At 37.0% G+C, this 115,343-nt stretch carries 117 protein-coding genes, 1 tRNA gene, 2 pseudogenes, 1 riboswitch and 1 other annotated feature (2 of these 122 cut by a window edge); of the genes and pseudogenes, 81 read left to right on the forward strand and 39 right to left on the reverse strand.

Translation table 11 applies throughout. From position 1 onward, the window contains the following. Both clpB and ACLHDF_RS14655 read left to right on the forward strand, forming a co-directional pair. Nucleotides 1–2,349: the 3' portion of an ATP-dependent chaperone ClpB gene (gene clpB / locus ACLHDF_RS14650; RefSeq protein WP_413919478.1), read on the forward strand. The gene continues 255 nt to the left of window position 1, outside the view; 2,349 of the gene's 2,604 nt are visible here — the last part of the coding sequence; its start codon lies off the left edge, out of view; the stop codon is at nt 2,347–2,349. Between the two features lie 199 nt (nt 2,350–2,548). Beyond that, the gene (locus ACLHDF_RS14655; protein WP_014461601.1) at nt 2,549–2,800 is read left to right on the forward strand and encodes a hypothetical protein; all 252 of its coding nucleotides are present in this window, start codon (nt 2,549–2,551) and stop codon (nt 2,798–2,800) included. Nucleotides 2,801–2,828: 28 nt separating this feature from the next. Here the strand turns inward: ACLHDF_RS14655 and ACLHDF_RS14660 are convergent, their stop codons facing one another. Beyond that, complete coding sequence (locus ACLHDF_RS14660) at nt 2,829–3,722, reverse strand: helix-turn-helix domain-containing protein (RefSeq protein ID WP_413919479.1); 894 nt, start codon at nt 3,720–3,722, stop codon at nt 2,829–2,831. A gap of 337 nt (nt 3,723–4,059) precedes the next feature. On the opposite strand from ACLHDF_RS14660, the gene ACLHDF_RS14665 reads away from it, so the two are divergent. Continuing rightward, complete coding sequence (locus ACLHDF_RS14665) at nt 4,060–5,238, forward strand: galactokinase (protein WP_413919480.1); 1,179 nt, start codon at nt 4,060–4,062, stop codon at nt 5,236–5,238. Between the two features lie 30 nt (nt 5,239–5,268). Then, entirely contained in the window at nt 5,269–6,792 is a 1,524-nt protein-coding gene (gene galT / locus ACLHDF_RS14670; RefSeq protein WP_413919481.1) for a UDP-glucose--hexose-1-phosphate uridylyltransferase, read from the forward strand. 42 nt (nt 6,793–6,834) lie between these two features. On the opposite strand, the gene ACLHDF_RS14675 is transcribed toward galT, so the two are convergent. Further along, nucleotides 6,835–7,719: an NAD(P)-dependent oxidoreductase gene (locus ACLHDF_RS14675; RefSeq protein ID WP_413919482.1), complete on the reverse strand. Its 885-nt coding sequence runs from the start codon at nt 7,717–7,719 to the stop codon at nt 6,835–6,837. Nucleotides 7,720–7,918: 199 nt separating this feature from the next. After that, entirely contained in the window at nt 7,919–8,107 is a 189-nt protein-coding gene (locus ACLHDF_RS14680) for a YjzD family protein (protein ID WP_413919483.1), read from the reverse strand. A gap of 209 nt (nt 8,108–8,316) precedes the next feature. On the opposite strand from ACLHDF_RS14680, the gene ACLHDF_RS14685 reads away from it, so the two are divergent. From ACLHDF_RS14685 to ACLHDF_RS14695, 3 genes are all read left to right on the forward strand, one after another. Continuing rightward, a complete protein-coding gene (locus ACLHDF_RS14685) occupies nt 8,317–9,057 on the forward strand; it encodes an alpha/beta hydrolase (RefSeq protein ID WP_413919484.1) in 741 nt (246 codons plus the stop codon). Nucleotides 9,058–9,239: 182 nt separating this feature from the next. Next, nucleotides 9,240–10,124, forward strand: a complete 885-nt coding sequence (locus tag ACLHDF_RS14690) for an NAD-dependent epimerase/dehydratase family protein (protein ID WP_413919485.1) — start codon at nt 9,240–9,242, stop codon at nt 10,122–10,124. A 76-nt stretch (nt 10,125–10,200) separates the two neighbouring features. Beyond that, a complete protein-coding gene (locus ACLHDF_RS14695) occupies nt 10,201–10,395 on the forward strand; it encodes a ComZ family protein (protein ID WP_413919486.1) in 195 nt (64 codons plus the stop codon). 28 nt (nt 10,396–10,423) lie between these two features. On the opposite strand, the gene ACLHDF_RS14700 is transcribed toward ACLHDF_RS14695, so the two are convergent. Continuing rightward, the gene (locus ACLHDF_RS14700; RefSeq protein WP_413919487.1) at nt 10,424–10,624 is read right to left on the reverse strand and encodes a hypothetical protein; all 201 of its coding nucleotides are present in this window, start codon (nt 10,622–10,624) and stop codon (nt 10,424–10,426) included. Nucleotides 10,625–10,880: 256 nt separating this feature from the next. Here ACLHDF_RS14700 and ACLHDF_RS14705 point away from each other — a divergent pair, with 256 nt between their 5' ends. From ACLHDF_RS14705 to ACLHDF_RS14745, 9 genes are all read left to right on the forward strand, one after another. After that, entirely contained in the window at nt 10,881–11,819 is a 939-nt protein-coding gene (locus ACLHDF_RS14705; protein WP_013081747.1) for a beta-ketoacyl-ACP synthase III, read from the forward strand. A gap of 39 nt (nt 11,820–11,858) precedes the next feature. Further along, entirely contained in the window at nt 11,859–13,100 is a 1,242-nt protein-coding gene (gene fabF / locus ACLHDF_RS14710; RefSeq protein WP_115653062.1) for a beta-ketoacyl-ACP synthase II, read from the forward strand. 105 nt (nt 13,101–13,205) lie between these two features. Continuing rightward, a complete protein-coding gene (locus ACLHDF_RS14715) occupies nt 13,206–13,979 on the forward strand; it encodes a DUF2268 domain-containing protein (RefSeq protein WP_413919488.1) in 774 nt (257 codons plus the stop codon). Nucleotides 13,980–14,204: 225 nt separating this feature from the next. Next, nucleotides 14,205–15,227 carry an ABC transporter ATP-binding protein gene (locus tag ACLHDF_RS14720; RefSeq protein ID WP_413919489.1) on the forward strand — a complete coding sequence of 341 codons (1,023 nt, stop codon included), beginning with the start codon at nt 14,205–14,207 and terminating at the stop codon, nt 15,225–15,227. Then, on the forward strand, nt 15,227–16,210 hold the full coding sequence (locus tag ACLHDF_RS14725; protein WP_413919490.1) for an ABC transporter ATP-binding protein: 984 nt from the start codon (nt 15,227–15,229) through the stop codon (nt 16,208–16,210). Before ACLHDF_RS14720 ends, ACLHDF_RS14725 begins: the two co-directional genes overlap by 1 nt. A 43-nt stretch (nt 16,211–16,253) precedes the next feature. Further along, on the forward strand, nt 16,254–17,990 hold the full coding sequence (gene opp4A / locus ACLHDF_RS14730; protein WP_413919491.1) for an oligopeptide ABC transporter substrate-binding protein: 1,737 nt from the start codon (nt 16,254–16,256) through the stop codon (nt 17,988–17,990). Nucleotides 17,991–18,018: 28 nt separating this feature from the next. Further along, on the forward strand, nt 18,019–18,984 hold the full coding sequence (opp4B, locus tag ACLHDF_RS14735) for an oligopeptide ABC transporter permease (protein WP_013055410.1): 966 nt from the start codon (nt 18,019–18,021) through the stop codon (nt 18,982–18,984). Nucleotides 18,985–18,995: 11 nt separating this feature from the next. Continuing rightward, nucleotides 18,996–19,910 (forward strand): oligopeptide ABC transporter permease, encoded by a 915-nt coding sequence (gene opp4C / locus ACLHDF_RS14740; protein WP_413919492.1) that lies wholly within the window; start codon nt 18,996–18,998, stop codon nt 19,908–19,910. Nucleotides 19,911–20,209: 299 nt separating this feature from the next. Further along, nucleotides 20,210–20,959 carry a YjbA family protein gene (locus ACLHDF_RS14745; RefSeq protein WP_013055412.1) on the forward strand — a complete coding sequence of 250 codons (750 nt, stop codon included), beginning with the start codon at nt 20,210–20,212 and terminating at the stop codon, nt 20,957–20,959. Nucleotides 20,960–20,986: 27 nt separating this feature from the next. On the opposite strand, the gene trpS is transcribed toward ACLHDF_RS14745, so the two are convergent. Then, nucleotides 20,987–21,976: a tryptophan--tRNA ligase gene (trpS, locus tag ACLHDF_RS14750; protein ID WP_413919493.1), complete on the reverse strand. Its 990-nt coding sequence runs from the start codon at nt 21,974–21,976 to the stop codon at nt 20,987–20,989. A 76-nt stretch (nt 21,977–22,052) separates the two neighbouring features. Continuing rightward, nucleotides 22,053–22,257 (reverse strand) — a binding site (T-box leader). A 668-nt stretch (nt 22,258–22,925) separates the two neighbouring features. Here trpS and ACLHDF_RS14755 point away from each other — a divergent pair. The 5 genes from ACLHDF_RS14755 (at nt 22,926) to ACLHDF_RS14775 (ending at nt 28,538) form a co-directional block, all read left to right on the forward strand. Further along, on the forward strand, nt 22,926–24,572 hold the full coding sequence (locus ACLHDF_RS14755; RefSeq protein ID WP_413919494.1) for an ABC transporter substrate-binding protein: 1,647 nt from the start codon (nt 22,926–22,928) through the stop codon (nt 24,570–24,572). 97 nt (nt 24,573–24,669) lie between these two features. Next, nucleotides 24,670–25,605: an ABC transporter permease gene (locus ACLHDF_RS14760; RefSeq protein ID WP_045291908.1), complete on the forward strand. Its 936-nt coding sequence runs from the start codon at nt 24,670–24,672 to the stop codon at nt 25,603–25,605. Between the two features lie 2 nt (nt 25,606–25,607). Beyond that, nucleotides 25,608–26,534 carry an ABC transporter permease gene (locus tag ACLHDF_RS14765; protein WP_413919495.1) on the forward strand — a complete coding sequence of 309 codons (927 nt, stop codon included), beginning with the start codon at nt 25,608–25,610 and terminating at the stop codon, nt 26,532–26,534. Nucleotides 26,535–26,548: 14 nt separating this feature from the next. Beyond that, complete coding sequence (locus tag ACLHDF_RS14770; protein ID WP_413919496.1) at nt 26,549–27,619, forward strand: ABC transporter ATP-binding protein; 1,071 nt, start codon at nt 26,549–26,551, stop codon at nt 27,617–27,619. 1 nt (nt 27,620) lies between these two features. Then, complete coding sequence (locus tag ACLHDF_RS14775) at nt 27,621–28,538, forward strand: ABC transporter ATP-binding protein (RefSeq protein WP_413919497.1); 918 nt, start codon at nt 27,621–27,623, stop codon at nt 28,536–28,538. A 281-nt stretch (nt 28,539–28,819) separates the two neighbouring features. On the opposite strand, the gene ACLHDF_RS14780 is transcribed toward ACLHDF_RS14775, so the two are convergent. Next, nucleotides 28,820–29,395, reverse strand: coding sequence for a GNAT family N-acetyltransferase (locus tag ACLHDF_RS14780; RefSeq protein ID WP_413919498.1), 576 nt, complete (start codon nt 29,393–29,395; stop codon nt 28,820–28,822). Nucleotides 29,396–29,839: 444 nt separating this feature from the next. Between ACLHDF_RS14780 and ACLHDF_RS14785 the strand changes: the two genes are divergently transcribed. The 6 genes from ACLHDF_RS14785 to madM all read left to right on the forward strand — a co-directional run bounded on the left by ACLHDF_RS14785 (nt 29,840) and on the right by madM (nt 36,088). After that, on the forward strand, nt 29,840–31,204 hold the full coding sequence (locus tag ACLHDF_RS14785) for an amino acid permease (RefSeq protein WP_413919499.1): 1,365 nt from the start codon (nt 29,840–29,842) through the stop codon (nt 31,202–31,204). A 205-nt stretch (nt 31,205–31,409) separates the two neighbouring features. Continuing rightward, nucleotides 31,410–32,813, forward strand: coding sequence for an amino acid permease (locus ACLHDF_RS14790; RefSeq protein WP_413919500.1), 1,404 nt, complete (start codon nt 31,410–31,412; stop codon nt 32,811–32,813). 413 nt (nt 32,814–33,226) lie between these two features. Then, the gene (spxA, locus tag ACLHDF_RS14795) at nt 33,227–33,625 is read left to right on the forward strand and encodes a transcriptional regulator SpxA (protein ID WP_013055422.1); all 399 of its coding nucleotides are present in this window, start codon (nt 33,227–33,229) and stop codon (nt 33,623–33,625) included. Nucleotides 33,626–33,824: 199 nt separating this feature from the next. Next, nucleotides 33,825–34,721, forward strand: coding sequence for a LysR substrate-binding domain-containing protein (locus ACLHDF_RS14800; protein ID WP_413919501.1), 897 nt, complete (start codon nt 33,825–33,827; stop codon nt 34,719–34,721). A gap of 195 nt (nt 34,722–34,916) precedes the next feature. Beyond that, nucleotides 34,917–35,330: a malonate transporter subunit MadL gene (madL, locus tag ACLHDF_RS14805; RefSeq protein ID WP_413919502.1), complete on the forward strand. Its 414-nt coding sequence runs from the start codon at nt 34,917–34,919 to the stop codon at nt 35,328–35,330. After that, on the forward strand, nt 35,327–36,088 hold the full coding sequence (madM, locus tag ACLHDF_RS14810) for a malonate transporter subunit MadM (RefSeq protein WP_413919503.1): 762 nt from the start codon (nt 35,327–35,329) through the stop codon (nt 36,086–36,088). The genes madL and madM overlap by 4 nt, the downstream gene beginning before the upstream one ends. A 96-nt stretch (nt 36,089–36,184) precedes the next feature. Here madM and ACLHDF_RS14815 read toward each other — a convergent pair whose 3' ends face one another. Then, nucleotides 36,185–36,850, reverse strand: coding sequence for a TerC family protein (locus tag ACLHDF_RS14815; protein ID WP_413919504.1), 666 nt, complete (start codon nt 36,848–36,850; stop codon nt 36,185–36,187). A 360-nt stretch (nt 36,851–37,210) separates the two neighbouring features. Here ACLHDF_RS14815 and mecA point away from each other — a divergent pair, with 360 nt between their 5' ends. The 4 genes from mecA (at nt 37,211) to pepF (ending at nt 42,903) form a co-directional block, all read left to right on the forward strand. Next, entirely contained in the window at nt 37,211–37,891 is a 681-nt protein-coding gene (gene mecA, locus ACLHDF_RS14820) for an adaptor protein MecA (RefSeq protein ID WP_413919505.1), read from the forward strand. A 214-nt stretch (nt 37,892–38,105) separates the two neighbouring features. Further along, entirely contained in the window at nt 38,106–39,623 is a 1,518-nt protein-coding gene (cls, locus tag ACLHDF_RS14825) for a cardiolipin synthase (protein WP_413919506.1), read from the forward strand. 118 nt (nt 39,624–39,741) lie between these two features. After that, entirely contained in the window at nt 39,742–40,923 is a 1,182-nt protein-coding gene (locus ACLHDF_RS14830) for a competence protein CoiA (protein WP_413919507.1), read from the forward strand. 162 nt (nt 40,924–41,085) lie between these two features. Beyond that, complete coding sequence (gene pepF / locus ACLHDF_RS14835) at nt 41,086–42,903, forward strand: oligoendopeptidase F (RefSeq protein ID WP_413919508.1); 1,818 nt, start codon at nt 41,086–41,088, stop codon at nt 42,901–42,903. Between the two features lie 31 nt (nt 42,904–42,934). Here the strand turns inward: pepF and ACLHDF_RS14840 are convergent, their stop codons facing one another. From ACLHDF_RS14840 to ACLHDF_RS14860, 5 genes are all read right to left on the reverse strand, one after another. Then, nucleotides 42,935–43,114: a hypothetical protein gene (locus tag ACLHDF_RS14840; RefSeq protein ID WP_413919509.1), complete on the reverse strand. Its 180-nt coding sequence runs from the start codon at nt 43,112–43,114 to the stop codon at nt 42,935–42,937. A 300-nt stretch (nt 43,115–43,414) separates the two neighbouring features. Then, nucleotides 43,415–44,266 carry a ClpXP adapter SpxH family protein gene (locus tag ACLHDF_RS14845; protein WP_413919801.1) on the reverse strand — a complete coding sequence of 284 codons (852 nt, stop codon included), beginning with the start codon at nt 44,264–44,266 and terminating at the stop codon, nt 43,415–43,417. Between the two features lie 26 nt (nt 44,267–44,292). Further along, nucleotides 44,293–44,703, reverse strand: a complete 411-nt coding sequence (locus ACLHDF_RS14850) for a globin (RefSeq protein WP_251398647.1) — start codon at nt 44,701–44,703, stop codon at nt 44,293–44,295. A gap of 285 nt (nt 44,704–44,988) precedes the next feature. After that, nucleotides 44,989–45,678 (reverse strand): lytic transglycosylase domain-containing protein, encoded by a 690-nt coding sequence (locus tag ACLHDF_RS14855; RefSeq protein WP_413919510.1) that lies wholly within the window; start codon nt 45,676–45,678, stop codon nt 44,989–44,991. A gap of 4 nt (nt 45,679–45,682) precedes the next feature. Beyond that, complete coding sequence (locus ACLHDF_RS14860) at nt 45,683–46,273, reverse strand: CYTH domain-containing protein (protein WP_413919511.1); 591 nt, start codon at nt 46,271–46,273, stop codon at nt 45,683–45,685. Between the two features lie 216 nt (nt 46,274–46,489). Here ACLHDF_RS14860 and ACLHDF_RS14865 point away from each other — a divergent pair, with 216 nt between their 5' ends. From ACLHDF_RS14865 to ACLHDF_RS14880, 4 genes are all read left to right on the forward strand, one after another. Next, entirely contained in the window at nt 46,490–46,876 is a 387-nt protein-coding gene (locus ACLHDF_RS14865; RefSeq protein ID WP_413919512.1) for a hypothetical protein, read from the forward strand. Between the two features lie 26 nt (nt 46,877–46,902). Beyond that, entirely contained in the window at nt 46,903–47,538 is a 636-nt protein-coding gene (locus tag ACLHDF_RS14870; protein ID WP_413919513.1) for a GTP pyrophosphokinase, read from the forward strand. A 61-nt stretch (nt 47,539–47,599) separates the two neighbouring features. Continuing rightward, the gene (locus ACLHDF_RS14875; protein WP_413919802.1) at nt 47,600–48,397 is read left to right on the forward strand and encodes an NAD kinase; all 798 of its coding nucleotides are present in this window, start codon (nt 47,600–47,602) and stop codon (nt 48,395–48,397) included. A gap of 14 nt (nt 48,398–48,411) precedes the next feature. Then, nucleotides 48,412–49,305, forward strand: a complete 894-nt coding sequence (locus ACLHDF_RS14880; RefSeq protein WP_413919514.1) for an RluA family pseudouridine synthase — start codon at nt 48,412–48,414, stop codon at nt 49,303–49,305. Nucleotides 49,306–49,340: 35 nt separating this feature from the next. On the opposite strand, the gene prpE is transcribed toward ACLHDF_RS14880, so the two are convergent. Then, entirely contained in the window at nt 49,341–50,081 is a 741-nt protein-coding gene (gene prpE / locus ACLHDF_RS14885; RefSeq protein ID WP_413919515.1) for a bis(5'-nucleosyl)-tetraphosphatase PrpE, read from the reverse strand. A 177-nt stretch (nt 50,082–50,258) separates the two neighbouring features. On the opposite strand from prpE, the gene mgtE reads away from it, so the two are divergent. From mgtE to ACLHDF_RS14905, 4 genes are all read left to right on the forward strand, one after another. Further along, nucleotides 50,259–51,635 carry a magnesium transporter gene (gene mgtE / locus ACLHDF_RS14890; protein ID WP_413919516.1) on the forward strand — a complete coding sequence of 459 codons (1,377 nt, stop codon included), beginning with the start codon at nt 50,259–50,261 and terminating at the stop codon, nt 51,633–51,635. 159 nt (nt 51,636–51,794) lie between these two features. Continuing rightward, the gene (locus ACLHDF_RS14895; protein ID WP_413919517.1) at nt 51,795–53,654 is read left to right on the forward strand and encodes a monovalent cation:proton antiporter family protein; all 1,860 of its coding nucleotides are present in this window, start codon (nt 51,795–51,797) and stop codon (nt 53,652–53,654) included. Nucleotides 53,655–53,863: 209 nt separating this feature from the next. Further along, on the forward strand, nt 53,864–54,532 hold the full coding sequence (locus tag ACLHDF_RS14900) for a CotO family spore coat protein (RefSeq protein ID WP_413919518.1): 669 nt from the start codon (nt 53,864–53,866) through the stop codon (nt 54,530–54,532). A gap of 78 nt (nt 54,533–54,610) precedes the next feature. After that, nucleotides 54,611–54,946, forward strand: a complete 336-nt coding sequence (locus ACLHDF_RS14905; protein WP_195781178.1) for a DUF1360 domain-containing protein — start codon at nt 54,611–54,613, stop codon at nt 54,944–54,946. A 47-nt stretch (nt 54,947–54,993) separates the two neighbouring features. On the opposite strand, the gene ACLHDF_RS14910 is transcribed toward ACLHDF_RS14905, so the two are convergent. Continuing rightward, entirely contained in the window at nt 54,994–55,827 is an 834-nt protein-coding gene (locus tag ACLHDF_RS14910) for a hypothetical protein (RefSeq protein WP_413919519.1), read from the reverse strand. 138 nt (nt 55,828–55,965) lie between these two features. Next, on the reverse strand, nt 55,966–56,697 hold the full coding sequence (locus ACLHDF_RS14915) for a hypothetical protein (protein WP_413919520.1): 732 nt from the start codon (nt 56,695–56,697) through the stop codon (nt 55,966–55,968). A gap of 261 nt (nt 56,698–56,958) precedes the next feature. Between ACLHDF_RS14915 and ACLHDF_RS14920 the strand changes: the two genes are divergently transcribed. The 5 genes from ACLHDF_RS14920 (at nt 56,959) to ACLHDF_RS14940 (ending at nt 58,418) form a co-directional block, all read left to right on the forward strand. After that, nucleotides 56,959–57,345, forward strand: a complete 387-nt coding sequence (locus tag ACLHDF_RS14920; protein ID WP_413919521.1) for a hypothetical protein — start codon at nt 56,959–56,961, stop codon at nt 57,343–57,345. 67 nt (nt 57,346–57,412) lie between these two features. Further along, nucleotides 57,413–57,583, forward strand: a complete 171-nt coding sequence (locus tag ACLHDF_RS14925) for a hypothetical protein (protein ID WP_413919522.1) — start codon at nt 57,413–57,415, stop codon at nt 57,581–57,583. A gap of 61 nt (nt 57,584–57,644) precedes the next feature. Next, nucleotides 57,645–57,824 carry a hypothetical protein gene (locus ACLHDF_RS14930; RefSeq protein WP_413919523.1) on the forward strand — a complete coding sequence of 60 codons (180 nt, stop codon included), beginning with the start codon at nt 57,645–57,647 and terminating at the stop codon, nt 57,822–57,824. An 87-nt stretch (nt 57,825–57,911) separates the two neighbouring features. Beyond that, nucleotides 57,912–58,028, forward strand: a complete 117-nt coding sequence (locus ACLHDF_RS14935) for a YjcZ family sporulation protein (RefSeq protein ID WP_310327506.1) — start codon at nt 57,912–57,914, stop codon at nt 58,026–58,028. A gap of 132 nt (nt 58,029–58,160) precedes the next feature. Continuing rightward, nucleotides 58,161–58,418, forward strand: coding sequence for a stage VI sporulation protein F (locus ACLHDF_RS14940; protein ID WP_097813390.1), 258 nt, complete (start codon nt 58,161–58,163; stop codon nt 58,416–58,418). A gap of 47 nt (nt 58,419–58,465) precedes the next feature. Here ACLHDF_RS14940 and ACLHDF_RS14945 read toward each other — a convergent pair whose 3' ends face one another. Then, nucleotides 58,466–58,597, reverse strand: a complete 132-nt coding sequence (locus ACLHDF_RS14945; RefSeq protein ID WP_413919524.1) for a hypothetical protein — start codon at nt 58,595–58,597, stop codon at nt 58,466–58,468. Between the two features lie 197 nt (nt 58,598–58,794). Further along, on the reverse strand, nt 58,795–61,113 hold the full coding sequence (locus ACLHDF_RS14950) for an ATP-dependent helicase (RefSeq protein ID WP_413919525.1): 2,319 nt from the start codon (nt 61,111–61,113) through the stop codon (nt 58,795–58,797). A gap of 374 nt (nt 61,114–61,487) precedes the next feature. Here ACLHDF_RS14950 and ACLHDF_RS14955 point away from each other — a divergent pair, with 374 nt between their 5' ends. Then, on the forward strand, nt 61,488–61,739 hold the full coding sequence (locus ACLHDF_RS14955) for a hypothetical protein (protein WP_413919526.1): 252 nt from the start codon (nt 61,488–61,490) through the stop codon (nt 61,737–61,739). A 78-nt stretch (nt 61,740–61,817) separates the two neighbouring features. On the opposite strand, the gene ACLHDF_RS14960 is transcribed toward ACLHDF_RS14955, so the two are convergent. The 5 genes from ACLHDF_RS14960 to ACLHDF_RS14980 all read right to left on the reverse strand — a co-directional run bounded on the left by ACLHDF_RS14960 (nt 61,818) and on the right by ACLHDF_RS14980 (nt 64,895). After that, nucleotides 61,818–62,495 carry a DUF421 domain-containing protein gene (locus ACLHDF_RS14960; RefSeq protein WP_413919527.1) on the reverse strand — a complete coding sequence of 226 codons (678 nt, stop codon included), beginning with the start codon at nt 62,493–62,495 and terminating at the stop codon, nt 61,818–61,820. A gap of 89 nt (nt 62,496–62,584) precedes the next feature. Next, the gene (locus ACLHDF_RS14965) at nt 62,585–63,019 is read right to left on the reverse strand and encodes a GNAT family N-acetyltransferase (RefSeq protein ID WP_413919528.1); all 435 of its coding nucleotides are present in this window, start codon (nt 63,017–63,019) and stop codon (nt 62,585–62,587) included. 5 nt (nt 63,020–63,024) lie between these two features. After that, entirely contained in the window at nt 63,025–63,537 is a 513-nt protein-coding gene (locus ACLHDF_RS14970; protein ID WP_413919529.1) for a YjcG family protein, read from the reverse strand. Between the two features lie 83 nt (nt 63,538–63,620). Beyond that, nucleotides 63,621–64,346, reverse strand: coding sequence for an alpha/beta hydrolase (locus tag ACLHDF_RS14975; RefSeq protein WP_413919530.1), 726 nt, complete (start codon nt 64,344–64,346; stop codon nt 63,621–63,623). Between the two features lie 162 nt (nt 64,347–64,508). Then, complete coding sequence (locus tag ACLHDF_RS14980) at nt 64,509–64,895, reverse strand: hypothetical protein (RefSeq protein WP_413919531.1); 387 nt, start codon at nt 64,893–64,895, stop codon at nt 64,509–64,511. Between the two features lie 173 nt (nt 64,896–65,068). Here ACLHDF_RS14980 and ACLHDF_RS14985 point away from each other — a divergent pair, with 173 nt between their 5' ends. Continuing rightward, the gene (locus ACLHDF_RS14985; RefSeq protein WP_013055458.1) at nt 65,069–65,605 is read left to right on the forward strand and encodes a phosphatidylglycerophosphatase A; all 537 of its coding nucleotides are present in this window, start codon (nt 65,069–65,071) and stop codon (nt 65,603–65,605) included. A 125-nt stretch (nt 65,606–65,730) separates the two neighbouring features. On the opposite strand, the gene ACLHDF_RS14990 is transcribed toward ACLHDF_RS14985, so the two are convergent. Together ACLHDF_RS14990 and ACLHDF_RS14995 are read right to left on the reverse strand one after the other, a co-directional pair. Then, a complete protein-coding gene (locus ACLHDF_RS14990) occupies nt 65,731–66,210 on the reverse strand; it encodes a GNAT family N-acetyltransferase (protein WP_413919532.1) in 480 nt (159 codons plus the stop codon). Between the two features lie 169 nt (nt 66,211–66,379). Next, a complete protein-coding gene (locus tag ACLHDF_RS14995) occupies nt 66,380–67,225 on the reverse strand; it encodes a MurR/RpiR family transcriptional regulator (protein ID WP_413919533.1) in 846 nt (281 codons plus the stop codon). Between the two features lie 150 nt (nt 67,226–67,375). On the opposite strand from ACLHDF_RS14995, the gene gnd reads away from it, so the two are divergent. The 5 genes from gnd to ACLHDF_RS15020 all read left to right on the forward strand — a co-directional run bounded on the left by gnd (nt 67,376) and on the right by ACLHDF_RS15020 (nt 74,012). Beyond that, a complete protein-coding gene (gene gnd, locus ACLHDF_RS15000) occupies nt 67,376–68,275 on the forward strand; it encodes a phosphogluconate dehydrogenase (NAD(+)-dependent, decarboxylating) (RefSeq protein WP_413919534.1) in 900 nt (299 codons plus the stop codon). 25 nt (nt 68,276–68,300) lie between these two features. Then, on the forward strand, nt 68,301–69,842 hold the full coding sequence (gene gntK, locus ACLHDF_RS15005; protein ID WP_413919535.1) for a gluconokinase: 1,542 nt from the start codon (nt 68,301–68,303) through the stop codon (nt 69,840–69,842). Between the two features lie 278 nt (nt 69,843–70,120). After that, nucleotides 70,121–71,647, forward strand: a complete 1,527-nt coding sequence (locus ACLHDF_RS15010; protein WP_413919536.1) for an NCS1 family nucleobase:cation symporter-1 — start codon at nt 70,121–70,123, stop codon at nt 71,645–71,647. Between the two features lie 271 nt (nt 71,648–71,918). Then, nucleotides 71,919–73,247, forward strand: a complete 1,329-nt coding sequence (locus tag ACLHDF_RS15015) for a gluconate:H+ symporter (RefSeq protein WP_413919537.1) — start codon at nt 71,919–71,921, stop codon at nt 73,245–73,247. Nucleotides 73,248–73,400: 153 nt separating this feature from the next. After that, nucleotides 73,401–74,012, forward strand: a complete 612-nt coding sequence (locus ACLHDF_RS15020) for a DUF1349 domain-containing protein (protein WP_413919538.1) — start codon at nt 73,401–73,403, stop codon at nt 74,010–74,012. 37 nt (nt 74,013–74,049) lie between these two features. Here ACLHDF_RS15020 and ACLHDF_RS15025 read toward each other — a convergent pair whose 3' ends face one another. Next, nucleotides 74,050–74,670, reverse strand: a complete 621-nt coding sequence (locus tag ACLHDF_RS15025; protein ID WP_413919539.1) for a YitT family protein — start codon at nt 74,668–74,670, stop codon at nt 74,050–74,052. Nucleotides 74,671–74,842: 172 nt separating this feature from the next. On the opposite strand from ACLHDF_RS15025, the gene ACLHDF_RS15030 reads away from it, so the two are divergent. After that, the gene (locus ACLHDF_RS15030; RefSeq protein WP_413919540.1) at nt 74,843–75,292 is read left to right on the forward strand and encodes an Lrp/AsnC family transcriptional regulator; all 450 of its coding nucleotides are present in this window, start codon (nt 74,843–74,845) and stop codon (nt 75,290–75,292) included. A gap of 28 nt (nt 75,293–75,320) precedes the next feature. Here the strand turns inward: ACLHDF_RS15030 and ACLHDF_RS15035 are convergent, their stop codons facing one another. The 3 genes from ACLHDF_RS15035 to ACLHDF_RS15045 are packed head-to-tail and all read right to left on the reverse strand — an operon-like array spanning nt 75,321 to nt 76,709. Continuing rightward, the gene (locus ACLHDF_RS15035) at nt 75,321–76,076 is read right to left on the reverse strand and encodes an arylamine N-acetyltransferase family protein (protein WP_413919541.1); all 756 of its coding nucleotides are present in this window, start codon (nt 76,074–76,076) and stop codon (nt 75,321–75,323) included. 20 nt (nt 76,077–76,096) lie between these two features. After that, nucleotides 76,097–76,441 (reverse strand): DsbA family oxidoreductase, encoded by a 345-nt coding sequence (locus ACLHDF_RS15040; RefSeq protein ID WP_413919542.1) that lies wholly within the window; start codon nt 76,439–76,441, stop codon nt 76,097–76,099. After that, entirely contained in the window at nt 76,419–76,709 is a 291-nt protein-coding gene (locus ACLHDF_RS15045; RefSeq protein WP_413919543.1) for a DsbA family protein, read from the reverse strand. Before ACLHDF_RS15045 ends, ACLHDF_RS15040 begins: the two co-directional genes overlap by 23 nt. A 130-nt stretch (nt 76,710–76,839) precedes the next feature. On the opposite strand from ACLHDF_RS15045, the gene ACLHDF_RS15050 reads away from it, so the two are divergent. Next, nucleotides 76,840–76,911 (forward strand) — tRNA-Val (locus tag ACLHDF_RS15050). Nucleotides 76,912–77,109: 198 nt separating this feature from the next. On the opposite strand, the gene ACLHDF_RS15055 is transcribed toward ACLHDF_RS15050, so the two are convergent. Continuing rightward, entirely contained in the window at nt 77,110–77,310 is a 201-nt protein-coding gene (locus ACLHDF_RS15055) for a hypothetical protein (protein ID WP_413919544.1), read from the reverse strand. 346 nt (nt 77,311–77,656) lie between these two features. Here ACLHDF_RS15055 and ACLHDF_RS15060 point away from each other — a divergent pair, with 346 nt between their 5' ends. After that, nucleotides 77,657–77,785 (forward strand): hypothetical protein, encoded by a 129-nt coding sequence (locus ACLHDF_RS15060; RefSeq protein WP_413919545.1) that lies wholly within the window; start codon nt 77,657–77,659, stop codon nt 77,783–77,785. A gap of 1,044 nt (nt 77,786–78,829) precedes the next feature. On the opposite strand, the gene ACLHDF_RS15065 is transcribed toward ACLHDF_RS15060, so the two are convergent. Then, on the reverse strand, nt 78,830–79,054 hold the full coding sequence (locus ACLHDF_RS15065) for a hypothetical protein (protein ID WP_413919546.1): 225 nt from the start codon (nt 79,052–79,054) through the stop codon (nt 78,830–78,832). A 332-nt stretch (nt 79,055–79,386) separates the two neighbouring features. Between ACLHDF_RS15065 and ACLHDF_RS15070 the strand changes: the two genes are divergently transcribed. The 4 genes and pseudogenes from ACLHDF_RS15070 to ACLHDF_RS15085 all read left to right on the forward strand — a co-directional run bounded on the left by ACLHDF_RS15070 (nt 79,387) and on the right by ACLHDF_RS15085 (nt 81,134). Beyond that, nucleotides 79,387–79,659, forward strand: coding sequence for a GlsB/YeaQ/YmgE family stress response membrane protein (locus ACLHDF_RS15070; RefSeq protein ID WP_413919547.1), 273 nt, complete (start codon nt 79,387–79,389; stop codon nt 79,657–79,659). A 33-nt stretch (nt 79,660–79,692) separates the two neighbouring features. Then, entirely contained in the window at nt 79,693–79,818 is a 126-nt protein-coding gene (locus ACLHDF_RS15075; protein WP_413919548.1) for a hypothetical protein, read from the forward strand. A gap of 525 nt (nt 79,819–80,343) precedes the next feature. After that, nucleotides 80,344–80,651, forward strand: a pseudogene (locus tag ACLHDF_RS15080) (DUF3243 domain-containing protein). 201 nt (nt 80,652–80,852) lie between these two features. Further along, nucleotides 80,853–81,134, forward strand: coding sequence for a hypothetical protein (locus ACLHDF_RS15085; protein WP_413919549.1), 282 nt, complete (start codon nt 80,853–80,855; stop codon nt 81,132–81,134). 131 nt (nt 81,135–81,265) lie between these two features. Here the strand turns inward: ACLHDF_RS15085 and ACLHDF_RS15090 are convergent, their stop codons facing one another. The 4 genes and pseudogenes from ACLHDF_RS15090 to ACLHDF_RS15105 all read right to left on the reverse strand — a co-directional run. After that, a complete protein-coding gene (locus ACLHDF_RS15090) occupies nt 81,266–81,475 on the reverse strand; it encodes a small, acid-soluble spore protein, alpha/beta type (protein WP_413919550.1) in 210 nt (69 codons plus the stop codon). A gap of 213 nt (nt 81,476–81,688) precedes the next feature. Beyond that, nucleotides 81,689–81,979, reverse strand: coding sequence for a spore coat protein (locus ACLHDF_RS15095; RefSeq protein WP_413919551.1), 291 nt, complete (start codon nt 81,977–81,979; stop codon nt 81,689–81,691). 17 nt (nt 81,980–81,996) lie between these two features. Further along, entirely contained in the window at nt 81,997–82,194 is a 198-nt protein-coding gene (locus ACLHDF_RS15100) for a spore coat protein (protein WP_413919552.1), read from the reverse strand. A 98-nt stretch (nt 82,195–82,292) separates the two neighbouring features. Then, nucleotides 82,293–82,487: pseudogene (locus ACLHDF_RS15105) on the reverse strand (KGG domain-containing protein); the annotation flags it as partial. A 177-nt stretch (nt 82,488–82,664) separates the two neighbouring features. Here ACLHDF_RS15105 and ACLHDF_RS15110 point away from each other — a divergent pair. Then, entirely contained in the window at nt 82,665–83,564 is a 900-nt protein-coding gene (locus ACLHDF_RS15110) for a YsnF/AvaK domain-containing protein (protein ID WP_413919553.1), read from the forward strand. A gap of 244 nt (nt 83,565–83,808) precedes the next feature. Here ACLHDF_RS15110 and ACLHDF_RS15115 read toward each other — a convergent pair whose 3' ends face one another. Continuing rightward, nucleotides 83,809–83,988, reverse strand: a complete 180-nt coding sequence (locus ACLHDF_RS15115; protein ID WP_013056420.1) for an H-type small acid-soluble spore protein — start codon at nt 83,986–83,988, stop codon at nt 83,809–83,811. A gap of 748 nt (nt 83,989–84,736) precedes the next feature. Here ACLHDF_RS15115 and ACLHDF_RS15120 point away from each other — a divergent pair. From ACLHDF_RS15120 to ACLHDF_RS15145, 6 genes are all read left to right on the forward strand, one after another. After that, nucleotides 84,737–86,137, forward strand: a complete 1,401-nt coding sequence (locus ACLHDF_RS15120; protein WP_413919554.1) for an alkaline phosphatase — start codon at nt 84,737–84,739, stop codon at nt 86,135–86,137. Nucleotides 86,138–86,231: 94 nt separating this feature from the next. Next, a complete protein-coding gene (locus tag ACLHDF_RS15125; RefSeq protein ID WP_413919555.1) occupies nt 86,232–86,969 on the forward strand; it encodes a hypothetical protein in 738 nt (245 codons plus the stop codon). Nucleotides 86,970–87,737: 768 nt separating this feature from the next. Continuing rightward, nucleotides 87,738–87,884: riboswitch (cyclic di-AMP (ydaO/yuaA leader) on the forward strand. A 130-nt stretch (nt 87,885–88,014) separates the two neighbouring features. Continuing rightward, nucleotides 88,015–89,844 (forward strand): APC family permease, encoded by a 1,830-nt coding sequence (locus tag ACLHDF_RS15130; protein ID WP_413919556.1) that lies wholly within the window; start codon nt 88,015–88,017, stop codon nt 89,842–89,844. A gap of 615 nt (nt 89,845–90,459) precedes the next feature. Beyond that, a complete protein-coding gene (locus ACLHDF_RS15135) occupies nt 90,460–90,804 on the forward strand; it encodes a hypothetical protein (RefSeq protein ID WP_413919557.1) in 345 nt (114 codons plus the stop codon). A gap of 218 nt (nt 90,805–91,022) precedes the next feature. Then, complete coding sequence (locus tag ACLHDF_RS15140) at nt 91,023–92,468, forward strand: DEAD/DEAH box helicase (RefSeq protein ID WP_413919558.1); 1,446 nt, start codon at nt 91,023–91,025, stop codon at nt 92,466–92,468. 63 nt (nt 92,469–92,531) lie between these two features. Further along, the gene (locus tag ACLHDF_RS15145; RefSeq protein WP_413919559.1) at nt 92,532–93,161 is read left to right on the forward strand and encodes a copper homeostasis protein CutC; all 630 of its coding nucleotides are present in this window, start codon (nt 92,532–92,534) and stop codon (nt 93,159–93,161) included. A 34-nt stretch (nt 93,162–93,195) separates the two neighbouring features. Here the strand turns inward: ACLHDF_RS15145 and ACLHDF_RS15150 are convergent, their stop codons facing one another. Beyond that, nucleotides 93,196–94,530, reverse strand: coding sequence for an amino acid permease (locus ACLHDF_RS15150; RefSeq protein WP_413919803.1), 1,335 nt, complete (start codon nt 94,528–94,530; stop codon nt 93,196–93,198). Between the two features lie 500 nt (nt 94,531–95,030). Between ACLHDF_RS15150 and ACLHDF_RS15155 the strand changes: the two genes are divergently transcribed. The 12 genes from ACLHDF_RS15155 to lrgB all read left to right on the forward strand — a co-directional run bounded on the left by ACLHDF_RS15155 (nt 95,031) and on the right by lrgB (nt 106,446). Beyond that, a complete protein-coding gene (locus ACLHDF_RS15155) occupies nt 95,031–95,369 on the forward strand; it encodes a general stress protein (protein WP_413919560.1) in 339 nt (112 codons plus the stop codon). Between the two features lie 134 nt (nt 95,370–95,503). Then, entirely contained in the window at nt 95,504–96,226 is a 723-nt protein-coding gene (locus ACLHDF_RS15160) for an MBL fold metallo-hydrolase (RefSeq protein WP_413919561.1), read from the forward strand. Between the two features lie 4 nt (nt 96,227–96,230). Then, a complete protein-coding gene (locus ACLHDF_RS15165; RefSeq protein ID WP_413919562.1) occupies nt 96,231–96,809 on the forward strand; it encodes a TetR/AcrR family transcriptional regulator in 579 nt (192 codons plus the stop codon). 254 nt (nt 96,810–97,063) lie between these two features. Next, the gene (locus ACLHDF_RS15170; protein ID WP_413919563.1) at nt 97,064–99,013 is read left to right on the forward strand and encodes a BglG family transcription antiterminator; all 1,950 of its coding nucleotides are present in this window, start codon (nt 97,064–97,066) and stop codon (nt 99,011–99,013) included. A gap of 159 nt (nt 99,014–99,172) precedes the next feature. Next, entirely contained in the window at nt 99,173–99,478 is a 306-nt protein-coding gene (locus ACLHDF_RS15175) for a PTS sugar transporter subunit IIB (RefSeq protein ID WP_413919564.1), read from the forward strand. Nucleotides 99,479–99,491: 13 nt separating this feature from the next. Continuing rightward, nucleotides 99,492–100,850 (forward strand): PTS cellobiose transporter subunit IIC, encoded by a 1,359-nt coding sequence (celB, locus tag ACLHDF_RS15180; RefSeq protein WP_413919565.1) that lies wholly within the window; start codon nt 99,492–99,494, stop codon nt 100,848–100,850. Nucleotides 100,851–100,863: 13 nt separating this feature from the next. Further along, on the forward strand, nt 100,864–101,193 hold the full coding sequence (locus ACLHDF_RS15185; protein ID WP_114894216.1) for a PTS lactose/cellobiose transporter subunit IIA: 330 nt from the start codon (nt 100,864–100,866) through the stop codon (nt 101,191–101,193). Beyond that, nucleotides 101,190–102,518: a 6-phospho-beta-glucosidase gene (locus ACLHDF_RS15190; RefSeq protein ID WP_413919566.1), complete on the forward strand. Its 1,329-nt coding sequence runs from the start codon at nt 101,190–101,192 to the stop codon at nt 102,516–102,518. The genes ACLHDF_RS15185 and ACLHDF_RS15190 overlap by 4 nt, the downstream gene beginning before the upstream one ends. A 123-nt stretch (nt 102,519–102,641) precedes the next feature. Continuing rightward, on the forward strand, nt 102,642–104,393 hold the full coding sequence (locus tag ACLHDF_RS15195) for a LytS/YhcK type 5TM receptor domain-containing protein (RefSeq protein ID WP_413919567.1): 1,752 nt from the start codon (nt 102,642–102,644) through the stop codon (nt 104,391–104,393). 1 nt (nt 104,394) lies between these two features. Continuing rightward, entirely contained in the window at nt 104,395–105,135 is a 741-nt protein-coding gene (locus ACLHDF_RS15200; protein ID WP_413919568.1) for a LytR/AlgR family response regulator transcription factor, read from the forward strand. 162 nt (nt 105,136–105,297) lie between these two features. Then, a complete protein-coding gene (gene lrgA / locus ACLHDF_RS15205) occupies nt 105,298–105,732 on the forward strand; it encodes an antiholin-like murein hydrolase modulator LrgA (RefSeq protein ID WP_413919569.1) in 435 nt (144 codons plus the stop codon). A 33-nt stretch (nt 105,733–105,765) separates the two neighbouring features. Continuing rightward, nucleotides 105,766–106,446, forward strand: a complete 681-nt coding sequence (gene lrgB, locus ACLHDF_RS15210) for an antiholin-like protein LrgB (protein WP_413919570.1) — start codon at nt 105,766–105,768, stop codon at nt 106,444–106,446. Between the two features lie 51 nt (nt 106,447–106,497). On the opposite strand, the gene ACLHDF_RS15215 is transcribed toward lrgB, so the two are convergent. Beyond that, a complete protein-coding gene (locus tag ACLHDF_RS15215; RefSeq protein ID WP_413919571.1) occupies nt 106,498–106,932 on the reverse strand; it encodes a hypothetical protein in 435 nt (144 codons plus the stop codon). 336 nt (nt 106,933–107,268) lie between these two features. On the opposite strand from ACLHDF_RS15215, the gene nirB reads away from it, so the two are divergent. After that, nucleotides 107,269–109,614: a nitrite reductase large subunit NirB gene (gene nirB, locus ACLHDF_RS15220; RefSeq protein ID WP_413919572.1), complete on the forward strand. Its 2,346-nt coding sequence runs from the start codon at nt 107,269–107,271 to the stop codon at nt 109,612–109,614. A gap of 19 nt (nt 109,615–109,633) precedes the next feature. Then, the gene (nasC, locus tag ACLHDF_RS15225; RefSeq protein WP_413919573.1) at nt 109,634–111,784 is read left to right on the forward strand and encodes an assimilatory nitrate reductase catalytic subunit NasC; all 2,151 of its coding nucleotides are present in this window, start codon (nt 109,634–109,636) and stop codon (nt 111,782–111,784) included. Between the two features lie 50 nt (nt 111,785–111,834). Here the strand turns inward: nasC and ACLHDF_RS15230 are convergent, their stop codons facing one another. After that, nucleotides 111,835–113,016, reverse strand: coding sequence for an MFS transporter (locus tag ACLHDF_RS15230; RefSeq protein ID WP_413919574.1), 1,182 nt, complete (start codon nt 113,014–113,016; stop codon nt 111,835–111,837). 366 nt (nt 113,017–113,382) lie between these two features. Here ACLHDF_RS15230 and speE point away from each other — a divergent pair, with 366 nt between their 5' ends. After that, a complete protein-coding gene (gene speE, locus ACLHDF_RS15235) occupies nt 113,383–114,270 on the forward strand; it encodes a polyamine aminopropyltransferase (protein ID WP_413919575.1) in 888 nt (295 codons plus the stop codon). A 3-nt stretch (nt 114,271–114,273) separates the two neighbouring features. Here speE and ACLHDF_RS15240 read toward each other — a convergent pair whose 3' ends face one another. Further along, nucleotides 114,274–114,948, reverse strand: a complete 675-nt coding sequence (locus ACLHDF_RS15240) for a hypothetical protein (protein WP_413919576.1) — start codon at nt 114,946–114,948, stop codon at nt 114,274–114,276. Nucleotides 114,949–115,193: 245 nt separating this feature from the next. On the opposite strand from ACLHDF_RS15240, the gene ACLHDF_RS15245 reads away from it, so the two are divergent. After that, nucleotides 115,194–115,343, forward strand: the 5' portion of a protein-coding gene (locus ACLHDF_RS15245; protein ID WP_413919577.1) for a putative amidoligase domain-containing protein. The gene runs 2,472 nt beyond the window's last position; only the first 150 of its 2,622 coding nucleotides appear in the window; it begins with the start codon at nt 115,194–115,196; its stop codon lies beyond the right edge, outside the window.

The following is a 115,343-nucleotide window of genomic DNA, read 5'->3' on the forward strand; positions in this document are numbered from 1 at the left end:
ATTACAAATAAACTTCAGCAGCTGTTTGTTAAAGCTCAAGAAGAAGCATCTCGTCTGCAAGATGATTATGTTTCAGTTGAGCATATCTTTTTAGCATTAGCACAGGAACCGTCATCTAGTGAATATGGCAAGTTATTTTCAAGTCACGGTATAACAAAAAAAGCCCTGCAAGATGTGCTTACTAGCCTTCGAGGGAATCAGCGCATTACAAGCCAAAATCCGGAAGTCACATATGAAGCGTTGAATAAATATGGAAGAGACTTAGTGGCAGAAGTACGAGCGGGGAACATTGATCCAGTCATTGGACGAGACGGAGAAATTCGCCGCGTTATCCGCATTTTATCGCGAAAAACAAAAAATAATCCTGTTTTGATCGGAGAACCTGGCGTTGGTAAAACAGCTATTGTTGAGGGACTAGCACAGCGTATTGTTCGCCGAGATGTGCCTGAAGGGTTAAAAGATAAAACCATCTTTTCATTAGATATGGGGGCTTTAGTAGCTGGAGCGAAGTTCAGAGGAGAATTTGAAGAACGTTTAAAAGCTGTTCTTCAAGAAGTTAAGAAAAGCAACGGTCAGATTCTTCTGTTTATTGACGAACTTCATACAATCGTTGGAGCAGGTCGTACGGACGGAGCGATGGATGCAGGGAATATTTTAAAGCCAATGCTTGCTAGAGGAGAGCTTCACTGCATAGGAGCTACAACCCTTGATGAGTACCGTCAGTATATTGAAAAAGATCCAGCGCTTGAAAGACGCTTCCAACAGGTGCTAGTTGAAGAACCTTCAGTAGAAGATACAATCTCTATTTTACGTGGTTTAAAAGAAAGATTTGAAATTCATCACGGTGTAAACATTCATGACCGAGCAATTGTTTCAGCAGCGGTTATGTCTGATCGTTATATCTCAGATCGTTTTTTACCTGACAAAGCAATCGATTTAATTGATGAAGCATGCGCAACCATTCGAACAGAAATTGATTCGATGCCATCAGAACTAGATGAAGTGACAAGACGTGTCATGCAGCTTGAAATTGAAGAAGCGGCATTAAGTAAAGAAACAGATCAAGCAAGCATAACAAGGTTAGAGGCAATTCGAAAAGAAGTATCTGATTTAAAAGAACGTGCAGATACAATGAAGCTGCAGTGGGAAAAAGAAAAGCAGTCGATTCAAACGGTACAAGATGTACGGGAGCAGCTGGAAAAAGCGAAGCGAGACCTAGAAGAAGCTGAAGGGAAATATGACTTAAATAAAGCAGCTGAACTTCGTCACGGACGCATTCCAGCACTTGTAAAAGAACTAAAACAGTTGGAAGAAACAGCTGCTGAAAAAGCACAAGAAAACCGTTTATTAAGAGAAGAAGTGACAGAAGAAGAAATTGCTGAAATTGTAGGAAGATGGACGGGAATTCCGGTATCGAAACTAGTTGAAGGAGAAAGAGAAAAGCTGCTGAAGCTTGAGTCCATTTTACAGCAGCGTGTGATTGGACAAGATGAAGCCGTATCCTTAGTTACGGATGCTGTGATTCGCGCACGGGCGGGCATTAAAGACCCGAACCGTCCGATTGGATCATTTATTTTCTTAGGACCTACCGGAGTAGGGAAAACAGAGCTGGCCAAAACGTTGGCACATTCTCTATTTGACAGTGAAGAACAAATGGTTCGTATTGATATGTCTGAGTACATGGAAAAGCATGCGGTCTCTAGACTTATAGGAGCTCCTCCTGGCTACGTAGGATATGAAGAAGGCGGACAATTAACGGAAGCAGTAAGACGCAAGCCTTATTCAGTCGTTCTGCTGGATGAAATTGAAAAAGCCCATCCCGAAGTATTTAATGTGCTCCTTCAAATATTAGATGATGGAAGAGCGACAGACTCCAAAGGAAAAGTTATTGATTTTAAAAATACAGTCATTATTATGACGTCAAATATAGGTTCTCAATTTTTATTAGACGGTTTAACAAGTGAAGGTGAGATTACTGAAAAAGCAAGAGAGCAAGTGATGACTCAATTAAGACAGCATTTTCGTCCAGAATTCTTAAATCGAGTAGATGACACGATTTTATTCAAACCGCTAACTGTTCATGAAGTAAAAGGAATTATTGATAAGCTCCTGCTTCAGCTTGAAAAGCGCTTATCCGACCGTCATATTTCGTTAACGTTAACAGAAGAAGCAAAAAATTATATTGCTGCTTCCGGATTTGATCCCGTATACGGAGCTCGCCCTTTAAAGAGATTTATTCAAAAATATATTGAAACGAAAATTGCCAGAGAATTAATTGCAGGGCAAATTGAAGATTATAGTCAAGTGACGGTTGATGTAAAAGATGATGAGTTTATTGTTAGTATATAAGTTTTCTAAAAAGACCATTCATGATGAGTTGAATGGTCTTTTTTTGCTATTAAGAGCACGTTTTCTTTTAGAATGGCTCAAAAGAAGTGAAAGAAAATACAGGAAGGTCAAGCGTAAAAACTTATTCAGTTTTAGGTTGTAGAATACATTTAATTCATTTATGATAATACAAAATGGGCAAAGGAGCATGAATGAGCACATGAAGGACCGTATAGAGCTGATATATGACGAAGCATACGATTTTATAGATCAGGCATTAACGAAAATAAGAGCGCTGGATAAAAATGATCTTCAAGCTGAAAATGAAGAGGTGCAGGAGAAGGCAGAACGCACAGAGTTTGCACTTCAAGCCGCACGAGACATTTTAGAAAATATGATTATCCCCGGTAAAAAATTGACTTTTATTTATGAAAAAGGTTCGGTTGTAGTAGAGATTCCAGATAAAAAATAAAGGCGACTTCCTTTTATGGAAGTCGTCTTTATTTTGGCAACGCAAAGTGCTCATCAATGGATGTATCACTTTTTCGATATTGCCCTGGTGTCATATTAGTCGTTTTGCGAAACACTTTTGTTAAATAATTAGCATTTGCATAGCCAACGTTTTCAGCAATTTCTTCGATTGAATACTTAGTTTGATGCAATAGCTCGGCCGCTTTTTGAATGCGAAGTTTCGTTAAATACTGAATAGGCGTAATCCCTGTTGTTTGTTTAAACAAACGGCTAAAATGATAGCGAGATAAATGGGCTGCATCTGCCATTTCATCGGGACCAATTTCTTCATGGTAATGATTACGTGCAAACAAAATAGAGCTAATAATACTTTCTGGCCAGTCTTCTGTAAAGCTATCCATGCTTTTAATATATTGATACAGCTCCATTACAAAGCGGTAAGATAAGCTTGAGGCATGAAATGGATCTGCTATATGTTTTTCACTTGCCCGCTTATATATTTGAGCAAGAAGCTGAACAGGTGCTGATTCAGGATGAAACCGAATTACAGGTGAGTGGGTTGACTGAATATAGTCCCAGCATTTTTGTACTTCATCTCCGTATAATGTAAGAAAAATAAACTCCCAGCTTTCACTTTCCTTTGGTAGGTAATAGCGATAATTTCCAGGTATATTGACGATAAATGCTTTCCCAGCATCCACTTTATATTCTTGTCCATCTATTTCAATCATCCCATACCCAGAAACCGTATATTGAAAAATATATTTTCCTACATCTTTTCGCTGATTTCCGCTCCAGTTATAAAGGGGAGAGAAAACTTCATCCCACCCAACCGACCAAAGCTGCGCAACTTCGTTTGTGCGGGATTCTAAAAACCTGTATGCGTACGTTGAATATTCTTGAGCTTGGAAATGTGAGAGCAAATTTTCACCTTCTTTTTGAATTAAAGTAGTACTTAATTCTTACTTTAACGTAATCGCTTTCATTTTTCTATAATTTTTTGAAAATATCGTGATTATTTTTAGTGAATATCTATAAATCTATTATTTTCTTATAATTTGCGAGTTACGACTTACATGAAGATGACGCCTTTTTGCACAAGAAGAGTTCGCCATCAATTCAAAAGAAGTATTTTTAAAGTGATAAGCAAAAAAGTACCGATTATCAATAGTAATTTTACCATTGAGGCAAGGAAAATTGGACTTTACAATGTAAATATGAATCCGTTTCCAAAAAACTACTTAAAATAGGTGATAATAAATGCTGGAAAAATTAATCGAAGAGTTCAAACAAATATTTCATTCATCAGAAGCTATTCGCTACTTTTTTGCGCCAGGACGTGTCAATTTAATTGGAGAACATACGGATTATAATGGAGGGCATGTTTTTCCTTGTTCATTGAATATAGGAACGTATGCGGTAGTGCAACAACGTCATGATCGAAAAATTCGTATGTACTCTAAAAATTTCCCTCAAGTAGGTGTTATTGAATCTTCTGTAGAGCAACTAACGTACAAAACCGAAGATGATTGGGCTAACTATCCAAAAGGAGTAATGGACACCTTCAAAAAGCACGGATATGATATTCCTTTTGGTTTTGATATCTTGTTTTTTGGCAACATTCCTAACGGAGCAGGGCTTTCATCATCGGCATCAATTGAGTTAGTCACATGCGTACTTTTAAATAAAATTCTTGAGCTGCATATTGATATGATGGACCTTGTAAAAATGGCGCAGCAAGCTGAAAATGAATTTATTGGCGTAAGCTGCGGCATAATGGATCAGTTTGCGATTGGAATGGGAAAGGAAAATCAAGCTGTATTGTTAAATTGTCAAACTCTTGAATACCAGTATAGTCCACTGCAATTAACAGATGCTGTGCTCGTTATTTCTAATACAAATAAGCGAAGAGGGCTGGCAGACTCAAAATACAATGAACGCCGCATGGAGTGTGAAAGAGCGCTGTCTGATTTGCAAACTTCACTTTCCATTGATTCGCTTGGTGATTTAACAAAAGAACAATTTGAAAAGCATAAGTCTTTAATACAAAATGAAGTAGATTGTAAGCGTGCTAAACATGCGGTATACGAAAATGAACGTACAAAAGAAGCGGTTGCTAAATTGCAAAACGGCGATTTAAAAGGATTTGGTCAATTGATGGATGAGTCGCACCGTTCGCTGCGAGATGACTATGAAGTAAGTGGAAAAGAACTAGATGCTCTTGTAGAAGCAGCTTGGTTGCAAGAAGGTGTGATTGGATCACGTATGACCGGTGCAGGCTTTGGCGGCTGTACAATCAGTATAGTAAAAAAAGCAGAGGTTGATAGGTTTATTGAGCGAGTAAGAGACTCCTATTATAAGAAAACGAATTTAGAAGCTGAATTTTATGTGGTTACGGTGGGAGAAGGAGCGCGCGAACTCACATTAGAAGCAGTATAAGAGAAAACAGATAGGGAAAGGAACGAGTGTATGTCAGTCAACATTCATGAAGAAATCACCAGACTTATTCAATATGGTTTACAAAAGAATCTATTAACAAAATGGGATATAGATGTGGTGAGAAATAAACTTCTGGAAGTGTTAAGGCTCGATGAATATATCATGGTAGAAGTCAAAGAAGAGCTTTTGGAACATCCAGCTACTATTTTAGACAACATGCTTGATTGGGCTGCAGAAAACAATCGAATCGCTGAGAATTCTATTACCTATAGAGATTTATTCGATACAAAAATAATGGGTTGCTTTGCAAGCATGCCTTCAGAGTTTAATCGAACATTTTATGATCACTATCAACAAAGCCCCCAAAAAGCCACAAGCTACTATTATAAGCTGTCAAAAGACATTCACTATATTCGCAGAGATCGAATTGCTAAAAACGAAAGATGGGTAACGGACACTGATTTTGGAGAACTTGAAATTACCATTAATTTGTCTAAGCCGGAAAAAGATCCAAAAGCAATTGCAGCAAGCAAATCATTAAAAGAAAGTAACTATCCGCTATGCCTTCTTTGTAAAGAAAATGCTGGTTATGCAGGTCGCATTAACCACCCAGCTCGTCAAAATCACCGGATTATTCCTGTGGAATTACAAGAAGAGCTGTGGTACATGCAGTTTTCGCCTTATGTTTATTACAATGAACATGCCATTGTTTTTGCGAGCGAGCATACGCCTATGCATATTTCAAAGAAAACGTTTAATCGGCTGCTTGCCTTCGTTGAGCAGTTTCCGCATTATTTTTTAGGATCAAATGCAGATCTACCAATTGTAGGAGGATCTATTTTAACACATGATCACTTTCAAGGCGGCTATCATGAGTTTCCTATGGCTAAAGCAAAAATAAATAAATTATTTTCTCTTAAATCGCATCCAGACGTGAAAGCTGGAATTGTTCATTGGCCGATGTCGGTTGTTCGTCTTCAAAGTTCGCACCTTTCACCATTAGTGGAAGCAGCGGATTTCCTTTTGAATAAATGGAAATCATACAGTGATCAAAGCGCTGGTATTTTAGCTTTTACAGATCAAACTCCTCACAACACGGTCACGCCTATTGCTAGGAAAAGAGGAGACTTATACGAATTAGATTTAGTACTGCGAAATAATCGAACAAACAGCAAACATCCAGATGGCATTTATCATCCGCATGCAGAAGTTCATCATATAAAAAAAGAGAATATAGGTTTAATCGAAGTAATGGGCCTTGCGGTATTACCTGGTCGTTTGAAAGATGAGATGAGTTTAGTTGCCAAAGGATTAGTTCAGAATAACTTGAGCGAGTTAGCCAGCAGGCATGATCAAGTGAAAAAACATGTGAAGTGGGCTGAACAAATAAAGAAAAAGTATCCACATATTGAAGCAAAAAATGTCCAAGGCATACTCCAACAAGAGCTTGGATTTGTCTTTGCAACTATTTTAGAACATGCAGGTGTGTTTAAACAAACTACTGAAGGGAAGCTCGCATTCAGCCGCTTTATGAACTCGTTAAACGAAGAGTAAATCATTCATAAAAACAGGCAGCTCGTAATGAGCCGCCTGTTTTTATACAGTTAGGGCATGCTGTTTTAAAAGGGTATATAGCGCCTGTGTTCCTTTATCTTCATCGCCTTGTTTTTCGAGCTGTTCATAAAGTGATTTTGCTAATTTTAACCCTGGTGTATATAGCTCCATTTCTTCTGCTGATTCAATAGCAATCTTCATATCTTTAATAAAGTGTTTAATATAAAAACCTGGTTCGAAGTCTCCTTTAATCATGCGAGGAGCTAAATTGCTTAACGACCAGCTTCCCGCTGCACCTGTTTCAATACTTTTTAGAACAGTATTTGGATCTAATCCAGCTTTTTCAGCATAAATTATCGCTTCGCATACACCCATCATATTAGAGGCAATAGCAATTTGATTGCACATTTTGGTATGTTGACCAGCACCAGCGCTTCCTTGAAGAACGATATTTGTCCCCATTTTTTCAAGGATAGGCGTAACGGCAGAAAATGCTTCAGGATCTCCTCCTACCATAATCGCTAATGTTGCTTTTTGAGCTCCAACATCGCCTCCTGAAACAGGAGCGTCAAGCGCATAAATGTGCTTTTCTTTGGCTGCTTGATAAATCTCACGAGCAAGTATAGGACTCGATGTCGTCATATCAATTGTATAGCAGCCTTTCTTCGCATTATGTATAATGCCATCTTTACCTAAATAAATCTCTTTTACGTCGTGAGGGTAGCCTACCATCGTGATAATAACGTCAGATTGTTGAGATACTTCTTGAACTGTTTCTTTCCATGTGGCTCCTTTTTCAAGTAATGCTTGAGCACGAGTTTTTGTTCGTGTATAAACAAGGACTTCATATCCCGCCTCAATTAAATGACCGGCCATGCTTTGACCCATAACGCCCGTTCCAATAAAACCGATTTTTTCTTTAGTCACAGCAGCATTCACTCCTAAAGTTAATAATTTGATTATTCTAAAATTATATAGTTAAAGTTTGGCATAATCAATGATTCTAACTAGATATCGATAAAAGTGGTATCAGTCGTTCGATTTAAATATGAGTCCATGACAGAAAGCGATGAGAAGAGCCTATGCCAAAAGATAAAAAAAGCGCTGGCTTCACAGCCAACACTTTTTAGTGGTGATTATTTGCTGGTTTATTCGGTACACCCAGTTCTCCAATCAAAATTACAACCAGCGTGAAAACTCCTCCAAGGATGGAAGCGGTTGCGAAATTGTAAGTACCTCCCGTCATTGCAGAGATTACGTACACTGCCATATTCATTAGTAAAAAGCCCCAAACAAAAGCCATTACGACACGCATTCTATTCACCTCGTTTACAGTACAGTTTGATTTTATTTTAGCATATAGCAATCAAATAAGAAATTGAATTTTTTATGAATAGATAGGGGGCGTGTTTCTATGTAGAAACAAAAGAGCAATAAGTTAGAAATAGGCATTATTCTAGTGCGCTTTTTGATGGTTCTATCATACACTGTATGGAACAACTAGTAAGTTACGGAGGAAGAGCTATGATACATCGACGCTTTTTTAGCTTAGATACGCAATGGAATGTCGTACATGTCCCTGAACGACCGAATGGTTTCGGTGTGTTAGTATTGGGTGATAAAGATCATTTTGTTGAAAGTTCAACTAGCTTATGGATTCAGCACGGCGGAAGGTCACAGCTGTTGCAATATTTACAAGATGAAGGGTATACAGTATTTTATTCCAATTTATATGGTCGGCACTGGGGGTCTCCTGAAGCATATCACCTGGCAAAACAGCTTTATCATTTAGTAATGAAACAAGAAATTTTAAATAAACGAATTCATATTTTAGCTGAAGGAATGGGATCTCTGTTAGCGCTACAGCTAATGGAAAATGACGGCAATACGTTCATTCGATCAGTTGGTTTATTAAATCCATGTATTGATCTTCATACGCATGCAGAACATGAAAAAAATAATAAATTTTTTTATAAACAATTCACGAAGGACTTGACACAGGCTTATAAAGTGGAGCGAAAGCAGGTATCAAAGCTAATTAAGGAATATCCTTCTGTTACAGAATTAAAATCAACGCTGCCCGTAAAGATATGGACTGCGCCTAGTGCTTCTACTCACTATCCGATTGCACACAGCAAAAAATATGAACTACATCGTGAAGAACTTCACTCTCCAATTATGCTTTCACTTTATTTACCAGAAAAAAACTATCTGTTTGAACGATCGCTTCTTCAATTTTATAAACAGCATGAAAAAGTGTTATAAGCGAAGCTTCTATGATTATACATATCATAGGGGCTTTTTGTATAAGAGACAAAAGGAAACAAAGAGCTCATGATGCTTTCACAGATGAACTTCTTTGAAATAAGGAATGAGTACTTTCTATAACGATAAGGCTTGACGCTTTTTGTTGAATAAATGATGAATAAAGAATTGGAGGCAAAGACATGGGAAATGTAGTGATAATCGGGGCAAACCGCTTTATTGGTTTTCATTTATGTATGGCTTTTTTAGACGAAGGTACGGAAGTAAAAGGGTATACACATTCTGCTCATACGGAAGAAGATGACCTGCAGGAAGAGATGAAATTTTTTCTAGGACGAAACGCTAATTATGCATCGACTGAAGTAGGGGAGTCATTAGATATGATTACGTCAGAAACAGATATTGTCTACTTTACGTATTTTGATGGAGGAGATTTTTATCATCCTGATTTTTTAAGAAAAAAAATGCAAAAAGCGCAGCAAGTGCTCATTCAAGCGCTTAATAAATGTCGTCAATTCAACATTCAATTTGTGTTTGTTTCTACCATGCGGGTATTTGGAGATCAGCAGCGAAAGATTCAAGAAACAACGGTTCCAGAACCAGACAGTAGTGAAGGAAGGCTATACGTTCATTTTGAGCGAATGATAGAAAAATATAAAGACGATGGATGGCCAATTATGATTGTCAGAACGCCCACTCTTTACGGACCTTGGCAACCTTTGTCAATGTGCTATTCTAAAAATATCGCAGGGTACGAAGAGGCTTTTAACGTTATGGAAGGCACAGATTTTATTGTTTATATTGAAGACGCTGTAAGTGCCCTTAGACGCTGTAAAACAGCTGTGTTTTCATACGAAGTAGTTCATTTGGTTGAAGAGAAGTTACAGCCATGGACCGCAGGGGCAAATATTACTCATATGGATGTGAAGAAAGAGGCGGCTCAGGAAAAATATGAAATCAGCAGGAAAGCGAAAGAATTGCTGCATTTTTCTTCAACAGTAACAGCTAAAGAAGGCATTTATCTGCAAAAAAAACATATGAGAACATTCTTTTTACCTTTTCATTAAAGGTGAAAGTTGTGCTTATAGAATAGATTCGCTAATATAAGGAGGAATAAATGTTTTTAATAAAGGAGATTTCATTATGGAAGAGCAAAATATGCAATTCATGCAAATTGCAATGAAGTATTTGCCAGAAGCAAAGCAGATTTTAGATGAAACAGGCGTTGAGTTATCAATGGAACATGTACAGCCCGTATTATCATTACTAACAAAAGTAATGAACGATGCCTATGAGCTTGGCAAGCAAGATGCATTAGCTGAAAATGAAACCAACTAAAAATAACAGCTCGGTAGAATCCGAGCTGTTATTTTTGTTTGGAAAATAAAACGAGTAAAGGAGCAAACTGTTTAAGGAGAGGAGCTAGTTCTTCGACAGCGAGTACAATTCCATCAATTTGTTTAAATAATCGTTCCCATTCCTCCTGTTCTCTTTCTTCTCTTGATTTTCTACGCCCAGCTCCAAACATAAAATCAGAAAAAGATTCATTTCTTTGTCTTCTTGCCATGATACTCATTCCTTTCACTATCTTAAAGATGGGTAAGTTTCTCCCTAATGTCCCATACTAGAGTAAGAGGGACCCGTATGATTACTATATGTAGCATGATAGATAACTGAGTAGGACAAACACCTATATAGACAAAAAATAAAAAATGAAGTAAAATTAGTACCAACTCATAATAATTGATTATATAATCGATAAATGAAATGACGGATATAGGTTTTATAGGAATATAAGCCTTTTATTTAAAGGAGAGGTTGATATGAACGCTGGTGTTCTAGGAATTGGACGTTATGTACCAGAGAAAGTTGTAACAAATTTAGATCTTGAAAAAGTTATGGATACGTCAGATGAGTGGATTCGTACGCGCACAGGTATTCAAGAGCGCCGAATTGCAGCCGATAACGAGGACACATCTGATTTAGCTTATAAAGCAGCAGTTGAAGCTTTACATAAAGCTAACGTCGAAGCAGAAGATATTGATATGATCATTGTTGCTACGGTAACGCCAGATCAACCGTTTCCTACAGTATCATGTATGCTACAAGAGAAACTGGGAGCAAAAAAAGCAGCTTCTTACGATGTGAGTGCAGCATGCGCAGGATTTATGTACGGCATGATTACAGCTAAACAATTTATTGAAACCAATGCTTACAAGCATATATTGGTGGTCGGTGTAGAAAAGCTTTCTAAGATTACAGATTGGGACGACCGTAATACGGCTGTTTTATTTGGAGACGGTGCAGGTGCAGTTGTAATGGGACCTGTATCAGAAGGACGAGGTATTTTATCCTTTGAATTAGGATCCGACGGTACGGGAGGCAAGCACTTGTATCAAAATGAGCTTGATCATATTGTAATGAACGGACGCGAAGTATTTAAGTTTGCTGTTCGACAAATGGGGGAATCTGCTGTTAATGTAATTGAAAAAGCAGGTTTAACAAAAGAGGATGTTGATTTCCTTGTACCTCATCAAGCAAATATTCGTATTATGGAAGCAGCAAGACAGCGATTAGACTTGCCTGAAGAAAAAATGTCTAAAACAATCCAATATTACGGCAATACATCAGCAGCATCCATTCCAATTTCAATTGTCCATGAGCTTGAAGCAGGGAAAATTCAAGATGATGATTTAATTGTAATGGTTGGCTTCGGAGGCGGCTTAACATGGGGAGCTATTGCTATTAGATGGGGAAAATAACACTACATTTTTAAAGCAACTGAAGGAGATGAATGTACGATGAATAAAAAACGTGTAGTTGTAACAGGGCTTGGTGGGCTTACACCAATTGGAAATGACGTAGAAACAGCTTGGAAAAACGCAGTAGCAGGCGTATCTGGCGTGGGTCCTTTAACAAGACTAGATGCAGATGAATTTCCGGCTAAAGTAGCGGCTGAAGTAAAAGATTTTAACGTGGAAGATTTTATTGACCGCAAAGAAGCTCGTAAGATGGATCGCTTTACTCAATATGCGATGGTAGCTGCATTGGCGGCTGTTAAAGATGCTGACTTGACTATTACAGAAGAAATTGCTCCAAACGTCGGCGTTTGGATTGGTTCTGGAATTGGCGGTATGGAAACGTTTGAAAACCAATATTCAACGTTATTAGAAAAAGGTGCTCGCCGTGTAAGTCCATTCTTCATTCCGATGATGATTCCTGATATGGCGACAGGACAAGTTTCTATCGCTTTAGGGGCGAAAGGCGTGAATTCTTGTACAGTAACGGCATGTGCAACAGGCACCAACTCTATTGGTGATGCGTTTAAAGTAATTCAGCGCGGAGATGCAGACGTGATGATTACAGGCGGTACGGAAGCGCCGATCACACGTTTATCTATTGCTGGTTTCTGTGCGAATAAAGCACTTTCTACAAATCCAGATCCTGCAACGGCATCTCGTCCGTTTGATAAAGACCGTGACGGCTTTGTTATGGGAGAAGGTGCGGGTGTTATTGTACTTGAAGAGCTTGAGCATGCATTAGCACGTGGCGCACGTATTTATGCTGAAATTGTGGGCTATGGTTCAACAGGGGATGCTCATCATATCACAGCGCCAGCTCCAGGAGGAGAAGGCGGCGTTCGTGCAATGCGCCATGCGATTGAAGATGCAGGCCTACAGCCAAGTGATATTGATTACATCAATGCTCACGGTACAAGTACAGGATACAATGATAAATTTGAAACAATGGCTATTAAAGAAGTATTTGGTGACCACGCTCAAAAAGTAGCAATTAGTTCAACAAAGTCAATGACTGGACATTTGCTAGGAGCTGCTGGTGGAGTAGAAGCTATTTTTAGTGTAAAAGCAATTCAAGACGGTATTCTTCCTCCAACAATTAATTACCAAACACCTGATGAAGAGTGCGACCTAGACTACATTCCAAACAAAGCGCGTAAACAAGAAGTAAAAGCGGTGCTAAGCAACTCACTTGGTTTTGGCGGTCACAATGCAACGATCATCTTTAAAAAATACGAAGCATAATAAAAAATTCTAGGCTGATGCCTAGAATTTTTTTATTTTTGATAACCAAAAGAGTAGCTGTGAACATATCATGAAACAAAAGGATGAAGAAAGCGAGGAAAAAGCATGCCGATTGTTTCAACTTCTACTTGGACGGAGCCGAAAGAAATAAGCCGTTATCTTGAGCGCTATTTTAAGAAATTAAAAGAAAAAGAATATATGGAATTACTTTTTAACTACGGAATGTGTCCTCCTTCTTTAATATTTATAAAAGAATTAGAAGAGATGAAGGAAAGACAGGTTTGGAAGAAGGTTAAAGCACATTACGAGAAACTCAAAAAAGCATGGAATGGGCCGGACGTAGCGGTGCTATTGCTTCCAAGCGACCCTAGAAATCGGAAAATGCAGCGTGAATTTAACGGAAGAGCAGGTGTCGCTTTTACTGATAAATTATTTGTTTTTATGACAGGCCAAACATCCGATGAAGAAATGTTAGCGGTACTTACCCATGAATACCATCACGTCTGCAGGTTAAAAGCCATTAATAAGTCTGATGAAACGATTACTTTGTTAGACGCTATGATGATGGAGGGCTTAGCTGAAAGAGCTGTAGAGGAGTATTGTGGTAAAAAGTATTTAGCCCCTTGGACAAATTATTACACGATCGAAGAAGCCAAAAAAATGTGGGAAAAGCATGTTAAACCTTACTATAACTTGCGCGCTGACGAAAAAAAATATAATCAACTATTATTCGGCCGAAATTGGTATCCAGAAATGATGGGCTACAATATTGGCTATCATCTCGTTACTTCCTGCATGAAGCCTCAAAATTTGACCACTATCCAGCTGCTTCCTCTTAGCACCAATACTATCTTAAAAAAATCTGCGTTTGAACTGTAAAAAAACAAGTGCTATATACCTAAAATGAAATTTAGTAAATTTTATCCTATTTTTAACAAAAATTAGAGGGTTTGTGCGTTAAAGTGCTGAAGAGATATTCAGAAATGGTTATTTTAAAAATAAAAAATATATTTAATTTTCGAAAAATATTGATTTTGTAATAAAATTGTAATAATATCTTATTCAAATATAACAATTTTTAGAAAAATGAGGTGTGCACTATAAATGGATAAAAAGCCCGTCGAATCGACACCTTTACTAGAAGTAAAAAATTTACAAACTGCTTTTTCCATTAATAATTCCTGGCATAATGCTGTGGACGACGTGTCATTTCAAGTCGGACGAAAGCGAATTGTAGGAGTTGTAGGGGAATCTGGATGTGGAAAAAGCGTATTGTCTTTATCCGTTATTGGACTATTACCTAAAGTAAATAGTCAAATTAGAAGCGGAAGCGTTTTATTTAATGGAAAGAATCTTACGCATTTATCAGAAGATGAGATGAATGATGTTCGTGGGAAAGACATCTCAATGATTTTCCAAGAACCGATGACATCTCTTAATCCCGTGTTAACCATCGGGTATCAGCTGCAGGAAGTACTGTTTAACCATATGAATATATCAAAAGCAGAAGCACGTGAGAAAAGCATTGCGCTTTTAAAAAGCGTTGGTATTTCGAGATCCGAAAAGCTCATCGATGAATATCCGCATCAGCTGTCAGGAGGAATGAGACAGCGTGTCATGATTGCCATGGCGGTAGCTTGTCAGCCTAAGCTTTTAATTGCCGATGAGCCGACAACGGCCCTAGATGTTACGGTTCAAGCTCAAATTTTAGAATTGTTAAAAGAAATTCAAGAAAGCAATGATATGTCTATTATTATGATCACACATGATTTAGGAGTCGTTGCTGAGATGTGTGATGAAGTGATTGTCATGTATGGAGGGAAAATTGTTGAGCATACAGAGGTCGATACATTATTCTATGCCCCAAAACATCCTTACACGAAAGCACTTCTTCACTCAATCCCACGTATGGAAGATGATGTAGAAGTATTAAATACGATCAAAGGAATTGTGCCTTCTCTTGTAAACATGCCACGGACAGGCTGTCGTTTCGTTAACCGCTGCCCTCATGCAATAGAAGATTGCAGTTCCGTTACGCCTGTTCTTCGCGCGGATTCACCAGGGCATGAAGTCGCATGTCTGCTGTATGAAAATAGCTATCCGTCAAAAGGAGTGAAGACAAGCTAATGACTAAAGCGGTAAAAGATGTATTGCTAGAAGTTCAGCACTTAAAAACCTACTATCCTATTCACGGCGGATTTTTCCGAAAGAAAATTGGTGATGTAAAAGCAGTTGACGGTATTTCTTTTGCTATTCGAAAAGGTGAAACGCTCGGACTGGTAGGAGAATCCGGATGTGGAAAATCCACGGCAGGTAGAACGATTCTAAGACTGCTGGAACCAACTAGCGGCAAAATCATTTTTGATGGTAAAGATATTACAGAAGTAAAAGGGACTTCTCTCCGTAAAATCAGACAAGATTTTCAAATGGTTTTTCAAGATCCTTATGCTTCCCTTAACCCCATGCAAATGGTAGGAGATGTTATTTCTGAACCAATTCGGAACTTTACAGGAAAATCAACCAATCAATTAAAATCAGAAGTTATGAATCTACTTACAAAAGTAGGGTTACCAGAAGATGCATATTATAAATATCCTCACGAATTTTCTGGTGGACAGCGTCAGCGTATTGGCATTGCACGTGCACTTGCCCTTCATCCAAAACTTATTGTTGCTGATGAACCGGTATCAGCACTCGACGTTTCTGTTCAATCACAAGTTTTAAACCTTCTTAAAGAACTCCAACAAGAATTCGACCTAACCTTTTTATTTATTGCCCATGATTTGAGTGTTGTTAAACATATGAGTGACCGTATCGGTGTTATGTATCTAGGCGGTTTAGTGGAAATTGCCGATAAGAAAAGTCTATATGCCGAGCCATTGCATCCTTATACGCAAGCGCTTGTATCGGCTATACCTGAACCGGATCCACGAAAGAAAAAACAGCGTATTATTTTACAGGGAGATGTGCCAAGTCCAATTGATCCACCAAAAGGCTGTGCGTTTCATCCTCGCTGTATGCATGCAATGGCAGAGTGCAGCCAAACGAAACCTACCTTAAAGGAGGTGAGATCTGGACACCAAGTAGCTTGCCATTTATATAACTCGTAAAAGCTACATACGAACAGATTACTAGTTAAATAGGGGGAACGTTATGATGAAAAAGAAATCGTTTTTATCACTTGTTTCCATTTTGCTTGTGCTATCGCTTTTTCTAGCGGCATGCAGCGGTGGAAGCAGTTCTTCATCTTCTAGTAAAGAAGGCGGAGAAGCAAAAACTGAAGGTGCAAAAACAGACAAGCCAAAAGATGGCGGAACGATTACGTATGGAATTGATGGAGCGCCGGAAGGGCTTTTTGAATATGCGTTGTATGGTAGTGCATATGATAGCCAAATATTAGAATTTATCAATGAAGGTCTCTTTACTTATGATAAGAAATTAAAGATTAAACCTGACTTAGCTACTTGGGAAGTGAGTGGTGATAAACTAACTTACACGTTTAAATTAAAAAAGGGCATTAAGTGGCATAACGGAGATCCGTTAACTGCAGATGATTTTAAATATACGTATGAAACGATTGCGGATAAAGATTATACAGGCCCGCGCTATGTAAACGTTGAGCATATTAAAGGTGCGCAAGAATATCACGACGGCAAAGCAGATTCTATTTCTGGTGTTGAAGTAGTAGATCCGCAAACATTTAAAGTAACGTTTAAAGAAGTTCGTGTAAATAACTTGGACAATCTATGGCCGTATCCAATGCCGAAAAAATACTATGAAGGAATTGCTGTAAAAGATCTTGCAGAATCCAAAAAAGTTCGTAAAGAGCCAATTGGTGTTGGACCATTTAAAGTGAAAAAAGTAGTAGCAAGTGAATATGTCCAAATGGAGCGCAATGATGATTATTGGAAAGGTAAGCCTCATCTTGATGGCGTTGTTGTAAAAGTACTGGATCCATCTGTTTCCGCTGGAGCATTGAAAAAAGGCGATGTTGACATTATGGATGTTCGTCCAGCTGATTTAGGGCAAGTTGAAAAAGCAGAAAACTTAGACTTTTTGGAAGGGAAATCAACTAGTTACTCGTACATTGGCCTACGATTTGGACATCGTGATCAAAAGACTGGCAAAAACGTAGATGATTACGACAAGTTCAAAGAGCTAAAGCTTCGTCAAGCACTGCTTTATGCACTAGATAGAAAAGCAATGGTAAAAGCGTTTATGAACGATAAAGCAGTCGTTTCTAATACAGTTATTCCGTCTGTATTCTGGATTGCTGCTGATCAAAAAGAGTTAACAAATTACAAATATAGTCCAGAAAAAGCTAAAAAACTCTTAGCTGAAGCTGGTTATAAAGATAAAAATAATGATGGTTTTGTAGAAGATCCAAATGGAAAACCATTTACAATCTCATTCGGTCACTATGCTGGTCCATCCAACTTCGAGGGCCGTGCGAAGGCTATTATGCAAGCATGGAATGATATTGGTATTAAAACAAAATTAGCAACGGGTTCACTTGTTGAGTTTAACTTATACAATGAAATGAAAGATAACGACGATAAAGTGTTAGAAGCGTTTTTTGGTTCTTGGGACACTGGATCAGATCCAGATCCTACAGGATTCTGGAGTTCTAATGCTGAGTGGAACTATGGGCGTTGGGTAAATGAAGAATCTGATCAAATGCTTAAAGACGGTTTAAGTGAAAAATCATTTGATGATAGATACCGTAAAGACGTATATGTAAAATGGCAAAAATTCTTTAATGAGCAGCTGCCAGCACTTCCTTTATGGGAAAATATCAATATTTATGCTGTTAATAAGCGTGTGAAAAACGTAACTCTAGATCCATCAACGGTAGTAGTAGATCCGGAGAAATGGTCTGTGACGGAATAAATATTTTACATGTAAAGGAGAGTCAACGATGCTGCAATACTCACTAAGACGTATTTTAGGGATGATTCCAATGTTGATTCTAATCTCCTTTGTTGTGTTTTCCCTGGCAAAAATGATGCCAGGGGACCCCTTTGGGGGAGAAATCAACCCTAGTAATACAGATCCAAAATACATTGAGGAAATGCGTGATAAGCTAGGATATAACGATCCTATCTACGTTCAATACTGGAACTGGGTAAAGGGAGTGGCACAAGGAGATTTAGGGAAGTCAACAACTCATAAGTTACCGACATTAGATATTATTTTAGAGCGTATGCCTAATACTATCTTTTTAGCTTTAACTTCGCTTTTAATTACGTATGTATTTGCATTTATTTTAGGTATGTATGCAGGAAGAAAACCGTATACTTTAGCGGATAACTTTATTGCAGGATACAATTACTTTGCATTAGCAGTTCCATCATTCATTGCAGGGATCGTAGGCATTTATTTATTTTCCTTTCAGCTAGGTTGGTTTCCATTTAGCGGTTCTGTTGAAGTAGGATTGAAAGAAGGGTCATGGGAATTTATTCAAAGTAGAATTCACCATGTCATATTACCCGCGCTGATTCTTGGATTAATGTCGACCGCGCAGTACACTCAATTTTTGCGTAATGATATTATTGAAAACAGTCGCAAAGATTTTGTACGTACAGCTAGAGCAAAAGGAACAAAAGAATCTAAAATTTATAATGTTCATATCTTACGCAACTCAATGATTCCGCTTATTACGTTTTTAGGGTTTGATCTTGTGACGATTATTAGCGGTTCTATTATCACAGAGACAATCTTCACTTATCCAGGAATTGGAAAGTTATTTGTTGACTCTGTAGCAACTCGTGACTATTCAGTTATGATGTCGCTTACAATGCTGTTTTCAATTTTAACACTAGTTGGGAATCTGGTTGCTGACTTGTTATACGGCGTAGCAGATCCGCGTATTCGTTTGGATTAGGAGGAGAAAGTATGGAAATTGTAACGAAAAAAGACGTACAGCCAGAAATGAATATGAAACCTCCTAAAAACCTTTCTCCATGGGCGATTGCGCGAAAGAAGTTTGTTAAAAATAAATTAGCCATGATCAGTTTAGCTTTTATGATTGTGATTACGCTTCTTGCCATTTTTGCACCGCTGCTTACCAAAGCAGATATTACGCGTATCGACTATATGGCGATGAATGCAGCGCCTTCTAGTGAGCATTGGTTTGGAACGGATACAAATGGACGAGACGTGTTTGCACGTACGCTGTATGGAGGAAGAACTTCGTTACTGATTGGAGTTGCTTGTACAACGCTCGTTATTTTAATTGGGACTCTTATTGGTTCAATTGCCGGTTATTACGGAGGAAAAGTAGATCAATTCTTAATGCGTTTTACAGACTTTGTATTAAACTTTCCGCTCATTGTTTTCGTTGTGGTGTTAAATGCAATTTTAATTGGAAAAATCTCAGGCGTTTGGACGTTAATTCTGGTTGTTAGTTTCTTAAGCTGGGGGAGTACGGCACGGCTAGTTCGAAGTAAAGTCTTGGCTGAAAAAGAAAATGAATATGTACTTTCAGCTGTTTCCATCGGGTGCAGCCCGTTTAAGATTATTTTTAAACATTTGCTGCCAAATGTGTTTTCAACGATTGTGGTTCAAGCCAGTTTGCAGATGGCAATTCTTATTGTATTTGAGTCAGCGATTAGCTTTATTGGCTTTGGTGTACCGGCGGATACGCCAAGCTGGGGGAATATGCTGACAGAAGCAAGGGAGTCAGATGTACTGCAAAATAAGCCTTGGATGTGGGTTCCGCCCGGTTTAGCTATTACATTTACAATCCTAGCTATCAACTTCATTGGTGAAGGATTAAAAGATGCTTTGAATCCAAAATCTCTTCGTTAAAAATCTATCACAAAAGTGTGATAGATTTTTTTAGGTTTGTCAGACCTCCTGACAAACATATTATTATAGAAGAAACTCGGATTTTTTGTTGTTTATAGGGATGGAGATAGTTCTTGAAGCCTTTAATGATCATTAGCAATTTTCTTATGTTCTAGCTTTGAAATAATCGTATTTGAACAATAAACAAGAACGAAGGTTTTCATAATTAAATTTTAGAAAAATAACATCATTTGGAATAAAAATTCCTTTCTCTGCCTATACTGATGGATAACAAACAGATAGTAAGTGAGGGGTAAATTATGCTATATCTTCATGATGTATGGGTTAATTGGTTTGAAGGCGAAGAAAACGGTTATAATGTGTGTCATTTCCATGAGTGGAGAAAAGACGATTGTGTAGAACTGCTCGATCAAGCACCATTATTAAAAGTAAATCCGCTTTTATTTCATTACATTGAAAATGATCTTTCCGAACTACCTCAACAACTACTACAAGATGTCTATCAGAAAGCATACATTCGGAAAAATCATGAACGCACGCAGGTTGAATATTGTTTTATCGTTACAGACGGAACGAATATTTTAGCAATTGATACGATGGGGTATCATATCCCGATTCGAAAAAGCCGCTTAATTCCGAGACAAGAACAGTTAGTCTATGAGATGATTGCGGATCAAGAAGAGCTAGAATATAAGTTCAGTGAAGACGAGCTAAATAAAAAAGAGCATCATATTCTTTCGCCGTCTCCTGAAACGATGAGAGGCCTAACACGTAAAGAACGTCAGCTAAAACAGCTATTATTTATGGCACTCGATCAGCTACATACAACAAAAAATACTGCTCAAATCCGCTACTGGTACACGGAGTGGAATCCAACGAAATACGAAGATATTCAAGAGATGTCGTTTCAAGACGTATGGAATCAGCTATATGATGAAACGAAGTCAGGGTGGTCACCAAAGCATAAATTATTATGCGAGCGCTTAGTAAAAGGACAACCTTTCTTTGAAAAGCTTTGGGAAATTGAACAAGAGCCAAAAGTTAATTAAAAAAACGACTGCATAGCAGTCGTTTTTTTAACGTTTACGGCCGATTCCCATTGCGTTTCGCATTTTGCGAAGCGTTTTATTAGCCGTTGCATTTGCTTTATCGGCACCTTCATCTAAAATATCGTCTAGTTCGCTAGAATCAACTAATTCATAATATCTTTCTTGAATTGGAGCGAGTGCTTCAGCTACCACTTTAGCAGTGTCAGCTTTAAAATCACCATATCCTTTGCCTTCGTACATTGCTTCAATGTCTTCAATCGACTTATTCGCTAAGATTGAATAAATACTTAATAAGTTTGAAATACCAGGCTTATTTTCTTTATCGTAGCGAACAATACCTTCTGAATCCGTTACGGCACTTTTGATTTTCTTTTCAATTGTTTTAGCATCATCCAAAAGCGTAATGAAAGCTTTTTGGTTTGGATCCGACTTACTCATTTTTTTCGTAGGATCTTGAAGAGACATGACGCGTGCGCCTACTTTTGGAATACGTACTTCAGGAATAGTGAAGATATCATTGTATTTTTTATTAAAGCGCTCAGCTAAGTCACGCGTTAATTCTAAATGCTGCTTTTGATCTTCACCAACTGGAACTAAGTCGGTGTTATATAAAAGAATATCAGCTGCCATTAATGGAGGATAAGTTAATAATCCTGCTGATACTGCTTCTTTTCCAGCGGACTTATCTTTAAACTGAGTCATACGCTCAAGTTCACCGATATACGCTACGCATTGTAACATCCATCCTGCTTCCGTGTGCGCAGGCACTTCTGATTGAATAAATAAAGTCGATTTTGCAGGATCAATGCCTACTGCTACATATAGAGCAGCAAGGCTGCGGATGTTTTTACGAAGTGCTAAACGGTCTTGAGGCGCTGTAATTGCATGCTGATCTACAATACAAAAATGACAGTTATAATCATGTTGAAGTTCAACAAATTGCTTCATAGCTCCAATGTAGTTGCCTAAAGTGATTGTACCGCTTGGTTGAATACCTGAAAAAATTGTTTTCATCAAATCTTCCTTTCATCTGCACATATATGCTGCTAATTTACGGATAAAACATAAAAAGGCCCATCCGCTCCTAGCATAAGCTAGGGGCGAATGGACCGCGTTGCCACCCTAATTAGCACACATGATTGTGAACTATCTTTATTCATGTAACGTTGAGGTCAACGTTCAAGCTTTGCACTTGAAAGCTCCAAAGTCCATTCTGCAGGTTTCAATGTTTGTTCTCACCAGCCACAAACTCTCTAAAAATGAAAATTCTGCATACTACTCTTTTTCACAGCTTTAATCATATATAGTTATTCGTTATTATAACGCGAAAAAGCAGGAATTTAAACATCTTATTACTAAAAAGTTTTATAAGACAATTTACTGGAATTTTTCAGCGACAAAAAAAGACAAGAACCTTTTAATTAAAGCATTTCTCGATGAAAATTTGGTGTAAGATTTGGTAAAAATTGTTCGTTTAGTCTTTCTAATAACTTTGTAATACTATCGTAATACCTATACTACAAAAAAGATTTTAGACGTCTGACAAGCAGGCACAATCCTTATAAGATAAGGTTTTTTCTCTCATCACAAAAAAATACCATTAAATAATAGTATTGCAATAAATTTTTAAAATATTTATAATAGGCGTAACAAACATATTTTTTACAAAGATATTACAATTTCTTAATTTTTCAGAAAACACAAAATAGACAATGTTTTGTTTCAATTAACGAATTTTGTAATGAATGAGTCTTCTACATATTAAGCGCATACATTGGATTTACAGCATGTAAACAATTGATGACAGTTTCATAGGGTAGAAGAATAATTTTGCAGTGAGGTCTTTAACACTCTACCATACGAAAAAATAACTGATTATTTTGTATTGAAAGAGGATTAAGAAATTAGTGATTATCAAAAAAATATGGTTGCCACACAAACAAAATTTAATAGGGGGTAACACGCAATGAAGAAAAGATTGTCGATTCTTTTCAGCTTGCTGCTTGTAATGAGCTTGTTTTTAGCTGCATGTGGATTTAACAAAGAATCTGGTGGCAGTGAAAATGCTAGCAGTGATGGCGGCGACAAGAAAAAAGAGCAAGAGCTTCGCGTAAACATTAAAACTGAGCCTTTTTCACTGAACCCAGGCTTAGCTAATGATTCAACGTCATCAAACGTATTATTACAAACATTTGAAGGTTTAACTCGTATCGGTAAAGATGGAAAACCTGAAAATGCAATGGCGAAAGATGTGAAGGTAAGCGATGATCAAACTAAATATACGTTTACTATTCGCGACGATGCAAAGTGGTCAAATGGTGATCCTGTAACAGCAAAAGATTTCGAATATGCATGGAAATGGGCTTTAGATCCTAAGAACGAATCTCAATATGCATATCAACTATACTATGTTAAAAATGCACAAGCTGCTAATGAAGGAAAAGGTTCATTAGATGATGTTGCCGTTAAAGCAACAGATGAGAAAACGCTTGAAGTAACATTAGAAAACCCAACACCATATTTCTTAGAATTAACAGCTTTCTATACGTACTTCCCAGTGAATACAAAAATTGCTGAATCAAATGAAAAATGGTACACAAATGCGGGTGAAAACTATACGTCAAACGGTCCTTTCAAGCTAAAAACTTGGAAACATAATGACAAAATCGTTTTAGTTCCTAATGAAAACTATTGGGATAAAGATGCTGTAAAACTTAAAAAAGTTGAAATGTACATGATCAATGATAACAACACTGAACTTTCAATGTTCAAGAACGGTGAATTAGACTGGGCGGGTATGCCTACTGGTCAGTTACCAGCTGATGCACTTCCTGAATTAAAGAAAGATGGTTCATTAAACATTCAAGAGATTGCAGGTACTTACTGGTACAAGTTTAATACAGAACAAAAACCTTTAGACAATGTGAACATTCGTAAAGCATTAGCTTATGCAATTGATCGTAAAGGTATTACGGAACAAATTACAAAAGATGGTTCAGTTCCAGCAATGGCGGCTGTACCACCAACAATGTTTGAAGATAACAAAAAAGGTTACTTCAAAGACAATGATGTGAAAAAAGCAAAAGAATATTTAGAAAAAGGCTTGAAAGAAATGGGCCTTAAAGATGCTTCAGAACTACCAGCAATCAAAGTTTCATACAACACGGATGAAAAACATGCAAAAATTGCACAGGCTGTTCAAGATATGTGGAAGAAAAACCTTGGCATTAAAGTTCAGTTAGACAACTCTGAGTGGGCTGTTTACATTGAAAAATTACACCAAGGGGATTATCAAGTTGGACGTATGGGCTGGTTAGGAGACTTTAACGATCCAATCAACTTCTTAGAATTGTTCCGTGACAAAAAAGGCGGAAACAATGATACAAACTGGGAAAATCCAGAATATAAAAAGTTATTAATTGACTCTCAAAAAGAAACAGATCCTAAGAAGCGTCTGGCAATGTTGAAAAAAGCAGAAGGTATCTTCATGGATGAAATGCCAGTGGCACCAATCTACTTCTACACAAACGCTTGGGTACAAGACAAGCAGCTGAAAGATGTTGTAATGTCTGGACTTGGAGACATTCAGGTCAAATGGGCTCATTTTGAGTAAGTAACATCAATTATGACAAAGGGTATATGGGGCTTGGTGCTCCATATACTTTTCTTTCTTGTGTGCGAATTTTGTAAAAATATGGAGGTGTGTCAGGGTGTTCAAATATATAGGAAAACGACTTATTTATATGTTTCTATCATTATGGCTGATTGTAACAGCGACCTTTTTCTTAATGCGTGCCGTTCCGGGAGGTCCATTTACATCAGAAAAGCAGCTTCCCCCTGAAATTCAAAAAAATCTAAATCAGTATTACGGTTTAGACCAGCCTTGGTATCATCAGTACTTCGATTATTTAACATCAATTTTAAAGTGGGATTTTGGTCCATCTTTCAAATATAAAGGCCAAACGGTAAATGATTTGATCAACGGCGGATTCCCTGTTTCTTTCATGCTAGGGATGGAAGCTATTTTAATAGCGATTGCTATTGGTGTACTACTAGGGGTTATTGCTGCTTTAAAACATAATAAGTGGCAAGATTATACGGCAATGGTTATTGCAGTTCTAGGAATCTCAGTTCCGAGTTTTATCATGGCAGCGGTACTACAATATGTTCTGGCCATGAAATTACAAATCTTTCCGGTTGCACGCTGGGAATCATGGGCACATACGGTGTTACCGGCTCTCGCGCTTGCTTCAACTCCTATGGCGTTTATCGCACGATTAACTCGTTCAAGCATGCTTGAAGTATTAAGTAATGATTATATTCGTACGGCGAAAGCAAAAGGTTTAAGCAGAGGAGTCATTACAGTTAAGCACGCAATGCGAAATGCGATGCTTCCAGTCGTATCTTATATGGGACCTTTAGTAGCAGGGATTTTAACAGGTAGCTTTGTTATTGAAAAAATATTCGGTATCCCGGGATTAGGTTCACACTTTGTACTAAGTATCTCAAACCGGGACTATACAACGATTATGGGCGTAACGGTGTTCTACAGTATTTTACTACTTGTGTGTATCCTGCTTGTAGATATTGCATACGGCTTCATTGATCCTCGAATTAAACTTACAGGTGCTAAGAAAGGAGAGTAACTATGCAGCAACTTCCGAAAATTCCTAAAGAAATGTTTGAAACAGCAGGGATTGATCACGCTCAGGCAGAAAAGATTGAAAAACCGAGTCTTTCATTCTGGCAAGACGTTTTTATTCGTTTTCGCAAAAATAAACTTGCTATGTTTGGTGTAGTACTAATGATTATCCTTGTTTTTATGGCTATATTTGGTCCATTGATGGTGAAATATGATTATGCAACAAATGATTTGTTGAATGCTAATCAGGCTCCCTCTTCTGAGCACTGGTTCGGTACAGATGAGTTAGGACGTGATGTTTTTGCTCGTACGTGGGAAGGCGCTCGTATTTCGCTATTTATTGGGTTGGCAGCAGCTTTAATTGATTTATTCATCGGCGTAATTTGGGGAAGCATCTCCGGATACCGCGGAGGCCGTACGGATGAAACAATGATGCGTGTTGCGGATATCTTATATGGTGTTCCTTACCTTTTACTTGTTATTATTTTAATGGTTATGCTTGGCCAAGGGTTAGGCACGATGATTTTGGCAATGACCATTACTGGCTGGATCAACATGGCTCGTATTGTGCGTGGACAAGTATTGCAGCTGAAGAATCAAGAATACGTAATGGCTTCACAAACATTAGGAGCAACAACAAAACGTATTTTATTTAAACATCTTATTCCTAACGCAACAGGCCCAATTTTAGTAACAATGACACTAACGATTCCTTCAGCAATCTTTACAGAAGCATTTTTAAGCTACTTGGGACTAGGCGTTCCCGCACCTCTTGCAAGTTGGGGAACAATGGCTTCAGAAGGTTTACCTGCTTTGGAATACTATCCTTGGCGCTTATTTTTTCCAGGTTTGTTTATCTGTTTAACAATCTTAGCGTTCAACGTAATTGGTGATGGATTACGAGATGCGTTAGATCCAAAACTACGTAAGTAAGGAAGTGAAATCATATGTCACGTTTATTAGAAGTAAAGAATTTAGCTGTATCATTTAAAACATATGGCGGAGAAGTTCAAGCTGTTCGCGGCGTTAACTTCCACTTAAATAAAGGTGAAACACTAGCAATTGTTGGTGAATCAGGATCTGGTAAAAGTGTGACCTCACAAACGATCATGCGCCTTATTCCAATGCCTCCTGGCCAGATTAAAAGTGGTGAGATGCTGTTTGACGGCATAGATTTAGCTAAGAAAACGGATAAAGAAATGGAGGCCATTCGCGGTAAGGATATCGGTATGATTTTCCAAGATCCAATGACTTCTTTAAATCCGACGATGAAAGTTGGAGCTCAAATTGGTGAAGTCGTAATCAAGCATTCCAAAGTGTCTAAAGCTGAAGCGAAAAAACGTGCAGTCGAGTTATTAACGCTTGTAGGGATTCCTTTTCCAGAACAGCGTGTAAATCAATATCCGCATGAATTCAGCGGCGGGATGAGACAGCGTGTTGTCATTGCGATGGCTCTTGCTTCTAATCCGAAATTACTGATCGCTGATGAACCGACAACGGCGCTTGATGTAACAATTCAAGCTCAAATTTTAGAGTTGATGAAAGATATTCAGGAAAAAACCGATACATCTATTATTTTTATTACCCATGATCTTGGTGTAGTAGCGAATGTAGCAGATCGAGTAGCCGTGATGTACGCTGGGCAAATTGTTGAAATGGGCACAGTAGATGAAGTGTTTTACGATCCAAAACATCCTTATACGTGGGGACTACTAGCCTCTATGCCAAGCTTAGATAACGAGGCAGAAGAAGAGCTGGCTGCTATTCCTGGAACGCCGCCCGACTTAACGAATCCTCCAAAGGGAGATGCATTTGCAGCGCGAAATCCATACGCAATGAAAATTGATTTTGAACAAGAACCTCCAATGTTCAAAATATCTGATACGCACTATGCGAAAACATGGCTGTTACATCCCGATGCGCCAAAAGTAGAGCCGCCTGCTTCAGTTCAGCGCCGCATGCGTAAAGTTGATAATGTATACAGCACACCCGTACTTGTAGCGAAGGATGGTGAATAACATGACAGATAAGTTATTAGAGATTAAAGGTTTAAAGCAACATTTTTTCACAAGCAAAGGAACAATTAAAGCAGTTGATGGTCTGACGTTTGACATCTTCCGGGGAGAGACATTAGGGCTTGTAGGTGAATCCGGTTGCGGAAAGTCAACGACAGGCAGAACGATTATTCGTTTATACAACGCTACTAGCGGTGAGGTGCTATTTAATGGAGAAAATGTACATGGTCGCAAATCTCGCTCGGAGCTTAAAAAATTCAATCGTAAAATGCAAATGATTTTCCAAGATCCATATGCGTCGCTTAACCCTCGTATGACCGTAGCAGATATCATTGCAGAAGGCATTGATATTCACGGTTTAGCTAAGACGAAAAAGGAACGTATGGCAAAGGTTCACGAGCTTCTTGAAACAGTAGGTCTTAACAAAGAACATGCAAATCGCTATCCACATGAGTTTAGCGGCGGTCAGCGTCAGCGTATCGGTATCGCAAGAGCACTGGCAGTAGAACCTGATTTTATCATCGCAGATGAACCAATCTCAGCTTTGGATGTATCTATACAAGCTCAAGTTGTTAACTTAATGAAAAAGTTACAGCGTGAACGTGGACTAACATATTTATTTATCGCTCATGACTTATCAATGGTAAAATACATCAGCGACCGCATTGGCGTCATGTATAGAGGGAAGATTGTAGAGCTTGCACCAAGTGATGAACTTTATCGAAACCCTATTCATCCATATACAAAAGCGTTGCTTTCAGCCATCCCGCTTCCCGATCCTGACAGTGAAAAAACGCGTCAGCGTAAAATTTATGATCCAAGTATTCATGACTATAACGGTGAAGAACCGGAGCTTAGAGAAGTATCTCCAGGTCACTACGTATCTTGTTCTCAAGCGGAGTTTACCACCTATACAACATAACAAAAACGATCTCACAACGAGGTCGTTTTTTATTTAGTTATCAAAGAACAATAAGCTTTAAGTTGCAAAAAAACATGTAAGAACAAGTAACATTAGCGCTTTACAGGTATTATACATTAAAGGACTGGGAAATACTATTAAAAATTTTCAGAATTTTATATTTAAGACAAATTATCTAGTTGTAAACCTTATAACTAAAGGAATATAAGTGTTTAATAATGTTTTATAATGAATAATAATTCAAATGATTTATAAAAGAAAGTAGACATGTCTACTTTCTTTTATAAATCTGCTAAGATATCGCCATCTTTACGATTTTTGTCAATTTTTAATACTTGATCTGCCGGCTGATAAGACGCACCGTATATTTCTTTGTCTTTATACGTATGAATTAACTCGTACGTTTTTTTCATCTTATTTAAAATGCTTTCCTCCGTTTCAGAGGTAGGAGACCAATATAGAATTTCCATCTGATTAATTTCATTTGTAGCCAATGAACGTCGTTTATAGCCGATTGTTTGAGCATGCTTAAAGTCTGCACGTTTATAAAAATGCAGTCGTTTTGCTGAATCTGAATCTTTATAGTCCACAGGCTCTACTTCTAAGATAATTGGTTTGTTATGCTGCTTTAACCCCTGAATTAATTTACCGCCAAGTCCTTGACCTCGAGCGTCTTTTGAAACAAAGAGGTAATCAATAAAGATAAATTGTTCTGTCTCTACGTACATTAACACGTGATGAGGACCTTCATTTTTATGGTAAATATCGCTGCGTTCTTGTAAAAGCGTTTCGATATGCTTCTTTGATTTCATTTCTTCAATGGGAAAATATTGACTTAGTTTTTCATACCAATTCATAGCACCCTCCTACTGATCTTTTCATGATGATGTTCACAATAGTGTTTAAAACAATTATCTTATCTTTACCCTCTTTAGGGAAAAGTAAGCATCTATAATTGAAAATATAGAAAAGCATTAGTTTGATTATTCCTAATAGTTAGATAATTATTGTAAAATAAGAACATATGGTGGTAAAAATAGTTTTAATTATATTTAAGTCGTAAGTTTATTTGTGAAAATCACAAAAAACTATCGCGTTTTTTGTGATTTTTGATAAAATGAAAAAGTGAAGTTTTTTTAATATTGTATTTTATAGATGTGATAGCGGTAAAAGTGCAGGTGTGGAACTTGCAACATCCAATTTTTAGTACATACAAAAATAGAACTATTTTCCTTGAAAATAAGTTAATACTATACAATTAGCCGCTATAATGAAATGGACATGTTAGGAGAGAGAGAATTATGCAAGGGAACACGCAAAAAAAAGAATTAAGCCGTGGACTTGAAGAAAGACATATTAGCTTAATGTCTTTAGGTGCAGCTATCGGGGTTGGACTGTTTTTAGGTTCTGCATCCGCTATTAGGTTAGCCGGTCCTGGTATTCTTATCATGTATGGAATCAGTGGTCTTATTATGTTTTTTATTATGAGAGCGCTAGGTGAAATGGCAGTACAAAATCCAGTAGCCGGTTCTTTTAGTAAGTATGCTAACGATTATTTAGGGCCACTTGCTGGTTATTTAACAGGCTGGAACTACTGGTTTATGTGGATTATTACATGTATGGCTGAAATTACAGCTGTTGGAGTATATATGGAGTTTTGGTTCCCCGGCGTACCTCAGTGGATATGGGCACTTGCAGCACTCATTATTATGACAGGTGTTAACTTTTTAGCTGTAAAAGCGTATGGGGAACTAGAGTTTTGGTTTTCCCTTATTAAAGTAGTAACGATTATTCTTATGATTGTGCTTGGTCTAGGAATGATTATCTTTGGAATTGGAAATGGCGGTATTGCAACAGGAATCAGCAATTTATGGAATCACGGTGGCTTTTTCCCAAATGGTATGAAAGGTGTTCTTTTATCACTTCAAATGGTTATGTTCGCTTACCTTGGTATTGAAATGATTGGGGTAACAGCAGGAGAGGTGAAAAATCCTGAAAAGACATTAACAAAAGCTATTGATAATGTACTGTGGAGAATTTTGATTTTTTACATTGGAGCATTGTTTGTTATTATGTCTATTTATCCTTGGCCAGAGATTGGAACACAAGGAAGCCCATTTGTCTTAACGTTTGATAAAGCTGGAATTCCCGCTGCAGCAGGGATTATAAACTTTGTAGTGTTAACAGCGGCTTTATCTTCTTGTAATAGTGGAATTTTTAGTACAGGTCGTATGTTATTTAATTTAGCTCAGCACGGAGAAGCACCAAAACGCTATGTTAACTTAACAAAAGGTGGCGTACCTGGTGCAGCAGTTATTGCTTCAGCTGTTGTACTGCTAATCGGAGTTGGCTTAAACTACGTTGTTCCTGATAAAGTGTTTACGTGGGTAACGAGTATTGCCACTATTGGAGCAATTTGGACATGGGGAATTATTTTACTTTCTCAAATCCGCTTCCGCAGAGGATTGAGCGATCAGCAGGTAAGTGATTTAAAATATAAGCTTCCACTTTTCCCATATACGTCGTATCTTTCTCTTGCTTTCTTGGCGGGAGTGGTAGTAGTGATGGGTTTTTCCCCTGATACAAGGATAGCGCTTATTGTGGGTCCGATATGGTTTGTTTTGTTGGTTGTTGTCTACTATTCAAAAGGTTTTCATAAAAGATAAAAAATACACGGCTTCTTGACGAAGCCGTGTATTTTTTTCCAAAAGAAAATGCATGATTTATTATTTCCCTTTTTGCTTTAGTGTGCTAATATATTATATTGTTAAACAAATGAAGAAACAAATAATTTCTATGTTTTAATAGATTAGCATCGAGCTTTCTATTTCAAAAGTTTAAGCTTTTAGAAAGCAAAAGGAGAAACGGCAAATGAAAGATAAAAAATGGGGCCTTTGGTTTTTAACAGCCTTTGTAGTTGGTAATATGGTAGGCGGCGGGGTATTTATGCTTCCTTCTAATTTAGCAAACGTATCAAGTCCAATCGGTTCAACACTTGCTTGGATTGCAACAGGTCTTGGGGTGTTCATGATTGCTCTTGTATTCGGGAACTTAGTCATGCGAAAGCCCGAGCTAAAAGGAGGACCTCAAAGTTATGCAGCGAGCCTTTTTTCATCGCCTAAAGCAGGTAAAGTAGCAGGGTATAGCATGGCTTGGGGTTACTGGGCAGCAAATTGGGCTGCAACAGCATCTGTCATCATATCGTTTGCAGGATATTTAACAACGTTTTTTCCAGTAATGGAGAGTAAGGATATTTTATTTTCAGTCGGAGATTTTCAATTAGAAGCTGGAAAATTTATTACGTTTTTAGTATGTTCTGTTGTGCTATGGGGAATTCAAGCTATTTTGCAGCGAGATATCAATAGCGCTGGTAATATTAACTTTATCACAACGGCAGCTAAAATTATTGGATTCGGTTTATTTATTGTTGTGGCGCTATCACTATTTAGCGCATCTAACCTAGTCAGTACAGAATTCGTGAATTCAAAAGGCATAGATGTAGGGTTAGGAAGTCAGGTGAATGGCGCAGCTATTGCTACGCTGTGGGCGTTTATCGGCATTGAATCAGCTGTACTATTATCTAATCGTGCAAAATCACAAAAAGTAGTAAAGAAAGCAACGCTGCTTGGATTATTAATCTCAATGGTTATCTATGTAGGAATTACGCTTCTAGCTATGGGAATTCTTTCAACTGCCCAGCTTCAGCAATCTCAAAAGCCTTTGGTAGATACGTTAGAAATGGTTATTGGGCATAAAGGTGCTTACGTAATGGCCATTTTAGCACTTATATCTTTACTAGGTTCTACTGTTGGATGGATTGTTGTTAGTGCAGAAGTTCCTTATCAAGCTGCGAAATCAGGGTTGTTTCCACAGTGGTTTGCTAAAACCAATAAGAATAATAGCCCAGCTCGCTCACTAACATTAACAAATGGCTTAACACAGTTGTTTTTGTTTGCGACTATTTCGGGTACCGTTTCGCAAGCCTATAATTTCGCTATCGTTGTAGCTACCTTAGCGTATTTAGTTCCTTATTTCGTGACGACAGTTTATCAATTAAAGCTTATTGTGACGGGTGAAACGTACGACACGATTAAAGGATCGCGAGTAAAAGACGGAATTATTGCCTCGTTAGCACTTATTTATTCACTTTGGGTAATTAAGACAGGAACAGCTGATTTGAAAACATTTTTCCTTGGTATTGGCTTATTTGTAATTGGGCTGTTACTGTATCCTATCTTGATGAGACGAGGAAAAAACACATCAGCTATTAAATAAGAAGTCATTTCAAAAGCTTTGCAGAAAAGTCATTTCTTCTGCAGGGCTTTTTTTGTGACTGAAAATTTGATAAATGTGTGAAAGAAAAAAATAATAAAAAAATGAAACTAATCTAGAGGTTTATTCGTAATAGTAGTGTGGTAAATAAATAATGAAGAAAATCGGCAATGAAAATAATGACAGTGAAGGAACGAACTAATGTGTTAGTTCACTTTAAAAAGTATATCATTCCGATGAAGTTTGTAGTATAATGCAAATAGATATTATTTTTTAAAAGTAATTATAAAGTAGTATCGATTTTCATTATCAGTCATTAAATATTTACACTCGTTGAAGTTTGTATAAAACAACATGATTTACAGTTCATGTTTTGAATGTTATGACCGATTATGATAGAAGGAGTGAAGGAGTAAATGGTTACATTATATACATCACCAAGTTGTACATCTTGTCGTAAAGCGAAAGCTTGGTTAGAGGAAAATGATATTGGATATACAGAACGTAATATCTTTTCAGAGCCGTTATCAATCGATGAGATTAAAGAAATTTTACGTATGACAGAAGATGGAACAGATGAAATCATTTCAACACGTTCGAAAACTTTCCAAAAACTAGACGTTCAGGTAGACGCTATGCCTTTACAAGATTTGTATGAATTAATTCAGCAAAATCCTGGCTTATTGCGCCGCCCAATTATTATTGATGAAAAACGTCTACAAGTTGGTTATAATGAAGACGAGATCCGTCGTTTCTTACCACGTAAAGTGCGTACTTTCCAACTTCGCGAAGCTCAAAGACTTGTGAATGGTTAATTTTTATATTTGTTCTTTTAAGATTTAAATAAGAGACTAACAAAGCAACGTTTGCTAAAAGTTGGTATATAAAAGATAAGCAGCAGGGATCCAATGTTCCCTGCTGCTTATTTTTTTGTCGAAATAGCAGGGGAAATGAAGCATATATGTAATTAGTAAAGAGAGAGTCATTAAACATATAAAAGTGATGGTGAACGGATTGGAGCTTTTACAGCTAAAATATTTCCAAGTAGTTGCTAGACTAGAACATATCAGCAAAGCAGCTGAAGAGCTATACGTATCTCAGCCTGCGCTAAGCAAAACGATTTCACAGCTGGAAAAAGAACTAGGTATTCGTTTGTTTGATCGAAACGGTAAATACATTAAATTAAATCGGTATGGTAAAGCATTCTGTGCCAAAGTGGAACTTGCTTTAAAAACATTAGAAGATGCAAAGCATCAGCTAAAAGATATGTCGAACGACCCGTGTGAAGAAATTCGTCTTGTTGTATTGGCTAGTTCACATTTACTTCCAGAGCTATTAAGCAGGTTTCGTGAGCAATATCCTCAGGTGAGGTTTCGGCTGATGCAGCATTTGACTAATTTCAATTCACAGCCTGATTTTGATTTGTGTATTTCAGCTTTTCCATTAACAGCCCGGCAGATCGAACATACTCCTTTACTTCGAGAATCAATTTTGCTTGCAGTGCCTCTTGATCATCAGTTAGCCAAGCAATCACGTATAAAACTAAATGAACTTAAAGATGAGAAATTTATTGTGCTAAAGAAAGGGAAAGAGCTAAGAAAAATAACAGATGTGATTTGTAAGGAACAGAATTTTGTGCCTCAAATTACTTTTGAAAGCGATGATCCAGCAACAGTGAGAGGGTTAATTAGAGCGAAGCAAGGAATAGGTTTTATTCCTGAAGTGACTTGGGGAGGTTCTACAGGAAAAGATGTAAAACTGTTGAAAATTGAAGGAGAGACATTTGAACGTACCATCTTTTTAGCTTGGAACAACGGCGGCTACGTGACGGATTTACAACAAATCTTCAGGCAGTTTGTGATTGATTACTTTAAAGGTTTATCCTCCAGTATGTCTCATGAATACATATAAGAATCATGACTAAATGTCATGGTTCTTATTTCTTTTTCGAATAAATCTAAAGTAAATAGCAGAGAAAAACTGCATTATGTCATTTTTGATATAAATATATAACTAAAAAAGCATAGGTTATTCAACTTTTTTCTTTTAAACTATTTTTAAACCAAAAGTAAATGCTTTCAATAATGAGTTGGGGGAGGAAGTAATATGATAATCTTTGGTGTAGCATTGCTGTCTATTTGCATGTTGATAGGAGTAATTGTAGGGGACGTATTAGGAGGGATAATGGGAGTAGAAGCCAATGTTGGAGGAGTAGGGGTATCCATGCTTCTTCTTATACTAGCGGTGGATTATTTAAAGAAGAAAAATAAGCTCCACGTAAAATCTCAAGAAGGCATTGCTTTTTGGGGAGGTATTTATATTCCTATCGTGGTGGCAATGTCTGCGCAGCAAAATGTTATAGCCGCTTTAGATGGGGGAGGCATGGCGGTTCTTGCAGGGGTGGTAGTAGTGGCAGTAGGTTTTCTATCCATACCATTTATCAGCAGGATAGGAGAGAAAGCGATGGGGAACGAACAAGAAATAGAGCTTTCTATTTTACCTAAGGAGCAGATAAAATGATGAATATAATCAAAGAGGGATTAGAAAATAACGGGCTGATTACGGCGTTTGCTGTTATTGGGATTGTCATGTATCTTGCTTATCTTTTATCAGATAAATTAACAAAAGGAAGAGTTCACGGGTCTGCAATTGCTATTATGTTTGGATTAATTCTTGCTTATATCGGAGGAGTGAATACAGGAGGGGAGAAAGGAATTTCTGATATACAGTTATTTTCAGGAATTGGTTTAATGGGTGGAGGGATGCTAAGAGATTTTGCCATTATTGCTACCGCGTTCGGCGCCAATTTTAGCGAGGTGAAAAAAACGGGAATCAGTGGGATTACAGCTTTGTTTTTTGGGGTTTTCTATTCCTTTGTAATAGGAGTCATTATTGCTCTTTGTTTCGGATATAGAGATCCCGTTGCTTTAACTACAATCGGTGGAGGAGCCGTGACCTATATTGTGGGGCCGGTTTCTGGTACTGCGATTGGAGCATCTTCTGATATTATCGCGTTGAGTATAGCTGTAGGATTAATTAAATCAATTTCAGTTATGATTTTGACACCAATGTTTGCTAAGAAAATTAAATTAAACAACCCTCGTACAGCTATGATATATGGAGGAGTTATGGGGACAACAAGCGGTGTCGCAGCTGGTTTAGCTGCAACAGATGTAAAACTTGTACCGTACGGAGCCATGACAGCTACATTTTATACAGGTCTTGGTTGCTTGCTTGTACCATCGATTCTTTTTTTATTCACAGAGATTATTTTTTAAGTGTACAAAGTGTTTTATGAATAAAAGACTGCTGTATTCATTAAACTAAAGAAAAGGCCATACTAAATAAAAATGTTTAGTATGGCCTTTTCTTTATCATTTAGTTGAACGAAAGCTATTCACAACCATACCGCTTATCAGCACAACAGCAATTGTTATAAACGGAATGAATGTTCCTAGAGACGTATGTTCTGCAAAGAATGAATGTAAGTTCTTTTCATGTCCAATCATATTGCCAGCAGTATAAGCTAAAATAGCTGCTCCACCGTAAACAAGCAGGGGAAATCGTTCCATCAAATACAAAATGAGCTTGCTTCCCCACACAATAATGGGTACGGATACAAGTAGCCCGGTGACAACTAAGATAATATTTCCATGAGCTGCGCCAGCTACAGCTATTACATTATCTAGCCCCATTACAATATCAGCAAACACAATCGTTCTTACAGCTGCGCCTAATGTTACACCTGCACGGATGGAAGACACATCATCACCTTCCGAGACAAGAAGCTTAAAGGCAATAATCACTAATAAAAAACCGCCGATGAGCTGCAAGTAAGGAATAGTTAGTAAATAAACAGCTAAAATAGTAAGTACTATGCGAACTACCACAGCTAAGCCAGTCCCTAAAAAAATGGCTTTATTTCGCTGATATTCAGGTAAGTTGCGGCTTGCTAAGGCAATAACAATAGCGTTGTCTCCACCCAGTACAATATCGATACCGATAATAAGAAGAATGGAGGTTATTAATTCTAAATCCAATAGTCTTCCCTCCCAATATGTAAAGATAAATAGCTCATATTGCTTTATCTTTGTTCTTTTTTAATAAAAAGCGTTCATAGGGTAAAGAAATTATGTATATAACAAAGTAAGGTGTACGGTAGATATGAGTTGTCAGAGTATTTTTTATTTCCTTTCTTTCGCATTTTGTCATAAAATAGATATACAAGGTTCACTCAAATAGTGTATGCTTGTATATCCCAAGTTAGAATGCTTTACAAAGTGAGAAAGTACATGTAATATTGCTTTAACACGGGGGTAAAATAGTCCCTTCATCGTTTAGGGGTAATGTTCGAAATGGCCGTATTACCTTCACTGATTTTTCCGAAGGGAGAGATGATAATGGAAATCGAACGCATTAATGAAAACACAGTAAAATTCTTTGTCACTTACGTAGATATTGAAGAACGTGGATTTGACCGCAATGAAATTTGGTTTAGCCGAGAGCGCAGTGAAGAACTATTCTGGGAGATGATGGACGAAATTCATCAAGAAGAAGAGTTTGTAGCAGAAGGTCCTCTTTGGATTCAAGTACACGCGCTTGAGAAGGGGCTAGAGGTGATTGTCACAAGAGCACAAGTTTCAAAAGACGGTCAAAAGTTCGAAGTACCTGTTGGTGAAAATGATAAAATCGATATCCCTGTAGATGGAAAAATTGAAGCGTTGCTTGATCATCAAGCGAATCAAAGTAAAAAAGCTGATTTTGAAGAAGAAATCATAGAAGACGAAGGGCTACAGTTCGTCGCACGCTTTCAAGACTTAGAACATTTAATTTCCTTAAGTCACCATTTAGAGTTAGATGATATCATCAACAGCATGTACGTGTTTGAAGGGAAATATTATTTATACGTTGAGTTTACAGATGATGAAGACTTTGTAGCTGAAATTGATAACATTTTAAGCATCATTTTAGAATATGCAAATGAATCAAATGTAACAGTTCATCGTTTAACGGAATATGGAAAAGAATTAATCAGTGAAAATGCACTTGAACAAGTAAAGCAGTATTTTCCTTTACGATAATAGCAGCCGATTTCATGTATATGAAATCGGTCTTTGTTTTGCCCTCTTTTTGGGAAATGCTCTCCACTTATATCGAACAACATAGGTAAAAAAGAAGGCGGCTGGTTCCTACAGGGGGAAAGTGCAGTGTTAAAATAACAAGTTTGAGGATAATAAAGGTATAGAGACCTGTTATTAATGATGAAAGATTGGTTTTAGGATAGGTGAAAACAAGTTGAAAAATAGATTACAGCTTTTAATTTTTGTTATTGGTATTATTGCTTTACTTTATTTTACAAAAGGGTATTGGGACGGTCAATTGATTGGCGTGCTAAGTATCTTAATTACGATTAGTGTCGTTTTCATCGGTCTTGTCATTTCATTAGAAAACCGTCATCCAACTCAAACGCTAACGTGGCTCGTAGTATTAGGCGGTTTCCCAGTAATAGGCTTCTTTTTTTATTTGTTATTTGGACGCAATATACGAAAACGTCGTTTATTTGCTAAAAAAGCAAAGCTGGATGAACAGGTGCTTTTAAAGATGGAAAGAGATTCCGGTACATTAGACAATCAATTTGAGCAGTTGGGCACAAGTAGAAAGCAAATGCTAAAGCTAGCCGTCAAGCTTGGTAAGAGCCCAATTTCTTTTTCATCAGATACGCGTGCATTAACGAATGGAAAAGAGACGTTTCACGAAATTATAGAATCATTAAAGCATGCAAGGCATCATATCCACTTAGAGTATTACATCGTACGAAATGATCATTTGGGAAAGCAAATTAAAGATATTTTAATTCAGAAAGTACAAGAAGGAGTTTATGTACGTTTCTTATATGATGCCGTGGGAAGTTTTCAGCTTTCACAGCACTATATTCATGAGCTAAGAAACGCCGGCGTAGAAATGATTCCATTCTTGCCCGTTAGGCTTCCGTTTCTCAACAATAAAATCAACTTCCGTAATCACCGTAAAATTGTAGTCATTGATGGAACAATTGGGTTTGTAGGAGGTTTGAACATTGGTGATGAATATCTTGGGAAAAGTCGGCATTTCGGTTTTTGGAGAGATACCCATTTGATGGTGAAGGGTGAGGCAGTTCGTTCATTACAGCTTATTTTTTTGCAAGACTGGTATTATATGACAGGTCAGACGATGCTTACTCAAACGTACCTATCGCCTGATTTAATTGACGTTGATATGGAAAAGTGTGGCGGTGTTCAAATGATTGCTGGCGGACCAGACCGTGAGTGGGAAATTATCAAACACTTATTTTTTTCCATGATTACGTCTGCAAAAGAGTCCATTTGGATTGCTTCTCCTTACTTTATACCCGATGAAGATATTTTTACTTCCCTCAAAGTAGCTGCTTTAAGCGGTATAGACGTAAGGCTTCTTGTACCTCAGAAGCCCGATAAAAAAATTGTTTTTCATGCATCACGCTCTTATTTTCCGGAGCTGCTAGAAGCAGGTGTGAAAATTTACGAGTATAAAAAAGGGTTTATGCACAGCAAGATTGTGATCGTCGATAGAGAAATTGCCTCTATTGGAACAGCTAACATGGACATGAGAAGCTTTCATTTGAATTTTGAAGTAAATGCTTTTTTATATCGTACAGCTAGTACTCAAAAGCTCGTATATGAATATATGCAAGATTTAGAAGAAACGAGTGAGCTTCACTTTAAAGACTTTGAAAAGCGGCCATTTATACAGCGGTTATTTGAATCAATAGCCCGTTTGCTATCACCGCTATTATAATCGCTATAAACCACATTGCATATGCTGCGATGTGGTTTTTTCTTAAAGAAAAGGATTTAATAAAAGGATGTCGAATACAAGGATATAGCTCGCTACTATAGGAAGGAGAAATGTATGATTGTTAGTTGCCAAAACGGAAGAAGGTATCATTTCGTTAGCTCAGCGCTTTTCGATTGAACAGCTTAAGCTGTGGAGAAAAGAAAAGCAGTTCTACTGTCCCTCTTGTCAATCCCCTGTACAGTTAAAGATAGGTACAAAAAAAATTCCTCACTTTGCTCACTTGAAAAAAACATGCGTCGCTCAGCACGAAGGTGAAACAGATTATCATCTTGACGGAAAGCGAAAGCTGTTTCACTGGTTTAGTTCTCACCTTGAAGTTGAGTTAGAAAGTTATCTTCCTAAAATTATGCAGCGTCCAGATCTACTTATAGATATGTCTTCGCAAAAATATGCAATCGAATTTCAATGTGCTTCCTTATCTTCCTCATTGCTAACCAAACGTTCTGTTCATTATGAGAAGGGAAATTATACGCCTCTTTGGATTATGGGGGCAAAAAGAATGAAGCGCTTATCCACTTATATGTACCAACTTTCTTTTCAAGAGTGGCAGTTTCTCACTCTTTCTGATTATACGCCCACGCTTCTTTATTTTTCACCTTCTACTAATCAACTGCTGAAGCTTGAACATCTTATTCCTTTTTCATCTCAGATTTGTTATGCACAGCTTGTTGTGTTCTCTCCTCACGAGCATACCTTTCATGATATTCTTTCTACACATACACAACCTCAATTTTTCTCTTCTTGGATAAAGAAAAAGAAGGCGTGGCGAACGCATTATATCCTCTATCCTAATAAGAAGCTTCAGCCTTTCTTGCACGCTCTTTATGAAAACAGTATTCCTCCATCCCATATTCCAGCCGAAGCAGGCATGCCGCTGTCTTCTTTATACATGATTGAAACATCTGCTACTATATGGCAAACGTGGCTGCTTCTTGATTTAATGCAGCAGAAGCAAGTAGGGGATTTAGTTACAGAAAAAGAATTATGCAGGTTATGGCTCTACAGAATTCATCAGAAGCATATTGTGTTCCGATCTTTTCCCATGGCCCCTGTCGTTATGGAGCAGCCTTTGTTTGAGTATGTGGAGGTATTATGTCAGTTAGGGATGCTAACGTATATAAATTCTGGTATATACAAAATCAGAAGGCCTTACACCATTCCAAAGCAAACATCGGATGCTTTTTTGGAAGATGGACAAATGATGAAAAGGTGGTTAAATCAAGCAAAAGAAGTGACATAACTATTAAAAGTCAGTACGCTTAAGAAAGAATCCTTTTTCAAAAGCGTGCTGACTTTTGATTAATTCTTTTAAAACAACATACAATAACGGAAGAAATAAAAAGGATTCGCCTTAGAAAAAGCGAACAGTTATAGACAGGTAGAAAAAGATGGAGGGATGACCATGAGTGAACAATCAAAAGTGAAGAAGTTACCAAGTAGAAGCGAGATAAAGGTAGAAGATACGTGGAAACTAGAGGATATTTTTGCTTCAGATGACGCATGGGAAAAAGAATTTGAAGAAGTAAAAGCTCTGATCCCACAAATGGAAAAATTCAAAGGAAAACTTGGAGAGTCGGCTCAAACTTTATACGACGCTCTTCAAGAGCAAGATGAGCTCACAATGCGCGTTAGTAAACTTTATACATATGCTCATATGCGCTACGATCAAGATACCACTAACTCTTTTTATCAAGGGTTAAATGATCGTATCAAAACACTTTATACTCAAATTGCAAGTGCACTATCGTATGTAACACCAGAAATTTTGTCTATTGAAGAATCAAAAATTAAACAATACATGGCGGAACATAAAGAGCTAAAGTTATATGCTCATGCCTTAGATGAAATTACTCGCGAACGTCCGCACATTTTATCAGAAAGTGAAGAAGCGCTTCTCGCTCAAGCTTCTGAAGTGTTAGGATCTTCAAGCAACACGTTTGGAATGCTAAATAATGCAGATTTAGAATTTCCTTCTATTAAAGATGAGAATGGAGAAGAAGTAGAAATTACGCACGGGCGCTATATTCGTTTTTTAGAAAGCAGCGACCGCCGCGTGCGAGAAGAAGCGTTTAAAGCAGTGTATGAAACGTATGGTAAATTTAAAAATACGTTTGCAAGTACATTAAGCGGCACGGTGAAAAAAGATAATTTTAGCGCCCGCGTTCGTCACTATAATTCTGCTCGTCACTCAGCTCTTAGCACAAATAATATTCCAGAAGAAGTGTACGATAACTTAGTTAAAACGGTGAATGATAATTTACATTTATTGCATCGATATATTGAGTTACGTAAGAAAGTATTGGGAATTGAAGAACTTCATATGTATGATCTCTATACACCTTTAGTAAAAGATGTGAAAATGGAAGTAACCTATGAAGAAGCAAAAGATTATATTTTAAAAGGCTTGAAACCATTAGGGGAAGACTACCTTAATGTGTTAAAAGAAGGATTTGAAAACCGTTGGGTAGATGTTCATGAGAACAAAGGCAAGCGAAGCGGTGCTTATTCTTCAGGAACATACGGTACAAATCCTTATATCTTAATGAACTGGCAGGATAATGTGAATAACTTGTTTACACTAGCCCATGAATTTGGACATTCTGTACACAGTTATTACACAAGAAAAACGCAGCCGTATCCTTACGGAGATTATTCAATCTTTGTGGCAGAAGTAGCCTCAACGTGTAATGAAGCGCTTCTAAATGATTACTTACTAAAAACGATTGATGATGAAAAGCAGCGCTTGTACTTGCTTAACCATTATTTAGAAGGATTCCGCGGTACGGTATTCCGTCAAACGATGTTTGCCGAATTTGAACACGAAGTTCACGTGCGTGCTCAAAACGGAGAGCCGCTTACACCGGAATTATTAACAACATTGTATTATGACCTAAATAAAAAGTATTTTGGAGACAATTTAGTAATTGATGAAGAAATTGGATTAGAATGGGCCCGCATCCCGCATTTCTACTACAATTACTACGTTTATCAATACGCTACAGGATTCAGTGCAGCTGCAGCATTAAGCAAGCAAATCCTTGAAGAAGGAGATGCAGCTGTTGAGCGCTATGTAGGTTTCTTAAAGTCAGGAAGCTCTGATTATCCAATTGAAGTGTTGAAAAAAGCAGGAGTGGATATGACAACATCTCAGCCTATTGAAGAGGCCCTAGCTGTATTTGAAGAGAAATTAACAGAAATGGAACGTTTATTAAATCAATAAAATAAAAATGAAGCAGGAGCTGCATCCTGCTTCATTTTTTAAATCCTCGAAATTTATTGTGATTGTTAAGCAGCGTAAAAATAATAAGAATAGCTAAAAATAAAAGAGGGGCTGCAATAATGAGAGGGACGAGCTGCATAAGAGATAAAATATAGAATAAAAAGGAAAACAAAAGGATAACAATGCCTAAAGTGATTCCAGCGATTTTCATAGTTAACACCTCTATTAAAAGCATGGTTGGTTGTACTATATGATTGAATCTGGCTGTTTATGAAGTTTTTTTATAAAAAAATGAATAAAATTGAAAAAAGGGGTTGCCAAAAGTCGACATAATTTGCTATAGTATTAATCGTGAAGTTTATCACAAAACAAACATATACCCCTTTGTTTGACCGTGAAAAATTTCTCCCATCCCCTTGTTGTCTTAAGACAAACGAAAAGACTTGGCGAAAGCCAAGTCTTTTTTGTTTAGTCGATGCTTATATGTTGTATAAGCATCGATATTTAATGATTAACAGCTCTTTTCAGTACTTCGCCAAAAGGTTCCGTACTTGACAGGAACTCTCTCCACAAGTTGCTGAAGCTGAAGTTTTTTCAATTCTTTTTCGGCCTCTTCTAATGATAAACCATACACAACTGCAACTTCTTTTGAAGCAACAAATTGAAAATACCTTAAAAATGAACGAAGAGGCGGAAGACAAGCTGGATCTGGGTCAATTTCTAACATCTCTTTAATGATGTGTACGTATGTTTCGTACGAATAGTATCCTGATATCTTAATGCCTTCTTCTTCAACTTTCTCGTTGAAGAACACAAGAGTTGGAATCTCATCGACATCCATTTCCGACGTGATTTTTAGATCACATTGAAAGGCCTTCGCAGCGTAATCTGAATGCAAATCTTTTACAAATTCATTAACATCTAGCCCCACATGTTTTGCACATTGTATTAAGACAGATTCTTCTGTAACATTTTGTTTTTCTAAAAATACTACTTCTTGAAGTCTTCTCAAAAAGCGAATTCCCTGTTTCTTACCTTGCAGCCCAGCCGCTTTAATTGCAATTGATGCAGCATAAGGAGTATCAATTGGATTTTCAAGCCACAGATTGCCGTCACATGACATGCCGGAGCGGCTTCCAGTTTTCTCCCATGATTTTGCGATATGTTCAAATCTTTGCTGTGCTCCAATATTTAATTGCTGCAAGTTTCCGCCAAGCACATGCTTGAGGGATAACAGCTGACCATATTCTATTTGTAACTTCTTTAGAATAGGCTCGAGTGCCCAGCATTCCGGGCAAAGAGGGTCAACAAATACATAGATTTCAAGCGGTTTTTTATTTGAACCTTGACAAAGCTGATGCAAGGATGGATATTGGCTATTTAGATTACTCAATGTGAAAATCCTTTCTCATCTGTCTGTTCCGGTGAGTTAATCATGTGTTGGGCAGTTAAAATAAGACGATGATAAAGTCCATCTCTCTCAGGGCCTTCTAAATTAATTTCGTCCATTGCTTCATGCATACACGTCAGCCAGGCTTTGGCTCTTGACGGTGTAATTTCAAAAGGAAGATGCCTAGCTCTCAGCATGGGATGACCATGCTCTTCGGTGTATAACGAAGGGCCTCCTAAATATTGTGTCAGAAATTGCTTTTGCTTTCGTGCTGTTTCTGTTAAATCATCAGGAAAAATTGGCGCGAGCTCAGGATGTTGTCCAACGCGTGTATAAAAAGCATCAACAAGTTTTGAAATCGTATGTTCACCGCCTAATAATTCGTAAGGGGAGTGGATTTTTTCTCTCATGTTGATAACTCCTTTGTTATAAGAAATATACGTCTTACCTCTTTGGTGTTTTTTACTTTCCTTAATTTTAGCAGTGTCATTTCGTTAACTCAAACTATCCGCTTACTTCTTCTACTGGAAAAGAGATAAAGTGGAATTTTACATATGAAAAGTCTAAGCTGTTGTGACGACTCACTAGTATGAGAACCAAAAGAACACTTTCACAAAAGTTTCCTTCTGTTTATATAGTGTAACCTTGACAAACTATAGCCATTCTATGTTCTGACAGCGAATGATTTGACTCTTTTACACCAAATAAGAAGACATAATTTTATTTACATATTTTTGTGTTTCTTGAAAAGGAGGTACTCCGCCGTATTTATCGACATTACCTGGTCCCGCATTATAGGCCGCCAACGCTAATTTTACGTTTCCATTGTATTTATCTAACATCTGTCGAAGATATTTGGCTCCTCCAAATACATTTTGTTTGGAGTCGTATGGATTTTCTACACCAAGAGCTTTAGCAGTTGCTGGCATTAGCTGCATAAGCCCAGCCGCTCCGACAGAACTTTTGGCAGATGGATTAAAGTTTGACTCTTGTTTAATAACAGAACGAATAAGTTTAGGATCCAGCTGATAGCGTGCAGCTGCTTCAGTAATTATCGTTTGTATATCATGAGAACTGTCCTTTGCCGTTTCTTTTTTTTGTACAGGTAAGGCAGCAGATGAAGACGCTGCCTTACCTAAGGAAGAGACAGATGGCTGAGACTGCATTTGAACTGTCATAGTTGGAATCACCTGTGATGCCTTCAAGTAAAGATCGGTGCTCATTTGAGGTTCTTGATTGATGTAGTCTTGAAAAAGCTGAGCGAATACAGAGAGTAAAGTTGTACCAAACATCGAGTTAGCTGCTGACAGCTGATTGTTGATTGAAAATGGCTGAGTCCTAGGAAATTGAACAGAAGACGTGTAATTGTTAATATTCATGCTCATGAATTTATTCTCCATCCATTAACGTATATTTTCGCTTGTAAAACCGTCGAATTTTGTTTTCCGTTGGTTTCTTTTTGATGTCAAACTCTGTAAGCAACTGCTCAAAATATTTTGCCCCTTCATTGGCATCGGTTACTTCGTATTCAATTTCATAATCTTCGGCATCTAGATAAAAGCTATGATCGAGTACAAGTAATCCATTTTTATACGGAATTTCTGCCCGATTTGTACGCAACGTACCAAAATAAGTTAGCGTATGGCTATCGACTTGTAAATCAGTAATAAGCTGCTGAATCGTTGACGGAATCTGTATGCTGCCATCTAGCAATTCTTTAGCTTGTTCATTTGTTAATGCCTCATGTGTTTCTAAAAGACCCTCTTGATGAGGCTGTTTAAGCGTGAGAACGAACTTATCTTTTTTGCTTCGAATTCGCAGGGCAGCCCCGCAGTCTTTTAGTGAGAAAGCAGGTGTATCAAAGTAGTGGTTTTCTTGAGATACAAACTGATTTTCAGTTAATTGAAAGTGTGAGCTGAGACGGTCAAACTCTTCTTTCGTTAGTATATTTTTAAATTCAATTTCAATTTCTTGTTTCAATGAAATCATCCTTTTAATTTAGGTCTTTTGGTAAGGCACTTTCCATCTTAATTTATCACACTTTTTGAGACAGTAAAACTACATTTCCTAACAGGAATATCCATAGGGAGAACTTGGAAAACGAAGAAATACGGATTGTTTAGGTTTTAGCTTTATTAAACGTTCCTCGAATGTGTTAAAATAGTAACGAATTGTATAGTTGGAAGGAGTTTATTTATGCACAATCGAATTGACATCACTACCTGTGTGATGAAATCAAATGAATTACATTTAAAAGCAGACCCTATTGAGACGGAAATCGAACAAATGGAAGATACAAAACAAATGCTTGTTGACTCAGATAACATGTCATTTGTATATGTTGTAGATATTAACGATCAATTTATGTACGTTGGCCTCAGTGATAATATTTGGGCAAATTTAAAGCACGTCTTACATAAAGATATGAAAGTATTTTTAGAAATTAATAAAGAAGTAATTGAGCTATCAGCTGTTAAAGAAGAGCTATCTTATCTCATTAGTAATATCGAAGGAAATGTGAATTATGGAGATGAGATGGTAGCGAGAGTAGAGGAAGTATTCTTAGATAAAGAAAATAAGTAATAGAGAGAAAAAGGGGGGTGTTATTAATGATCAGGCATTGGGATTTATTTTTAGCACCGTATAAACAAGCCGTTGAAGAACTTAAGGTGAAATTAAAGGGAATTCGCTCTCAGTATGATATGAAGTCTACGCATTCACCTATTGAATTCGTGACGGGACGAGTAAAGCCGATCGCCAGTATTTTGGATAAAGCGACCCGAAAGGGAATTTCTCTCGATCGCTTAGAGGAAGAGATGCAGGATATTGCAGGACTTCGTATGATGTGTCAATTTACAGACGATATTAAAGCAGTGGTAGAGCTTCTTCGTCAGCGTACAGACTTTGAAGTGATTGAAGAAAGAGATTATATTCTTCATAAAAAAGAAAGCGGCTATCGTTCATATCATGTGGTCGTATGTTATCCTGTTCAAACAATTAAAGGTGAAAAGAAAATTTTAGTGGAAATTCAAATTCGTACACTGGCTATGAATTTTTGGGCTACAATTGAGCATTCTTTAAATTATAAGTACAGCGGGAAATTTCCTGAGAATATCAAGAAGCGACTTCAGCGTGCTTCTGAAGCGGCTACACAGCTCGATGAAGAAATGTCTCAAATTCGCGGTGAGATTCAAGAAGCCCAGGCTATTTTCTCACGAAAAAAAGAATCGGCGGAAGAATCTTAAGGATGATTCAGCAACAGCTTTGTATATTGGATAGATAGGGGGAGAGGATTAGGTGGAGACAATAAAATTTGCTATTACCTCAAAAGGCAATCAAGTATCAAATACGCTTATGCAAAAAATGAAAACGTATTTATTAGATTTTCATTTAGAATATGATGAAAACCAGCCTGATATTGTGGTGTCAGTAGGAGGGGATGGAACGCTTCTCTACGCGTTTCACCGCTATCGAAACCGACTTGATAAGACGGCTTTTATTGGTGTTCATACCGGCCATTTAGGCTTTTACGCAGATTGGACACCTGATGAGATTGAAAAGCTTGTGATTGCTATTGCAAAGACACCCTATCAGATTGTAGAGTATCCACTGCTCGAAGTGATTATTCGCTATACAAACGGTGGACGCGAAGCTCGATACTTAGCTCTGAATGAATGCACGGTAAAAAGTGTAGAAGGTTCTTTAGTGATGGATGTGGAAATTAAAGGGCAGCGATTTGAAACATTTCGAGGAGACGGCCTTTGCGTATCTACTCCTTCGGGAAGCACAGCTTATAACAAATCCCTTGGAGGCGCAATTTTACACCCTTCGCTTCAAGCTATTCAAATTGCTGAAATGGCTTCTATTAACAATCGAGTGTTCCGTACGATAGGTTCTCCATTGGTTCTTCCTGGACATCATACAGCGCTGTTAAAGCCTGTAAACGACGCAGACTTTCAGATTACCATTGATCATTTAACTCTTTTACATAAAGATGTAAAGTCGATTCAATTTCGGGTAGCAAGTGAAAAAATTCGATTTGCTCGCTTCCGCGCGTTTCCTTTCTGGCAGCGTGTCAGAGACTCTTTTGTATGTGATGATTAAAGGTAGGTAAGAGAATGAAACAAGTTTTTACGTTAAGTTGGACCGTGGATGACTCTTTCAAGGGTGTAGCGGTTCGTGAATTTTTAAAAGAACATGATATTTCTAAAGCTTCTCTGACGGACATTAAGTTCAGAGGAGGAGCAATTGAAGTAAATGGAAAGCATGCAACGGTTCGATATATTCTGCAAAAAGGTGATGAAATCAAGGTAGCATTTCCGCCAGAAAAAGCAAGTGAAAGCCTTCTTCCTAAAGCTATTCCTTTGGATATTGTATATGAAGACGAGTATATATTAGTTTTGAATAAGCAACCAAACATGCCAAGTATACCTTCTCGAGAACATCTAACGTGGTCGTTAAGTAATGCTGTGCTTTATTATTATGAGAAAAATAATATTAATTCAACTGTTCATCTTGTGAATAGGTTGGACCGAGACACATCTGGACTGCTGATTGTCGCCAAGCATAGGCACGTTCATTATTTATTCTCTAAAGCACAAAAAGAACATGAAATTAAACGCGTATACCGAGCTTTTGTTCATGGTAAGCTTGTTGGCAAGGAAACAATAAGGGCACCGATTGGCCGAAAAAAATCAAGTATCATCGAACGAGAAGTAAGAGAAGATGGACAGCATGCTATTACACACTATACGGCGCTTCGCCAGTATTCTTCTTTTACAGAAGTTGCTCTTTCGCTTGAGACAGGAAGAACTCACCAAATTCGTGTTCATATGGCTTATAAAGGATATCCACTGCTTGGAGATACTCTATATGGCGGAACGAATCATCTTATTTCTCGTCAGGCTCTCCACAGTTATGAGCTCACTTTTTTTCATCCTTTTTTACAAAAAACATTATCTTTTACAGCACCTTTGCCGTCAGATATGCAGAAACTTCAAATCGCAAGATAAAAGTCGCTTTTATTTAATGAAAAGCGACTTTCTTTTTACACAAAGTGATTAAATTTTTCCTCCATATAAGGCATAGATGAGGGAACGGATACAATACTCCCTTCAGGATACTGAAACGCCGTTAAAGCTCCTCCAAAAACTGCGCCTGTATCAATATTAATGGTATTATGAATTTTTCTGGCTTTTACTACGGGTGTATGGCCATACACGATAAAAGGTTTTCCATTATAGTATTTAGCCCAATCTCGCCGGACAGGCATGCCGTTTAGGTGTTTTTCACCCGTAATGTCTCCATATAACACAAAGGTTTTTACTTTTTTATCTGTTCTGCCGATGTATTCAGCTTTAAGACCGGCGTGAGCAATAATTAATTGGTTTCGATCAAGCTGTACATATAGAGGTGATTGTTCATAAAGCTCAATAAACTTTTTTTTAATGATTTTCTGTTCTCTTGAAGACAAAGCCTCGTACTCAGCAACGGTCGTTTCCAACCCATGAGTAATTTGCACGTTGTTACCGGAAAAGAAGCGATATAGCTTATTGCAGTGATTGCCTGGACAGTAGTAGGCCTGCTGATGCTTCATTACAAGCGACCATACGAGCTCAATCACTTTTAATGAATGGGGGCCTCGGTCTGTTAAATCACCTACAAAGCCAAGGCGCCTTCCGGCAGCGTGGACAGGGATCCCGTCTTGCCACTCATATCCCATTTTTTCTATTAATGCTTTTAATTCATCGTAGCACCCATGGATATCGCCTATTACATCTACTTTCATCTTTTATCCACATCCTTAAAAGGTTTTTCCTTTGACGATATAAAATTACCCTTATATGGAGCAAACTATGTGTAGAACTTATATATTATTGGGAAAAGAGTAAAGAGCTATGAGTTGAAAAAAAACAAAATTCATCATACAGTTAAATGAGTTTTGTGTGACAGGGAGGTTGAAGACATGACGGATTCAATTGAAAAAGAAGAAAAGGCATGGTTCGCCGAACATTTATTATCACTTTTAGAAAAAAATGAAATCGATGCATTTCGTCAAGAATTTTTACATATGCATACGTATGACCAAGCTCAATTTTTTGAAGGATTGGATGAACCTTCCAGATTTGCGCTGTATGAGATGTTATCTCCAGAAGAAATGGCGGATATCTTCGAAAATGTAGAGATACGAGAAGAAGAGTATCAGGAAATTCTCTCAGAGATGCATCCGAATTTTGCTGCAGATATGCTTTCGGAAATGTCTGCCGATGATGCCGTTGACGTGTTAAATGAACTTGATAAAGAACAAGTAGCGAGTTATTTAACGATTATGGATGAAGAAGCAGCCGATGAAATTAAGGAGTTGCTTCATTACGAGGAGTATACCGCTGGAAGTATTATGACGACTGAGTTTGTAGCCATTCGTGAAAATCAAACCGTACATTCAGCTATGCACATTTTACGCAGAGAAGCTCCGGAAGCAGAAACGATTTATTATGTATTTGTTATTGATGAGCAAAAGCATCTAGCAGGTGTTATCTCTCTTCGTGATTTAATTATAGCTGATGAAGATACGATGATAAGTGAAGTTATGAATGAACGAGTCGTATCAGTGTCAGTAGCAGAAGACCAAGAAGAAGTGGCGCGTATTATGCGCGATTACAACTTCCTTGCGCTTCCAGTTGTTGATTTTCAGCAGCATCTTCTCGGAATTATTACAGTTGATGATGTGATGGACGTTCTTGATGAAGAGGCGTCGGATGACTATTCTAAATTAGCCGGTATTAGTGACGTAGATGATACAATTGATCACAACCCTTTAGTAGCAGCAAAAAAGAGGCTGCCTTGGCTCATCATTTTGCTATTTTTAGGAATGATGACAGCGAGTTTAATTGGACGTTTTGAAGATACGTTGAATCAAGTAGCTATCTTAGCTGTATTTATACCTTTAATTGGCGGCATGGCTGGTAATACAGGAACACAGGCACTAGCCGTTGCGGTTCGTGGACTGGCGACGGGAGAAATTGAAGAAGAAAGCAAATTTAAGCTGTTAATCCGAGAAGCAGCTACCGGAATGATTACGGGCGCATCATGCGGACTTTTAGTTGTATTAATTGTTTATATTTGGCAAGGTGATCTTATTTTAGGTGCTTTGGTAGGCGTCTCTGTATTTTCAACATTGATTATAGCTACACTAGCAGGAGCATTTATCCCGCTTCTCATGCACAGGTTCAAAATTGACCCTGCAGTCGCATCAGGCCCATTTATTACAACGATTAATGATCTTATTAGTATTTTAATTTACTTCGGTCTAGCGACAACATTTATGAGTTATTTAAAATAATGAAAAAACTTTAGAATTCGGCATGAGTAATCATGTCGGATTTTCATTATGAGTTCATATAGTTGACAGAGAACTTCCAAGCTTTTATGATTGACCTTTGATTTTGAATAGTAATGTCTTCGTTTTTATAAATAGCGAAGGTAAAAGGAGGGAAATCTAATGGAACAACATGCATCTTTTACATCACTTGTTATTGTTATTAGTTTGGCCTTTTTAACGCCTATACTGTTGCATCGGTTTAAACTCAACGTCATACCTGTAGTTGTTGCTGAAATTATTATGGGATTAATTATAGGGAAAAGTGGTTTTGACCTTGTTGAGCAGGATATGTGGCTTGAAACACTTTCCACCTTAGGCTTTATCTTTTTGATGTTTTTAAGTGGTTTAGAAATTGATTTTTCTGCTTTTGCTGGAGGAAATTCAAAAGAAAAAAAGCCATCAGGAGAGAAGGTGCCAAATGCTTTTTCCATTTCTATACTAGTGTTCGCGGCTATCTTTGCTGTTTCACTATTTTTGTCCTATATTTTTGTATGGACAGGTTTTATTGATAACGCCTTTTTGATGACGCTAATTATTTCTACCATTTCACTAGGAGTAGTAGTGCCAACATTAAAAGATGCACAGATTATGAAAAAACCTATTGGACAAACCATTTTACTAATTGCGGTTATTGCAGACTTAGTGACGATGATTTTACTAGCAGTATTTGCTTCCGTCTATGATAAATCAGGAAATAGTAATACGTGGTTGATTTTAATTTTATTTGGAGTAGGAGTGATTTTATACTTCATAGGGAAGCAGTTTAAAAATCGATCGTTTCTTGAAACAATGTCTAAAGGCACAATTCAAATCGACACACGTGCCGTTTTTGCACTTATTATCATTCTGGTGGGCCTTTCGGAGTCAATTGGTGTTGAGAACATTTTAGGCGCTTTTTTGGCAGGATCACTCGTTTCGCTTCTTGCGCCTAATAAAAATTTAGTTCATAAATTGGATTCATTTGGCTACGGATTTTTAATTCCTATCTTTTTTGTGATGGTAGGAGTTAAGCTTGACGTTTGGTCATTGTTCAGTGATAAAAAAGTGCTGATTTTAATGCCTTTATTATTCATTGCACTATTAATATCCAAGCTAGTTCCGGTATTAATCTTAAGAAAATGGTATGATATGAAAACCGTTTTGGCATCGGGTTTTCTTTTAACATCGACTTTATCACTCGTTATTGCAGCCGCAACGGTTGGTGAAAATATCGGTGTTATTGATTCTCAAATGTCCGGTGCGCTGATTTTGGTGGCGGTTATTACGTGTATTATTACACCTATTATCTTTAGAAAGCTATTTCCAAAGCCAGAACTCAGTGAAAAAAAGCTGAAGGTCAATATGCTCGGTGCAAATCAATTTACACTTCCGGTTATTCGAGAAATGGATCTAGATTTATATGATGTTACGATTTATCATCCTACTCAGGATAAGATTGAAAATCGTACGTCAGATTCTATTTTTAATATTGTAGACATCGATGAATATAATAAAGAAAACTTGAAATGTATGGGAATTTTAGATGCGGATGTATTAGTTGTGACAACTGGAGAAGAAGAGAGAAATAGTGACATTGCTTTATTTGCAAAAGAGTATGGTACAGAACGGGTTATTGCCCGCGTAGAAAGTCCTGTATTAGATAAAAAGATGAAAGAAAATAACATTGAAGTTTTTTCTGTGCTGTTATCTACGACTGCATTGCTAAAAGCTTTAATCGAATCACCAAATATTTTAAATATCTTAACGAATCAAGAAACAGCACTTTATCAAATCAATATGCGTAACCCTAAATATGAGGGGGTAGAGCTTCGTAAGTTTCCATTTACAGGAGACGTGATTTTTGTTCGAATCTTTAGAGGTAAAGATTCAATTGTACCTCATGGTGATACGGAACTTGAATTTGATGATCGTTTGATTGTAACAGGGTCTCGTTCGTATGTGAATGAATTGCGTATGCTTCTTGAGTATAAAATTAGATGATTAGGTGTGAATTTATCCTTCTACCTTATTGAACGAGTAAAAAGCGCTGCATATGCAGCGCTTTTTTGTGTGTTTTTTTCAATGCTGGAGGCAAAAGTATAGTGCTGGTTTTACATCAAAAAAGGCTACCATAAAAAAATAAACAAGTTTTTCCGTGTGCAAGCATACATTTTTAAAAGAACGATAACAAGCAATTGGAGGTATGCTTCATGACTAACTCAAAATCTAAGCCAGAAGAAAACGAGCCGCTAATGTACATTGTCCAGCCAAACGCTACGCAAAATCAGCGTTCTATGCAATATTATTTTAGTTCAAAACAGCAAGACAATAAAGAAATAAAGAAAGAGCATGTGTTAAAAGAAGAGCCCAGCTTTTCTTCTATTCAAGAAGTTAACGAGCCTGAGGTAGAAAAAGTAGAAGAAATTAAGCAGGGAAATGATATAGAAATTAAGAAAGAAATTAAGAAAGAAATTAAGCAGGAAAAAGATGTAGAAATTAAGAAAGAAATTAAGCAGGAAAAAGATGTAGAAATTAAGAAAGAAATTAAGCAGAAAAAAGATGTAGAAACAAAGAAAGAAATTAAACAGGAAAAAGGTGTAGAACATTCAATTGTTCCTGTGAATATACCGCAATCAGAGACTAAAAAGCCAAATAAAATGTTTCAGTCTATGACGGTCAAAGAAAAAATTGAGTTTCTATGTAGCTTTCCAGCTCATATGTCTCAACCTATTTGTGAAATTGCGTGTCAAAATCAAAAATATATAGGAACAATTTTAGAACTCAAAGAAGGAAGTTTGTACGTAAGCATTCCTCCTAATAAAGAGAAGAAAGTGTTGACATTTAATGATATTCAGACCATATCTATCATTAAAATTTAAGTAACGCTAAAAGCTAACAGTGAAAAAGCACGTTAGCTTTTATTTTCATAAGCATTGTGAATGCACGGAGGAATGAAGATGACATGGATTTATCTAACGTTATTTGTCTTTGCGACGTTTCGGCTTACTCGCCTAATCGTTTTTGATAAAATTACGGCTTTTATTCGTAAACCGTTTCACAAAATTGTAGAAGATCAAGATGAAGAAGGAAATAGGATAACATACTTAGAAATAAAAGGGAAAGGGCTGCAAAGATGGATTGGAGAGCTGCTCAGCTGTTATTGGTGTACGGGCATATGGTGTGCAGTAGGAATTTATTTTAGTTATGTAGCGGTCCCGCACATTGCTATTCCTATCATTACAATACTTGCTATTGCAGGATGTGCAGGAATTGTAGAATCTTTTATGAAATAAATGGACGAGTTAAAAGACATATTGAACTTCAATATGTCTTTTAATAATTAAGGGAAATTTAGCACAACTTTATTTAAAAAAGGAATGCCTTCTTGCCACTCTTCACTATAGAAAAAGCCTTCGAGAATAAATGAGGTCTTATCAGAGGATAGAGGAATAACTACTTGAAAGGAGTCAAATAGTAATTTGTCCTTTGGCTTTAATGATGTTTGCTTAATAGGTTTGATCCAATACTCACCGTCATTTTGAATTTTTTCGTTCCATTTTGGATGAGCGTAGCGCCATTCTAAAGAAGAAGAGGGAATACTAGAAGCTTCAATGCTTTTTTCATCAACAATCTTCCCGCTTAATGTAGACGAAGCGGTGGGCTGCATTTTTAAGCAAAGCACGGGAGAGTGTAAAGTACTGCTCGTTTGATTTTGAATAATTACGTTGCCGAATATCATCAGCTCGCTTTCACTTTGTTCTGGCAGCAGTATAGAATGTTGAAAAAAACAGAGGATATCACTCTTTTCAAACCTTTCTACGGGCCTTTCTACAACCTTTTCGATTACTTTTTCCACGATCTTTTCTTCAATAATCGGCTGTTTTCTCGATGCTTTCTCCCGAAATGCTTCGGCAATAATTTTTTGCTCGGAAAGCTCGTTTCTCAGTAAATCCAGCTCTCTTTCTAACCCTTCAATTTCTACTTCTTTTTCAGATGTAGAAAGCGTCTCAGCGTGTTTTTTCTTCCAAAATGATGTATTTTCTTTTTCTCGCTCTAAAGCTCGTTCATAGCTTTTTAATTGGTTCTGTACGTGCCGAATTTCCGATTTATAGTGAATGAGCTTTTGTTTTAATTGAGTTAAATCATCTTTAGGAGAAGGGGAGTTACGACTCATGTACTAGTCTCCTTTCCTGCTGAGCTATGAAGCAGCTTTGTAAACCAGAGCTGCTCACAGCAGTTTTATTTATATGTATGCACAAAGCTTGTAAACGATGAAAAAAGAGGAGAAATATTCTCCTCTGAGGTTATCCGGTTAATCAAAGTCACTTTCAAAGTCACTTTCGAAGTCACTTTCATCAGAATCACGATAAGGTCTTCCAGGGAAGATAGCTTCACACTGAGGTGGATATTCAATCGGTGAGAAACCGCTTGTAGAAATAACTTCGGGGCGAGGATAACAGAAGCTTCCTTCTACTTCAATCTTAACATCTTTTTCAATTTGCACACTTAGACCTAACACAAGATCGAAGCTTAGCTGCTGTAAGTGAATGTCTGATAATCTAATAGAACCATCAGTTCCTTCAAAAGAATCAAGGTGTACAACAGGTTCTGTTCCTTCAGGTGCGCAAAGATAGAATGTTTGATGTATTTTCCAAGGAATAACACTAGATTCGACATCGCTGTATTTATGATGTCCACCTAAATTAATTAACCTAATTTTATAAAAACCGCTAATTGATAATTTTACTTCATGAAGAATAACAATTTCTCCGTCTGGTAAAATGATCTTCTTAGGTTTGCGACCACCTTGTGGCACAAGCTCAATTACATGATCGAGCGCCTCTTCATCTGAAACGTCTACCGAGTGTCCTTTACTATCGGTTAAAATAACTTCTACTTCTACATCATGGCCTAAATCTTCAAGCGCTTCTTCATCAAATAGTGAAGCGTCATTTGTAAAGATTTGTGGCAAAATCACTTGACGTCTGACCCAATCGTACACTTTAGGTACGCGGATACACAATGCTTCAAAATGTTCTCCCATTTTTAAACCTCCTAATTGTAATTGTCCTTCCTTTACGCTGTTCGTTACTAGGTATCGGACTACTATAGTGTATGAATGACTTACTTTTATGTTCCTTAGTAAAAGCGGAATTTATAGCAATAATTTCTGGATGAAGCGAGCATAAAAAATGAAGGAAATAATAAACTCAATTACAGCATATTCATGTTAGTAAAAAGTGTTATTCATCTTTAATTGATTTTCAGAGGTTTGTGCATTGTTTATAATGAAGGAGTGAGCAGCATGAGTGAGGAAAAAGCGAAACAAAATATCTCTTCATTAAAGTCAGAGCTGGCTTTTTATAAGGAAGAATATCAAAAGTTCAAGCATCAAGAATTTGAATATGAAGATATGAAAGAAGAGTTAGCTGTATTAAAGGAAAAGCATGAACAAGAAAAAAGAAAGCTGCAAGAAAAAATAGATTGGCTTAAGGCATGTGTCAATGAACAAAAATCAAAAAATGAACAGTCAATTGTGCAGTATGATGATCATGCACCAGAAACGATTCAGGAGCTACAGAGCAGGCTGGGAGAAGTGACAGAGAAAGAAAGGGTGGAAGCACCGAGAGCAAGGAAACCAAAAAGCAGCACGGATTTGTTTTTGTCCATGCAGCGTAAAATGGACAAATAAGAGAGAACGTCTTTCTTTAGTCCTGAATATAATGTTATAGATAGGATGCTGTGAAAAGGAGGGAAACATGATGTATTATCATTATAATCCTAATCAATACCCTCAGCCACTGCCTTATCATCCACAACCTATGACAAAGCAATCGGTGAAGAAAGGTCAGTCTATTCCTAAGTCAGTTCAGTACCCTTCTCCCAAACAAGGTGGTTGCGGCTGTGGTTCAAAGTTACCAAAGCGATAAGCTCTAGAAGCATTGTCACCCTGACAATGCTTTTTTACATGTAGTGAAGAGAGGTGTAAATATGCCGGATTTTTTCGATGAATTTGAACGTTTTTTTGAACAGCATATGATGAGAGAACATCGAAACAGAATGAAAGAAGTAGAAAAAGCAGAAAAGCAGATGAAACAGCAAGAGAGGAAGCTGCAGCAAAATGTAAAAAAACTTGATGAGCAGGATGCTGAAGATCCGTTTGGACAATGAAATTTACAGAGAACAGTTGAAAAGCCCATACGAAATCATGTGATTGAACATACAGTATAGAGAGTCAAACAGAGGGGGTGTAATATTATGGGCTGTGGATTCGGCGGATACGGCTACGGTGGTGGCTATGGCGGAGGTTTTGCGTTAATCGTTGTATTATTCATTCTATTAATTATTGTTGGTTGTGTTTGTTTCTATAATTAATCCCTTCTACGAATAAGGCATCGAAAAGTGCGGGTGAAGTTTCACACGTACTTTATTTTTTTATGAGATGTAAGGTCACCATCTAGGCACACGATGCATACGATGAAGTATAAATAAAGGAGGTCATGCAGAATGGATAATAATATGTTTAAAAATATAGAAAAGAAAACAGGCGTTAATATGAAGGATATTTTTGAACTTGCAAATTCTGTACAAAATGCTAATTTTAAAGATGAGCAAACGGTGCGTAACATTGTGAAACGAGTAGCGCAAATTGCGAATAAGCCAATTTCAAAACAAAAAGAAGAACAAATTGTTAAGGCAATCGCAAACAATAACCAATCCATTGATTTTGGGACTATCGCTAAAATGCTAAATGAGAAAAAGTAATGTAATGTTTTCATATAAAGCCCTGACACATCAGGGCTTTTTCCTATTTATGCACTTTCATTTGTATGAAATAAGCTAGGATCAAAATCAAATAATTCAGGATGCTGAGCTAAGTAATTAATCTCTTTAATGTGATGAGCGATAGGGGGATGAGTTGACGTAACTTGATTCAACCACATAAAAAACCTTTTTCTTGCGAGTGCGTATGAATAAATTCATGTCGTACATAACGTAGTTTAACGCATCTACTTGTGGGTATATACCTCTCAGTGGAATATTTGGTTAATAATAGTGGTGAATAAAGTTGGTTATAGTCGCTAGCTTCAGGTAAGAAAAAGAACGATTTACCTCTTAACGGTAAATCGTTCTTTTTCCTTTATACTTTTTTTATAAACGACTTCAGGAACCTTGAAGGATAAGCAGTTTTACCTCTTCTAGTTTGCGGAACGGATAAGTAAAGGGAATTTTGTGCGCGCGTCATTGCTACATATAGAAGGCGCCGTTCTTCTTGAAGCGGCACATCATCTCCGTTGCGATAAGCTTCTAGTGCATAATCATGAGGCAATCCTCCATCTACGCTGCTCAATACGTACACATGTTTATATTCAAGACCCTTTGCTCGGTGAATGGTGGTTAGCTGAATACTTTTATTAAATTGTTTACTTAAAGCTTTCATCTCTGTGTTCATGGCAATCATATGATCCACATGCTCTAAGAGTTCAGGTACGGTTTTGAATTTACGTGCTACCACTTTTAAATCGCGTACATCATCCGAACCTTTTTCCATCATATTTCCTTCATTTCCGCGTTTTTTAACAAAATCATCGAATCCCATATCTTTAGAAATTGTCTCAAGTGCCAAAGAAGGAGACATTGATTTTAGCGATTTGAATAAAGGAATTACTTTCTTTAGCTTTTTTTGCTGAAAAGGTTTTAAATCTTGAAGATATTCAAGGGCATCAATAAATGTACCATCATGAAGAATACTTGCTGCTTTTAAGTCATTGACGGCTGCTTTCTTTAAAAAGAGCGCGTTAACTAAATCTTGTAGCGAACTTGCGTCATTTGGATTCACGCTCAAGCGTAGAAACGAAAGTAAACTTCGAACCATTCTTCTTTTATAAAATGAATCCGCATCTTGTTCAATTGAAAACGGCAGGTTTGACTGTGATAAACGTTCAAAGATGGCGCGTGAAGAAGCGTGAGTTCGATATAAGACGGCAAAGTCAGTTGGAGAAGCGCCTTGCTTAATCTTTTCTTTCATATCCGTTACAATCATTGTTGCCTCTTCTTCTTCGTCGTATGGAAAGAAGAATGTAGGTCGCAACTCATTATCAAACTGGGCAGCCATTTCTTTTTGTCGGCGAGCTGTATTTCGTGCAATGACTTTATTAGCAGAAGAAACGATGGCGTGAGCCGAACGATAATTTTGATTTAACGTAATAACAGTTGTGTTAGCAAAATCTTTTTCAAAGTTTAAAATGAACGAAGGATCGCTTCCCCGGAAAGCGTAGATTGATTGATCATCATCTCCTACGACACACAAGTTTTTAGAGTCTTCACTTAGCATCTTCATAATTTTATATTGAACTTTATTGATATCTTGAAATTCGTCAATTAAAAAATAACGAAATCTTTTTTGATAACGAGTTAGCAAATCAGGATTTTGTTTTAGCATTTCATAACATCCATATAGCATATCATCAAAATCGAATAGCTGTTTTTGTTTTTTTACCTCTTCATAGCGACGATATAAAAAGTGAACATCTTGTTCCCACTTATCTTTTGGACGAACATCTTTCACTCCAACAAGCGTGTTTTTCCAATAGCCAATTTGTTGAAGTGCCTGATCAAACGGAAATTCTTTTTCATCCACGTGGAGTTCTCTTGCTGCTTCTTTCACGATCTGTTCTTTTTGCCAATCCCATTTCAGCAGGCGATCCATTTGCCAAGCTTGAGGATTATGATGAACAATCATACGTAAAAAAATGCTGTGAAAAGTTCCAACTAACATCTGACGAAGTTGTAATCCGGTCATATTTGGATATGTAGCCAATCGTTCTTTCATTTCTTTAGCTGATTTAGAGGTGAAAGTCACTAGCATAATGGATTTTGGATCAATTTGTTTTTCTTGTATCATATATGCCGTGCGAGCTGTTAATACACGCGTTTTTCCGCTTCCCGCACCGGCTAGGATAAGGAGGGGTCCTTCTGAGTGTGTAACAGCTTTCCATTGATTCGAATCTAATTCAATACCACTTTCTTTAAATTCTTTTAAATAAGGAGAGTCAGAGTGTTTAGGAATAGCTGGTTTTGAGCGGAAAGCAGGAACACTTGAAAAAGGTGTGGAAGACCTCCATGTAGTTTTCTCTTTTACAGTGGAGGTTTTTTCCCTAATAGCTCGTCCTTTGGGAATACGAAATCCATTGGTTTCTCTATATTCAGCCGGACTTTCTTTTATTTGTTGTACAGCTGGTGTTTCTGATAGTGTGTCTGAACACTCTTCTCTTTCATGGGGAGCTTGAGTATGATAAAAGTAAGGATAATGCTCAATCCCCAGATATAATTTGACTGATTCTCCGCAGTGAGCACACGTCATTTCTCCTCGGAGACTAGCTTCATATAAATATTGAAATCGGTCTCTAGCCGTTATAGCAAGATTAAGTATCTGATTTTGATAAAGTGCACGTTGCAAAAAACATGGCCTCCTTTTAAAACATAGACAATCAATAGTAAATAAGAGGGAGTTAAAACAAGAAGCCGCTCTCGTTCTACATCGATATAGATGTGTATATACGCACATTTTTTGTTTTATAATCAAAGTCTATCATATCAAAATCATCTTTTTTTAAAAAGAGGACGGATATTTTTGGCGGTATAGGATGTAAAGACGGGTATATATTGAATAAGACATCACATATGCTCCAAAAATGCATTATAGATAGGCAGTGCCGTCTATTTTAAGCCTAGGGTAGAGGATTTAAGTGAGCTGTTTTAATATCTATACTCCTGGAGAAAAAATACTGATGTCTGAAAGTAGAAGGTATCTTGGAAAAGAGGAGGGTTCATATGGGATATGTACTGCCCGTCACGCCTTATCAATCTATTCAATATGCAAATCGCCTTCAAAAAAATAATGCTTCTTTTTCAAAACGTATTTGGCCTATTGAGAAAAAAAGCTTTGACGAAGAGTTTGAATCGCGTCCTCAATCATTAGAATTGACATCAAGTTCATTACAAAAGCGTAGAAAGCTTCAAGCAGCAGAGCATGTATACAGCAAGCTAACAAATAAGGGCCTAGTGATTAATACACGTGTATAATAGAAAAAATCGTGAGCGCAGCAGAGTGAATGACTGCGCTCACGATTTTTTCGCAAAGTAATGAACCTGAGAAACACCTTAATAAGATTCAATAAAAAGTGTACTGCCCTGCTGCCATTCAGCATAAAGGACTTGTTTATAATCGGTAAATCCTTGTTTTTTTAACTGTGCTTTTAGCCAGTCTTCATCAAAGCCTGACTGCATTAAGTTTTTCAAAAGCAAACGTCCATCACTAACGAATGCGATAGGTAAAGCAGGTTCAGAAGGGGACAGGTGTAGATCGCTTCTAGTTGGTTTAGCATAATCAGATTTTGGCAATACGCTTAGTGATCCATCTGTTTCTAAAATTGCATATTCAACTTCACGAATGGAAAATATGTCTTTTGAACGAAGCATATGAAGGAGCTGATCGATATCTAATCGATTTTTGCTAAGTTCTTTGTACGAAATTTTTCCCTTTCGAATAATAATAGATGGGCGTCCTTCTAAAAACAGACGCAGGCGAATGTTTTTTTGAGTAATAACTTCAGTCACATAAATAAGCGCTCCCCAAAATATAACAGAAAACAAAATTTTTCCTACTCCTACTTCTGAGTCATATAATGCGTTTCCTACCAACTCTCCCAATACAAGAGCAGAGATAAAATCAAAGGTGGTAAGCTGAGTAATCGTGGCTCTTCCTAAAAATTTAGTTAAAATAAACAAGCAGATAAATCCGAAAAAAAGCTCTAGTGCAATTCCGATAAGTTCGTCCATATTTTCACCTAATTCATATGATTAGGTATTAGTATAAGCAAGACAAAGGTTCTTATCCTTTAAAAAAGTAAAAACACCAGGTTTAATTCCTAGTGTTTTTTACTTAATTTTTTTACCATCTCTACATGCGGAATTCCAGCATCCATAAATTCACCTGAAACCGTTACGTAGCCTAGCTTTTTATAAAATCTTTCCGCGTGCGTTTGAGCATGTAGCTTAACCTTTTCAATCTTATGCTCTGCTGCAAGCTCTTCTAACTTATCCATCAAAAGCTTTCCTACACCGCCTTTTCGATAAGAGGAAAGAACGCAGATTCGTTCGGCTTTTCCGTAGTCATCTACTATGCGAAAGCGTCCTGCACCAATTGGTTCAGCTCCACTATAGACAACTAAATGGAGGGCTTCGGAATCGTATTCGTCGATTTCTCGCTCTACATCAACCTGCTGTTCTTCTACAAATACCTTTTGACGTACGAAGTAAGCATCAGAAGGATCTTGTTTATTCGTTAGTACTTTGATGTTCACGTATATTATCCCTTTCCAAGACGAAATGTTTCAAACACAGTCCATGTTTCATTTTCAAGCTGGTACATTAAATGAAAGCGATCCACTGTTTCTTCATGAGCGACATCCACAAGTTTCAATTGGCTATATACATCTAAGTGCTCATCATCTGAAAGTCGTTGGCCAATTGTGATATGCGGAATAAATGAATATTCGGTTGGCTGCTCTAGATCGCCTTCATGAAGTTTATTGTAAAGTGACGTGAGTTCTGGCTTTTGTTCCACTTTTAAGTAAATAACGTTATTAGCGGGTGAAAATGAGCTTACTTTCGTTACATTTAATGAAAATGGATTTGTTTCTTCAGCAATTTTGCGCAAGTTAGCCGCAATTTCATCAATTTGGTCTTCTGTAGCTTCAAAGACTTCTTTTAATGTAAGATGAGGCGGAATTAATGAATAGTGAGAATCGTAGCGTTTTCGATAAGAGTTCGCTACATCTTGTAATTTTTTAGATGGAAAAAGTACAACGCCAAATTTCATAAAAAATCCCTCCAAAGTAAGATCATAAAAATATGTATAAAGCGAGCTTATTATAACAAATTTTCAAAAAATATTACATCTTTCTACTTCAACATATATTGAAGCGAACGCTTTACGTCTTTTTGCCAGTATTTCCACGTGTGATTTCCATTAAATTCTTCGTAGAAAACCGAGTATCCACGCTGCTTCATTTGTTCGTGCAACAAGCGGTTAGGCTCAATAAAATTCAATATACCATCTTGTGTCGTTTTGACGTCTGTTTCTTCAGTTCCAATAACATGATATAAATCAAGAAGGGAAGGAGAAGCAAATGAGCTGACCGTTTGTAATACAGCATCATTCACAAAAGGAGAATGCATGATCACTTTCCCGAACGTGTGAGGATACGCAATTGCCGTCAGCAGTGAAACTGTAGCAGCAAGAGAATCTCCAATTAAAACACGAGATTTTCCCATTTGATATGTAGGATAGGTTTTATCCAAAAATGGCACAAGTTCATGTGCTAAAAAGCGAATATAAGCATCTACTTGCTTTCCTTCTGGATGATACTTATCACGTCTGTCTTCCACACTTTTATATGGAATACCGACAAAAATAGTACGATCGATTTCTGACTCGTTCATTAAATCATCGATTAAACGAGGTGTTCGTCCGTACATAACATAATCTTTTCCGTCTTGAGCGATAAGTAAGGAATACTTATAGAGCGTAGAATAGTTAGACGGCAAATAGACTAGTAACGTGACGTCTTCTTGCAGTGCGTCACTATAAAAAGAAATTTCTTCTAACTTCCGCTTACTTTCTGACATGAATAATCGACTCCTATGCGTTTGAATGAAAGCGCTACCTTTATTGTAACATATTTTTTAACAACCGTTCTTTATTTTATTGTAACGAATTTTTTAACGAATGACGAGAAAGAGGCATTCGTTACTAAAAAAGCGCTTCAGAATCGACTGAAGCACTTTTGATTAATCTAATTTTTTCATTTTTTTAAACATATCTTTTTCAGCTTGGCTGGCTTTTTCTAATGGCTTCTTCGTGTATTCCTCTTCTTTTTCATCAATCGAAACCAATTCCATGTCATTTTTTACATAGCTTCGGATATTGCGGGCGCCGAAATATCCGTTTACATCTTCTAAAATAGGCTTGTTTTCTTTTTGATCATAAAGAGTGTATGAATTCCCATCTTTCACGATAGCATAGTGATTCCCTGCTAGCAGAGCAACTGCTTCTTTTTCGCTTTTTCCAAAAGCAGACATGAGAAACAGAACGATTAAGATGATAAAGAAAAGGGCTGTTGCACCAATAAAAAATAATAATAAGCCTCTGCTAAATTTACTTTGTTTTTCTTCCACAGTAGACAAACCTCCTGATTAGATAATTTCATTATAGCAAGTAAACGTAATGAGCGCATAAAGAGATATGTGAAGAGTTTATGAATTCCAACGGGTGAAACAAAAAAGGTTTTTAGCGCCTCTCATCGAATTTAGTATAAAGAGAGACAACAACTTGAAAAGGAGAGAGATATATGACAGCGAAAAAAATCCCAACGAGCAAAGAAGTGGCAAAGGCAACATTTGATTTGCTAGAAGAGCGTGGCGTAACAGTTTTGGATATTGCTGAAATAGTGTATGATTTACAGCTTCCTTATCATCCAGCTCTAACCATTCAGGAATGTGCGGAAAGCGTAGAGAGAGTGCTGCAAAAAAGAGAAATTCAGCATGCCCTTCTAGTTGGAATCGAACTTGATAAATTAGCTGAGCAAAATAAATTATCAGAACCTCTTCAAAGTATTGTAGAACAAGACGAAGGATTGTTTGGCGTTGACGAAACAATTGCTCTAGGTGCCGTTTTAACCTATGGCAGCATCGCCGTTACGACCTTTGGCTATTTAGATAAAGTAAAAGTAGGGATTATCGAAAAGCTGGACTGCAAAAAAGAAAAAGGAGTTAATACTTTTTTAGATGATTTGGTAGCAAGCGTAGCTTCTAGTGCAGCAAGTCGTCTAGCTCACCGTCAGCGTGATGAACAAGAACAGCTGCAAGAAGGCAACCCGGCTACGTAATAGACTTCTTTTAGTATGTATATAAGCTACGTAAATTAACACGTCGAAATGATGTAGTCTTTTATTTGAATAACGGAAGCCAGGCGCGTATTTCCTACGTGCCTGGCTTCCGTTAATGAAACAATTTATGGCTGTAGTGAAGTAGTCATAAGGTAGCTTAAGTTTTTCAGTCCAAGACTTTCATAAAAAGCATGTGCTTTTTCGTTAAATGCCCATACGGTAAGCTGGAGGTCATTTGCTCCTTTTTGTACAGCCCACTGTTTCGTAGCAGAAAAAAGACCTTTTCCTACGCCGTAATTTTGAAATCCTTTCTTAACACCAAAATATTGAATGTATGCTGTATAGGAAAGAGGAGCTAATGTGGTGGGGGGGTTGTATTTTAATTCAACAACAGACGCTCCGATAATTTGATTTCGATATTGAGCTACAAGAATATCAATGGTGGCATAATAAAGAGTAGCCTGATATTGTTCAGGAGATAAAACGGCCATTTGATTGTCAAACATAGAAGGAAGCGCATTTGCGTGAAGGTCTAGTGATTCCCCTAAAATGTTATTGACTTCTGTATAATCATCTAGTTTTGCAGTGCGATAGATAATATCCATACACACCTCACCTACTTTTTAAAAGTTGTGCTTTATCATATGTAGCAACTTCCAAAATGTTAAATGAGAATCAAAATCTGAAAATATTAAAGAAAGAACCGCGTCAAACAGAGCATATATTTTATGCTCTGTTTGATGTTATAGCTGAAAGCTATATAAGCGAAAAACACTAAATTCTAGTTTCAGCGATGGCGTCGCGCACTTTTTCAAGCGAATGTTTAGAGGCGTCTTTATTTGCAATCATCACATTAACGTATAAAGCGTCAATGAGGCTCAGCTGTCCAATCCTCGAAGCAAGAGCTTCAGATCGATACTCGGTTTCTTCTGAACTCGTATAAAGGGAAACGTCGACGTTTTGGCTTAATGGAGATTTAGGAAAACCCGTGATACCGATTGTTTTGGCACCGTTAGCTTTTGCTGTATTTAAAATGTTCATCGTGTCTTTATTTGTTCCGGAATGAGAAATCACCACCGCTACATCTTGTTTCGTTAATTGAGAAGCGGACATAAGCTGGAAGTGGGAATCAATAAATGCAAACGTTTTAATTCCTGTTCGCACAAATTTATGAAAGGCATCCATAGCCACCACTGAAGATCCTCCTGTGCCATAAAATTGAACTTTATCGGCTTGCATAAGAAGTTTGACGGCTTTTTCAATGGCATTACCTTCTAGTATTTGTAATGTATTTTCAAGAGTTCGCACGTTGGAGCGAAAGATTTTTTCAGCAATCGTTTTTTCATTATCCGTTTCAGCGATTTCCTCATGAATCTGCTGAATAGGCGTCATAATTTCAGCAGCCAGCGCTATTTTCATCGCTTGATAGCCCTTGAAGCCAATTCGTTTACAAAAGCGAAAGACTGTTGCATCAGCTACATTTAAATCGTCTGCTACTTCGTTAATGGTACTGTGAATAATTTGTTCCGGCTGTTCTAAAATATAATTTGCAATCTTTTTCTCTTTTTCACTGAATCTAGCATAGTGAGAGCGGATTTTTCCTAAGCAATTTTGCGTCATAACTGATGTTCCTTTCTACGAATTTAGTAGTAAAAAGAGTATAGCACAAAAATATGAGTGAAAAAAATTTTCTTGTAAACGATTGCAAAATGAAAAATAATTCGTATAATGGAGGTAATGTGAAATTTTTTTTCAAAGGGAGTTTGTAAAATGAAAATTGGATTAATCGGTTTAGGAAAAATGGGATATAATTTATCTTTAAATTTAATGGATAACCATCATGAAGTAGTAGCTTATGATGTAAATAAAGAAGCGGTAGAAAAACTTTCAAATGAAGGAGCAGCTGGTGCTTTTACTATTCAAGAGTTAGTCAACGAACTGCCGGCTTCACCTAAAGTTGTATGGGTTATGGTTCCAGCTGGAGAAGTAACGGAAAACGTTATTACAGAATTAAAAGAACTTCTGTCAGAAGGAGATATTGTAATAGATGGAGGAAACTCTAATTATAAAGAATCTGTTCGACGTGCTCATGATCTTCAGGAAAAAGGTATTTACTTCTTTGATGTAGGGACAAGCGGTGGAATGGAAGGTGCAAGAAACGGAGCGTGTACAATGATTGGCGGAGATGCCGAAGCATTCCGCACAATCGAACCCATTTTTAGTGATATTTGTGTAGAAAATGGATTTATGTATGCAGGTAAAAGCGGAAGCGGTCATTTTTTAAAAATGGTTCATAATGGTGTAGAATATGGAATGATGCAATCCATTGCTGAAGGATTTGAAGTTCTGGAAAAAAGTCAGTTTGATTTCGACTATGAAGCCGTCGCACGCGTTTGGAATAACGGATCTGTTGTTCGTTCTTGGTTAATGGAACTAACAGAAAATGCGTTTTCAAAAGATCCTAAACTAGATAGTATTAAAGGCATCATGCAGTCTTCTGGTGAAGGGAAATGGACCGTAGAGACTGCTCTTGATCTTCAAACGGCAACTCCTGTTATTGCTTTATCGCTAATGATGCGCTATCGTTCATTAGAGGAAGATACATTTACAGGAAAAGTTGTAGCAGCACTTCGAAATGAATTCGGTGGTCACGGTGTTGTAAATAAGTAAAGTAGTAAAGTAGGGGGACAGCAGCATGAGCAAAAAATATGCAATAGGTGTAGATATCGGAACAACGAGTACAAAGTCTGTATTGTTTTCAGTAGACGGTACAGTCATTGCGAACCATGGGATTGAGTATCCATTACACTCGCCTACGCCCGCGATGGCTGAGCAAGATCCTGAAGAAATTTTTCAAGCAGTTGTACGTACAATTCAAACGGTTGTAAAAACGAGCGATGTAAAACCTGAGGATATTTTATGCGTTTCATTCAGCTCAGCTATGCACAGTGTTATTGCCGTTGATCAGCAGGGGAAACCGCTGACAAAATGTATCACATGGGCGGATAATAGAAGTGCAGAATGGACGGAAAAAATTAAAAATGAATACAATGGTCATGAGATTTATTTACGTACGGGTACGCCTATTCATCCGATGTCACCGCTTTCCAAGCTAACGTGGCTTTCTAATGAACAGCCTGAATTAGTGAAGGGAACATATAAGTTTATTTCGATTAAAGAATATGTATTCTTAAAGTTGTTTAACGAATATGTTATCGACTATTCAATTGCATCAGCAACAGGTTTGTTTAATTTGAAAAATCTTGCGTGGGATGAAGAAGCACTCAAAGTAGCAGGTGTTACAACAGATCAGCTATCTACTCCTGTTTCAACAATGCACCAGCTAAAAGGGTTAAACCCAGAGCTTGCAGTTGAGATGCATTTACAGCCGGATACGCCATTTATTGTAGGGGCAAGTGACGGCGTATTATCCAATCTAGGTGTAAATGCGATTGAACCAGGCGTTGTTGCTGTTACAATTGGGACAAGCGGAGCTATTCGAGCAGTGACTGATAAGCCGGTAGTCGATCCTAAAGGCCGTATTTTCTGTTATGCGTTGACAGAAGACCACTGGGTAATTGGTGGCCCTGTAAATAATGGAGGCATGATTTTTAGATGGGCTCGCGATCAATTTGGAGCGTCGGAAGTGGAAACAGCTAAACGCCTTGGAAAAGATCCGTATGAAGTATTAACGGATATTGCGGCTTTAGTGAAACCGGGAGCAGACGGCTTATTATTTCATCCATACCTTTCAGGAGAACGCGCGCCGCTTTGGGATGCAAATGCGAAAGGGTCATTTTTCGGCCTAGGTTTACATCATAAAAAAGAACATATGATTCGTGCCGTATTAGAAGGTGTTATCTTTAACTTATATACCGTATTATTAGCCCTTGAAGAGTTAATTGGAGAGCCTACAAAAATTCAGGCAACAGGCGGATTTGCACGTTCCGCACTTTGGCGTCAAATGATGGCAGATATTTTTAACCAAGAAGTATCCGTGCCGGAAAGCTTTGAAAGTTCATGTCTAGGAGCCGTTATCCTTGGCTTATATAGCCTTGGTGAAGTTGACTCATTAAATGTTGTTTCTGATATGGTTGGAGCGACTAATCATCATTATCCCATCAAAGAAAACAGTGAAGTATATAAAGAGTTAACGACTATTTATATTCGTTTGGCTCGCTTATTTAAAGAAGAATACGAAAGCATTACGGCTTTTCAAAAAAAATACGTACATTAATATCCAGAATCATCGCTTGAAGCTTTCAAGCGATGATTTTTTGTGTGTTAGGTTATCTAACAACCGAAAGAGTTAACACTACACAATATATAAAAGTTCCCTCAAATAATGTTACAATTTGTCCAGTGTATCCCTGTTTCTCATTAAATATAATAAGGGGTAACGTTAGTATTTATCACATACTAGAAGGAATCGTCACAAACGCCTTTATATTTCAGAAAATTCAAATAAAATTTGTTTTTTGAAATGAACTTATTTTATGAAAAGGGGTTTTATGGATGAAAACACAAATCGAGCAAGATGGAATTGTAACCCTCACAGATGAGACGCACAATCAGCTGAGTGGCAGTGACCTTTGGAATGAAGATTTACGTCCAACTACGATGAAAGAACATTCTTGGAGAGGAGTTAACTTTGCTACGCTTTGGATTGGGATGTGTCTGTGTATTCCAGCTTACACAATGGCAAGCGGAATGATGACGCTTGGAATGAACTGGTGGCAAGCAATTGGTACGATCTTTTTAGGAAATGTGATTGTTCTTATTCCTATTTTGCTTAATTCTCACGCTGGAACCAAGTTTGGCATTCCTTATCCGGTATTTGCTCGCCTTTGGTTTGGAGACAAAGGAGCACATATTCCAGCACTGGCGAGGGCTATTGTGGCTGCTGGGTGGTTTGGGATTAATACATGGATTGGAACAGAAGCAATTGATACACTGCTAAGCGCTTCGTTTTCATCTTGGAATGGTTTGCCTGGTCATACAGCCATTGTATTTGCTCTCTTTTGGCTTTTAAATGTAGGAGTAGCATATAAAGGACCGCAAGCAATTAAAGTATTAGGAGCGATTGCTGCCCCTGTTATTGGTATTTCAGCTATTATTCTTTTTATATGGGCTTATACAAATTCAGGAGGATGGGGCCCCATTTTATCTACGCCTTCTAAATTTACATCAACTGGAGAATTTCTGGCTGTATTTTTCCCTGCTTTAACGGGAGTCATTGCGTTTTGGGCAACACTTGCTTTGAACATTCCGGATTTTTGTCGATATGCTAGAAGTCAGAAATCCCAAATGGTTGCGCAAACCTTCTCTTTGCCGTTGACAATGAGTATTTTTTCATTTATTGGAATTGCCGTTACCTCAGCAACAATCGTTATATTTGGAGAAGCGATTTGGGATCCAGTTGCATTAATAGCTAAATTTCCTCCGTTTATCATTCTCTTAGGAACAATCGTTATCGTGCTTTCTTCTTTGACGATTAATGTGGGAGCAAATATTGTCGCGCCAGCCCGTGCAATTGAGAATCTGAATCCAAAGAAAATCACGTTTGCAATGGGGGCACTAGTGACCGGTATTTTTGCTATTTTGCTTCAGCCATGGTACATCATGTCTAATTTCGGGAACTATATCTTCGGCTGGCTTGGAACATATGGAGCGCTGCTTGGTCCTATAGACGGAATCGCTATTGCTGACTACTGGCTTGTAAGAAGGAGACAGATGGCATTAAAGGATTTATACGAGGTAAACGGTCGCTACAGCTATTCAACAGGCTTTAATAAAAATGGTATTTATGCATTAGTAATTGGCGTGGCCGTACCCGTTTTAGGCTTACTGATTCCTGGCCTGCATTTTTTATGGGATAATGCCTGGACATTCGGTTTATTCATTTCTATCATCGCGTACACGTATCTCATGAGAGGAGATAAGAGTGTATTAGCGCCGGGAGAATATGAAGAAATAACATTAAAAACAAGCGAAAAACCAATCATCGACAGTCAAACGGCTAATCCAACCATCACAAAATAAGAAAGTAAAAACCAATCATTAACACGATTGGTTTTTTTTATGTTTTCAAATGCTATGGAAGAAAATTGATAAAAATTTTTTTAGTTTTTTTATTGATTTAAGAATTTTTTTTTCATATAATTTAAGTAATAAAAAAATGAAATCGTTTTCTAAAATAATTAATGTAAACGATTTCGATATTTGGAACTTATTTTTTAAAAAAATTCACGGGGTGTAAAGCTTTTTTGCCACATAGAGAAAGCGTTTACTTAAAGGGAAGGTGGAAAGCAAGATGGATGCATACTTATTAGCTATTACAGTTGCCGCAATTGTTATTGTTATTGTAGGTGTTTCAGTTTTTAAATGGCATGCGTTTATTAGTTTAACGGTTGCGAGTTTGTTTTTGGCAATTGCTTCTGGGTTATCAATGGATAAAATTGTTGCCGCTTACGAAACGGGAGTTGGCGGTGTTTTAGGACACTTAGTGGGAATTTTAGCATTAGGAACAATTTTAGGTAAGCTGATGGCCGATTCCGGTGCTGGCATGCAGGTGGCAGATTATTTCGTAAAAATATTCGGTGTGAAAAGACTGCCGTGGGCGATGCTAGTAGCAGGTTTCATTATTGGTATTCCTGTTTTCTTCGAAGTGGGAATTTTAATCTTACTGCCTTTAGTTATTTCCATTCATAAAACAACAAAACAAAATATATTATTGATTGCTCTGCCAGTTATTGCAGGATTATCAATTGTTCATGGTCTCGTTCCTCCTCATCCAGGAGCGATGGCAGCTATTAGTATTTACGGAGCAAATACGGGGAAAGTTCTTTTATACGCATTAATCATTTCAATTCCAGCTGCAGTTATCGCTGGACCAGTTTTTGCAAAGTGGGTTCACAAACGTGTGATTCCAGAAGGAGAACCTGAACTAATTCGTATCACGACAACATCAAAAGATCTTCCTGGTACAGGCGTTTCCTTCTTTGTCATTTTACTGCCCGTTCTGTTAATGGTCTTAGCAGCTATAGCGCCTATTATTAACGGCTTGCCAGGCGGCTTAGTGGAATTTGTAGAATTAATAGGAAGCCCATTAATTGCACTTTTAATTGCTTGTTTTGCAGCGTTTTACCTGCTTGGAAAACGCCAAGGTATGACAAAAGACGTTATTAAAAAACTAACGGAAGAATGTTTGCTTCCTGTAGGATCTATTGTCTTAATTATTGGTGCAGGCGGCGGCTTCAAACAAGTATTAATCGACAGCGGAGTAGGTACAACAATTGGTCAAATGTCTGAACATCTGTCTCTGTCGCCCCTTGTACTTGCATTTTTAATTGCTGGGTTAATCCGTATCGCTACAGGTTCAGCAACAGTTGCATTAACAACAGCGGCGGGTATTGTCTCACCAATCATTGAGCACATGTCTGGTGTTAACTTAGAACTTCTTGTTATCGTTACTGGTGCGGGTTCACTAATGTTCTCTCACGTTAATGATGCTGGATTCTGGATGGTGAAGGAGTACTTAGGGTTAACAGTGAAAGAAACGTTCAAAACATGGACCGTTCTGGAAACGCTTCTATCCTTTATTGCTTTTGCAGGAGCACTTATTCTAAATGCACTAATCTAAAAATAAGACTCTTTTACTCTATGTAAAAGAGTCTTATTTTTTATGAAAGAAAAGAATTTACAAGAAAAATAATCAAAATATTTTATTTATTCGTTAAATTATGGCAGAATAGAAATAGAAGACCAATAGCTTCTAAGAAGGGAATGACAGAGAGTGAGTAATCAACTAGTATTTTTCACAAACTTTTCAGAAGGAAAATTAGATTCGGACGTTTCTTGGTTTTGTCCACCAGCCCAATTTCAAATTGATACGGAAACGAATCGATTAGTGATTAAGACAGACGCTAAAACAGATTTTTGGCAGCGTACTCATTATGGTTTTGAAGCGGACAATGGGCACTTTCTTTATCGTGAAGTAGAAGGCGACTTTGAAGTCATGACAAAGGTACATACATATCCAGTTAATCGCTACGATCAAGCAGGTCTAATGATTCGTGTATCAAAAGATACGTGGATTAAAACGTCAGTTGAATACAATCCCGATGGTCCTAACCAATTAGGAGCAGTCGTAACCAACCAAGGCTTCTCAGATTGGTCCAGTCAAAATTTCACTCAAAACAAATCAGCGCTTTATTTTAAAATTCAGCGCAAAAACGATGATTACACCGTTTGTTATTCAAGTGATGGAGATTCTTGGACTCAGCTCCGACTCGCTCACTTATTGAACTCATCCAAAGAACCTATTCAAGTTGGCATTTACGCTTGTAGTCCTCAAGGAGAAGGATATGAAGCCCAATTTGATTTTATAAAAGTAGAAAAAATTTAAATAAAAAACACGATTTAGTCACAGCTAAATCGTGTTTTTATTTAGAAATCGCATTATCTAAAGGCTGTGTGGCAGAAGCGGGTGTCGGTTGATTGTGTAAAGCAATTTTTTGCTTAAAGTAGCTGATAACAAACCCTGTAATCGAAATAGATATAACAGAGAAAATGCCTTTTGAAAGTCCAATTGAATACATGCTCGACAGCACAACAAGGAAATCAAATGAAAAATTCACTTTTCCAGGGTCCCATCCGAATTTTCTCTGTGCGAATAGCGCTAGAATATTAGCACCGCCGAGAGAAGCTCCGTTCATAAATAAAATGGATAACCCAAGACCCGCAATTAGTCCGCCAGTAACAGCACCCATAAGGCTAGGAAGTGTAAAAGAAGGAAGCAAGTGATCGAGTGAAGTGAGAAGTGATAGCAAAGACACTGATCCTATAGTTGTGGAGGTAAATTTCCATCCCATTTGAAAGAAGGAAAAGAGATAAAAAGGGATATTAATGAGAAAAAAGATCACCGCAAACGATAAAGGAAGAGCATATGACAAGCTAAGAGATAGACCAGCTGTTCCTCCCGTCACTACGTGAGAGTGCCGCAAGATAAGGACACCAATACTTGCAATTGTACATCCAAGAATAATCCATAAAACTTTTTGCATAAATAAACTCCTTTGTTTGGTTTTTCTGAATTTTCATTTTCAATCATCTACTTTAATGATAGGATATTAAATAAAGAAAACACATGCATAAGTGAAGGAAATAATACTTGTTCTGTTATCAACTTGAATGAAGATTTTATTTATTATATTCATTTTGAAAGGAAAGGTTTGTATGGATCAAATCGATGCACAATTATTATCTATTTTGCAAAAAGATGGGCGTATGACGATTAGTGATTTATCAAAAAAGCTGGCTCTTAGCCGTCCAAGCGTATCAGAAAGGCTGCAGCGTCTTCAGGAACGAGGAGTAATCCAACGTTTCAGCGCTACGGTATCTCCAAAAGCTCTAGGAAGAGATACACAGCTGTTTATTCAAGTAAGTGAATTGAAAAGAAAACCAGAGGAATTTGAAGAATTTATTGAGCAAAATGAAGATGTACTTGAATGTCATCGTGTAACGGGGCCGGTTTCTTATTTTATCAAAGCAGCGGTGTGCGGAATGGAAGGGCTTCGAATGCTGGTTGATGAACTGATTCCTTATGGAAACGTGAATACGTCGATTATTTTAAAGTCCCCTGTAGAAAACAGGATGATTACCCCTGTACAAAAACCGACCCCATGAGGAGGCCGGTTTTTCAGATAAGGGTATATTAATAAAATCCTTTAATAATATAAAAATGGTTTTGTAAAATATCAGGAATCTCTTCTTTTGAAACGTTCCTTTTTGTCTTTTTTTCGCTCTCTGTTACAGTTAGCGTTTCACCGGAGAGTGTAATGCGCCCTGTAGGTGTTGCGATAGTAACAAGACGTTTGTGTATAAACGGAGAATCGGGTGACGTCTGATTGAACTCACACATAGGGGTAAAGTCAGTCAGTTTCTTAGGAAGCGTAGACACGCGGTACAGCGTTTTCCATACTTCGTCTTCCAAACGTTGCAAATCATACGTATGCCCAGCAACGTTTGTCATGCGGTAAGAGCCGCTTACATCTCTTACTACTTCGCCACTTAGAGGCATTGGTTTGCGAACGGAATCTCCAAATCCAACGTCCACGATGTAAGACTGATTTTCAATCGTCACAAGGTTTGTAGCGTGACTTCCTTCAATTGTCCACGTGCCGTCGGGTTTTTTAACGGTAGCCGAAACGTAGGAGACTTCATATCCGCTTTCTTTTAACAGCCAGCCAAATAAACCGTTTAATTCGTAGCAAAATCCTCCACGTAAATTTACGATTACTTTTTGAAAAATCCGTTCTAAATCAATAATAATAGGGGTTTGAGACAGCACGTCTAAGTTTTCAAAAGGAACATGAAGCATGTGCTTGTTCTGTAAAGCAGCTAGGCTTTCATACGTTGGGCTATCCGGTTTCTTAGCTAAAAATCGACTAAAATAATAATTAATATTCATCAAATACACCTCTTAATAAATCATTTCTCTCTGTCTTTAGTAGAACGTTCATGTAACAGCGCTTGTTCGATTGTCTCTTTGGAAGCGAATCCTTGAAGTACGCGGCTGCCAATTTTTAAAGTTGGTACTTCCGTTACGTGAGCATCCTCATACGTATGAGTTAAGCTATCTTTATGAACCTGTTCAAACGTCCGGTCTTTTAAGATATGCGTAAATATCTCTTTATCTAAATGCAGGGAATCAGCGATTTCTGCTAAAACTTCAGTCTGGCTAATATCTTTTCCATCTCCCCAATAAGCTTTAAATACAGCATCTACATAGGCGCTTTCTTGACCATGTTTTTTAGCAAACTGAAAAGCCTTCATGTGCCAAATAAGTACGTGGGACTAAGGACAAGGCCGGCATCTTTATTTCTACGTGCAGCTGTTGTGCTAATGGCACTATGAGTTGATTCCAAGATTTCTCTAAAGAATCTTTTATTTGCTCCATCTGCTCAGCTGGCTCAGGGCGAAGTTCAAAAGGCTTCCATTCAATCTCAGCTTTTTGTTCTTTAATGACTTCTCCTAAAGGCTTAGCGGCTAGAAAATATAGTGGACAGACAAAATCAAAATAAAATTCAACATGTGCTTTCATCCCGTCACGTTCCTTTATGGCATGTTCTTATTTTATCAGAAGTAAAGACGATCCTTCCAATTTGGAAACCGTAGAAAAATAGTTGACAAAATTGGATAACTCTTTCTATAATATAATCAATACATATCACGAGCGATTAGTTCAGTGGGAGAATACATCCTTGACAGGGATGGGGTCGGGGGTTCGAATCCCTCATCGCTCATACCATTGAATTTGTTGCGTTGGTGCTGTTTTTACTAACAGCAAAACCTTCGTAGTGATTCAATCAATCTTTGACGAAAACACTCCGACATTCTAATTCTAGAATAAAGGAGTGTTTTTTGTTGTCTTCATTTAATTATTTTGACGAAAAACCCCGAGTTAATAAACAACAATCCCATAAGGGGAAAGATGAAAAGATTTAAAAAAAAGATTTAGCAAAAGTAGTATTTGAGAAGTTCCTTGAATTTACAAAAACAAAGAAATGCAAGTAATTGGCTAAACTAAACAATCCCTTTTTTGTATCATTCTTAGTTGTAATATAAAGCCAATCCCCTTGATTTGCATAGCAATTTAATTCTTTGTCATTGAATGCTAGTAACATCTTTTCATACTTTTTCAATGGACTAACTCCTTTACAAATAGTTACCTAAATTATATATCTAAGTATATGAATATCCTATACAGAGCTAGTTTACATAAACACTCTTTTCGGTACACCTCAAAAAAGAGAACCCATGGGAGACAAGGGATTCGATGAGGTCCTGTTTCTGTTTTATGCAGCTTTTTATGCATCCCTGACATGACGGCATTTACTCGATACCCAAGTGGAAGGAGGATGCATAAAAAGTGCACGTTATCTATATATGCTCGTACCAAGAAAGATAGTATGAGGAGAGTTCTATTGATATGAAAAGTGAATGTTCTGAGCATACATAAGGAGTAGTTTTATACAGGAGCGTGAAGCCATGAATTACGAACAGTACTGGAGAAATATACATGCAATTAGTGATAAATTAAATTCTTCCTTTACTTCTTATTGGGCTAAATATTCTGATTGGGGAACGTGGCAGCTTTGGGTATTACTTGCTTCATGAGTCTTACCTCTGGTTTTATTATATTTTACGGTAGACAGAAGACGCATCTTTGAATTCTTTTTTTTCGGTTATACAACGCATTTACTATGGTGGTACACCAATCTTATGCTTGGACGAAGTGGCCATCTAACGTTTAAATATTTCCTTACTCCATATTTGCCTGTTTCAATCAACGTGGTAGCTTCTATGTTGCAAGTATCATTTTTGCTTTTATATCAATATTGTAATAACAAACATAAGAACTTTTTCCTTTATAGCTTATTATTAAGTGCTATATTTTCATTTGTAGTAGGGCCTATTGAAGGGCATCTTCATTTCGCCGATATTAGAAGTCCAATAAACTTATTTTATTTCTTTATAATTGATGTAGGAGTCGTTTTTATCTCTTATTGGCTTATAAAATTGGTAATGAAAATGAGTCAAGAGAGAAATGCAGAACCATTATAAGAGGTAGACAAAAAGTTATTGGCTTAGAAGGGTGGTGGTATAAGATTAATGAAAAGATATATAGTATAAAAAGCAATTAAAGGATACAAATTATGAATGGTCGGCAACTTGCTTTGCTGACGGATCGTTTCTCCTTTCAATTTTAAAGTTGTAAAAACACCCTTCTGTACAGGTGTTTTTGATTTTTATCGGGTATAGTTTCAAATAGAAAATGCAATAATGAATGTAAAAGGAGCTTGACTATATCCTTTTACTGACGACTCATTACCTTTGTGTATAGTATGTATTTCATAAAAAACGCCCCTTTTTTGGAGGGTGTTTTTTATTTGCCACCCTCTAGTAGGGCAATTATTTATATATCAACAGTAAGCATATGGAAATGCGAACTTCTTGTCTTGTAATTCGTATCTTGTGGCTTGAAATATGACTATAAAAGTTTTAATAGCTCTTTTATTTCATATATTTAATGAAAAATATAGAATTTTTGTAATAAATTTGTTATTATTTAGTTGCTATGACGTTCACATTTCAACGAGTGTGAAATCAGAAAAGCTGCCTCATTCCCTGTATTGAGGCAGCTTTTTATGTTGTTCGTCATTACGCAAGGTTAATTTTAATTCCCACAGACAATGCTGGTTTTCTTGGTCTTTCATCTTTCTGCTGTTTGGAAGAACCCTTATATTTCTTCATGAGCTCATGAATAATTGCTACTTGTATAATACGAATATGGTCTGAAGCTACTGCATACCGAACAGGCGTAATCAAGATAACGGAAAGAAAGGTAGCTGTTCGATCTTCTGGCTGCCAATGTAAGATCTCCATTCATCTGAAAAGAAAAACTCCTCATAGAGACTAATCTTCGCCTGCATTTTCTGTTTTGAATACGGATTGAGTTGAATTTCAATCCAAAAAGGAGATCCTTTGAAAATACAAAAGAGGTCTGGTTCAATGCCTCCTTTTTGTCCAGTGGACTTATCTTCTACAATGTCACTCTTAGGCATAATATACGAACACATTTGCTTATAGACATCTAAAATCGAAAGGAAATGCAATATTTTAAGAAGAAAAACTTTATGGAGGAAAAAAATAACAAGATTAATGGGTTTTAGTTGAGGGTAAAGTTAACTAACTATTTCGAAAGGAGAGAATAATGAATGGGAATTATATGGATGTTAATTGTAGGTGGAATTATAGGGTGGCTTGCTGGTTTAATTACAGGACGTGACGTTCCTGGAGGCATTATTGGTAATATTATCGCTGGTTTTATTGGTTCTTGGTTAGGTGATCTTATCCTAGGAAATTGGGGACCAGTAGTTGGTGGTTTTGCGATCATCCCAGCAGTTATTGGATCAATTATTTTGGTGTTAATTGTAAGTTTTATTTTAAGAAAAATGGGACAAAAAAAGAATCATGGTCATCATGCATGATAAATCGAAAAATCTTAAATTGGAGTGATTAAAATGAGAGAAGAAAGTAAGCCTATGTTGCATGATTTTATTGAAGACAATCAGTTTGAATTAGATTCTTACCTTACTTATTTGTTCGATCAAATTAATAATGACAGTGAAATTCCGTCAGAAACCTAATGAGAGATGAGGTATTTTATTATAAAGAAAAAAATAATGAATCAGAATATTATCGTATAAGCGACCTTAGTAACTTTGTTTACAGTATATAGGGTCGTTTATTATTTTGGACAATATTTTAGAAATAAATTATATATACTCCTTTTTTAATCATCTCACCTTTAACAAGAGGTCGTATATATATGGAAAGTTTCATATCTCATACTACTAAATGGATAACTAAAACCCTCATTTTATATCCTTCATCTCTAAAGCTTGTCTTTTTATAAAGTATAAATGTATATAAATGCAAACCATTATTTAGCCTATTTTAGATTCCTTTGTATCAGCTATTAGGATAAGGAAAATTATCTTACCATAGATTCAATAAGGAAGAGTTTGGAGTCATGATTTCCCCTTATCTTATTAATTCAGAAAAGCATATGTCTACTACATCGTATTGAGATGGAATTAAATGTTTATATACATTTAATTGGGGACTTACCTTATAAGAACATCAATACTCAATTGGAAGGAGAATGAAAAATGAACAATAATACTGAAAGCGTTGAAAATAAAGTAGAGGATAAGCTAAATGAGAGGAGAAAGACAACATCCTTTCTAGTTTTAATGAATTTAAAACTTACTTAGGAGATAAAGTTACAAAGGGTGAGAAATTAGGATTAAATGATAACCAATTAGCTTTGGCAGCTAAAAAAACAGCTGACTATCTCGCAACACATGAGGAGCCACAAAATGAAGAACAATACTTGTTACATGAGTTGTGGAAAGTTGGAAATGAGGAAGAACAGCATCATCTTGCTCATATGCTTGTTAAATTAGTTAAAGAATAATCTAAATCATTTACAGCCTTCTAAAAATATGTAATTGGGCCATTGAGTGTATAATTATATTAAATTGCAAAGAAGAATGACTAAGTCATTCTTCTTTTTTTATTTATCTTTATTATAAATAATGGTTTTAGTGATTCTTAATGAGAGGTATCTTTTTGATCCTTTAGAAGATATTAAGTTTATAAAATGGAGGAAAGTGAGTTGAAGTGGAAAATGGGTGTTTCTATATTTAACAAGGCTATTGTAATTGAAGGTGATTCAATTACGAAGCGAATAGACAACCTATATAAATTAGTTCATGAATATATGGAGGAAAAGGAGTTAAAGGACGGTGTACTAATTACACTCACTCAGATTGCTTTCTGTCATTATTTATTAGGGGTTAAAGTTGATGAAAATGGTCGTCTTGCTTCACTGGTTTCAATTGTTAATGAACATTATGATGTAAATTATAGACTTAGTGATTTACATATAAGTTTTTAATGTTTTCTAAGATCAAAGGTTGAGAAAAATAACATATGGATATTCTTATTGGTCAACAGACCCTCTTTTATGCGTAGAAAAAGGAAGAATGGATACCCAATCTTCCTTCAGCCATCATATATATTGTTGTCTTAGAAACGTCCGCCGCCAAGTTGTTGCTCATCCATTTGTACAAGACGTTTTATGATTTCGCCACCTACTGATCCGTTTGCACCTGCAGTTGTGTCAGCACCAAGGTTTACGCCAAATTCGCTCGCGCTTTCATATTTCATTTGATCGATTGCTTGTTCAGCACCGTATACTAATAATTCATTATTGTTGCTGCTTTTGTTGTTTGCCATGTTGTGTCATCTCCTTGTTTCTTTTAAGTTTCTTATTATTAAATAAATGTATATATAGTAGATAATGGATGGGGAATTCCTTGAGGGATAGCTCTTGATTGCATGAGGTAAGGTAAGTTTTTTGTTTTATGTATCATCCTTCTAGTAATATAAAATTCACTTTTAAACGGACCTTCCATAACAAATACTCTCCCATTACTGGGAGAGTGTTTGTTAACCTTTCGCTAAATCTAATGCTTTATCTGCCTTTTTCAAATCGTGATTTACTTGTTCTTCAACATCATAGGCATGATACATTTCATTATCAATCATATATTGAGCGATTTTTTCATGAAGATCGATCGCTTCATCTAATTGTTTTTTTAATACTTTGCGTACTTCTGGTGTTGCTGTTTCTGTAAGTGCTACTGCATATGTTCGTACACCGTTTTTAGCTGATAATAATAAATCCGTTGCAATAGCAAGGTCATCTAATGTTTTAGTAAGAGCACTTTTAGTAGCCATTCTTTGATTCCTCCTATTTACTGAGCTTTTTTTAAGATTTTTCTCAATTCTTTAATCGCTTCAGTAGATGTTTGTACATCTTCTTCAAGAATCTTTCTTAAATTCTCATCCTCTACCAACTCCAGCATAGCTGTGCCTTTCGTTACACACGATGTTTTCAGCGTTAAGATTTCATGAACTTCTAACGTCTCATGCATGGCTAATTTTTTGGTCATGCCCCAATTCCTCCTTATTATCGTATATATTTAAAAACTTTAGATGTGTAAATGAGCGCTTACGTAGGCTGTTTCTCTAGTTTTTAACTGTTAGAAATTTTATTGCCAGCTTTTCCGCCTTTTTCACCAATTTCTCGGAAAAACTTTTTGTTTTGATTCTTAGATGTAGCTTTTCCACCCTTTTCACCAATTTCCTGGAAAAATTCTTTATTGTGATTTTTAGACGTGGTTTCTCCACCTTTTTGGCCAGCTTCTTCTCTACTCATTTTTTCATTTTCTTTATTCTTTGCCATGTTTATTTCCTCCTTAAGCTTTTTTTGACTTGTGAACTATATTCCCAGCTCATTTCCATTTAAACAATGATTGTCTAATTTTTTGAATGTTTTAGAAAAAGATGCCCGGGTATTAGAAGTAACATAAATGAATTCATTTATATAAACCATTTTCTGTACTAGAAGGAGGAACTACTCATGACAAAAAATGTGATAGGCACATATGATAATGAAGAAGCTATTGTAACAGCTATTCAAAATTTAAAAACACAGGGATTTCAAGAGAAGGACCTTTCTCTGGTCACTAGCAAAGATATCGATAAAGAGGACTTTTTAGAAGTAGGAAGCAAAGAAGGAATTGACGTAACGAAGGTTGAAACCACCGATCAAACTCATCAGGATGAGTCGATTAAGGATAAAATTAAACATATGTTTTCACCTAATCACCCTAAAGAGACTCATAGCGATAAAGCAAGAGTAGAAAAGCGTTTACTTAACTTAGGCATCCCTCTTACAGAAGCAGGGCCTTATGCAGATGATCTGCAAAAAGGGAAAGTATTATTGTTAGTAAGAGCTAACAGAGAGACAAAAACAAATCCATTCTTAGAAAATAGAGAGGATTCTCCTTTTGCGAAGGGTGATTCCGTTTATGATAAATCATTATACGGAGAACATCGTGAGCATGAAGGGAATGTTCCAAAAAATGCAGAAGAACATATTGAGCTAAAAGAAGAACAATTACATGTAAATAAAGAACGAGTCCAAACAGGAGAAGTTCAAATCGATAAGGACGTTCTTCAAAAAGAAGAAACCGTCAATATTCCTGTCGAACATGATGAAGTGTATGTAGAACGCCGTCCTGTATCTGATAAAAGAACCAACGCACAGATTAGAGAAGACGACGAGACCGTTCGGATTCCTCTAGAAGAAGAAAAAGTGATCGTATCAAAAGAACCGGTCGTAACAGAAGAAGTAGTTGTAGGTAAACGACGAAAAGAGGAAAATGAAAAAGTATCAGAGACTCTAAAGAAGGAAGAAGTAAATATTAAAAATCAAGAGAATACCTTTACATCAAATCATGAAAAGTTAAATAAATAGGATGTAAGGTGGAAGAATAAAATTCAAGTTTTTGAGCAAACTAAGATTATAGGAACCCCAATTCCTGTTATTCCTTTAGTGTATGATTTAAAAAAGGCTACTCAAATGAGTAGCTTTTTCTTTTTATATACATGTAAATAAAGCTTATAGAAGTATGGTATGAGTTATTAGGTGCTATTCAGAAATAGAAGAAAAGAATGTAAAAAAACTACATTCTTTCTTTCCAACTTTTTATTGTGTTTTTTTATTTTTCTTCTAAATCAAGGACTGGCACCATACGGTCTTCATCATGTGTTCCTCTAGCATGTACGGTAGCCATACTTGATGTTTCATCTACACTTTTAATCCAAATAGGAACTCCGTGGTAATGAACATCAATTTCCTTGGGCGAAGAAAGAATTTGTTTAGCTCGATTTATTTCCATGTAATCACCTCATTTTTTAGTATGTCCCTGCCATGCATCAATTAAAAGGTAAAGTTATATTTTTCTAATAATAAATCAGTGACATGCTATAACTCACTTCATTAAAAACTACTCTATACTTTAACTTTACACGAATCGAACATCGATGAGTTCACTTAACTTCATGGATGAACCTCGTCTCCGTTATATATTGTCCTTGCTTATTTATGACTTCCTGCAACCCTATGTATTGCTCTGGTATAGTTTATAAATAATTCCATTTTACCACTTTATTAAGGTCTCTTTTAAAAAAATTCTTATTTTAATGGTTTTTATTGATGGAGGCATGTCTGCATCAATAATCGGTGTTCAAATTCAGGATTGATATTACTTCACCTTGACTTAAGAGTGGTAGATAAGTTATAGATTTTTATAAACTTCTCTTAGATTTCTTTAAATCTTCTCTTTCAAATTTTGATTTTCTACTTTTAATATACAAGATTAATAGATTAGGAATTATAAAGATTACGTAACTATAAAGTTCATAATCGTAATAATTGGTTTCTAAAACACAGCAAATTAATAATGTTTACAACAACTCAACAAGAAAAATAATCCTTATTTGTTAATGCGTGGAGTTTTCTTCATTTGTAAAGGGGATTATTTCTGTTTTTAACACTTGATTTACAATTTATTAAAAACCTGTTAATAAACCATCTCTATAATTTTATTTGGACATAAAACACGATAATAATTGGAGGTAACAACATTGTTTAAAAAGAAGTTAAAGAAAAAGTTATTACCGGTAGCTGTTCTTTCAACAGTTGCTTTTAGCAGTTTACTCGTTGGTTTCACCCCTGCAAGTGCAGAGGAATCTACTAAGAAAAAAGGAACTAATAATGGAAAAATTAAAAACGTCATTGTTTTAATCGGTGATGGCATGGGAGTTTCTTATACTTCTGCTCATCGTTATCTCAAAGATAATCCATCAACAAAAGTTGTTGAACCAACAACTTTTGATCAGTACCTTGTGGGTCAACAAACAACTTATCCGGAAGACCCTGAACAAAATGTAACAGATTCTGCTTCTGCCGCAACTGCTATGTCTGCAGGTATTAAAACATATAACAATGCGATTGCAGTTGATAATGACGGATCAGAAGTAAAAACAGTTCTTGAAGCTGCTAGAGAAGAAGGAAAGGCTACAGGGCTCGTTGCAACTTCTGAAATTACACATGCAACACCTGCTTCTTTCGGATCACATGATCACAGCCGTAAAAACATGGACTCTATTGCTGATGACTATTTTGATGAATTGGTTAATGGTCAACATAAAATCGACGTCCTATTGGGCGGTGGTAAGAGCAACTTTGAGCGTAAAGACCGTAACCTAACAGAAGAATTTAAAAAAGCAGGATACAGCTATGTTCAAAACCGTGAGGACATGCTAAAAGATAAAAATGGTAAAATTCTTGGTTTATTTGCTGATGGCGGACTTCCAAAGAAAATTGATCGCACGGAAGAAGTTCCTTCACTAAAAGACATGACAAACACGGCTCTTTCAAAATTAAACAAAGATAAAGACGGTTTCTTCCTAATGGTAGAAGGAAGCCAGATTGACTGGGCAGGGCATGACAATGATATTGTTGGGGCTATGAGTGAGATGGATGACTTTGAACAAGCATATAAAGCAGCTATTGAGTTTGCGAAAAAAGACAAACATACATTAGTAGTAGCAACGGCTGACCATTCAACTGGTGGATACTCAATTGGATCAGACGGTGTCTATAACTGGTTTAGTGAGCCAATTAAAGCTGCAAAGCGTACACCAGACTTCATGGCGCAAGAGATTGTAAATGGTGCAGGTGTTGAGGAAACATTAAAAAAATATATTGATCAGAAAAAGTTAGCCTTAACATCAGCAGAAATTCAATCAGTTCAAGAAGCAGCTAAAACAAAGAAAGTTCTTGAAATCGATAATGCGATTGAGAGCATTTTCAACAAGCGCTCTCACACTGGTTGGACAACAGGGGGACATACAGGTGAAGACGTGCCCGTATATGCATTCGGACCATCAAGTGAAAAGTTTGCCGGACAAAAGGATAACACTGACATTGCAAAAAATGTTTTTGATGTCTTAAATTATAAAATTAAAATCCAAGATAAATAATAAAAAATTAAGCGCGCTAAAGATAAAGGTATCCCGTTGCTTTAAATAAGCAACGGGAACTTTTTTGAATATAAAATTATATGGAGGAATCATCATGAAACAGGCTCTTTCTATATTGTTTATAATCATGCTACTCGTTGGCTGTTCCTCAAATCCTGACCCAAAAAATAACGAAAAAAATATAGAAAACGAAACTCAGATAGAAAACAGTGTGGTCAAAAAAGACAATGAAATAGAACAACAAACGAAGCAGCAACAAACTACCGACATAACTGACGAGTATCAGCCTAATTCTCAAGTAACAGATGATCGTTCCTTGCTGAAGGTGGGTCAATCGTATACAGATGACAAAGGTGAGGCTACGTTAAAAGCAATTAAAAAAATCAATAAAACTTATAAAGTGGGATCAATTGAGTTAACAGTAAGAGAAGCGAAATTGATTCACTTAAGACCCGATTATAGTATGATTGATTACTTTCACGTGTTAACACATGATGAAGAGTTCGATTTTGTTAAAGTATTGGTTGAAATTAAAAATAAGTCTACAGAGAAAGTGAGTTTTGCACCAATTGCATTACTCAAAACAAACACAGGAGAAACATTTGATTGGCAAAAAGACATTTATCTTGAAGAGCTAAATGGCGAAATCGAAGGAAACGCCACAAAGTTTGGAAATCTTGGTTTTATTGTGAATGCAACAGGTGGTCACGCGCGTAAAGAGGAGCACAAGGAAGCAAAGGATATTAAGTGGATTGAAATAATAACAAGTGATGTATTTGATAAAAACGAGAAAAAAATCAGTGAAGCACAAAAAATTAAAATTGAATTTTAATAAAATTCACCAATAGATAAAGCCCATCTTTAAAGATGGGCTTTTTGTTTATAAAGTTGAACTTCTATTCAAGGGTGTATAAAAGGCTGCATATCCGATTAAAGGCACCTATGAGAGAACCCTTTTCCTATAAGGGTTCTATTTGCTTTCTTGCTTCCGGTATGTATTTTTAATTATTGTTTATTTTTTTAATATTTGTTGTTCTAAACCTTTTAAGATATTTCTTAACCACAAAGTTTGAGCAAATGCAGCTAATAGAGATACCAAACCCATAATTAGAATAAAGATTAACATATTATTTGTTTTTCGGTACATATCAGGTTGAAGCCACCTTTAGCATTTTCACATAGTATTTATTTTCCATATCGTTTTTATTATAAAAGTTCCTAGAATGTGTTTTATGGTAACTCCTATTGCATATCATATATGCCCTAGAAAAGCTATAAACTTAGTAATCAGAAGCGACTTATAACGTTTGAAGGATATAGAGGATAAAAATAATATAAAAGGCAATCCTACGAAAAAATAGACTTTGGAGACCATGAATGGGAACAATTAAACAAATTAAGATAGGCCTCAGAAAATCAGGTTCTGATAGAAAATTGAATTAAGTTTTTATATAGAAAAATCTAAGACATTACGTAATCTGTAACAAAAATATATTATAAAGAAAGTATAGGAAATATTCATTTTAATTGATACCCTCTTTACAAATGTAAAACTCAGGCGTATAGTACCTACCATACATATATGATCTTGCTATTTTCATACCTTTTATCGCTTAATCCACTAGGGAGTGGGGGACCCATTTTTGTGTGCATTTGCACTTGGGGTGAATCCTTCGAAAAGAAGGTAGGGCTACTCTAAAGGCCCGAATCCGACAGCTAACCTCATCAGCGTTTGGAGAGAAGGTTTGCTTTTATTTGTCCTGGAAAGAACACTAAGCAGAACCTTAGTGTTCTTTTTCGTGTTTTTTTTTCTGATAAAGGGAATGATGAAAGTGAAATTATATACGTAAATAGCAAAGGATTCAGGAGGAGTTTAGATGAGTTATTCATCCATAAAACGTTTATTAATTGGGAGGCCACTTAAATCAAAGGAGCTAGGTGAACAAAAGTTAAATAAGATCAAAGCCTTAGCTATTCTTTCATCCGATGCACTTTCATCCGTGGCGTACGGCCCAGAACAAGTCCTTATTGTGCTTGCCACAATTGGGATGATAGCATTTTGGTACTCCATCCCAATTGGTATTGGTGTACTTATTCTTTTAACAGCCCTTATCCTTTCTTACCGACAAATTATTTATGCCTATCCAGAAGGTGGTGGCGCTTATGTTGTATCTAAACATAACCTTGGAGAGAATGCAGGGCTTATTGCTGGAGGGTCTTTATTAGTAGACTATATTTTAACCGTATCTGTAAGTATTTCATCTGGAACTGATGCGTTAACGTCTGCTTTTCCTGTTCTTCATGACTATAGGGTCATAATCGCTTGCTTATTGGTTATTTTTATTATGGTTTTGAATCTAAGAGGAGTAACGGAATCTGCGTCAGCATTAGCATATCCTGTTTATTTGTTTGTTCTTGCATTACTTTTATTAATAGGTATAGGAATGTGGAAAGTAGTGACTGGCCAAATCTCTCCTGATGTTCATCCTGCCATTGGAACTGCAGTGCCAGGAATCAGCTTATTTTTGCTATTACGAGCTTTTTCATCAGGTTGTTCAGCCCTTACAGGCGTAGAAGCTATTTCAAACGCTGTAACAAACTTTAGACAGCCAGCTGCAAGAAATGCGGTTCGTACGCTTATTGCAATGGGCGTTATTTTAGCTATTCTGTTTTCAGGTGTCATGTTCTTGGCTTATTGGTTTGGAATTGTACCTAAAGCAGAGGAGACGGTTGTTTCACAGCTTGCTTCCCAAGTGTTTGGACGAAATGGTTTCTATTATTTTGTTCAGGGTACAACGGCTTTAATTTTAGTATTAGCTGCCAATACAGGCTTTTCAGCCTTTCCTTTACTGGCTGTTAATTTAGCTGTAGATAAGTATATTCCTCGTATGTTTACGATACGTGGTGATCGCTTAGGCTATTCAAATGGGATTGTGACCCTTGGAATTGCTTCTATTGCGCTCATCATAGCATTTCAAGGCAATACAGAACAGTTAATTCCTTTATATGCCGTTGGAGTATTTATTCCCTTTACGCTATCTCAAACAGGCATGATTGTAAAATGGCTAAGAGAAAAGCCAGCTGGCTGGCAGGGGAAATTAGTAACTAATTTTATAGGGGCTTTTATTAGCTTCACTGTACTGATTATTTTCTTTACAACAAAATTCTCACAAGTGTGGGCTGTTTTACTCTTCTTACCTCTGATCGTCTATCTGTTTCACCGTATTAAGAACCATTACGTAGAGGTAGGAAAGCAACTTCGCATCAAGCCAGGAGACAAAGAAGCATTAGCACTAGAAGGAAATGTAGTCATTATACCAGTTGCAGGCTTAACAAGGGCTGTCGAGAATTCAATTAACTATGCGAAAATTATTGGAGACACAGTTATTGCGGTCCATGTGGCATTTGACCGTGAAAGTGAAAAGAGAATGGAAGAGATATGGAACGAACGATATCCTGATATACGCTTAGTTACGTTCTACTCACAATATCGAAGCTTAGTTGGACCTCTTTTACGCTTTATTGATCGTGTAGAAGAGCGAGCTGATGATAGCCATATGGCTGTCACTGTTTTAATTCCGCAATTTATCACAAGAAAAAGCTGGCATAACGCATTGCATAACCAATCAAGCTTATTACTAAGAGCACACCTTCTTTACCGAAAAAATGTCATTGTAACCACATTGCCTTATAAATTTAAAAAATAAAGTGAACAAAAAGCCCATTTACGTAATAAGTTGATGGGCTTTATCTTTGCTATATGAATTGCTAGTTTAATTAACGCGTTTTTTAATTTCTGATTCGGGTTTGATTAGTAGAGAAGATAAAAATTCATAAATAATTGCAAATACCAAGGGTTGTTTACCCTCCTTCAATTTATATTTAATTCAGCTTAGATATAACTATAAAAATCAATTTTTAGAAATTATTGGTTTTATGTTAATTAGGCATGAAGTTGCATAGCAACATCGTACAGATAGATTATAATAAAAAAAGATCATTTCCCATAGCCCTATTTTAGAAAATTATTAATTAATTTTTTCCTTTTTTCTCTATTCAAAATGCTTTTAAAATTAAATGTAATTAGGTATAGATTAGGACTGTGTTGACCAAACTTATGTAAAATTTCCCCTATTGATAAAAGTATAGGTACACAGATAAAAGGCTCTTGTCATAGTTCAAACCAAAGCCGTTTTCCTATTAATAAGGTAACGGCTTTTTCTCTTTCGCCAGTTGCAGATAGAAGGTATAGGAAGAATTTCGTATTGTAAATCGTAATAATTACGTTTAAAATAAATAAAACGATGAAGGGTGGAGCGACGATGAATGAAAAGATGATGGAGTTTTTTGTAAGAGGTATAATTGCTTCTCTTCCGATTAACAAACGAATGCTATATCAATTCATTGAAGGAGTCGAAGATCATTTAGCGCAGGAGGCTGAGACGAAAGAACAGTTTTTGATACTTCTTAAAGAACAGTCTCCTCATCACCAAGCAGCCAATCGTTTTGGGATGACTATTTTTGAAACAGTGACTTTAATGCATGAAATTGAAGGTGAAATTAATGAAAAGTTAGAAAGGAAATTAGATAGCTACAAGTGGGTAGATTACACTACATATTCAAAACAAGCCATTAATAGCACCCGCTATTACCTTATTATTTCCTAAATATTTTACTGATTTTTTCATACTGTAGATGTATAAGATGAAAATAAGTTTGATTTCAAAAATGATTGCAAATACCAAAGCCGCTTTTGTATTAGAAGAAAAGCGGCTTTTATGATTTGGAATTTTGAGCGCGTATAAAAGAATTAAAGTATAATGAAACATAGTGCATCGGGTCATGATAAAGATAATCACTAATTTAAAATAAATGAGGGTACAAAATGAATCAAAGAAGTTTTAGTCAATACGGTCTTAGTGACAAGGTAGCTAAGGCACTTTCTAGCTTGCAATACAATCATCCTACGGAAGTACAAAGCAAGGTGCTTCCCATTGCGCTAGAAGAAAGAGATGTTGTCGTAAAGTCTCAAACAGGAAGTGGAAAAACGGCTTCCTTTGGCATTCCACTGTGTGAATTAGTTAACTGGGAAGAAAATAAGCCCCAAGCCTTAGTATTAACACCCACACGAGAGCTAGCTGCGCAGGTAAAAGAAGATATTACAAATATCGGCCGTTTTAAGCGAATTAAAGCAGCAGCTGTCTATGGAAAATCACCATTCGCCAAGCAAAAAGTAGAATTAAAACAAAAAACACATATTGTCGTCGGTACACCTGGACGAGTACTTGATCATATTGAAAAAGAAACGCTTGCATTAGAGAAAATTCGTTATTTGGTTATTGATGAGGCAGATGAAATGCTAAATATGGGTTTTATTGATCAAGTAGAAGCAATTATTCAACATCTTCCTAGTGAGCGTGTAACGATGCTTTTCTCGGCTACGCTTCCTGAAGATATTGAAGAGCTGTCTCGCAAATATATGAAGAAGCCAGTTGATGTGGAAATCAAAGCGAATGGATTGACGACAAGCACGATTGACCATTCTGTTATATCAGTAGAAAATGAACGTAAATTTGAACTGCTGAAAGACGTAACCACAGTAGAAAACCCGGACAGCTGCATTGTTTTTTGCCGCACGCAAGAGCAGGTAAATACACTGTTAGATGATTTAGATGATCTTGGATATCCTTGTGATAAAATTCATGGTGCGATGGTGCAAGAAGACCGTTTTGACGTTATGAATGATTTTAAAAAAGGGAAATTCCGCTATTTAGTGGCGACAGATGTAGCTGCGAGAGGGATTGATATTGATAATATCACACATGTTATTAACTACGATCTTCCGTTAGAAAAAGAAAGCTACGTTCACCGTACAGGAAGAACAGGACGTGCCGGTAAAAAAGGGAAAGCTATCACATTTGTAACGCCTTATGAAGAGAGAATGCTATCGGAAATTGAAGAATATATCGGTTTTTCAATTCCAGTATCTCCTCCTCCTACCAAAGAAGAAGTACAGCAGGCAACAGCAGCTTTTGCTGAAAAAATTAATGAGCGTCCCAAAGTCAAAAAAGATAAAAGCGAATCATTAAATAAAGACATTATGAAGCTTTACTTTAATGGAGGAAAGAAAAAGAAAATTCGAGCGGTTGATTTTGTAGGAACAATTGCGAAATTAGACGGAGTAACCGCAGACGATATTGGAATTATTACGATTCAAGAAAATGTCTCGTATGTGGAGATTCTGAATGGAAAAGGTCCAAAAGTGTTACAAGCAATGAAAAACAAAACAATTAAAGGGAAAAAATTAAAAGTTCATAAAGCGATTAAATAGCAGAAGGAAGTCCATCTTTTAAAGATGGGCTTTATTGGTTGTACAAATAAAGGAGTTGAGAATATGAAGTGCATAAGAGAAGCGTGTGTAGAAGGATATGAGCAGGCAAAAAAAGCCGAAAAGCTAGGAGCAGACCGCATTGAATTATGTGACAACCTCAGTCAAGGGGGCACTACGCCAAGTTACGGCACCATTCAGTATGCAAGTGAACATCTTTATACAGATATCAATGTGATTATTCGCCCAAGAAGCGGTCACTTTGTATATTCCGAAGCGGAATTTCAAATTATGAAAAAAGATGTGAAAGCATGTAAAGATCTTGGAGTGAATGGAGTAGTATTTGGTATGTTAACAAAAGAAAGTGAGATCGATTACAAGCGTACTAAAGAGTTAATAGCAGAAGCTCGGCCCTTAAGCATTACGTTTCATATGGCATTTGATGAGATTCATGATAAATACAAAGCAATTGATATACTTACTGAACTGGGAGCAGACCGTATTTTGACTAAAGGAGGGAAAGGATCTGCTTTACAAAACTTGCATATGATTCGAGAGCTTATCATATACGCCAGTGACCGTATTATTATTCTGCCCGGCGGAGGAATTCATGAAGGCAACGCGGATTGGATTATGAAAGAAACAAAAGCAACTGAATTACACGGAACAAAAATTGTAGGGGATTTATCCGATTAACGAAAAGAAGCTGTTCCAAAAGGAACAGCTTCTTTTATTTTGATGTATTTTCTTTTACTGTTAAGGTGCTTGACACTTTTGTGCGTTGAAAGAAAAAAGAACCTACGACGAGTACAGCAATTAAAAGAGTTAAGAAGAACTGGGAACGTAATGAATCAATAAATGCCATGGCAATAAAAATACTGGTGATGGCAAGGATTGTAGCATAAGTTAAGTAAGGAAATAACCACATTTTAATTTTTAATGCTTCAGGATTTTCTTTTTCATATTTTTTTCTCATTTTAATCTGTGAAAATGCAATAACAAGATATACAAGAAGCGCTACACCGCCTGATGCATTCACTAAGAACAAAAAGATTTTATCTGGTGAAATGTAGTTAAAGATGACGCTAATGTACGAGATAACTGTACATGCTAATATTGCGCTAACCGGCACGCCTTTTTTATTTAATTTTGAAAAGCTTTTTGGCGCATCACCATTTTGAGACATGGAAAACAGCATCCGAGAACTTGTATATAAACCAGAATTCAGACAAGAAAGGACGGCCGTTAAAATAATAAAGTTCATAATTTGAGCTGCGGCCGGTATATTCACTAACTCAAGAATAGATACAAACGGGCTTTTCATTAAGCTTGACGAGTTCCACGGAAGAAGCGTTACTAAAATAAAAATAGAGCCTAAATAGAAAAACAAAATGCGATAAATAACAGTATTGGTCGCGATGGTAATGGCTTTTTCAGGCTGAGAAGATTCACCTGCCGCGGTTGCGACAATTTCTGTTCCCATAAAGGAGAACATGACAAGAGCAATTCCTAAAAATACAGAGCTAATTCCATTTGGTAAAAAGCCGCCTTTGTGCAAAAGATTGGAAGTACCAGGAGAATCAATTCCTGGAATGAATCCACAAATAATAGCTATACCTAAAAGCAAAAAAAGAACGATGCTGACAACCTTGATGAGGGAAAACCAATATTCAAATTCTCCGAAAGATTTAACAGAGTACAGATTGGTCATCGTTAATAAAAAAGTAAGAGCAAGGCTTACTCCCCAAGATGGCAAAGACGGGAACCAGTATTGAATAATATTTGCACCTGCAATGGCTTCAACAGCAATAACGATAACCCAGAAAAACCAGTAGAGCCAGCCAATGGTGTAGCCAGCCCAAGGACCTAGTGCCTCTTTTGCATAAGTGGAAAAAGAACCGCTAGAAGGCTTTGCAGTAGACATTTCGCCAAGCATTCGCATGACTAAAATAACGAGCAAACCAGCAAATGCGTACGAAAAAATAGATCCCGGTCCAGCGGTGTTAATGAGTGATCCGCTTCCGATAAACAATCCTGCCCCGATAATTCCTCCAAGAGAAATCATGGTGATGTGCCTGATTTTTAACTCCTTCTTTAACTGTGGCTGTGGATGGCTGTTCAATTGTAAAACCTCCTATATAACCTGAATTTTTAGTTAATATGGAGAATTATAGTATGTTGTAAGGCGTAAGGACAGGATGTTGTTAGAAGTTCTTTCATGCAAAAAAACCGGGCATGAATTGTTCAATTCATATCCGGCTTACTCTGGCACAGACATTCATTATGCGTATAACGTATCTGATTAGCGTCTTTTTCCTTTATTATGATAAGCCATGTAGATGAATTTCTTATGAATGTTAGCTGAAAATCAGCTGAATAATCGTTTCAGATACGTTAATCGAAAGAAGTCTAAGTAAAGAATACCGTGGAATAGTATTCAAACTCTCTGCAAAGCGTTAAATGCGGGTTTTCCTTTCTGAAAACGGGTATATATAGTAGTAAGAAGCTTATTCTTTTGCTAAGTATAAAAGAAAGATGTGCGGTAGAAACAGGAGGTTATAAATAATGAAACATGTTGAAGTAGTAGAAAACGGGGCGAATATTAACGAAGCAGTTAATCAATTTGCAGACAAAGGTTTTGAGAACAATGAAGTATACGTGTTTACTTATAACGAGGAAAATTCTAAAAATTTAACAGAAGTAACGGATACAAATATTATTCGACAGTCTGAAGAGGGTCCTCTACATTCAGCAGCGAGTTTATTTTTAACAAGAGAAGATGAACTTCGAACAAAAATGGCTTCGCTAGGCTTATCAAAAGACGAAACAAAAAAATATGAAGAAGAGTTAAAGAAAGGCAGTGCGATTGTAGTGGCTGCTACAGGAGAAAGAAAAGACGCTTAGTTTTAATAGATAGGTGCTAGTACATCTATCTTTAATTGTTGTTTTTTCCAATATATGATTGATAAAACTAATGGTATTAGTTAAAATAAAAACTAATACCATTAGTTTTTATTTTAATAATAGGGGATGAGGAAATGAGAATAGTTCGTGAGAAAATGTTGTATCAACTGACGTTTTTGCCTCGCTTTTTTCCGGTAAACTGTTATTTAGTCGAAGAGAAAGATAGCCTTACATTAATTGATGCAGCTCTTCCTTACAGCGCGTCAGGTATTTTGAAAGCTGCAGATCAAATTGGAAAACCGATTACGCGAATCGTTTTTACGCATACTCATGAAGATCATATCGGAGCGATTGATACTTTGAAAAAAAGCTTGCCGAATGCTTCCGTTTATATGTCGCAAAGAGATTATCGATTATTTTCAGGAGATTTAACAATCGATTCGGAGGAACCTCAAAACCCGATCCGCGGAGGAGTTCCAAAACTAGGAAAGATTTCAACTGAAATTGATCAGTTCATTGAAGAAGGGTCTTACATTGGCTCACTTGCTCCTGTTTTTACACCTGGACATACACCTGGTTCTATGTCTTTCTTAGACCAGAGAACGAACGCATTAATTGCCGGAGATTCTTTCCAAATGCAAGGAGGGGTTGCGGTATCAGGTCAGTTAAAACCGTTGTTTCCATTTCCCGCTTTTGGGACGTGGAGCAAGGAGCTGTCGCTTAAAAGTGCAGAAAAGCTATATGAATTAAACCCAGCACTTCTTGCTGTTGGGCACGGAAGTCTCCTTTCTCAGCCGCTAAAATTGATGGAAAAAGCAATAAAACAAGCAAAAGTAAAAATGGAAAAAAGGAGATGAAGAGATGTCGCCGAGACAGGGACTAGATTTCAGGAAGGTTATTCAAACAGGTGTAAACTTAGCCAACCGTGAAGGGTTTTATGCCGTTACAATTGCTTCATTAGCCAAGGAATTAGAAGTACGTCCACCGTCTCTATATAATCATATAAAGGGGTTAGAAGAGCTGCGCAAAGAACTGGCTTTAAGTGGACTGCAGCAGCTATATCATCTTCTAAAAAATGCTGTTGAACATGCTTCTGCAGAAGAAGCTGTTTATCAGCTAAGTAAAGCGTATGTTTCATTTGTAAGGGAGTCTCCGGGAATATACGAAGCAACGGCAATGGTAGCACCAAAGATACAAGATGAAGAAGTACAAAAAGCATCTGATAACATTGTGTCTTTAGTATTGAATGTGTTGAAACCGTATCAACTTCCGGAAAATGCAGCTCTTCATGCTGTTAGAGGTCTTCGAAGTATATTACATGGATTTTCTTCTTTGGAGCAGCGAGGGGGATTTGGGATGTCGTTAAGTACCGATGAGACACTAGATTTTTTAATTTGTACGTTTGTATTGGGGCTACATCAATACGAGCAGGCTACATAAACTCTATTAATGCTACTAACCCGTTAATTGAAATTGAAAAAAAAGAGAAAGAATGATAGATTACAAATAAAGACATTTATTCCTATTGTTTTAGGGTTGTTACTGATGGAGCAGGCAAAACCTAAGCTGCAAGGACAGAAAATGTAGTTTCTGTTTGTTGCTGTTTAGGTATTTTTTGTTTTTGTTTAAAATAACTAGCCCTTTTAATTTGTTTTATAAGGGGGAAAATCTTCTGAGAATGGAGAGAAGCAAATATGCTTAATTCAAGAATGATTGTCATATTACGAGAACTAATGTCCATACAGTCTACATTATCAACCGTTACGAGCGAATATTTAGCAACAGTAAATCAAGTATCTTCGCGAACTATTCGAACCGATATAAAACAGCTAGATGACATTTTGTCTCAGTACGGTGCCAAAATTAAATCAGCTCGAGGAACAGGATATGAACTTAGCGTTTTAGATGAAAAACAGTTTCATCAGCTATTAAAAGAACTTTCGGCTAATCAATTATTTGATGCAACCTCTATTCCAACGGTTCCTGATGACCGCGTGCATTATTTAATTAAAAGACTGCTGTTAGCAGACGAATATTTGAAGCTCGAGGATTTAGCAGACGAGTTGTATATTAGCAAATCAACGATTCAAAACGATTTAAGAGACGTCAAAAAACAGCTGTGTAAGTATGATATTCTTTTAGAAAAGCGTCCTAACTATGGCTTGAAAGCTAAAGGGGACGAAATGAAAATGAGATTTTGTATGTCTGAGTATGTATTCAACCGAAAGGATAAAGAAGTAGATATGGTATACAATGAAATATCCATTCTTCCTCAAGAATCAATCTTAACGATTAAAGCCCATATTTTAAATCAAATAAAACGATATAATGTTATGGTTTCAGACATTGGGCTAAACAATTTGATTATTCATTTAGCAATAGCCTGTAAGCGAATCCAAGAAGAAAATTTTGTCTCTTTATATTCAGAAGATTTGCTTGAAATTATGGAGCACAAAGAATATGAAGTAGCAGCTGAAATTGTGCGGGAAATTGAAAAGGCATTCAAAATTTGTTTTCCGAAGTCAGAAACAGCGTATATCGCCATTCATTTGTTAGGTACAAAAATGCTCAACAATAGCAATCATGAAGAAAAAGAAGTGAAGCAGTTTATTGATGCAGATATTTATGAATTAACAGCGGCTATATTGGACGCAATTGAAAAAGAGCTTCATTTAGGAATTAGTGAAGATTCAGAGTTGATTCTTGGCATGAGTTTGCATTTGAAACCAGCTATCAATCGCTATAAATATGGAATGAATCTACGAAACCCCATGCTTGAAGGAATTAAGAGCCATTATCCTCTGGCTTTTGAAGCTGGGATTATAGCTGGGAAGGTTCTAAAAAATCGTCTTGAAATTGATATGCATGAAACGGAAATTGGCTATTTAGCTTTACATATTGGAGGGGCCATTGAACGACGGAAAATTATCAATCAACCTAAGCGCTGTTTGATTGTATGCGCATCAGGAGTAGGGAGCGCCAAGCTATTATCATATAAGCTGCAGGCTACGTTTGGATTAAATCTTACTATTTTAGGAACAACTCAGTATTATAAGCTTCATCAAATGTCGCTGCACTCTTTAGATTTTATTGTTAGTACCATTCCAATTCCAGACCATCTTCCTGTTCCGGTAATAGAAGTAAGTACCATTCTAGGAAACAATGATTTTAAAAAAATTGAATGTTTAATGAAGAATAAACCGCAGCCTTCGTTAGAATACACGAAAAAAGAATTAGTATATTTACAGCAAGAATTCCAAACAAGAGAAGAAGTGCTGCATTTTTTAGGAGAGAAATTAACTCATCTAGGACTAGTTCCTTCTCATTTTATAGAATCCGTTTTTGAAAGAGAAGCTGCATCGCCAACAAGTTTTGGCAATCTAGTAGCGATTCCTCATCCAATGGTTCCTCAAACGGAGACAACGTTTTGGGCAATTTGTACGTTGAAAAAACCGATTATGTGGGAAGGAAACCTTGTACAATTTATTTGCCTTTTAAGTGTAAAAGCGAATAATCAAGGCGATTTACAAAAAATGTACAGCTTGTTAGTCCGCGTTGTGGATGATAAGCAGGTCGTGCAGCGCTTAGTAAAGTGTAAGGATTATGAGGAATTTATAGAGGTGTTTATGAAAAATATTGGATAAAACAAGAAGTCCAGGAGGTGGGCTTCTTGTTATCTGAATGTTCAAATATAATTTTTCCGTTACTAACGGAAAAAGGTTGTGTATAAATGTAAGCGCTTTTATTTTAAGATAAAGCTATCAACAAAACAGATAGCAAAATAAAAAACGGGGGAATGACAAATGAATATTCTATTATGTTGTGCAGCTGGGATGTCTACAAGTTTACTAGTAACAAAAATGGAAAAAAGCGCTCAGGATCAAAGCACGGAGTATAAAATTTGGGCGGTTCCTGGTGACGCTGTTCGCAACCATATTGATCAAGCAGATGTACTTTTATTAGGACCTCAAGTGCGCTACTTATTGCCTCAGCTTAAAAAGCTAGGTGAAGAAAAAGGAGTACCAGTTGACGTAATTAATCCTGTTCACTACGGGACATGTAATGGAGAACAAGTGTTAAAATTTGCGGTTCAACTAGTTTCAAAATAGGAGCGTGGACTACATGAGCAAATTTAATAGTATGCTTGAAAGCAAAGTAATGCCTATCGCCGGAAAAATGGCGGGTCAACGCCATTTACAAGCACTTCGAGACGGTATTGTTCTGACAATGCCGCTCATTATTATCGGTTCAGTCTTTTTAATACTATCGAATTTACCGATACCAGGTTACAACGAATTTATGGCAGGGATTTTCGGAAAAGAATGGGCAACGAAAATGGCCTATCCAGTTGGAGCTACATTCGATATTATGGCGCTGCTTGCTTGTTTTGGGATAGCCTATCGGTTAGCTGAAAAATATGGAGTGGATGCTTTGTCCGCAGGAGCAATTTCACTTGCAGCTTTTTTACTTGCTACTCCGTATAAAGTGTCCTTTCTCCCAAGCGGAGCCAAAGAAGCTATTTTAGTAGACGGCGGAATTCCCACCGCTTTAATGGGAAGTAAAGGGCTCTTTGTAGCGATGATTGTCGCAATTCTTTCTACGGAAATTTACAGATGGTTTATTCAAAAAGACATTGTCATCAAGATGCCTGATGGAGTTCCTCCTGCTGTTGGAAAATCGTTTGCGGCTCTTATTCCTGGCTTTACGGTAATAGCATTTATTTGGATTTTACGTTTGTTAGTAGAACAAACGCATTTTGGAAGTCTGCATAATATTGTTGGAGAATTGCTTGGAAAGCCTTTAGGTGTATTGGGCGGCAGTTTAGGCGGTACGCTAGTTGCCGAGCTTGTTATTATGCTCATGTGGTCTTGTGGACTTCATGGAGCGAATATTGTTGGTGGAATTATGGCTCCGATTTGGTATGGAGCTATGGATGAAAACCGAATTGCATTTGCTAATCATGAAGCATTACCAAATATTTTTACACAGCAGTTCTTTGATATTTGGATCAATATTGGAGGAAGCGGAGCAACGTTAGCTCTAGTTGTTGCTATGATTTTAAAAGCGCGCAGTCAGCAAATGAAGCAGCTTGGTAAATTAGGAATAGGACCAGCTCTTTTTAATATCAATGAGCCTATCATTTTTGGGCTTCCGATGGTGATGAATCCAATGATGCTTATTCCATTTATTATTACACCTCTTGTGACGGTGGTAGCAACCTATATTGCGATGTCGACAGGCTTAGTAGCAAAACCAGCAGGTATTGCAGTTCCTTGGACCATGCCTCCGATTATTTCGGGCTATTTGGCAACAGGAGGGAAGTTATCGGGTGCAGTGATGCAAGCGATTAACATCGGAATCTCTGTTTGTATTTATTATCCTTTCTTTAGAATGTGGGATAAACAAAAATTTGCCGAAGAAAATGGAATAGAGCCTACAGTTGAAGGGGTACCAAGCGATACACAGAAAGATATTGTGTGAGGAGGGATAAAGAATGGAAAGCGTTCAAGAATATATTTTCAAACTAATCTTACACGGTGGCAACGGAAGAAGTTCCGCGATGGAAGCGATAGCGGCTGCTAAAAGCGGAAATTTTTCAGAAGCACGTGAAAAGCTTACACAAGCTGCGGAAGAATTAAACGCAGCTCACCACATCCAAACCTCGTTAATTCAAGGAGAAATTAGAGGGGAAAGTACAGAAATTTCTCTGCTCATGATTCATGCTCAAGATCATTTGATGAATGCGATGACAGTAAAAGAAATGGCTACTGAATTTGTAGATTTATATGAAGCAATCAAAATTTCTGGAGGGATTACATTATGACAAAAGGTATTAAGATTGTAACGATTGGCGGAGGTTCAAGCTATACACCAGAACTAATAGAAGGCTTTATTAAACGATATGATGAACTTCCAGTTCGAGAACTGTGGCTAGTAGACGTAGAAGAAGGAAAAGAAAAATTAGAGATTGTTGGGAATTTAGCAAAGCGAATGGTAAAAAAATCAGGTTTACCAATTGATGTTCATTTAACGTTAGATCGAAGAGAAGCACTAAAAGATGCGGATTTTGTAACGACTCAATTTCGCGTTGGTTTGTTAGATGCACGAGCGAAAGATGAAAGAATACCGCTTAAATACGGGGTGCTCGGTCAAGAGACAAACGGACCAGGCGGATTATTTAAAGGGCTTCGTACAATTCCCGTTATTTTAGATATATGCCGTGACATTGAAGAGTTATGTCCAGAAGCTTGGCTGATTAACTTCACAAATCCTGCGGGCATGGTAACAGAAGCTGTGCTTCGCTATAGTAACATTAAAAAGATTGTAGGACTTTGTAATGTGCCAATCGGAATGGAAATGGGAATTGCTAAACTGCTTGATGTAGACCACTCCCGCATCCGAATTGACTTTGCTGGTTTAAATCACATGGTCTATGGATTAGATGTATATGTAGATGGTGTAAGTGTCAAAGATCAAGTTATTGATTTATTGAGTGATCCAAATAACAGCAGCTTTGTAAAAAATGTAGCGGGACTTGGATGGGAGCCGGAGTTTACAAAAGCGCTGAATGCATTAACTTGTCCATATCACATGTACTATTACAAAACGCGTGAAATGGTAGAAAAAGAGCTTGTTAATTATGAAAAAGGTGAAACGAGAGCAGAAGTGGTAAAACAGTTGGAAAAAGAGCTGTTTGAGCTGTATAAAGATCCTAATTTAGACATTAAACCGCCTCAATTAGAACAGCGCGGCGGCGCCTATTATAGTGATGCAGCCGTTCGGTTGATTACATCAATTTATACGGATAAAGGTGATATTCAACCTGTAAACACAGTGAACAACGGAGCCATTGCAAGCATTCCAGCTGATTCTGCCGTAGAAGTAAGCTGTATTATTACAAAAGATGGTCCGAAACCAATTTCAGTCGGCGACCTTCCTGTATCTGTTCGCGGTCTTGTTCAAACAATTAAGTCATTTGAACGAATTGCAGCTGAAGCAGCAGTGACAGGGGATTACGACAAAGCTATTTTAGCATTAACCATTAATCCGCTTGTGGCGTCTGATAAACTAGCTAAGCAAATTGTAGATGAGATGCTAGAAGCTCATAAAGATTACTTGCCTCAATTTTTTAAGACTGTTCAAGCCTGATATCGAGCTGTTCGAATACAGTATGTATTCGAACAGCTCTTTTTTTCTGTTTGTAGAGCTAGATTTCTGACATCATCAATGTAACAATATAAAATAGAACCAGACAGCAAAGGGTGGCTAGAAATGATTCATTTATTAATTATGATGGTAGAACGAGTCGGAGTTATTGTTATTATAGGTTTCTTGCTGGCACATACAAAAGTTTTTCGGCAATTTCTCCGCAAACAGCAAGGTTATAAAGGAAAAGCTGTACTCATTTTCATTTTTTCTCTTTTTAGTATTATTAGCAACTACACGGGAATTGAAATTCAAGGAACGATTATTCGAAATGAAGATTTATTATTAAAGGTGGATCCATCAAGCTCCATTGCAAATACGCGAATTATGGGTGTGGAAATGGGCGGTCTGCTTGGCGGTCCTTTTGTTGGTTTAGGAGTAGGACTACTTGCTGGTGTTCATCGCTTTATGCTAGGAGGAAGTACGGCGTTTAGTTGTGCAGTTTCATCCGTTTTGGCAGGGGTGTTAACTGGATATATCGGCTATGCATATCGGAAAAAACATCGAACGATTACACCACGCTTTGCTGCACTTGTAGGCATAGCGATGGAAACGCTTCAGATGCTTATTATTTTATTATTTGCTAAACCATTTGATTCGGCATGGACGCTAGTAAGTATTATTGCTATTCCAATGATTATTGTAAACGGCACGGGAAGCTATATCTTCCTATCTATTATCCAGTCTATTTTACGGCAAGAGGAACAAATGAGAGCGCTTCAGACACACAAAGTATTATTAATCGCAGATCAAACTCTTCCTCATTTTCGTCAGGGCCTCACTGCTGAATCGTGTGAAAATGTTGCAAATATTATTCATCGCTTCACAGGTACGGATGCGGTTTCGTTAACTGATACGCACAAGATTTTAGCTCATGTAGGGGAAGGAATCGATCACCACGTTCCTTCGCATAGTTTAATTACTGGACTGTCTCACGAGGTGCTGAAGACAGGAAAAATTATGAAAGCGAAATCTAGAGAACAAATTGATTGTCAGCATAAGGACTGCCCGCTTCATGCCGCTATTGTGATGCCGCTTACTTCTCACGGTACCACCATTGGAACGCTAAAAATGTATTTTAAAGATGCAAGCGGGTTAAGCCGGGTGGAGGAAGAGCTGGCAGAAGGATTGGCTAAACTTTTTTCAACTCAGCTAGAGCTCGGCGAAGCAGAGCTTCGAAGTAAATTGCTAAAAGATGCGGAGATTAAGGCCTTACAGGCACAGGTGAATCCTCACTTTTTATTTAATGCTATTAATACAATCTCGGCGCTGTGCAGACAAGACGTAGAAAAAGCCAGAAAGCTGCTTTTGCAGCTAAGTATTTATTTTCGTTCCAATTTACAAGGTGCAAGGCAGCTGTTGATTCCGTTATCAAAAGAGCTTGATCATGTTCACGCGTACTTATCGCTAGAGCAAGCTAGGTTTCCTAATAAATACGAAATTGACATGTATATTGACCAAGGACTGGACGATGTCTTGCTTCCGCCGTTTATTCTTCAAGTGCTTGTGGAAAATGCCATTCGGCACGCATTTCCGCGTAAACAAAAGCACTGTCGTGTAGAAGTTTATATTGAGGCAAAAGATAAATATGTATATGTAAAGGTAAAAGACAATGGACAAGGCATAGACACAAAAAGAGTGCAAATGCTTGGCAATCAGCCCGTTTTTTCAGAAAAAGGAACAGGGACAGCTCTTTACAATATTAAACAACGTTTGCATGGATTGTTTGGAAAAGAAACAAAGCTGGAGTTTGACGTAACAGAAGGAACAACAGTTTCGTTTGTTATACCAATTGAATTAAAAAGCGAGGGTATGTAATATGCTGCGAGTACTGATAGTAGACGATGAAATATTAGCGCGAGATGAATTAAAATATTTGCTGCATCGAACGAAAGAAGTAGACTTCATTGAAGAAGCTGAGAGTATCGAAGAGGCATTGGATAAAATGATGGATGAAAAGCCGGATTTATTATTCTTAGATATACAATTGTCAGATGACAGCGGTTTTGATATTGCTAAAAGGCTTAAAAAAATGAAAAATCCCCCAGCTATTATATTTGCAACTGCGTACGACCAGTACGCTTTACAAGCCTTCGAAGTAGATGCAATTGATTACATTTTGAAGCCTTTTGATGAAGAGAGAGTGGTGCAGGCCATTCATAAATATAAAAAAATGCGTGTCCCTCATCACGCTGTCAAAGAAGAAGAATCAATCGGAGAGTCTTCGTCTCAAACTGGAAAGTTAGCGATTTCTGTAGATGATTCGATTGTGTTAGTAAATATAGAGGACATCTTGTTTGTAGGATTAATAGAAGGAGAAGTCACTATTCAGACTATAACAGAATCCTATCATACTGCTGATACGCTGGCTATGCTAGAAAAAAAGCTCCCTTCTCAGTCGTTTATTCGTGTGCACCGGGGGTATATCGTCAACGTACATCATATTTCCGAAGTACAGCCATGGTTTAATTCTACGTATAATTTAGTGATGAAAAACGATGAGCGAGTTCCTGTCAGCCGTACATATGCTAAAGAATTGAAGAAACGTTTAGGAATTTAAGAAAAAAGCAGCTTGCGTATGCATTTCAGCAAGCTGTTTTTTGCATTTCAAGGCTCGATTTTTGTAAGTGAGCACAAATATTTGACTCTTTAGTTTGAAAGCGCTTTCTTATGGGTTTTCATTTTATATAATGAAGTCAACAAACAGAGAGAGGTGAAAGAAATGAGTGCTAAAAAAGTGTATGGCTTTTTAACACAAGCATTTATTTTTTCCGTAATTATGTTGATTTCAGATTTTATTGCAGAGCATTTGCCTTTTCCAATGCCCGCTTCAGTCGTTGGGCTTGTGCTGTTATTTCTTGCACTCTGCTTGAAGATTATTAAACTAGAGCAAGTTGAATCACTGGGAACGGCTTTAACTTCTTTGATCGGATTTTTATTTGTGCCAGCAGGTATTTCTGTCATGAATTCATTAGGTGTTATGCAGCAGTACGGCATTCAAATTTGTTTGGTTATCATGGTGGCAACGATTATTCTGTTAGGCGTTACAGGCTTATTTTCACAGCTTATACTTAGCATGACAAAAGATAATAAAGTAAAAGAAGAAAGAAAAGCTGTAGATATGAATGAAAAAACGAAAAAACAAGGCATTGCTTAATATTAATTATAAAGAGACAAGGTGGTTGGAAAGATGAATCCGTATTTTGGAATCGTGGTTTCTTTAGCTGCGTACGGTATTGGAACGTATTTATTTAAAAAGTCAAAAGGGTTTTTCTTATTTACTCCTTTATTTGTGGCAATGGTACTCGGGATTGCTTTTTTGAAAATTGGTCACTTTTCTTATGAGGAATATAGCAGCGGCGGGAAAATTATCAGCTTCTTTTTAGAGCCGGCAACAATTGCTTTTGCCATCCCTTTATATAAGCAAGCCGGTAAATTGAAAAAGTACTGGTGGCAAATTCTTTCTTCGATTGCGGTAGGGTCAGTTTGTTCGGTAGCAATTATTTTTGCGATTGCTAAAGGTATTCATATGGATGAAGTCGTGATGAAATCAATGCTTCCACAAGCAGCTACAACAGCGATTGCGCTGCCATTGTCTCAAGATATTGGAGGGATTCCTGCTATTACTTCCTTTGCTGTTATTTTTAATGCAGTCATCGTATATGCACTGGGCGCTTTATTTTTAAAAGTATTCAAAGTGAAAAATCCAATTTCGAAAGGATTAGCGCTTGGCACTTCTGGACATGCGCTCGGTGTAGCCGTAGGGATTGAAATGGGAGAAGTAGAGGCAGCTATGGCAAGTATTGCGGTCGTTATTGTAGGCGTCGTCACAGTTGCAGTTATTCCAATATTTGTTCAGCTAGTCATGTAATAAAAGCCTGAAGAAGTCAGAAGTTTTCTGATATCTTCAGGCTTTTATTTGTTAATAGACCACTCCAAAATGTCGTGATGCGCAGTTTTGACAGGTTGTATGGTCAAAAAGGCTTTCAGGAATGATAAATTCAAAACAAAATTGACATTGTTTGAATTGACTTTGTCTATAAAACATTGTCTCTAAGAAAATGGCTGTAATATGTTCGGTTATGTGCTTAAAGGAACGCTGGTCTAAAATGGACCATGGAATAGACTGATGCTCTATGTAAATCGCAGAGGAAGTATAGGGCGTATCCCATTGAATGGTTTGATATCCAAACGTAAGGCCATGATGAGTTGCTGATGTAAATATGATCAGATTTTGATGGAATTCTGGTAGAGGTAATTCTAGTTTTTGATCTTTGAGCGATCTCGTTTTGGAATGCAGGTTATACAATTTAATTTGAAAATGAATCCACTGAGTGGCATGAGCGGTTATTGACATGTTTTAACCCTCCAATTCAGAATCTTTCTTTTATCATAATTGATTTCAAAATAAATACATAGCAGGCACAAGGAAGATAACAAAATTTTATATAGATTACTTATAAGGCGCAGGGAAAGGCGATACAGGCACAGCATCCTTTTTTTACCCTTTTTTAAAGCATAGTAATCTTCTACATAAAAGCCGACTTTCAACGAATGACATCAGCGCACTCATACGCTTTAAACAGATTTTAATGTTAGAAGTTATAACAAGGTTCATTTCTTTTAGAGAAGTTTATGAAATAATAAAAAATGTATCTTTTACGGTCTTAATCTATGTTTTGGAGGTTTTTATATGACGAGACAAAAGCTGATATTAATCGGAAACGGAATGGCAGGGATGCGCTGTATTGAAGAAATACTGGTTCATTCCCCAGGTTGTTTTGATATTACTGTTTTTGGAAGTGAGCCTCATGTTAACTATAATCGAATTTTATTATCAACCGTTTTACAAGGGAGCACAAAGCTTGAAGATATCAATATCCATTCTTTTGCATGGTATAAGGAAAATAATATAACCTTATTTAAAGGAGAAAGTGTTATCCACATAGACACAGAGAGAAAAGTAGTAAAAACAGATAAAAACAGAGAGGCGATGTACGACAAGCTTATTATTGCTACTGGTTCAAGCCCATATATGCTCCCCGTTAAAGGATCTGAAAAAGAAGGTGTTCTCGGTTTTCGTACCATCGAAGACTGTCAGAGAATGATTAACATCTCTAAACAATATAAAAAAGCAGCGGTTATTGGAGGAGGTCTGTTAGGGCTGGAAGCTGCTAGAGGACTGTTGAACTTAGGAATGGATGTTCAAGTTATCCATCATTCGGGCTTCTTAATGGAGCGACAGTTAGACAGAGCAGCATCCGCTATGTTAAGAGAAGAATTGGAAAAGCAAGGCATGAGTTTTCTATTAAACAAACATACGGATGAGATTATAGGAAAAAGCCGAGTAGAGGGTATCCGATTTAATGATAACAGCAAAATTGCAGCTGATTTAGTTGTAATGGCTACAGGAGTAAGGCCAAATGTTAATCTAGCTAAAAAAAGCGGAATAGAAACCAATAGAGCAATCATCGTAAATGATTATTTAGAAACGAATATACCCGATATCTATGCAGTAGGTGAATGCGCTGAACATCGAGGGATGACATACGGTCTTGTTGCTCCCCTTTATGAACAAGGAAAGGTCTTAGCGCGACATCTTTGCCAAATAAAAAACGAAGGTTACCATGGGTCCGTGCTTTCCACTCAGTTAAAAATATCAGGAATAGACGTTTACTCAGTCGGAGAGTTTAAGGAAAATCAAGGTGCAAAAGCTATTACGATTTCGAATATGCTAGATGGTATATACAAAAAAGTAGTTTTTCGTGAAGGGAAAATAGTGGGAGCTGTTCTCTTTGGAGATATAAGTGATGCTTTAAAACTATCACAAATGATTAGTGAAAAAAAGGATTTGTCACAAGCGGAAAAAGTACAATTATTTCCTTCTCAGCATGAAAACGAAAGCACGGTAGCTTCTATGCCAATTACAGATATCGTGTGCAACTGTAACGGTGTGACAAAGGGAGCTATTATTGAAGCAGTACAGAAAAATGATTTAACGACAGTAGATGAAATAAAAAGTTGCACGAAAGCTTCTGGTTCATGCGGAGGATGCAAACCCCTTGTAACAGACCTTTTAACATATATTCAAAGCGATGAGTTTGATGAAATTATTGAACAAAAAACCTTTTGTGCGTGTACACATTTATCGGAAGATGAGCTGGTAAGAGAAATGCAGCGATATCAATTTGAGACGGTTCAGCAAGCAAGAGAAATGTTAAGATTTAAAGACCTGAAAGGCTGCTCGTTATGTGAAGGCGGTCTTCATTACTATTTAGATATGATTAATCCTCATTACGAAAACAATCGGCATTCTTTATTTACTACGGAGAATGAACAGGCTGTTCTGCTTCACGACGGGACTTATGCAGTGGTACCGCAAATTCACGGTGGTCTGACAAATGTACAGGAATTAAGGAACATAGCAAGCGTAGCTGAAAGGTACAACATCTCTAATGTTCGTTTAACAAGCGATCAGCGTATTCAACTCATTGGAGTAAAAAAAGAATATCTTCAGTTGGTAAGCGAGGAAATAGATAGAGGACTTCAGCCGCTATATGAACGTACAGTTAAAAATGTATCTGTTTATATAGGAAAAGGAACGTGTATTTGTCAGTATGAACCTGCTCTTGCTTTATCAAATGAATTAGATAAACAGCTTGAATATATAAAGACCCCATGTGATATCAAAATCAGTATTGCTTCTTGTTTTCACATTACAGAGAATGTAACGACAAGTGATATAGGATTAAGAAGAATAGACAGAGGATGGGAAATATATGCTGGCGGAAGCAGCGCAGCAGCCAAAAGCGGTGAGCTGTTTTATGTGGCGGAAACGAACGAAGAAGCAGTAGAAATCAGCTGCTCTTTAATTCAATATTATCGTGAAACGGCGAATTATTTAGAAAGTGTCGGCAGCTGGATCGAGCGGGTAGGAATTGTTCATGTCAGAGAAGTTTTGTTTGAGGTAGATAATCGAGATTATTTAATGAAGCAACTTAGCTCAGAACGCTCTCGTGCAATCACATATTTATTATAGGAAAGAAGGGTGACCTACGATGACTGAGATGCTGTTGAAATATTTTCGTGAGCAGCAAAAGCAAGTTGAAACCGAGCGTATCTATAATACGCAGTGTCCTTACTGCAGCATGCAGTGTAAAATGCAGTTAGTTGAACAAACGCATGTAAAAAGGAAAACGTATAAAACAATTGGAACAGACAATCCTACTTCTCAAGGAAGATTATGTATTAAAGGGATGAATGCGCATCAGCATCCTTTGCATAAAGATCGGATTCAATATCCTTTACTCAAAGTAAACGGAGAGTTTGTAAAGATTTCTTGGAAAGAAGCTCTTCACTATATTAAAGAAAACGTTACAGAGATTCAAGAGAAGAATGGAGCAGATGCACTAGGTGTTTATGGAAGTGCCTCTATTACAAATGAAGAGGCTTATTTATTAGGGAAATTTGCTCGAGTTGCATTAAAAACAAAGTATATTGATTATAATGGACGCTTATGTATGTCAGCTGCTGCTTCTGCTGCTAGCAAAACATTTGGTATGGACCGAGGGTTTACGAATAGCTTGCAAGAGGTTCCGCTTACTGAATGCATTATGCTAGCTGGAACAAATATTGCAGAATGTCAGCCAACGATTATGCCTTATTTTGAAAAAGCAAGAGAAAACGGAGCTTTTATTATTGCTATTGATCCAAGAGAAACAGCTACAACTAAAATAGCAGATTTACATCTGAAACTTAAACCAGGGAGCGACGCAGCATTAGCCAATGGAATTTTGAAGGTTATTATCGAAGAAAATTATCTAGATGAACGATTTCTACAAGAACGTGTTAATGGATTTGAAGAGGTGATGCAATATGTTGCTTCTCTAGAATTTAATGTTATTGAAGAAATAACGGGAGTGCCAGTTGAGGAAATATATCAAGCTGCCCGTATGTTTGGCCAAAGAAAAACGGGAATGATTTTTACTGCTCGAGGGGTAGAACAGCAAACAGACGGAAGTGCTGCAGTGCAAAATTTTTTGAATATTCTACTTTCTGTTGGGAAAATCGGTAAACCTTACTGCGGCTATGGAGCAATCACTGGTCAAGGAAATGGGCAAGGAGCCCGAGAGCATGGCCAAAAAGCGGATCAGCTTCCAGGCTACCGTTCAATCGAAAATCACGAGCACCGCATGTATATAGCAGATGTGTGGAACATAGAAGAGAAAGATCTTCCTAGAAAAGGCGTTTCTGCATATGAGATGATTGAAAAAATTCATGACGGTGAAATTAAAGGGCTGTTTTTAATGTGTTCAAATCCAACAGTTTCAAACCCAAACGCTAATTTTGTTAAGCAGGCTTTTGAAAAACTTGAATTTCTAGTGGTAGCGGATATGTTCGAATCAGAAACAGCAAAATTAGCAAATTTGATCTTACCAGCGTCTTCCTACTTGGAAGATGAAGGAACGATGACCAATGTAGAGGGAAGAGTTACGTTGCGTGAAGCTAGCTTTCCGTGCCGTGGCGAAATCAAACACGACTGGGAAATACTATGTGAAATTGCCAAAGTTTTAGGAAAAGAGGAGCATTTTGCGTTTTCATCAGCCGAAGAAATATTTAATGAACTGCGAATAGCAAGTAAAGGAGGAATTGCGGACTACTCCGGTATTACGTACGAACGATTACGAGAGGAAAAAGGGATTTTATGGCCTTGCAGAAGCTTAACAGATAAAGGAACCGAGCGACTGTTTGAAACACGTTTTGCTCATGGTGATGGAAAAGCGATAATGGTTTCTGTCTCAAACCAAGCCGTTGTTCCTAAAGCAAAAATAACGGAAAAATATCCTCTCTATTTAACAACAGGGAGAGTGATGTCACACTATTTAACGGGTGTACAAACGCGAAAAAGTGCGTCTTTATCTGCTAGAAATTTCGAATCATTTATGGAAATCCACCCTTCAACGGCGAAAAAATATCATATTTCGAATCAAGAATTGGTACAAATTGAATCTTCATATGGAAGCATTGTGGTAAGAAGCAGATTTTCAGATGGCATTCGGCCAGATACGGTATTTGTTCCTTTTCACTGGGCAGATTCTCAAAATGTTAATAACCTTGTTTCTGAGAAATTAGATCCCGCTTGTAAGATGCCTGGGTTTAAAGTAAGTGCTGTGAATATTAGCCCGTCTGTAAAAAGAAATAGCTATTAAAAATGCTGATACAAAAAGCCTCTTCAGAAAAAGAGGCTTTTTGTATGAAATCAGGCAAGGTGCTTTTGGTTAATACGTACATTTTGTTTTTTGAATCCAGAATAATTCAGTAAGAGACAGAATAGGGCAAAAAGCGCTAACAAGGAAAAACCGACCATGTAATCTCCGCTTGTATCTTTTAGAAAGCCTAGCACAATAGGAGGGAAAAACCCGCCTACACCTCCGAATGCTCCTACGATGCCGGTAACAGCTCCAATATTTCCTGTTGAAACAGATGGAACCATTTTGAAAACAGCTCCATTTCCGATGCCAAGAGTAATGGCTGCAAGTAAACAACCTACGCTAAATAGTGAGAAGACGCTTATGGTAAAAGCGATAAATAACCCTATTAGTAGCATTCCAGTAAAGACGAAGGTGAGTACTTTTTTTGCTCCGAATACGTCCGATACATATCCTCCAAGAGGCCGTACAAACGTTGCTAATACAACAAAAACAGCTGTTTTTAGCCCGCTATCTACAGTTGAAGCATTAAATTGATCATGCAAAATGGTAGGAAGATAGATGCTGAACGTGACAAAACCACCAAATGTTAAAAAATAGAAGACAGACAAAAACCAAGTTTCCTTAAATTTTAATACTGATAAAGACTCTTGCAACGTTTTGGGAGACGCGGCAGAAGGATGGTCTGAAGTTCCTACCCATAATAAAAGAGCCATTAAGGCTACCGCAATTGCTAAACTCCAAAACACCCAAGGTAAGCCAAAGGAAGCAAAGATAAGTGGGATACTAAAGCTTGCTACGGCTGACCCTAAGTTGCCCATTCCAGCAATCCCTAAAATAAAGCCTTGCTTTTGAGGTGAATACCATTTAGAGACATATGTAATGGATATAGCAAATGTTGTTCCAGCCATACCGATAAAAAATGCCCAAAAGAGGAGCATGGAGTAAGAGTGCGTAAAGCCTGCACAAATGGTAGGGAGTAAAAGAGCCAGCATAGTCAAAGAATACACTTTTCTTCCCCCGAAGCGATCTGTTAAAATCCCCATTGGAATTCTCATCAGAGACCCTAATAAGACGGGGGTAGCGATTAAGATACTTTTTTCAGCATTGGTTAATGAATACATCACTTGAATATCTGCAGCAATAGGTGCGAAGACAGACCATACTGCAAAAGCAATAATCATGGATAGAGTCGAGATAAGAAGTACAGATAAGGGCTGTTTAGAAAACATTGCTTAAAAACCTCCTTTTTTATATGCAGCGTAAAGCTGTTGCAATATGGTAATTATGATACTACGCTTTCTTTCTTATGTATCATTATGTGTTAGGTTTTCTGCCGTATTTTTGCTGAAGATCAGATGCAGGTAAAAGTGGAAGGATACCCTAGGCGTATACTCTGCACAAGTGCTCACGAAGAAACGGTTAAAAAGCTCTAAAAGAATAGTAAGTAGAAATATTAGCGGAGACTCAAAGAGAAATAGAAAATAGAAGATTAATAGAGTCAGTACCCCAAAATTTGTGCTATCGAATTATAACCAAATAAAAAATAATTCATATTTTATATAGAACACAAATTTTTGAAATAGAAGGTGGAAAAAGTGACAGAAAAGCATCCTCTTTCAGGGTATAAAAAGGATGATAATGGAGTTCTCTGGATATGGAGTTACGTTGGACAGGCTAGAATGAAAATGGGGTATAAAGTAAAAAGTCTACTTCACTATGAGCAATCTTCTTATCAACAAATCAGCATTGTGGATACAAAGTGGTATGGGAAAATGCTGGTGCTAGATGGTACGCCACAAATTTCAACAGGAGAAGGATTTATTTATAATGAAATGATTAGCCATGTTCCGATTATAACGCATTCAAATCCTAAAAAAGTTGCGATGATTGGCGGAGGTGATTGTGGTCCTGCACGGGAGGCAATGAAGTATGACGGAATTCAACAAATTGATGTAGTCGAAATTGATCCAAAAGTTACAGAAATCTGCCACACATGGCTAACTCCGGCTTCTTGTTACGAGGGTGAAACCAGGCTTAATATGATCCATCGCGATGGAATAGATTGGATTCAAGAACAAAAGGGAGTTTATGATGTTCTTATAATTGACCGGCCTGACCCTGTTGGACCAGGAAAAAAACTATTTCAACCAGATTTTTATCAATATGTCTACAACAGCCTTAAGGATGACGGCGTGGTTGTTTTTCAATCAGGATCTCCTTACTATAATACTTCTACGTTACAAGGCACAATTAAAAATTTAAAGGAACTATTTCCGATTGTTCGCACCTATTTAGTGACTATACCTCTTTTCCCTTGTGGGATCTGGAGTTTTACGATTGCTTCGAAAAAAATAGATCCTCTTCAGGCCGATTTGACGAAGTTACAGCATAAACATACTCAATATATCAATCCTGAAATTTTCCGTGCATCATTTGTTTTACCTAAATATATAAAAGAAATAGTAGACGGAAAAGATTCTTAAAAACTAGGTAGCTACGAATGTTTGTTGAAATTCATGAATAATCTCAGAGAATACATTCGTTATAGTAGATCTGTGCTTGCTGCGGAGAGTACGAGATAATTCAATTTGAAACGTATTAAAATTATGGCTGTAACCTAGATAGCCGTTATTGTCCCCTTGTCTGTGAAAGGCAATTGATTCGTTTCCAATAAATTTATTATCAAATATTACATGGATTTTTGGAAACGAATTTTCAGTTTTTTTAGCTAACGCTTGTTGCAACCAATCTTTAACTTCCTTTGAGCAAGATTGTCCATATAAGGTCCCCACTTCAATTGCATAAGGTCCGTAATGTGTATCCTTCATTCCGTGAAAAGATAAATGCAAATAGGGTGTTAGAAGGCGATTGTCATTATCTATTATCTTTAAAGAATTAACAATTTCTTGAATTGTTCTTCTATATTCATGTATTCCTTCATAGTTGGTTTTATTTAGATTTCTATTTAAATCTGCTACAGTTCTTGAAACCGTACTAACAATTCCTGCACATCCAGTTTTCTTTACTAAATTCTCTACAACTTTATCTGTAAATAAATCAGCAGCGGGTGGTTCTGCATGAAGTGCATCGACGTGACAGCTTATAAAACCAGTTCCTTTGTTGTATTTTAAGTAATTTCCATGAATGAATTTTAATGTCATTGATTATTTCTCCTTGTATATTGTTTGAAATCTATCCTCTCTATAATAAATGCAATGAAAATAAAATCGGTGAATTATCACATGAGTTAAATACATACATAAAAAGTTTTTAAAAACGGTGGAAATAAATAGATAAATGTACAAGAGTATTTTATATAGTTACATACTATATGATTAGCTGATTATTGTTATAGGGCATTAAAGTAGCAAAATACGATAGAAAGTTCTAATTAGGAGGCTTTAAAATGGATCCAATGAGAGAAGAGTTAGGGATATTATCTGATAAAGAAATGACGTTGCAAACTCTTAATCTGAATAATATACCGTCTGTTGAATTAGTTGACCCCAAAACCTGTTCATACCCAGTGATAGGGAGGAAGTACGGTCACCATAGC

The sequence above is a fragment of the Priestia megaterium genome (assembly GCF_046599315.1).
In the GTDB taxonomy this organism is placed as follows: Bacteria; Bacillota; Bacilli; order Bacillales; family Bacillaceae_H; genus Priestia; species Priestia megaterium_F.

Coding starts and splice junctions, on each gene's coding strand:
- ACLHDF_RS14655 (WP_014461601.1), top strand. CDS start 2,549: ATGAAGGACCGTATAGAGCTGATATATGACGAAGCATACGATTTTATA.
- ACLHDF_RS14665 (WP_413919480.1), top strand. CDS start 4,060: ATGCTGGAAAAATTAATCGAAGAGTTCAAACAAATATTTCATTCATCA.
- galT (WP_413919481.1), top strand. CDS start 5,269: ATGTCAGTCAACATTCATGAAGAAATCACCAGACTTATTCAATATGGT.
- ACLHDF_RS14680 (WP_413919483.1), bottom strand. CDS start 8,107: ATGCGTGTCGTAATGGCTTTTGTTTGGGGCTTTTTACTAATGAATATG.
- ACLHDF_RS14685 (WP_413919484.1), top strand. CDS start 8,317: ATGATACATCGACGCTTTTTTAGCTTAGATACGCAATGGAATGTCGTA.
- ACLHDF_RS14690 (WP_413919485.1), top strand. CDS start 9,240: ATGGGAAATGTAGTGATAATCGGGGCAAACCGCTTTATTGGTTTTCAT.
- ACLHDF_RS14695 (WP_413919486.1), top strand. CDS start 10,201: ATGGAAGAGCAAAATATGCAATTCATGCAAATTGCAATGAAGTATTTG.
- ACLHDF_RS14700 (WP_413919487.1), bottom strand. CDS start 10,624: ATGGCAAGAAGACAAAGAAATGAATCTTTTTCTGATTTTATGTTTGGA.
- ACLHDF_RS14705 (WP_013081747.1), top strand. CDS start 10,881: ATGAACGCTGGTGTTCTAGGAATTGGACGTTATGTACCAGAGAAAGTT.
- fabF (WP_115653062.1), top strand. CDS start 11,859: ATGAATAAAAAACGTGTAGTTGTAACAGGGCTTGGTGGGCTTACACCA.
- ACLHDF_RS14715 (WP_413919488.1), top strand. CDS start 13,206: ATGCCGATTGTTTCAACTTCTACTTGGACGGAGCCGAAAGAAATAAGC.
- ACLHDF_RS14720 (WP_413919489.1), top strand. CDS start 14,205: ATGGATAAAAAGCCCGTCGAATCGACACCTTTACTAGAAGTAAAAAAT.
- ACLHDF_RS14725 (WP_413919490.1), top strand. CDS start 15,227: ATGACTAAAGCGGTAAAAGATGTATTGCTAGAAGTTCAGCACTTAAAA.
- opp4A (WP_413919491.1), top strand. CDS start 16,254: ATGATGAAAAAGAAATCGTTTTTATCACTTGTTTCCATTTTGCTTGTG.
- opp4B (WP_013055410.1), top strand. CDS start 18,019: ATGCTGCAATACTCACTAAGACGTATTTTAGGGATGATTCCAATGTTG.
- opp4C (WP_413919492.1), top strand. CDS start 18,996: ATGGAAATTGTAACGAAAAAAGACGTACAGCCAGAAATGAATATGAAA.
- ACLHDF_RS14745 (WP_013055412.1), top strand. CDS start 20,210: ATGCTATATCTTCATGATGTATGGGTTAATTGGTTTGAAGGCGAAGAA.
- ACLHDF_RS14755 (WP_413919494.1), top strand. CDS start 22,926: ATGAAGAAAAGATTGTCGATTCTTTTCAGCTTGCTGCTTGTAATGAGC.
- ACLHDF_RS14765 (WP_413919495.1), top strand. CDS start 25,608: ATGCAGCAACTTCCGAAAATTCCTAAAGAAATGTTTGAAACAGCAGGG.
- ACLHDF_RS14770 (WP_413919496.1), top strand. CDS start 26,549: ATGTCACGTTTATTAGAAGTAAAGAATTTAGCTGTATCATTTAAAACA.
- ACLHDF_RS14775 (WP_413919497.1), top strand. CDS start 27,621: ATGACAGATAAGTTATTAGAGATTAAAGGTTTAAAGCAACATTTTTTC.
- ACLHDF_RS14780 (WP_413919498.1), bottom strand. CDS start 29,395: ATGAATTGGTATGAAAAACTAAGTCAATATTTTCCCATTGAAGAAATG.
- ACLHDF_RS14785 (WP_413919499.1), top strand. CDS start 29,840: ATGCAAGGGAACACGCAAAAAAAAGAATTAAGCCGTGGACTTGAAGAA.
- ACLHDF_RS14790 (WP_413919500.1), top strand. CDS start 31,410: ATGAAAGATAAAAAATGGGGCCTTTGGTTTTTAACAGCCTTTGTAGTT.
- spxA (WP_013055422.1), top strand. CDS start 33,227: ATGGTTACATTATATACATCACCAAGTTGTACATCTTGTCGTAAAGCG.
- madL (WP_413919502.1), top strand. CDS start 34,917: ATGATAATCTTTGGTGTAGCATTGCTGTCTATTTGCATGTTGATAGGA.
- madM (WP_413919503.1), top strand. CDS start 35,327: ATGATGAATATAATCAAAGAGGGATTAGAAAATAACGGGCTGATTACG.
- mecA (WP_413919505.1), top strand. CDS start 37,211: ATGGAAATCGAACGCATTAATGAAAACACAGTAAAATTCTTTGTCACT.
- pepF (WP_413919508.1), top strand. CDS start 41,086: ATGAGTGAACAATCAAAAGTGAAGAAGTTACCAAGTAGAAGCGAGATA.
- ACLHDF_RS14840 (WP_413919509.1), bottom strand. CDS start 43,114: ATGAAAATCGCTGGAATCACTTTAGGCATTGTTATCCTTTTGTTTTCC.
- ACLHDF_RS14850 (WP_251398647.1), bottom strand. CDS start 44,703: ATGAGAGAAAAAATCCACTCCCCTTACGAATTATTAGGCGGTGAACAT.
- ACLHDF_RS14855 (WP_413919510.1), bottom strand. CDS start 45,678: ATGAGCATGAATATTAACAATTACACGTCTTCTGTTCAATTTCCTAGG.
- ACLHDF_RS14865 (WP_413919512.1), top strand. CDS start 46,490: ATGCACAATCGAATTGACATCACTACCTGTGTGATGAAATCAAATGAA.
- ACLHDF_RS14870 (WP_413919513.1), top strand. CDS start 46,903: ATGATCAGGCATTGGGATTTATTTTTAGCACCGTATAAACAAGCCGTT.
- ACLHDF_RS14880 (WP_413919514.1), top strand. CDS start 48,412: ATGAAACAAGTTTTTACGTTAAGTTGGACCGTGGATGACTCTTTCAAG.
- prpE (WP_413919515.1), bottom strand. CDS start 50,081: ATGAAAGTAGATGTAATAGGCGATATCCATGGGTGCTACGATGAATTA.
- mgtE (WP_413919516.1), top strand. CDS start 50,259: ATGACGGATTCAATTGAAAAAGAAGAAAAGGCATGGTTCGCCGAACAT.
- ACLHDF_RS14895 (WP_413919517.1), top strand. CDS start 51,795: ATGGAACAACATGCATCTTTTACATCACTTGTTATTGTTATTAGTTTG.
- ACLHDF_RS14900 (WP_413919518.1), top strand. CDS start 53,864: ATGACTAACTCAAAATCTAAGCCAGAAGAAAACGAGCCGCTAATGTAC.
- ACLHDF_RS14905 (WP_195781178.1), top strand. CDS start 54,611: ATGACATGGATTTATCTAACGTTATTTGTCTTTGCGACGTTTCGGCTT.
- ACLHDF_RS14910 (WP_413919519.1), bottom strand. CDS start 55,827: ATGAGTCGTAACTCCCCTTCTCCTAAAGATGATTTAACTCAATTAAAA.
- ACLHDF_RS14915 (WP_413919520.1), bottom strand. CDS start 56,697: ATGGGAGAACATTTTGAAGCATTGTGTATCCGCGTACCTAAAGTGTAC.
- ACLHDF_RS14920 (WP_413919521.1), top strand. CDS start 56,959: ATGAGTGAGGAAAAAGCGAAACAAAATATCTCTTCATTAAAGTCAGAG.
- ACLHDF_RS14925 (WP_413919522.1), top strand. CDS start 57,413: ATGATGTATTATCATTATAATCCTAATCAATACCCTCAGCCACTGCCT.
- ACLHDF_RS14930 (WP_413919523.1), top strand. CDS start 57,645: ATGCCGGATTTTTTCGATGAATTTGAACGTTTTTTTGAACAGCATATG.
- ACLHDF_RS14935 (WP_310327506.1), top strand. CDS start 57,912: ATGGGCTGTGGATTCGGCGGATACGGCTACGGTGGTGGCTATGGCGGA.
- ACLHDF_RS14940 (WP_097813390.1), top strand. CDS start 58,161: ATGGATAATAATATGTTTAAAAATATAGAAAAGAAAACAGGCGTTAAT.
- ACLHDF_RS14945 (WP_413919524.1), bottom strand. CDS start 58,597: ATGTGGTTGAATCAAGTTACGTCAACTCATCCCCCTATCGCTCATCAC.
- ACLHDF_RS14955 (WP_413919526.1), top strand. CDS start 61,488: ATGGGATATGTACTGCCCGTCACGCCTTATCAATCTATTCAATATGCA.
- ACLHDF_RS14960 (WP_413919527.1), bottom strand. CDS start 62,495: ATGGACGAACTTATCGGAATTGCACTAGAGCTTTTTTTCGGATTTATC.
- ACLHDF_RS14970 (WP_413919529.1), bottom strand. CDS start 63,537: ATGAAATTTGGCGTTGTACTTTTTCCATCTAAAAAATTACAAGATGTA.
- ACLHDF_RS14975 (WP_413919530.1), bottom strand. CDS start 64,346: ATGTCAGAAAGTAAGCGGAAGTTAGAAGAAATTTCTTTTTATAGTGAC.
- ACLHDF_RS14985 (WP_013055458.1), top strand. CDS start 65,069: ATGACAGCGAAAAAAATCCCAACGAGCAAAGAAGTGGCAAAGGCAACA.
- ACLHDF_RS14990 (WP_413919532.1), bottom strand. CDS start 66,210: ATGGATATTATCTATCGCACTGCAAAACTAGATGATTATACAGAAGTC.
- ACLHDF_RS14995 (WP_413919533.1), bottom strand. CDS start 67,225: ATGACGCAAAATTGCTTAGGAAAAATCCGCTCTCACTATGCTAGATTC.
- gnd (WP_413919534.1), top strand. CDS start 67,376: ATGAAAATTGGATTAATCGGTTTAGGAAAAATGGGATATAATTTATCT.
- gntK (WP_413919535.1), top strand. CDS start 68,301: ATGAGCAAAAAATATGCAATAGGTGTAGATATCGGAACAACGAGTACA.
- ACLHDF_RS15010 (WP_413919536.1), top strand. CDS start 70,121: ATGAAAACACAAATCGAGCAAGATGGAATTGTAACCCTCACAGATGAG.
- ACLHDF_RS15015 (WP_413919537.1), top strand. CDS start 71,919: ATGGATGCATACTTATTAGCTATTACAGTTGCCGCAATTGTTATTGTT.
- ACLHDF_RS15025 (WP_413919539.1), bottom strand. CDS start 74,670: ATGCAAAAAGTTTTATGGATTATTCTTGGATGTACAATTGCAAGTATT.
- ACLHDF_RS15030 (WP_413919540.1), top strand. CDS start 74,843: ATGGATCAAATCGATGCACAATTATTATCTATTTTGCAAAAAGATGGG.
- ACLHDF_RS15035 (WP_413919541.1), bottom strand. CDS start 76,076: ATGAATATTAATTATTATTTTAGTCGATTTTTAGCTAAGAAACCGGAT.
- ACLHDF_RS15040 (WP_413919542.1), bottom strand. CDS start 76,441: ATGAAGGCTTTTCAGTTTGCTAAAAAACATGGTCAAGAAAGCGCCTAT.
- ACLHDF_RS15045 (WP_413919543.1), bottom strand. CDS start 76,709: ATGAAAGCACATGTTGAATTTTATTTTGATTTTGTCTGTCCACTATAT.
- ACLHDF_RS15060 (WP_413919545.1), top strand. CDS start 77,657: ATGAATTACGAACAGTACTGGAGAAATATACATGCAATTAGTGATAAA.
- ACLHDF_RS15065 (WP_413919546.1), bottom strand. CDS start 79,054: ATGGAGATCTTACATTGGCAGCCAGAAGATCGAACAGCTACCTTTCTT.
- ACLHDF_RS15070 (WP_413919547.1), top strand. CDS start 79,387: ATGGGAATTATATGGATGTTAATTGTAGGTGGAATTATAGGGTGGCTT.
- ACLHDF_RS15075 (WP_413919548.1), top strand. CDS start 79,693: ATGAGAGAAGAAAGTAAGCCTATGTTGCATGATTTTATTGAAGACAAT.
- ACLHDF_RS15090 (WP_413919550.1), bottom strand. CDS start 81,475: ATGGCAAACAACAAAAGCAGCAACAATAATGAATTATTAGTATACGGT.
- ACLHDF_RS15095 (WP_413919551.1), bottom strand. CDS start 81,979: ATGGCTACTAAAAGTGCTCTTACTAAAACATTAGATGACCTTGCTATT.
- ACLHDF_RS15100 (WP_413919552.1), bottom strand. CDS start 82,194: ATGACCAAAAAATTAGCCATGCATGAGACGTTAGAAGTTCATGAAATC.
- ACLHDF_RS15110 (WP_413919553.1), top strand. CDS start 82,665: ATGACAAAAAATGTGATAGGCACATATGATAATGAAGAAGCTATTGTA.
- ACLHDF_RS15115 (WP_013056420.1), bottom strand. CDS start 83,988: ATGGAAATAAATCGAGCTAAACAAATTCTTTCTTCGCCCAAGGAAATT.
- ACLHDF_RS15125 (WP_413919555.1), top strand. CDS start 86,232: ATGAAACAGGCTCTTTCTATATTGTTTATAATCATGCTACTCGTTGGC.
- ACLHDF_RS15130 (WP_413919556.1), top strand. CDS start 88,015: ATGAGTTATTCATCCATAAAACGTTTATTAATTGGGAGGCCACTTAAA.
- ACLHDF_RS15135 (WP_413919557.1), top strand. CDS start 90,460: ATGAATGAAAAGATGATGGAGTTTTTTGTAAGAGGTATAATTGCTTCT.
- ACLHDF_RS15140 (WP_413919558.1), top strand. CDS start 91,023: ATGAATCAAAGAAGTTTTAGTCAATACGGTCTTAGTGACAAGGTAGCT.
- ACLHDF_RS15145 (WP_413919559.1), top strand. CDS start 92,532: ATGAAGTGCATAAGAGAAGCGTGTGTAGAAGGATATGAGCAGGCAAAA.
- ACLHDF_RS15150 (WP_413919803.1), bottom strand. CDS start 94,530: ATGATTTCTCTTGGAGGAATTATCGGGGCAGGATTGTTTATCGGAAGC.
- ACLHDF_RS15155 (WP_413919560.1), top strand. CDS start 95,031: ATGAAACATGTTGAAGTAGTAGAAAACGGGGCGAATATTAACGAAGCA.
- ACLHDF_RS15160 (WP_413919561.1), top strand. CDS start 95,504: ATGAGAATAGTTCGTGAGAAAATGTTGTATCAACTGACGTTTTTGCCT.
- ACLHDF_RS15165 (WP_413919562.1), top strand. CDS start 96,231: ATGTCGCCGAGACAGGGACTAGATTTCAGGAAGGTTATTCAAACAGGT.
- ACLHDF_RS15170 (WP_413919563.1), top strand. CDS start 97,064: ATGCTTAATTCAAGAATGATTGTCATATTACGAGAACTAATGTCCATA.
- ACLHDF_RS15175 (WP_413919564.1), top strand. CDS start 99,173: ATGAATATTCTATTATGTTGTGCAGCTGGGATGTCTACAAGTTTACTA.
- celB (WP_413919565.1), top strand. CDS start 99,492: ATGAGCAAATTTAATAGTATGCTTGAAAGCAAAGTAATGCCTATCGCC.
- ACLHDF_RS15185 (WP_114894216.1), top strand. CDS start 100,864: ATGGAAAGCGTTCAAGAATATATTTTCAAACTAATCTTACACGGTGGC.
- ACLHDF_RS15190 (WP_413919566.1), top strand. CDS start 101,190: ATGACAAAAGGTATTAAGATTGTAACGATTGGCGGAGGTTCAAGCTAT.
- ACLHDF_RS15195 (WP_413919567.1), top strand. CDS start 102,642: ATGATTCATTTATTAATTATGATGGTAGAACGAGTCGGAGTTATTGTT.
- ACLHDF_RS15200 (WP_413919568.1), top strand. CDS start 104,395: ATGCTGCGAGTACTGATAGTAGACGATGAAATATTAGCGCGAGATGAA.
- lrgA (WP_413919569.1), top strand. CDS start 105,298: ATGAGTGCTAAAAAAGTGTATGGCTTTTTAACACAAGCATTTATTTTT.
- lrgB (WP_413919570.1), top strand. CDS start 105,766: ATGAATCCGTATTTTGGAATCGTGGTTTCTTTAGCTGCGTACGGTATT.
- ACLHDF_RS15215 (WP_413919571.1), bottom strand. CDS start 106,932: ATGTCAATAACCGCTCATGCCACTCAGTGGATTCATTTTCAAATTAAA.
- nirB (WP_413919572.1), top strand. CDS start 107,269: ATGACGAGACAAAAGCTGATATTAATCGGAAACGGAATGGCAGGGATG.
- nasC (WP_413919573.1), top strand. CDS start 109,634: ATGACTGAGATGCTGTTGAAATATTTTCGTGAGCAGCAAAAGCAAGTT.
- ACLHDF_RS15230 (WP_413919574.1), bottom strand. CDS start 113,016: ATGTTTTCTAAACAGCCCTTATCTGTACTTCTTATCTCGACTCTATCC.
- ACLHDF_RS15240 (WP_413919576.1), bottom strand. CDS start 114,948: ATGACATTAAAATTCATTCATGGAAATTACTTAAAATACAACAAAGGA.